The sequence below is a fragment of the Filifactor villosus genome, from assembly GCF_042652965.1.
GTDB lineage: Bacteria > Bacillota > Clostridia > Peptostreptococcales > Filifactoraceae > Filifactor > Filifactor villosus.
Genome location: NZ_JBHSHL010000003.1, coordinates 137710 through 253052, shown reverse-complemented (window position 1 = coordinate 253052; position 115343 = coordinate 137710). Strand labels below are relative to the sequence as shown.

84 protein-coding genes and 2 tRNA genes (2 of these 86 only partly in view) are annotated in these 115343 nt (G+C 46.0%); 26 read left to right on the top strand and 60 right to left on the bottom strand.

Features of this window, described 5'->3' with window-relative positions; translation table 11 throughout:
• The 10 genes from ACFO4R_RS01495 to ACFO4R_RS01450 all read right to left on the bottom strand — a co-directional run.
• Positions 1–266, bottom strand: partial view of an ATP-binding cassette domain-containing protein gene (locus tag ACFO4R_RS01495; RefSeq protein WP_379787196.1) — the start only. The gene continues 679 nt to the left of window position 1, outside the view; the window shows 266 of its 945 coding nt (coding positions 1–266); the start codon lies at positions 264–266; its stop codon lies beyond the left edge, outside the window.
• A gap of 3 nt (positions 267–269) precedes the next feature.
• Entirely contained in the window at positions 270–1319 is a 1050-nt protein-coding gene (locus ACFO4R_RS01490) for an ABC transporter ATP-binding protein (RefSeq protein ID WP_379787195.1), read from the bottom strand.
• A 10-nt stretch (positions 1320–1329) separates the two neighbouring features.
• Entirely contained in the window at positions 1330–2364 is a 1035-nt protein-coding gene (locus ACFO4R_RS01485; protein WP_379787194.1) for an ABC transporter permease, read from the bottom strand.
• Complete coding sequence (locus tag ACFO4R_RS01480; RefSeq protein ID WP_379787193.1) at positions 2364–3305, bottom strand: ABC transporter permease; 942 nt, start codon at positions 3303–3305, stop codon at positions 2364–2366. Before ACFO4R_RS01480 ends, ACFO4R_RS01485 begins: the two co-directional genes overlap by 1 nt.
• A gap of 69 nt (positions 3306–3374) precedes the next feature.
• Positions 3375–5372, bottom strand: a complete 1998-nt coding sequence (locus ACFO4R_RS01475; RefSeq protein ID WP_379787192.1) for a peptide ABC transporter substrate-binding protein — start codon at positions 5370–5372, stop codon at positions 3375–3377.
• A 219-nt stretch (positions 5373–5591) separates the two neighbouring features.
• On the bottom strand, positions 5592–6431 hold the full coding sequence (locus ACFO4R_RS01470) for a serine hydrolase (RefSeq protein ID WP_379787191.1): 840 nt from the start codon (positions 6429–6431) through the stop codon (positions 5592–5594).
• Entirely contained in the window at positions 6428–7255 is an 828-nt protein-coding gene (locus ACFO4R_RS01465; RefSeq protein WP_379787190.1) for a C40 family peptidase, read from the bottom strand. Before ACFO4R_RS01465 ends, ACFO4R_RS01470 begins: the two co-directional genes overlap by 4 nt.
• Positions 7252–8040 (bottom strand): serine hydrolase, encoded by a 789-nt coding sequence (locus tag ACFO4R_RS01460; protein ID WP_379787189.1) that lies wholly within the window; start codon positions 8038–8040, stop codon positions 7252–7254. The genes ACFO4R_RS01465 and ACFO4R_RS01460 overlap by 4 nt, the downstream gene beginning before the upstream one ends.
• Positions 8041–8048: 8 nt before the next feature.
• A complete protein-coding gene (locus tag ACFO4R_RS01455) occupies positions 8049–9140 on the bottom strand; it encodes a dipeptide epimerase (RefSeq protein ID WP_379787188.1) in 1092 nt (363 codons plus the stop codon).
• Positions 9141–9157: 17 nt separating this feature from the next.
• Complete coding sequence (locus tag ACFO4R_RS01450; protein WP_379787187.1) at positions 9158–9943, bottom strand: M55 family metallopeptidase; 786 nt, start codon at positions 9941–9943, stop codon at positions 9158–9160.
• A gap of 978 nt (positions 9944–10921) precedes the next feature.
• Between ACFO4R_RS01450 and ACFO4R_RS01445 the strand changes: the two genes are divergently transcribed.
• Positions 10922–11989 (top strand): M42 family metallopeptidase, encoded by a 1068-nt coding sequence (locus ACFO4R_RS01445; protein WP_379787186.1) that lies wholly within the window; start codon positions 10922–10924, stop codon positions 11987–11989.
• A gap of 312 nt (positions 11990–12301) precedes the next feature.
• Here the strand turns inward: ACFO4R_RS01445 and ACFO4R_RS01440 are convergent, their stop codons facing one another.
• The 3 genes from ACFO4R_RS01440 to ACFO4R_RS01430 all read right to left on the bottom strand — a co-directional run bounded on the left by ACFO4R_RS01440 (position 12302) and on the right by ACFO4R_RS01430 (position 17384).
• Positions 12302–14050 carry an ABC transporter ATP-binding protein gene (locus ACFO4R_RS01440; RefSeq protein WP_379787185.1) on the bottom strand — a complete coding sequence of 583 codons (1749 nt, stop codon included), beginning with the start codon at positions 14048–14050 and terminating at the stop codon, positions 12302–12304.
• Positions 14035–15828: an ABC transporter ATP-binding protein gene (locus ACFO4R_RS01435; protein ID WP_379787184.1), complete on the bottom strand. Its 1794-nt coding sequence runs from the start codon at positions 15826–15828 to the stop codon at positions 14035–14037. Before ACFO4R_RS01435 ends, ACFO4R_RS01440 begins: the two co-directional genes overlap by 16 nt.
• Before the next feature lie 542 nt (positions 15829–16370).
• Entirely contained in the window at positions 16371–17384 is a 1014-nt protein-coding gene (locus tag ACFO4R_RS01430) for an AraC family transcriptional regulator (protein ID WP_379787183.1), read from the bottom strand.
• 1139 nt (positions 17385–18523) lie between these two features.
• Here ACFO4R_RS01430 and ACFO4R_RS01425 point away from each other — a divergent pair.
• The 4 genes from ACFO4R_RS01425 (at position 18524) to ACFO4R_RS01410 (ending at position 24896) form a co-directional block, all read left to right on the top strand.
• Positions 18524–21052: a ribonucleoside-diphosphate reductase subunit alpha gene (locus tag ACFO4R_RS01425; RefSeq protein WP_379787182.1), complete on the top strand. Its 2529-nt coding sequence runs from the start codon at positions 18524–18526 to the stop codon at positions 21050–21052.
• 15 nt (positions 21053–21067) lie between these two features.
• Complete coding sequence (locus ACFO4R_RS01420; RefSeq protein WP_379787181.1) at positions 21068–22111, top strand: ribonucleotide-diphosphate reductase subunit beta; 1044 nt, start codon at positions 21068–21070, stop codon at positions 22109–22111.
• Positions 22112–22515: 404 nt separating this feature from the next.
• Positions 22516–23769 (top strand): coproporphyrinogen-III oxidase family protein, encoded by a 1254-nt coding sequence (locus ACFO4R_RS01415; RefSeq protein ID WP_379787180.1) that lies wholly within the window; start codon positions 22516–22518, stop codon positions 23767–23769.
• Positions 23770–24488: 719 nt separating this feature from the next.
• Positions 24489–24896 (top strand): RrF2 family transcriptional regulator, encoded by a 408-nt coding sequence (locus ACFO4R_RS01410; protein ID WP_379787179.1) that lies wholly within the window; start codon positions 24489–24491, stop codon positions 24894–24896.
• Between the two features lie 516 nt (positions 24897–25412).
• On the opposite strand, the gene ACFO4R_RS01405 is transcribed toward ACFO4R_RS01410, so the two are convergent.
• Both ACFO4R_RS01405 and ACFO4R_RS01400 read right to left on the bottom strand, forming a co-directional pair.
• Positions 25413–27920, bottom strand: coding sequence for an FAD-dependent oxidoreductase (locus tag ACFO4R_RS01405; protein ID WP_379787178.1), 2508 nt, complete (start codon positions 27918–27920; stop codon positions 25413–25415).
• Positions 27921–28421: 501 nt separating this feature from the next.
• Entirely contained in the window at positions 28422–28976 is a 555-nt protein-coding gene (locus ACFO4R_RS01400; RefSeq protein ID WP_379787177.1) for a DUF1836 domain-containing protein, read from the bottom strand.
• Between the two features lie 335 nt (positions 28977–29311).
• On the opposite strand from ACFO4R_RS01400, the gene ACFO4R_RS01395 reads away from it, so the two are divergent.
• Both ACFO4R_RS01395 and ACFO4R_RS01390 read left to right on the top strand, forming a co-directional pair.
• Complete coding sequence (locus ACFO4R_RS01395; RefSeq protein WP_379787176.1) at positions 29312–32818, top strand: cobaltochelatase subunit CobN; 3507 nt, start codon at positions 29312–29314, stop codon at positions 32816–32818.
• Between the two features lie 9 nt (positions 32819–32827).
• The gene (locus tag ACFO4R_RS01390) at positions 32828–33781 is read left to right on the top strand and encodes an ATP-binding protein (RefSeq protein WP_379787175.1); all 954 of its coding nucleotides are present in this window, start codon (positions 32828–32830) and stop codon (positions 33779–33781) included.
• Between the two features lie 144 nt (positions 33782–33925).
• On the opposite strand, the gene ACFO4R_RS01385 is transcribed toward ACFO4R_RS01390, so the two are convergent.
• Positions 33926–34282 (bottom strand): hypothetical protein, encoded by a 357-nt coding sequence (locus tag ACFO4R_RS01385; protein WP_379787174.1) that lies wholly within the window; start codon positions 34280–34282, stop codon positions 33926–33928.
• Between ACFO4R_RS01385 and ACFO4R_RS01380 the strand changes: the two genes are divergently transcribed.
• On the top strand, positions 34193–34642 hold the full coding sequence (locus ACFO4R_RS01380; protein ID WP_379787214.1) for a VWA domain-containing protein: 450 nt from the start codon (positions 34193–34195) through the stop codon (positions 34640–34642). The two genes, ACFO4R_RS01385 and ACFO4R_RS01380, sit on opposite strands and share 90 nt — an antisense overlap.
• Positions 34643–35199: 557 nt before the next feature.
• Here ACFO4R_RS01380 and proC read toward each other — a convergent pair.
• The 16 genes from proC to ACFO4R_RS01300 all read right to left on the bottom strand — a co-directional run bounded on the left by proC (position 35200) and on the right by ACFO4R_RS01300 (position 53802).
• Positions 35200–35994 (bottom strand): pyrroline-5-carboxylate reductase, encoded by a 795-nt coding sequence (gene proC / locus ACFO4R_RS01375; RefSeq protein WP_379787173.1) that lies wholly within the window; start codon positions 35992–35994, stop codon positions 35200–35202.
• Between the two features lie 12 nt (positions 35995–36006).
• Complete coding sequence (gene brnQ, locus ACFO4R_RS01370; RefSeq protein WP_379787172.1) at positions 36007–37326, bottom strand: branched-chain amino acid transport system II carrier protein; 1320 nt, start codon at positions 37324–37326, stop codon at positions 36007–36009.
• 19 nt (positions 37327–37345) lie between these two features.
• Positions 37346–38245 carry a restriction endonuclease gene (locus tag ACFO4R_RS01365; protein ID WP_379787171.1) on the bottom strand — a complete coding sequence of 300 codons (900 nt, stop codon included), beginning with the start codon at positions 38243–38245 and terminating at the stop codon, positions 37346–37348.
• Positions 38246–38255: 10 nt separating this feature from the next.
• Entirely contained in the window at positions 38256–41600 is a 3345-nt protein-coding gene (locus tag ACFO4R_RS01360; protein WP_379787170.1) for a DEAD/DEAH box helicase family protein, read from the bottom strand.
• 13 nt (positions 41601–41613) lie between these two features.
• Complete coding sequence (locus tag ACFO4R_RS01355; protein WP_379787169.1) at positions 41614–42693, bottom strand: restriction endonuclease subunit S; 1080 nt, start codon at positions 42691–42693, stop codon at positions 41614–41616.
• A gap of 47 nt (positions 42694–42740) precedes the next feature.
• Complete coding sequence (gene xerA / locus ACFO4R_RS01350; RefSeq protein ID WP_379787168.1) at positions 42741–43736, bottom strand: site-specific tyrosine recombinase/integron integrase; 996 nt, start codon at positions 43734–43736, stop codon at positions 42741–42743.
• 118 nt (positions 43737–43854) lie between these two features.
• Positions 43855–44973 carry a restriction endonuclease subunit S gene (locus ACFO4R_RS01345; protein ID WP_379787167.1) on the bottom strand — a complete coding sequence of 373 codons (1119 nt, stop codon included), beginning with the start codon at positions 44971–44973 and terminating at the stop codon, positions 43855–43857.
• Positions 44966–46441, bottom strand: a complete 1476-nt coding sequence (locus tag ACFO4R_RS01340; protein WP_379787166.1) for a type I restriction-modification system subunit M — start codon at positions 46439–46441, stop codon at positions 44966–44968. The genes ACFO4R_RS01345 and ACFO4R_RS01340 overlap by 8 nt, the downstream gene beginning before the upstream one ends.
• A 158-nt stretch (positions 46442–46599) precedes the next feature.
• Positions 46600–48243, bottom strand: a complete 1644-nt coding sequence (locus tag ACFO4R_RS01335) for an amidohydrolase (protein ID WP_379787165.1) — start codon at positions 48241–48243, stop codon at positions 46600–46602.
• 183 nt (positions 48244–48426) lie between these two features.
• Complete coding sequence (locus ACFO4R_RS01330; RefSeq protein ID WP_379787164.1) at positions 48427–49470, bottom strand: NADH:flavin oxidoreductase/NADH oxidase; 1044 nt, start codon at positions 49468–49470, stop codon at positions 48427–48429.
• Between the two features lie 509 nt (positions 49471–49979).
• Positions 49980–50354, bottom strand: coding sequence for a VOC family protein (locus ACFO4R_RS01325; RefSeq protein WP_379787163.1), 375 nt, complete (start codon positions 50352–50354; stop codon positions 49980–49982).
• Positions 50355–50364: 10 nt separating this feature from the next.
• Complete coding sequence (locus tag ACFO4R_RS01320) at positions 50365–50964, bottom strand: DUF4230 domain-containing protein (RefSeq protein WP_379787162.1); 600 nt, start codon at positions 50962–50964, stop codon at positions 50365–50367.
• A 78-nt stretch (positions 50965–51042) separates the two neighbouring features.
• Complete coding sequence (locus ACFO4R_RS01315) at positions 51043–51459, bottom strand: hypothetical protein (protein ID WP_379787161.1); 417 nt, start codon at positions 51457–51459, stop codon at positions 51043–51045.
• 11 nt (positions 51460–51470) lie between these two features.
• Positions 51471–52106 carry a hypothetical protein gene (locus tag ACFO4R_RS01310; RefSeq protein WP_379787160.1) on the bottom strand — a complete coding sequence of 212 codons (636 nt, stop codon included), beginning with the start codon at positions 52104–52106 and terminating at the stop codon, positions 51471–51473.
• Entirely contained in the window at positions 52103–52939 is an 837-nt protein-coding gene (locus ACFO4R_RS01305) for an alpha/beta fold hydrolase (RefSeq protein ID WP_379787159.1), read from the bottom strand. Before ACFO4R_RS01305 ends, ACFO4R_RS01310 begins: the two co-directional genes overlap by 4 nt.
• Before the next feature lie 332 nt (positions 52940–53271).
• The gene (locus tag ACFO4R_RS01300; protein WP_379787158.1) at positions 53272–53802 is read right to left on the bottom strand and encodes a GNAT family N-acetyltransferase; all 531 of its coding nucleotides are present in this window, start codon (positions 53800–53802) and stop codon (positions 53272–53274) included.
• A gap of 612 nt (positions 53803–54414) precedes the next feature.
• On the opposite strand from ACFO4R_RS01300, the gene ACFO4R_RS01295 reads away from it, so the two are divergent.
• From ACFO4R_RS01295 to ACFO4R_RS01260, 8 genes are all read left to right on the top strand, one after another.
• On the top strand, positions 54415–54888 hold the full coding sequence (locus ACFO4R_RS01295) for a YbaK/EbsC family protein (RefSeq protein WP_379787157.1): 474 nt from the start codon (positions 54415–54417) through the stop codon (positions 54886–54888).
• Positions 54885–55298: a 2-thiouracil desulfurase family protein gene (locus tag ACFO4R_RS01290; protein ID WP_379787156.1), complete on the top strand. Its 414-nt coding sequence runs from the start codon at positions 54885–54887 to the stop codon at positions 55296–55298. Before ACFO4R_RS01295 ends, ACFO4R_RS01290 begins: the two co-directional genes overlap by 4 nt.
• Positions 55299–55782: 484 nt before the next feature.
• The gene (locus ACFO4R_RS01285) at positions 55783–56418 is read left to right on the top strand and encodes a GntR family transcriptional regulator (protein WP_379787154.1); all 636 of its coding nucleotides are present in this window, start codon (positions 55783–55785) and stop codon (positions 56416–56418) included.
• A gap of 1098 nt (positions 56419–57516) precedes the next feature.
• Entirely contained in the window at positions 57517–57888 is a 372-nt protein-coding gene (locus tag ACFO4R_RS01280; RefSeq protein ID WP_379787213.1) for a nucleotidyl transferase AbiEii/AbiGii toxin family protein, read from the top strand.
• A gap of 316 nt (positions 57889–58204) precedes the next feature.
• Entirely contained in the window at positions 58205–58570 is a 366-nt protein-coding gene (locus ACFO4R_RS01275; RefSeq protein WP_379787212.1) for a GrdX family protein, read from the top strand.
• A 5-nt stretch (positions 58571–58575) separates the two neighbouring features.
• Entirely contained in the window at positions 58576–59862 is a 1287-nt protein-coding gene (locus tag ACFO4R_RS01270) for a glycine/sarcosine/betaine reductase component B subunit (protein ID WP_379787153.1), read from the top strand.
• Between the two features lie 10 nt (positions 59863–59872).
• Entirely contained in the window at positions 59873–61171 is a 1299-nt protein-coding gene (locus ACFO4R_RS01265) for a glycine/betaine/sarcosine/D-proline family reductase selenoprotein B (RefSeq protein ID WP_379787152.1), read from the top strand.
• Between the two features lie 24 nt (positions 61172–61195).
• Positions 61196–62548 carry a sodium-dependent transporter gene (locus ACFO4R_RS01260; protein WP_379787151.1) on the top strand — a complete coding sequence of 451 codons (1353 nt, stop codon included), beginning with the start codon at positions 61196–61198 and terminating at the stop codon, positions 62546–62548.
• Positions 62549–62844: 296 nt separating this feature from the next.
• Here ACFO4R_RS01260 and ACFO4R_RS01255 read toward each other — a convergent pair whose 3' ends face one another.
• Together ACFO4R_RS01255 and ACFO4R_RS01250 are read right to left on the bottom strand one after the other, a co-directional pair.
• Positions 62845–63282, bottom strand: coding sequence for a hypothetical protein (locus tag ACFO4R_RS01255; RefSeq protein WP_379787150.1), 438 nt, complete (start codon positions 63280–63282; stop codon positions 62845–62847).
• Between the two features lie 110 nt (positions 63283–63392).
• Positions 63393–63878 carry a hypothetical protein gene (locus ACFO4R_RS01250; RefSeq protein WP_379787149.1) on the bottom strand — a complete coding sequence of 162 codons (486 nt, stop codon included), beginning with the start codon at positions 63876–63878 and terminating at the stop codon, positions 63393–63395.
• Positions 63879–64409: 531 nt separating this feature from the next.
• Between ACFO4R_RS01250 and ACFO4R_RS01245 the strand changes: the two genes are divergently transcribed.
• Positions 64410–65408: a macro domain-containing protein gene (locus ACFO4R_RS01245; protein WP_379787148.1), complete on the top strand. Its 999-nt coding sequence runs from the start codon at positions 64410–64412 to the stop codon at positions 65406–65408.
• A 289-nt stretch (positions 65409–65697) separates the two neighbouring features.
• Here ACFO4R_RS01245 and ACFO4R_RS01240 read toward each other — a convergent pair whose 3' ends face one another.
• Entirely contained in the window at positions 65698–66075 is a 378-nt protein-coding gene (locus ACFO4R_RS01240) for a hypothetical protein (RefSeq protein ID WP_379787147.1), read from the bottom strand.
• 963 nt (positions 66076–67038) lie between these two features.
• Between ACFO4R_RS01240 and ACFO4R_RS01235 the strand changes: the two genes are divergently transcribed.
• Complete coding sequence (locus ACFO4R_RS01235) at positions 67039–67698, top strand: vWA domain-containing protein (protein WP_379787146.1); 660 nt, start codon at positions 67039–67041, stop codon at positions 67696–67698.
• 286 nt (positions 67699–67984) lie between these two features.
• On the opposite strand, the gene ACFO4R_RS01230 is transcribed toward ACFO4R_RS01235, so the two are convergent.
• On the bottom strand, positions 67985–71083 hold the full coding sequence (locus ACFO4R_RS01230; RefSeq protein WP_379787145.1) for a toll/interleukin-1 receptor domain-containing protein: 3099 nt from the start codon (positions 71081–71083) through the stop codon (positions 67985–67987).
• Complete coding sequence (locus ACFO4R_RS01225; RefSeq protein ID WP_379787144.1) at positions 71076–72953, bottom strand: hypothetical protein; 1878 nt, start codon at positions 72951–72953, stop codon at positions 71076–71078. The genes ACFO4R_RS01230 and ACFO4R_RS01225 overlap by 8 nt, the downstream gene beginning before the upstream one ends.
• Positions 72954–73249: 296 nt before the next feature.
• On the opposite strand from ACFO4R_RS01225, the gene ACFO4R_RS01220 reads away from it, so the two are divergent.
• The 4 genes from ACFO4R_RS01220 to ACFO4R_RS01205 are packed head-to-tail and all read left to right on the top strand — an operon-like array spanning position 73250 to position 78176.
• Positions 73250–73894 carry a TetR/AcrR family transcriptional regulator gene (locus ACFO4R_RS01220; protein WP_379787143.1) on the top strand — a complete coding sequence of 215 codons (645 nt, stop codon included), beginning with the start codon at positions 73250–73252 and terminating at the stop codon, positions 73892–73894.
• Positions 73878–75170, top strand: coding sequence for an MFS transporter (locus ACFO4R_RS01215; RefSeq protein ID WP_379787141.1), 1293 nt, complete (start codon positions 73878–73880; stop codon positions 75168–75170). Before ACFO4R_RS01220 ends, ACFO4R_RS01215 begins: the two co-directional genes overlap by 17 nt.
• Positions 75151–77445, top strand: a complete 2295-nt coding sequence (locus tag ACFO4R_RS01210) for an FtsX-like permease family protein (RefSeq protein WP_379787140.1) — start codon at positions 75151–75153, stop codon at positions 77443–77445. The genes ACFO4R_RS01215 and ACFO4R_RS01210 overlap by 20 nt, the downstream gene beginning before the upstream one ends.
• Positions 77442–78176: an ABC transporter ATP-binding protein gene (locus ACFO4R_RS01205; protein ID WP_379787138.1), complete on the top strand. Its 735-nt coding sequence runs from the start codon at positions 77442–77444 to the stop codon at positions 78174–78176. Before ACFO4R_RS01210 ends, ACFO4R_RS01205 begins: the two co-directional genes overlap by 4 nt.
• Positions 78177–78482: 306 nt before the next feature.
• Here ACFO4R_RS01205 and ACFO4R_RS01200 read toward each other — a convergent pair whose 3' ends face one another.
• The 7 genes from ACFO4R_RS01200 to ACFO4R_RS01170 form a co-directional block, all read right to left on the bottom strand.
• A complete protein-coding gene (locus ACFO4R_RS01200) occupies positions 78483–79898 on the bottom strand; it encodes a sigma-54 interaction domain-containing protein (protein ID WP_379787137.1) in 1416 nt (471 codons plus the stop codon).
• 148 nt (positions 79899–80046) lie between these two features.
• On the bottom strand, positions 80047–81411 hold the full coding sequence (locus ACFO4R_RS01195; protein ID WP_379787136.1) for a sodium/glutamate symporter: 1365 nt from the start codon (positions 81409–81411) through the stop codon (positions 80047–80049).
• 44 nt (positions 81412–81455) lie between these two features.
• A complete protein-coding gene (locus tag ACFO4R_RS01190; RefSeq protein ID WP_379787135.1) occupies positions 81456–82559 on the bottom strand; it encodes a tyramine oxidase subunit B in 1104 nt (367 codons plus the stop codon).
• Positions 82560–82577: 18 nt separating this feature from the next.
• Complete coding sequence (locus tag ACFO4R_RS01185; RefSeq protein ID WP_379787134.1) at positions 82578–83741, bottom strand: alanine dehydrogenase; 1164 nt, start codon at positions 83739–83741, stop codon at positions 82578–82580.
• A gap of 114 nt (positions 83742–83855) precedes the next feature.
• Positions 83856–84014: a hypothetical protein gene (locus ACFO4R_RS01180; protein WP_379787132.1), complete on the bottom strand. Its 159-nt coding sequence runs from the start codon at positions 84012–84014 to the stop codon at positions 83856–83858.
• A 582-nt stretch (positions 84015–84596) separates the two neighbouring features.
• Positions 84597–85202, bottom strand: coding sequence for a CAP domain-containing protein (locus tag ACFO4R_RS01175; protein WP_379787131.1), 606 nt, complete (start codon positions 85200–85202; stop codon positions 84597–84599).
• Positions 85203–85566: 364 nt separating this feature from the next.
• The gene (locus ACFO4R_RS01170) at positions 85567–87336 is read right to left on the bottom strand and encodes a helix-turn-helix transcriptional regulator (RefSeq protein WP_379787130.1); all 1770 of its coding nucleotides are present in this window, start codon (positions 87334–87336) and stop codon (positions 85567–85569) included.
• Positions 87337–88433: 1097 nt separating this feature from the next.
• Between ACFO4R_RS01170 and ACFO4R_RS01165 the strand changes: the two genes are divergently transcribed.
• The 3 genes from ACFO4R_RS01165 to ACFO4R_RS01155 all read left to right on the top strand — a co-directional run bounded on the left by ACFO4R_RS01165 (position 88434) and on the right by ACFO4R_RS01155 (position 95351).
• The gene (locus ACFO4R_RS01165) at positions 88434–90776 is read left to right on the top strand and encodes a stalk domain-containing protein (protein ID WP_379787129.1); all 2343 of its coding nucleotides are present in this window, start codon (positions 88434–88436) and stop codon (positions 90774–90776) included.
• A gap of 628 nt (positions 90777–91404) precedes the next feature.
• Positions 91405–92808, top strand: a complete 1404-nt coding sequence (locus ACFO4R_RS01160) for a copper amine oxidase N-terminal domain-containing protein (RefSeq protein WP_379787127.1) — start codon at positions 91405–91407, stop codon at positions 92806–92808.
• 182 nt (positions 92809–92990) lie between these two features.
• Positions 92991–95351 carry a stalk domain-containing protein gene (locus tag ACFO4R_RS01155; RefSeq protein WP_379787125.1) on the top strand — a complete coding sequence of 787 codons (2361 nt, stop codon included), beginning with the start codon at positions 92991–92993 and terminating at the stop codon, positions 95349–95351.
• Positions 95352–96555: 1204 nt separating this feature from the next.
• Here the strand turns inward: ACFO4R_RS01155 and ACFO4R_RS01150 are convergent.
• From ACFO4R_RS01150 to ACFO4R_RS01095, 12 genes are all read right to left on the bottom strand, one after another.
• Entirely contained in the window at positions 96556–97023 is a 468-nt protein-coding gene (locus ACFO4R_RS01150; protein ID WP_379787124.1) for a GNAT family N-acetyltransferase, read from the bottom strand.
• 478 nt (positions 97024–97501) lie between these two features.
• Positions 97502–98617 carry an N-acetylglucosamine-6-phosphate deacetylase gene (gene nagA / locus ACFO4R_RS01145; protein WP_379787123.1) on the bottom strand — a complete coding sequence of 372 codons (1116 nt, stop codon included), beginning with the start codon at positions 98615–98617 and terminating at the stop codon, positions 97502–97504.
• Positions 98618–98684: 67 nt separating this feature from the next.
• A complete protein-coding gene (locus ACFO4R_RS01140; RefSeq protein ID WP_379787122.1) occupies positions 98685–99800 on the bottom strand; it encodes an SIS domain-containing protein in 1116 nt (371 codons plus the stop codon).
• A gap of 1 nt (position 99801) precedes the next feature.
• Positions 99802–100782, bottom strand: a complete 981-nt coding sequence (lacD, locus tag ACFO4R_RS01135; RefSeq protein ID WP_379787121.1) for a tagatose-bisphosphate aldolase — start codon at positions 100780–100782, stop codon at positions 99802–99804.
• A 1-nt stretch (position 100783) separates the two neighbouring features.
• Entirely contained in the window at positions 100784–101713 is a 930-nt protein-coding gene (locus ACFO4R_RS01130) for a hexose kinase (protein WP_379787120.1), read from the bottom strand.
• Positions 101710–102825, bottom strand: a complete 1116-nt coding sequence (locus ACFO4R_RS01125) for an ABC transporter ATP-binding protein (protein ID WP_379787119.1) — start codon at positions 102823–102825, stop codon at positions 101710–101712. Before ACFO4R_RS01125 ends, ACFO4R_RS01130 begins: the two co-directional genes overlap by 4 nt.
• Before the next feature lie 9 nt (positions 102826–102834).
• Positions 102835–103791 carry an N-acetylglucosamine kinase gene (locus ACFO4R_RS01120; RefSeq protein WP_379787118.1) on the bottom strand — a complete coding sequence of 319 codons (957 nt, stop codon included), beginning with the start codon at positions 103789–103791 and terminating at the stop codon, positions 102835–102837.
• A 9-nt stretch (positions 103792–103800) separates the two neighbouring features.
• Entirely contained in the window at positions 103801–103980 is a 180-nt protein-coding gene (locus ACFO4R_RS01115; protein WP_379787117.1) for a DUF6903 family protein, read from the bottom strand.
• Positions 103981–103985: 5 nt separating this feature from the next.
• On the bottom strand, positions 103986–106145 hold the full coding sequence (gene gnpA / locus ACFO4R_RS01110; protein WP_379787116.1) for a 1,3-beta-galactosyl-N-acetylhexosamine phosphorylase: 2160 nt from the start codon (positions 106143–106145) through the stop codon (positions 103986–103988).
• Positions 106146–106326: 181 nt separating this feature from the next.
• On the bottom strand, positions 106327–107187 hold the full coding sequence (locus ACFO4R_RS01105; RefSeq protein ID WP_379787115.1) for a carbohydrate ABC transporter permease: 861 nt from the start codon (positions 107185–107187) through the stop codon (positions 106327–106329).
• 10 nt (positions 107188–107197) lie between these two features.
• On the bottom strand, positions 107198–108088 hold the full coding sequence (locus tag ACFO4R_RS01100; RefSeq protein ID WP_379787114.1) for a carbohydrate ABC transporter permease: 891 nt from the start codon (positions 108086–108088) through the stop codon (positions 107198–107200).
• Positions 108089–108776: 688 nt separating this feature from the next.
• Entirely contained in the window at positions 108777–110156 is a 1380-nt protein-coding gene (locus tag ACFO4R_RS01095) for a carbohydrate ABC transporter substrate-binding protein (protein ID WP_379787113.1), read from the bottom strand.
• A 620-nt stretch (positions 110157–110776) separates the two neighbouring features.
• On the opposite strand from ACFO4R_RS01095, the gene ACFO4R_RS01090 reads away from it, so the two are divergent.
• Positions 110777–111664, top strand: coding sequence for an AraC family transcriptional regulator (locus ACFO4R_RS01090; RefSeq protein WP_379787112.1), 888 nt, complete (start codon positions 110777–110779; stop codon positions 111662–111664).
• 587 nt (positions 111665–112251) lie between these two features.
• On the opposite strand, the gene ACFO4R_RS01085 is transcribed toward ACFO4R_RS01090, so the two are convergent.
• The 4 genes from ACFO4R_RS01085 to ACFO4R_RS01070 form a co-directional block, all read right to left on the bottom strand.
• Positions 112252–112336, bottom strand: a tRNA-Leu gene (locus ACFO4R_RS01085).
• A gap of 53 nt (positions 112337–112389) precedes the next feature.
• Positions 112390–112475: transfer RNA gene (locus ACFO4R_RS01080), tRNA-Leu, on the bottom strand.
• A 545-nt stretch (positions 112476–113020) separates the two neighbouring features.
• Positions 113021–114670, bottom strand: a complete 1650-nt coding sequence (hcp, locus tag ACFO4R_RS01075; protein ID WP_379787111.1) for a hydroxylamine reductase — start codon at positions 114668–114670, stop codon at positions 113021–113023.
• Between the two features lie 379 nt (positions 114671–115049).
• Positions 115050–115343 carry the end of an MATE family efflux transporter gene (locus ACFO4R_RS01070; RefSeq protein WP_379787110.1) on the bottom strand. It continues 1071 nt past the right edge of the window, so 294 of the gene's 1365 nt are visible here — the last part of the coding sequence; the start codon falls outside the window, past its right edge; the stop codon is at positions 115050–115052.

Sequence of the window (115343 nt, the reverse complement as noted above, 5' to 3'; positions counted from 1 at the left end):
ACGACCTTTCTGTCCATCTCCTTGCCGATCTTTCCGCTGATTCTCTCACCCTTGTAGAGGATTTCACCCTTACTGATCGGATAAATTCTCAAAATGGCACGACCGATGGTGGTCTTTCCGCTTCCCGACTCTCCTACCAGTCCGAAGGTTTCTCCCTTGTAAATATCGAAGCTGACATCCTTGACGGCTCGAAACGGTTTTTTCTTTGTTCCGAAGGTAATATCGATGTCTCGCACGCTGAGCAGGACTTCTTTGTTTCGACTCATTTCTTATCTCCTTCCTACTCCTCTGATGTTTTTGATATAAGAGGGCGGTTCCACCTTGGGAGCCCTCGGATCCAAAAGCCAGGTCTTAGCTCTGTGGGTCGACGTTATATCAAAGTACGGCGGTTCTTCCAAAAAATCGATCTCCAAAGCTTGAGGGTTTCTCGGCGCAAAGGCATCTCCTACAACCGGCTTGAACAGGTTGGGCGGTGTCCCTTTGATCGAGTACAGTTCTTCGCCCTTGACCCCCAGCTGAGGCAGGGAACTGAGCAAGGCCCATGTATAGGGATGTCTGGGATCGTAGAAGACCTCTTCCGCCATCCCGATCTCGACGATGTCACCCGCATACATGACCGCCACTCTGTCGGCGATGTTCGCGACCACTCCCAAGTCATGAGTGATGAAGATGACTGTAAGAGAGAACTTCTTCTTCAACTCCTTGAGCAGTTTGAGGATCTGCGATTGGATGGTCACATCCAGAGCCGTAGTCGGTTCATCACAGATAAGCACCTTGGGCTGACACGCAATGGCGATGGCAATAACGACCCTCTGCCTCATCCCTCCCGAAAATTCGTGCGGATACTGGTGGTATCGCCGATGGCCATCATCGATGCCCACCTCCGACAGAAGACGAACAACGACCTCCTTCAACTGTGCCTTGGGTACCTTTTGGTGAAGTTTGATCGCCTCTGCGATCTGTGCTCCTATCGTCTTGAGAGGATTCAAACTTGTCATGGGATCCTGGAGGATCATCGCGACCTCCTGTCCCCTTATCTTGAGCCAATCCTTCTCCTTCCTGTACGAGTCAAAGCGTTCGGGTGAATCTGCATTCATCCCGTAATAACGGATCTCTCCGCTGCTGATATAACCGTTGGGATCGAGAAGCCCTATGAAGTTCTTGTTGAGCACCGACTTCCCGCTCCCGGACTCCCCGACAATCGCAAGAGTCTCGCCCTTATACACGTCCAGAGAAAGGTTACGAATGGCATGCAGTTCCCGTCCCCTCAAAGAGAATTTGACATTGAGATCTTGTACGGATAAGATTCTGTTTTCCATGTGCCACCTCCTAAACGTGGGATTTCGGGTCTGCGGCATCGGAGAAGGCATTTCCCGAAACGTAGAATGAGATTGTAACGATTGATAACAGGATGGTCGGATAGATCAGCTGATAACGAAGACTCGGAGAGAGCATCATCACACGGCCTTCATTGATGAGGTTTCCCAGACTTGCGACCGTGGCGGGAAGTCCCAAACCTATATAGGTGATAAAGACCTCATAACCGATGTTCGCAGGAATCGACAGAGCCATCCTCAGCATGATGATCGATACCAGATAGGGCAGAAGGTTCTTGAAGATGATCCTCGGAGTCTTAGTCCCCAAACAACGTGAGGCAAGGTTGTACTCCCTGTCACGGATGATCATAATGAAGTTTCGTATAAACCTCGCCATCCCTATCCAGCCTGTCAAACTCATCGCCAGGATCAACGTCGGTATCCCCGGCGGAAGGATGTAGGCTACAAGGATCAAAACGATGGTTACGGGAATGTTGTCAAGCACGTTATAGAGTTCCGTAAAGAAGAAATCGAGTTTACGCACATAACCCCAGAGAATCCCCACAAAAATACCTATTACGGCCTCAATACAGGCGACGATGACTCCGATGAACAGCGATGTCCTCGTCCCTGCCCATATGCCCGACCATAGGTCCTGACCGATGGAGTTGGTCCCCAGCAGGAAGGTGTGCATCCTACCTTCGCTGATCTCCACCTGTGTGCCCGGTGTAAGATTTCGGTAAGGAAGTCCCGTATCCGGATTATTATTGACCTGGAAATAGGGGATCTGATCGGGAAGCATAGGTTGAATAAAGGTAAATACCACCAAAAAAATCACGACACTGACCAGGAACATAGCGACCCTGTTTTTTGAGAAGGCTCTAAAGGTGGAACGCCAGTACGAATAGTTACTGTAACCCGTCTTTTCCACCTGAGATTCGTCAAATTCGGCAAAGCTGAACAGCTCTTCCTGCGTCATCTCTTCTCTTGTCTTTTGATATACGTTCTGCTCCATTTTTTCAATGGTAGGGTTCTTGATTACAGGCATTATCTTCCTCCTTTTCTCGCATTCAGACTGATTCTCGGGTCAAGTGCCACCATGGCGAGGTCCCCTAGGATAAGACCTATGATACCCACCGTAGCAAAGAGAAGCACGATCGCCTGTACCATCGTATTATCCTGCCTTTTGATTACATCGACCAAAAGACCTCCCATCCCCGGTATGCTGTAGAGGGATTCAATGTAGATGGAGCCTATGACCGTGTTCAAAAACGAGGTCGGAAGATATTGCACCATCGGTACGAAGGCATTTCTGAATATGTGATGAAACATGATCTTGTTTTTGGAAAGCCCTTTGATCTGAGCCAGTTTGACATAGTCCTTGGACGATTCGTCCACCATATACCGCCTCAACCACATCGCATAGTAGGCGGTATTGCCCAAACTCATCGACAGGACCGGCAATACCCACATCTTCCAATCTTTGGGATCAAAGAGCATCTTAATCTTCAAGGCTTCCGTCCCGTAGAGTTGAATAAAGAGGAAGTAGACGGCCGCCGGTACCGCTTGAATGAAGACGACAAAACCCGTCCCCACATGGTCGAAGAACCTTCCCTTATACTTGGCCATCATCGTTCCCATCGGAATCCCGAACAAAAGGGATACCAAGATTGCCAATGATCCCAGCTTAATCGATATCGGGATTTTGGGCTTTAGAATCTCCGTGACGGGCACGTTGTTTCGATAGACTCTGGAAGTCCCCAAATCGCCCTTCACCAAGCCCTTGAACATTCGAAACAACTGGACGGGCATAGGCTGATCCAAACCCATTTGATGGAGCCCGTTCTCGATCTGTACCCTAGACATTTTATCGTAATTCGGAAAATATCCTTCCAAGGGCATCTGTCTAAGCAGGATAAACACAATGGTCATAATGATCGTCAACGTGATACAGGCTCGTAATAAGCGTTTTCCTATATAGAGAAGCATAAGCATTTCCTTTCCGACAAATTTTACAATGCGGGTCCCTCCATCGGAACCCGCATCGTCTACGGTCTGCTATTTAAGTCCCATTTTACTCTTCCAAGCTTCGTAGTTCTTGGTATATTCATCCATTGTGATATAGTTCTCATGAAGTTTTTGTCCCTTGAATCTCAGGTTTGAAACTCCACAAGGTGCATATTGTCCTTCAAAGATATCCATTTTTGTGGAAATATAGGAGGCCGGATCGATAAAGTAGGGAACTACAATCGCATGTTCGATCAGCATTGCTTCGGCTTCGGCAAAAGCCTTATATCTCGGTTCCGTATCCGCAATCTTCTTTGCCTCATCTACCTTCGCATAGTAAGCTTTCAAAACAGGTGTCAGTTCTCCCTCTTTGTCCATATAGATGTCCATATCGTTGTAACTGTTCGCTTCAACCACATTATCATTCTCACGGATCTCGGGATTTTGACCGAAGGGCTGTGCCCAAGTGGAGGGATCTTCATAGTCCGCTCCCCAGTTACATCTCATAAAACCGTACATTCCGCTTCTTCTTACCTGACGAAGGAAACCGTCGGCAGGTCCGCCATAGAGTACACACTCGATAAAGTCGGTTCCCAGAACCTTCTCCACTTGTTGCTTGAGCAATACACATTCCTGCTCCCAGTCGGAAGTGTCCGAACGGTAGGAAAGGACCATCTTGACAGGAAGTTTGACTCCGGCCGCCTTCAACTCTTCGACCGCCTTTGCCTTATATTCCTTCGCCTTTGCTTCATCAAAGAAATACTGATCGACGTTGTCGAACTCCGGCAGTTTGGAATAATCGACCTCGTTCACGCTTGTAAAGGTTGCAGGAGTGATCGTTCTCTGTGTGACCGCCTTTCTGTTTTCGGCTTCGGGTTCCAAGGCATACATCGCATAGTCTCTGTCAAAAGCACTCATAACGGCATGGCGGAAGTTCGAGTTTGTAACCGCCTTATCCCAGTTTTCGGGTTCCCAACCGTTGTCCGTCCATGTCTTGATACGCTCGGGGCTTCCCGAACCTGCACGGAAGTTAAAGCAGTAGAAGTACGAATAATCCGGAACCGCCCTGCTCTTGGAGAGGTATTCGGGATAGTTGCTCTTCCACTCGTCAAGAATATTGTTGCTGATGTCCGCGTAGTCGAGTTCTCCTCTCAAGACCATAGCGGGTCCTATGGTCGCAGCTTCCGCATTGTACGTCAGGTCGATTTTGGTAATGTGAATATTATCGGCATCCCAGTTTTTGTAGTTCTTTTCGTAGGTTCTTCCCACCTGTGGTTCATACTTGGTCACAATGTAGGAGCCGCAGTAGTACATCTTGTCCATCGCCGTACCGAAGTCCGAACCCAGCTGATCCAGCTGTGCTCCGTAAGCCGGCATATAGCACACATAGGTCAGACAAGTCGGGAAGAAGGGATATACGTCAACAGTCGTGTATTCCAAGGTATAATCATCGATTGCCTTGATGCCTACACTTGCAAAGTCCGCTCCGGAGTCCTCCGCCTTCTTCTCGACTCCCTCCGCCAATGTTCCGTAGTAGTCGGATACTTTCCGGTAGTAGTCTCCCGCCCCTTGGATCAAATCGAGGATCATATAGTCCGTCGCCGACTCGTTCTTGGGATCGCAGACATATTTCGCCGAGGCCACAAAATCGTTTGCCGTAACTTCCGCAACCTCCGCTCCTGTATGATCGAACCACTTCATTCCTTTGCGAAGATGGAAGGTCCAAGTCTTGCCGTCTTCGGATACTTCCCACTTCTCGGCCATCCCCGGTACGACCTCTCCGTGAGAATCGTATTCAACCAAGGTGTCGATGACATTTGCAGCGACCTGCTGTTCGTTGGTCGCTCCTTCAATCAAGTAGTTCATGGAAGAGATCTCACCGCTGTAAAGGCTTCGATATACCATGGCCTCACTGTCCCCTAATGCGTTTCCTTCTTCCGTCTGCGTCGTCTCTGCTTCCTGCGAGGTACTTGAGCTATCTCCTCCGCAACCTGCAAAGAGAGTCAATATCAATCCCAAACACAACATATAACTCAGATACTTTTTCATTGTCTCCTCCTTAACTGTTCTCTCTCCTACTACCCTACAACGTTTTCGTACACCCCTCCTTCCGACTGTGTCGAATCAAATGTCTACCAATGTAAACTATATCAACGCCGAAATTTGTTTCGGCAAATATAGGTCTTAGATGCTGCATACGAAAAATCAGCATACAATCACTGTACTATGAGTCCGGTTTTAGATCGTTTCGGCAAATATGAAACTGCCTCACACCAGACTTCCTCCCAAGGCCAGAAAGCTATCCAACACCATTCGGCTGGCCTTAGATCCATAAAGACTCGCCTCGTGATCCATATGGTAGAGAGGGTCGTGAAAATCTTTGTGAAACATCGATATCACATAATCTCCGACAGGAGTAAATACAATCCCGCCGTCATTTCGGCAGGCGTTCATACTCCCGCTTTTGGAAGCGACTTCTATCTGCTCCGCAGCTTCGGCGATACAATCGTCTCCGGAAAGATAGTACTGTGGAAAGAGCCTTGTTATCATACTGTTATAATGCTGTTTCTTAAAAATCTCTATCATCGCCCTGCAAGAGACCTCATCTACCAACTCATTGCGATAGAGCTTGTAGAAGAAGTCTCCATAATCCTTCGCCGTCGTCGTTCCCAAGATGTCGTAGCGTTCCCAGTCAATCCGATTGTGCAGCTTCGTATCCTCAAAGCCGTACCTTTGAATTGTAGCGTTGATCTCGTCCTTTCCGAGCAGATCAATCAGCACATTGGTCGCCGTATTGTCGCTTATGATAATCATCAGGGTCGCAAAGTTGAAGATACTCATCGAAAAGGCACTGTCCATATTGTGTAGGACACCGGAACCGTCCACCCTGTGTTTCTCCTCATAGGAGATTTTTTCGTGCAGCCCCAGCCGCCCCTGTTTAATCTGCTCAAACAGCTCCAAGAGGATGAAACTCTTGATCGTACTTGCCGTCTCAAACGTTTCTTCTTCGTTGATCGCGACCGTATTGCCCTTGAAGTCCCTTGCATAAAAGGCCATGGTACCGTTGTAGCTTACAAGCTCCTTCTCTATCCTCGTCTCCAATCTCATCGGTCTCCTCCAAACAGACTTCCCGCCTTTTCATAGGTCTTGAACAGTTCTTCGTTGTAGTCCTGATGTTCGGGATCAAAGCTGTTATAGGCAACTCCGTTGTTTCCGGAGGAAGAATGAATGTATCGTCCATCCTCAATATACATGGCTACATGTCCGGGGAAGAAGAGCAGATCTCCTTTTTGTATCTTGTCTTTGGCAATCTCCCTGATCGGGAATCCCTCCTTGATATCGGCATCCCTGTATATCGTTATCCCCAGAAGCAGACAAGCCATCGAGCAAAGCCCTGAGCAGTCCAAGCCCCTTGCAGTCTTTCCTCCCCAACGATATTGAGATCCCATATAGAGTTGTGCCATCTCCACAAGCTTGTCCCTACACAAACTCTCATCGTCTTTGATCGATCCGTCGGGAACTTCGATGAGGTTTTCCTTCCTTGTCCAACCTTCGGTCCCGTCAGGGAGAACCGCCTTCTGCCACCTTGTATCCTCAGCCTCCTCCTCAAGGATCGCAACCTGAGAACCTCGAGGCAGGCCTTGAAGCAAGGATCCCTGTACCCTCGGTTCGCTCAATACATCCGCATAGGCCTTAATGACCATCCGCTTCTTTGACTCAAGCCACTTCTTTGCACATAAATCCTCCGTCAAAAAATGTTTTCTCCTCACATATCCTTCATAGCCGTAGTAGGTACGAATGCGATACCAATCGCCTCCTACCGCTTCCAAGACCTCTATCGGCATTCCGAACAGAGCTTCGTCCGCAAGAGAGGAGCTTCGTTTCGGTTCCGCCTTCATCGGTGCAATGTCTTTTGTGATCCAAGCTTTCATAGTCCTTCCTCCCATAGGTCCCTGCCCAGATGTCCGAGGGCGGAGACCCTGTCTATATTATCTTCTTCATACACGGAGTTGGTTATAAGTGCTGCGACTATGACAGGCGTTCGGTACAAAAAGATACCGACATCATGACTCACCTCGTCCAACCCTCCGCTCTTATGTGCAAATTCCACGGGTTCCGGAATATAACGAAGCAGAAGATTTCTGTTCCTGCACTGTTTCATCAACTCCAAGCCTTGAACACAGGCCTTCTTATCAAATCCATGCGAAAAGTACATCGCCTTGATCAACTTCGCCATATCCTCCGCCGTTGTAAAATTGTCCCTTCCCTGCCTTCCGGCCTCCACATCCATCATTTTTCTCTGAAGGAGGGTGTTTGTCATCCCTGCCCTCTCTATGGTCTGACGGACAGCTTCGTAGCCTATAAAGTCGATTAGCACGTTGGCCGAAGCGTTGCAACTCTCCGTCATCATCCAGGTCATATACTCTTTGATCGTGTATTCTTCGCGACCGATCTCGGTCACGACGCTGAAATCCACCTTGTTTTCGTCCGTCAGTTTCAACCTGTCATCAAGGGAGAACCCCCTCCCCTCCTGTTCCAGAATGGTCATCATAACAGGTATCTTTATCGTACTCGCCGAGACATGGACCTTATCAGCGTTGAGTCTGATGTTTTCTCCATTCGCCTGATCTTCTATCACGAGGGAATACTCCAAGCCTCTCTCTTCCGATCTCTTCTTCACCCTCTCAAGGATGTTCTCCAAACTCTGTTTTTTCATAATCTCTCCTACCGGAAAAACTCCTCCAGACCCCGCACCTCTTCGATACCTATGCCCGCCGTCTCATTCATCGTGATCAAAGCCTCGTTGAAATCGGGACCTCCCTTCGTCAAGTCAATCTTGCAAAGACCCGGCCCGTCCAAGTCGATATATCGGATCTCCTCCCTCGCCGCGGCCAAGTGCGCCGCCGCACTCACAGACACCTTTCCTTCGAGCATACAACCTATCATACAATCCACACCGTAGATATCGGCAATGCTGATAATCTGAAGAGCCTTGTGGATGCCTCCCGTCTTCATCAACTTGATATTGATAATGTCTGCAGCCTTCCTCGTTATCACTTCGATCGCCTGCTTCGGCGAAAACACGCTCTCATCAGCCATGATCGGTATGGGAGAATGTTTTGTCACTTCAACCATTCCTTCAAGATCACTGTAATGGACCGGTTGCTCTATAAGTTCGATGTCCAAGCGGTGCTTGGACAGCTCCTCGATCACATCGAGGGCTTCCTTGGGAGTCCATCCCTGGTTGGCATCCAAGCGAAGTTTGACCTCGCTGCCCACCGCCTCACGAATCCTTCTTATCCTCTCGATATCCTTCTTATCCGAACCTACCTTGATCTTCAAGGTCGTATATCCTCTTCTCAATGCCTCCTTGGAATCTTTGACCATCTCCTCAATTGGATTTACACTGATGGTGAGGTCGGTGTCAATCCTTTTTTTCGAACCTCCCAAGGCCTTGTATAAAGGAAGGTTCAACCTTTTCGCCCACAGATCGTAGAGGGCGATGTCGACCGCCGCCTTTGCACTGGTGTTACCTATCATCGCACTATGAAGAAGCCTTTGATTTTCCTCCATTTCGAGCACAAGACGCCCGATGAGTTTGGGAGCGATATGCTCCCTGATCGCACAAGCGATCGACGCCCTCGTCTCTCCTGTGATCACTGCCGTCGGAGGTGCCTCCCCGTAGCCCGTCAAACCGTCATCGGTCGTGATGACGACCACGATATCGTCAACTGCATCCACGACGCGTAAGGCCGTCTTGAACGCAGTTCGAAGAGGTATCTTCCACTCGTAGACTTCTATCGTCTTTATCCTCATCCCCGCCTCCTTCTCTTCTATAAGACAAACATCAGGGTCCTCATAATCTCGTACCCGTTGCCTTCAAACCTCACTTCCGTGGGAGATACCTGTCGCACTCCGGGAAAGAAAGACGCCTTATAAGCCGTCCTGTGATGAATGAAGTCCAAGCGTGCTTCGATCTTTTCCTCCCTCTTCATAAGGGGTGCCGGATCCTCAAGCGCCTTCTTCATTCCTTGGTAGATGCCCTCTATCGCGTCCTCGGGATGAAGGTTAATCGTCGCATCTCCCAAACCCTCCTTGACCGCAAAGGTAACAAGGCCCGGGACTTGGTCCTGCGCCTCCTCACAGAGAGCCTTATCCCCCGAGAGAAAGATCGAAGGCACTCCCAGATGGAGGGCGAAGTGATGGTTGAGGTAGAACTCGGATGTCAACACATCGTTGAGATAGAGCGCTCTGACCTTCGCCCCGCTGATCGTATGTGCAAGAGGGTTTCCGTTACTTCCGGCTGAAGAGTGATAGCCGATGTAGGCAGTCGCCGAAAAATCCTCCTTCAACCCTTCCATCATCATCGGAGGCCCTCCGCTCCAGCCTCTGATCAGCTTGACGCCTCTCGGCAGCATGTCCGCAATAAGGTTCCTGCCCGTCGCATGAGAGTCCTTGACGACAACTTCTTCCACGCCGAAGTCGAGGGCCGCTCTACAGGCAGTCGCCACCTCCCTGCTCATCTGCTCGGCGGAAAACTTCGGGTGCTCCAAATCACACTCCTCCCAATTCGTAACCGTACATATCCCTTCGATATCCGTTGAAATAAACAACTTCATCTATCCACCTTCTCTCTCTTCGTTTTTGTTTTGACAAATAGCCTCGATCCTCGATCACATATTGAGAACTGTCCTTCAAACAAGGATCCAAGCAATTTTTATTTTCGACCTTCAAACAACCGGATTCTGTCGATTATACACATTCCCGATACAACGCCTCCTTCGTTGCAAAGTTTTTATTCCAATAGAAAAAGCCTCATCATTACTGTTTGAGGTCGGATCACACTTTTGTTAATTGACGAAGCTTGATATCATATTGAAAAGAACACCCCTCTGTATCTGTCAATGCCCCAAAAGTTGTTATTCCCATCCTCTGTTTTCTTTTTTTCCTAAAGTAGTGCAGCGTTCTTTATTTTTTTGAATATACTAACATTTATGACGATTTTTGTCAATGATATATCTGATAATTTAATCATTTGGTGTTACCGTAATCAAAGCTTTCTTTTTTCAGACTCGTCTCGTTCGGTTTGATATGGTATAATCGCTTAGTAAGAAGAGTACAAGAGCAAAAGACACCCCTATACCGACCAGGAAACAATAGAAAAACAGTCTCTCACAAAGCAGACTGTTCTTTTTGGAAATATTTATGGAAATACCGTGAAAAGGGATCTGACCGTTCGCTGTAAATAAAGATAAAAGGAAGTCCGCACAAGGAGACAAAAGCAGCTCTCCGTTGTTTCAAAAAATACAGAAACCCTCTTGAGCGAACACTTTTAGAGATGTGTTTGTCTGAAAAAAACAGAACTTTGTCCGCTTTTTCAAATTACACGCCATTGTTCCGGTCTTCTGACGCATTATTTCTATGAATTGCAACTGTTCTGTGAACCCTTCCGTATTTATAATGAGAATGCCGAATAAGGCTAAGTATCAATATGCCGATACACCGGTAATAAGATTTGTTCCGGTTTGTACGAGGTATGAATTATTTATATCAACGATTCCAACAGAGAATCGCATACGAAGAAATGGAGGCTATGTATGACACAGACAACATTCGACAAAGAAGTTTACAAGGAGTATATCGACTATATCCTGGAGCAGGCGAAAAACCTTCTTGCTATTGACAGTCCGTCAGGCTTCGGTGCGGAGGTTACTTCGTATTTGATGGAGGAGCTCAAAACGATGGGTGTTTGCGCAAAAATGAGTACAAAGGGAGGAGTTCTCGCCAACATCCCTTCCAAGAGAGAAGATGAGGCCATCTTGTTCCAAGCCCACTGTGATACCCTGGGAGCGATGATCCACGAGATAAAAGGCGATGGACGTTTGAAACTGACGAATATCGGCGGGATGGAGGCAAACAACGCCGAAGCGGAAAATGTAAGGATAAGAACGAGGGAAGGCAAAGTCTACGAAGGTACCTGCCAGTTGATCAACGCTTCCGTCCATGTCAATCCCGATTACAGAAAGACCGAAAGGACTTGGAAGAATATGGAAGTCGTTATCGATGAGGACGTTTCCTCAAAGAAGGAGGTCGAAGCTCTGGGCATTATGGTCGGAGACTACGTCTGTTTTGATCCCCGTACCAAAATTACCGAGTCCGGTTATATCAAGAGCAGATTCCTCGATGACAAACTCTCGGCAGCCATCCTGCTCGGTTATGCTAAGTATCTGAAAGACAGAAACATCACACCCGATCGAAGCATCTACCTTCATTTTACTATCTACGAAGAAGTAGGCCACGGAGGTTCTTCCCCCTGCCCCGAAGAGGTCAATGAGGTATGGTCCGTCGATATGGGCTGTGTCGGCGAAGGGCTGAACTGCACCGAAAGAGAGGTGTCCATTGCTGCCAAGGATTCGGGAGGTCCCTACAACTATGAAGTCGTAAGCAGGTTAATCGAACTGGCGAAAAAATATGACATCGGCTATGCCGTAGACATCTATCCCTTCTACGGCTCGGATGTGGAAGCGACCTTGAGTGCAGGCTTCGATGTCAAGCATGCCCTGATCGGACCCGGTGTCTATGCGTCCCACGGTTACGAAAGAAGCCACAGGGACGGAGTAGCCAACACCTTCCGCCTGATTCAGGCCTATATGGAAGACAGATAAACAAAAACGGGGCTGTTGCATGCCGGAGATTATACACCGGATGTAGTCGCATTTCAACGAAATGCTATCCGTGCAAAAATCTCAAAATGCAACAGCCTCGTCATGTAAACAACTAGAGATCCACGGCTCGATTTCCTCCTCATCGGGAAGAACCGGGGAGGATAGACGGAGCGACAACATATGAAAGTCGATATTATACTGTTATTCATTTGGGTTATGGACATCAACGATCTGTACTCAACAGAAGGTAACACGGATGTTCGTAGTCATAAAATATAGTATCCCCGCAGTTCTATCGGACAAGGCTATAAATTAGGAAAAATGCCATCCCTCCGTTTTCTTCCTAATCTCAATAAAATCCTTATACAATCCCGGCTTCTCCAAAAGCTGTTTGTGGGTACCCGATTGCACCAAGTGCCCTTCATCAAGCACCAGAATTTGGTCGGCCTTCTCTATCGTCGACAGTCTGTGGGCAATCGTCACAATGGTCTTTCCGTTTACCAATTCACTGATGGCCTTCTGTATGAGGTGTTCGTTTTCCGGATCGACGCTCGCCGTAGCTTCATCGAGAATAACGATGGGTGCATCCTTGAGCAAAGCTCTCGCAATTGAAATCCTCTGTTTTTCTCCCCCGGAGAGGAAGGAGCCTCCTTCTCCGACAAGGCTGTCATATCCTCGGGGCAGAGCCGAGATAAAATCATGGCAACACGCTTTTTTGGCAGCTTCGATCACCTCTTCATCCGTCGCTTCGGGTTTTCCGAATTTTATATTGTTCCTAACCGTGTCGTTAAACAGATATACCTTCTGAAACACGGTGCTGATATTTTTCAACAAGCTGTCACAGCTAAACTCCCTTACATCATGCCCTCCTACTCTGATCGTTCCGCTACCGACATCATAAAAACGCATGATCAAACTGCAAATCGTCGTTTTTCCGCTTCCGGAGGGTCCGACAATCGCCGTAGTCGTCTTCTGCGGAATACGAAAGGAGAGGTCGTGTAAAACCTCCTTCTCCCTGTAGCCGAAAGAGACATGTTGAAACTCAATTCCATAATCGGAAATGGAGAGGTCTTTTCCGTCCTCGTCCAAGAAGTCCGCCTCTTTGATTTCTTTCAATTTGTCAAGCGAAGTATCGATAAGACCGAGCATATAGACGGAATCACTCATATTCTCGACGGAGCCGAAAATCATAAAGGAAAACATCGCTATCAGGAGAAATACCGACACCGTCATAGCTTCCCGGAGCGTAAACACTCCGGCTAGCGATATCAAAAGAACGGATGCTGTTTTTAGAGAAAGAAAGTGGGCACAGTTGTTCGGTACAACACCGCGTTCGATCTCCAAATTGATATCCTTGTGCCTGTTGCATGCCTCCTTCCACTCTCTGAACGAAACTCCCTCCTGACCGAAGGACTTGACGATCGGCAAGCCGTGTATATACTCCAGAGCTGCACCTGTGATCCTCTCCTGCGATTCCTGCTTCATTCCGGCGTTCTTTCTGCTATGGATACTGATCCTGATAAGAAACAGCGAAGATATGCCTGCCCCTGCAAGAACCACCGGAACCCCCGGAGGAAAGATGACCAAAAGAAGCAGAATAATAGCAAGCAGATTGATATAACCGTTTAGCACGGAATCCACCAATTTCATTCCCATAAGCTCGAGACTCGACAGTTCATTGGTCAAAACCGTCAGAATATCTCCCGTATCTCTCTTTGAAAAATATCCCAGAGATACTCTTTTAAGAATGTCTCCGATATACAAACGCTCCTGTGCAGCGACCTCATCCCCGATACTCTCCTGGAGCCTTGCCTTCCAATAGGAGAAAAAATATCTGAACGCTATAGAAGCCGAGATCCCCGCCAAAGAAAGCCAAACCGTACTCCATTCAAGTCTTTTTATCTTATTCATATCATCCAACACTCTATCCAAAGCCCACGATGCAATAAGGATGGGAGCAGAGGAAAACCACATGGCAAAGAAGGAGCACACACAGCCCAAATACAAACGTTTTCGATACTTTCCCGTCCAATCCAAGATTCTCTTTACGGTTCCAAACATAGATCAACATCCTCCTTTTGCGATACCGCCCAGTGTTTTGCTCCAATATGGGCCTCCCACATCGCCCTGTAAAGTGCACTGCTTTTTAGCAACTCTTCCCCGGTTCCGCTGTCTACGATCCTCCCCCGTTCAAGAACAAGAATCCGATCGGCGTTCCGGACCGTGGAAAGACGATGAGCAATCACGAGCAGGGTCTTACCCCCGGTAAGCTGCCCAATAGATCTTTGTATCTGTTCTTCGTTTTGAGGATCGGTAAAAGCCGTAGCCTCATCCAAAATAAGAATGGGTGCATTTTTCAGTATAGCCCTTGCAATCGAAACCCTCTGCTTTTCACCTCCGGAAAGTATCCTTCCCGCTTCTCCCGCCGAGGTCTCATATCCGTGCTCCAGTCTTCTGATAAAATCATCACAGCAGGCAGCCCTTGCAGCCGCAAACACTTCTTCGTCGGTCGCATCGGGTTTCCCTAAACGAATGTTTTCCTTGAGAGAACAGTTAAAGAGAAAGTTGTCCTGGGTAACAAAACTGACAAGGCTTGAGAGTTCTCTGAGAGAAAGATCCCTGATATCCGTTTCTCCGATTTTGATACTTCCTTCGCTCGTATCCCAAAATCGAGCGATGAGTTTTGCCACGGTGGACTTTCCTCCTCCGGAAGGACCGACGAGGGCGGTAAAACTCCCTTCACTCAGTTTAAAACTGAGATCGTGCAAAACCGCGTCATCCATCTTAGACGAGTAGGAAAAACTCACATGATCGAAGCGGACATCATAAGAGGAAGGTTTCGGCTGTTTCGACGTATCATTCAAAACCTCGATATTCAAAAGTTCTCTTACTCCAATCACATTGTATTTCATCGACTTGAACTCCGTGATAAAAATTGTTGCCTTCATAAGAACAGGGAGAAGGCTGAGAGCCAAGACCAAACATACGGTCAACTCTACGGGAGTGATGATCCCCAGTTTATACAGGCTCAGTCCGACCGGCAAGGTTCCCAGGAATGTCGTCGGCAGGATAGACAAGATCAGATTCATCGCCTTATGCGAACTTTGAAACCACTCCAAGATAAAATCCCTATAAGAATGGACCGCTTCGGTAAACTTCCGATAAGAACCGGCGGATTGATTGAAGGTCTTGACGACCTCGATCCCCGACACATATTCCACAATAACGCTGTTGACATAGTCGCTCGCCTTCATATACGCAGAATACTTTTCTTCAAAACCCTTGTTCGTAACCATCATGGGGACTGCAGCCACAGGCAGGGTGAGCATGGAGGCAAAACCCATTCTCCAATCGAGCCAAAACAGGTAGACAAATACCGAGAGGGCAAGAACAAGGTTTGCTCCCAGTTCCGGTATCATATGGGCCAAAGGACGTTCTATGCCCTCAACTTTTTCGATCATCACATTTTTGAGATATCCGATCTCCTGTTCCGTGACCCTCCCCAAGGGAGCCTTCATCAATCGGTCTGCAATAGCAAGTCTCATCCGATAGAGGACGTTGTACGCCGCACTGTGCGAAAGAGTTGTCGAAAAACCGAAAAAGAGGTAGTGAATGAGGTAGGCCGACGTTGCAATCATACACCAAAATAAAAAACTCGCAAGATCCGGGTCATCAAATAGGAACAATTCCACAATCCGATACAGGCACAGATAGGGAACAAATCCTCCTGCGACACTGATCAGAGAACACAACATCGAAAGAAGCATCTTCTCCTTGCTCTTCGAGGCAAACCGGAGAAGTTCTCTCATCCAACCCTTTTCATTTATTTTTTCTTGCACAAGACATACCTCCTCGTATCATAAAGCAACATATAGCAACATACTTGCTCATCGGATTTCATACTATTACCTGTTTAAATCGCTCGGTTATCTGTATGAGCTTTTTTATACCCTTCTCCGTTTGAAATTTCGGATATGAAACATCTATCCTTTCCAAAAAAACAATTGGAGGATGATATGCTTCAAAGCGTTCCACCTGTCGATTTTATACTATTATCCATTCAAATTGTCCGGTTGCGGAGTTTGAATTCTCGGATTACTCAAAACGTTTTCGGTAAATATAGTCTGTTTCCCTGACATGTTATACTATTTTTCCTTTGAGTTGTGGATATAAACAATCTGTGACCATAGAAGATAAAGACTGTGACCATAGAAGATAAAGAGATTTTTTGCAGGTTGAAAAAACGGATCTATCAATACATCTATTGAATAATAGTATTAAACGGGGAATAGTATTCTCCATCATTCAAATGACAAATAGTATTACCTCTTCCTTACAAAAAAGATCGACCGAGGTATTCTCGATCGATCCCATTATAAGTTTATTTTTGTTTTATATCTTCTCCGTCCGGCCATAAATTCTCCATATGGACAGAATGTTTTCGATAGAATGAAGGCGTACTACCGATTACCTCCTTAAAGGCGGAAGAAAACTTGCCGGGACTGTCATAGCCCACCATTCCGGCAATCGTCGCTATGCTCAGTTCCTTGTGCTCTCTCAAGAGATTGGCTGCATGATTCATTCGATAACTCCTCATATAGGCAAAAATCGAGTTCCCGTAAACGGATCTGAAGCAGGTCTTAAGTGTTGTCAGAGGGATGTCAAAACGTTTGGACAGTTCATTGAGGGTATAACGGTTCTCGATGTCCTGTATCAACAGTTTGTGAACGGCATTGACCTTTTCGACTTGGGCCTTGTAGAAATAGGGTCTTGATTCCCTGTTTTCATCCGAAAATTCCAAGGCATCGAGGAAGAGGAGAAGCTCCAATATCTTTACCCGAAGATAATATTCTCTAATCTTCAGAGGGATGGTATAGAGCTCTGAAAAAATATGTTTGATCTCCGGTACACCCCGAATGACGAAGGGGTGTTTGTCGTCGCAATACTTCTGTTGTATGTGATACAAATCCACGGGAAACCCCGCCATAGCTTCAGGTAAAGATTTGGAGGCCTCCTTCATATCGAACACAACAGAAATTCCATGAAAATGTTTTGTCGGCATCCTCATATGACCTGTATGACGGATACGTCGATCCACCTTGAGCTCTCCCGCCTCAAAGTAGGTATATCCTCCATCCTCCACCTCCTGTTCGAGCCTTCCCTCCCGACAATGGTCGATACAAAGCATATCAAAGCCCGGATGAAAATTCGATTCACACGATGACATATGAAAATCGTTATATAGAACGCAGATCCCGGGCAACACCTTATAGAAGGTCATCATCCCCTCACCGCCGATATCCGAAATACGAACAATACTGCAAGTTTCGTCCTCTGCAAGGGTATGGCAGCTTGCATTGAGAAACGGTGTAGCTCCCCGAATATATTCCAACATCCTTACCTCCTAATTGAATACTCTCAAGTCTTAAGCACAAAGCTACTCCTAAACATTTCAAATCCGTTCAAAAACAGTATATTTCTGTTTCCTGTATAAGTCTTTGTCTATCCCCATTTTTCATTGTGCTATCGCACAGGTTTGATACAATTCCCTGATAAAAGTTCGGTTACATCCGGTTTATGAGTACGAATATTCCTTTTTTCTACAAAGTACAGCTCATTGATATCCATAACTCAAAGGCACAATAGTGTAATCCTTCTATTCTATTACATTGCCCGGTTGTCCAGGGTGTTTTTTTTTGACACAGGACTCAAATAGGAAGATACACAACGAAGAGAGATACGTTTTTTCTAATAGCAGATGTGGCTTGCGATCGGTTGAAAAAGCGGGAAATGGATCGGCGTGTAGACCTGAAGTATGAACGAAGTGAGTTACGAAGTTCATCTCCCACACTATCGAAATTGCTTTTTCCTCACTGAAGTATGAACGGAGTGAGTTACGAAGGGTGCTAAGCCGACCCAAAGGAGTGAGCCATTGTTATAAATCCTCTGTTTGCGCGTTAAGAAGTTCTGCTGCTATGTTTCACGACTCAGGTTTAGGTTCAAAAACGTCCCCATCAGCAACGATGTATATTCTAAAATACATATCATTCCACGCATACGGTTCCGTTCCAACCTGCATTTTAAACGGAGAACGATGCAACGATCATTTTGTATCTTTAATGTTCTGCTGTCCAAATACTCCACATCATTCAAAACAATGGGCATACCTGCATATCTTTAGGTGTTGTCTTCCTTCTTTTCCGCATGTATTGTGCTTCTTCACGCCCCACCTTCCTTCCGCGGCGATATTGTATCCTCGGATTTCATACAATACAAAAGATTTTTGAAAACAGTTCCAAATGATATGAATAAACCTCTCACTTAATATTATGTTTTCATTTATTTTTATTATATCATATTTTTAAAATTCAAAAAAATCCCAAGTTCTTTCCTAACAAAATTTTTTCCCTTCTAATCCTTTTCATTCACTTACAAGGCTGCTCTCCCCACATTCTTCTCCACTTTTAAATACCTACTATATGTGGTATATTATTATACAATTTTTAAAATTTATAACAATATAGGAGAATACATGTGAAAATCATTAAACGAAACGGAGAAGAAAAAGACTTCGATATAAGGAAGATCGAAGTTGCAATGGAAAAGGCATTTGTCAGTGTCGGAATGCCTATCCATCACGAGAAGATCGCCTCGATGGCGAAGGAAGTAGAAGAAAAGGTGCGGACACAATTTCCCAAACATCATATCGTGTCCGTAGAAGAAGTCCAGGATTTTGTCGAGATCGCACTGATCGAAAACAATTACTACGCGGTCGTCAAGTCCTACATTCTGTACCGTGCAAGCCACCATACGATGCGAAAGACTCTTGAGGATTTCGGCCAATACTTCAAGGATCCCTCCATCCTATCGGAGATGAAGCAAATTCAGGAAGAATTCAAAGAAGATGCCTATAACCTGTCCTTCCTTCTGAGCAAGTTTTCGTCGTTTGCGAAGGACAGCATGAACGAAGGCGAGCACCTCGCCATCCTGATCAAGGCGGCCAGTGAGCTGACAAGCAAGGAAGCTCCGAAGTGGGAGTTTATCGCCGCAAGATTCCTCTCTCTACAGATCGAGCGACACATCTCTTTAGAGATGAATAAACTTGAAGTCTACTCGTTTCGAGAAAAGATCCATCTTCTGACCAAGGAAGGTCTTTACGGAGAATACATTACGCAACACTATTCGGATGCTCAGATCGATGAACTTGAATCCTATCTTGATATAAACAGAAACCGCCTGTTCAATTACAGCGGTCTGGATCTGGTGATGAAGCGTTATCTCATCAAGGACAATGAAGGAAAGATTTTGGAATCCGTTCAAGAAATGTTTATGGGCATTGCCATGCACCTCGCCCTGCCCGAGAAGGAGCACAAGGTCCACTGGGCAAAAAAAATCTACGATATCCTAAGTACCCTCAAGGTTACCATGGCGACCCCCACGATGTCCAACGCCCGAAAGCCTTTTCATCAGCTTTCGTCCTGCTTTATCGACACCATTCCCGACAGTTTGGACGGTATCTATCGTTCAATCACGAATTTTTCTCAGGTATCCAAGCACGGAGGAGGAATGGGTCTCTATTTCGGCAAAGTTCGTGCGATGGGATCCGACATCCGCGGCTTCAAGGGAGTGGCGGGCGGTGTCATCCGATGGATCAAGCTCGCCAATGACACGGCAGTTGCGGTGGACCAACTCGGTGTACGACAGGGAGCCTGTGCGGTCTACCTCGATATCTGGCACAAGGACATCCCGGAGTTTCTTCAACTCAGGACGAACAACGGAGATGATAGAATGAAGGCACACGATATCTTCCCGGCGGTCTGTTTCCCGGATTATTTCTGGAAGCTTGCTAAAGAAGATATCGATGCCAACTGGTATATGATGTGTCCTCACGAAATTGAGAATGTAAAGGGGTTTAAACTCGAAGACAGCTACGGCGATGAATGGGTCGAAAAATATAAGAGCTGCATCGAGGATCCGAGGCTCGACAAACGTGTGATGAGCGTCAAAGATATGGTACGGCTGATCATCAAGTCGGCAGTCGAAACGGGAACCCCCTTCGTCTTCAACCGAGATGTCGTCAACCGATACAATCCCAATCCGCACAAAGGTATCATTTATTCCTCCAACCTCTGTACCGAGATTGCACAGAATATGCAAGGAATCGAGACCATCTCTACCGAGGTCGTCATGGTCGACAACGAAGAGGTCGTGGTGGAAAAGACCAAGCCAGGAGACTTCGTTGTTTGCAACCTTGCCTCCCTCGTTCTCGGTAATATTGATGTCAGGGACAAGACGGAGCTTGAAGAAGTCGTATCCACGGTAGTACGCGCACTGGATAACGTCATCGACCTCAACTACTATCCGCTCCCCTATGCACAGATCACCAACCAAAAATACAGAGCCATAGGTCTGGGTACGAGCGGTTATCATCACAGCCTGGTCAAAAACGGAATCTCCTTCCAAAGTGAAGAGCATATCTCCTTCGCCGATGAGGTCTATGAAGACATCAACTATTTCGCGATCAAGGCAAGCTGTGCAATCAGCAAGGAGAAGGGCGCCTATCCCTATTTCAAGGGTTCCGATTGGGACAACGGAAAGTATTTCGAGAAAAGATCCTACACCTCCGAGCGTTGGAGAAAGCTCTATGAAGAGATCGGCAGACATGGACTTCGCAACGGCTATCTTATGGCGGTCGCTCCAACCGGTTCGACTTCAATCATCGCCGGTACGACAGCCGCCATCGATCCCGTGATGAAACGCTACTTCCTGGAAGAGAAAAAGGGACAGATTGTACCGAGGGTTGCACCCGGTCTTACTCCCGAAACCTTCTGGCTCTACGAAAATGCTCACGAGATCGACCAAAGCTGGGTCATCCGCTCCGCGGCGGTGCGTCAAAGACATATTGATCAATCACAGTCCGTCAACTTGTATATTACAACGGAGTTCAGTATGAGCCAGATACTCAAGCTCTATATCAATGCCTGCGAGCAGGAAGTCAAAACTCTGTACTATGTCAGAAGCAAATCACTGGAAATTGAAAGCTGCGACAGTTGCAGTTCATAATAGGAGGAAAACATCATGGATGAAATCAAACGAAAAGCCCTGTTTAACGAACATGGGGACATTGAACTTTCGAAGCGAAGAATGATAAACGGAAACACGACCAACCTCAATGACTTCAACAATATGAAATATTCATGGGTCAGCGACTGGTACCGTCATGCGATGAACAATTTTTGGATTCCCGAAGAGATCAATCTTACACAGGATATCAAGGATTATCGAAATCTGGACAACGAAGAAAAGACCGCTTACGACAAGATCCTCTCCTTCCTGATCTTTCTGGATTCCTTGCAGACGGCCAACCTGCCGAACATCGGAGAATTTATCACTGCCAACGAGGTCAATCTCTGCCTGACCATCCAAGCCTATCAGGAGGCGATCCATTCTCAAAGTTACGGCTACATCCTGGACACCATCTGCTCGCCCGAGGAGAGGACCAAGATTCTCTATCAATGGAAGGACGATCCTCTCCTACTGGCAAGAAACAAGTTCATCGGGGAGCAATACAACGATTTTTACTACAACCGGACCAAGTATAACCTGCTCAAGACTGCGGTTGCCAACTACATCCTGGAGGGGATCTACTTCTACTCCGGCTTTATGTTCTTCTACTCCCTCGGTCGTAGCGGAAAGATGCCCGGGACGGTTCAGGAGATCCGTTACATCAACCGCGATGAGAACACCCATCTCTGGTTGTTCCGCTCCATCATCTTGGAATTAAAGAAGGAAGAGCCGGAACTCTTCACCGAAGAGAACATCGAGACATTTCGTTCGATGATCCGCCAAGGAGTCGAAGAAGAGATCAAGTGGGCGAACTACGTCATAGGCGACCGTATCAAGGGTCTTACGATGAAGATGGTCGAAGAGTACCTGAAGTACCTCGGAAACCTCCGCTGTCGCGGTCTGGGCTTTGACTTCATCTACGAAGGATATGAGAAAGAACCGCCGTCGATGGCATGGGTCATGGAATACTCCGATCCCAACGCCATCAAGACCGACTTCTTCGAAGCCAAGGTCTCCGCTTACTCCAAGTCCAGCGTTATCGAGGACGACCTATAAAAAACGCCATACAAAGACGAACTCCGGTTTTTATACTAAAACCCACTAATGGAAATACCGTGATAATAAGAGGTATCTTTGTGAAAGATCCTTTCTGATAAAGGAACGTAACAATGAAACGAGGATGTTTTTGGACCCGAAAACCAAGTTGTAAAACATAACATCGGAACTTCTTATCGCTCAAACAACGATGTATGTCCATGTTCCACTCGTTCGGATCGGTTCGAAAAAACTCCATAAAGCGTATTTACTATGTGAAACAGATTTTAGACGTTTTCTTCAAACCAATACACCATTATCTCGAATTTCGAGTTACAAAAAAGATGTTTTTAAACCTGTTTGATACAAGCCCCTACACCAATCAAAGAAAGGGGCTTGTATCGAATATATCTCAGGAGGTCGCCATGAGTATCTTGACAACTCTCAGCCGAATGTGGCTCACCCGTTCCCTAAATCCCTTTATATTTACAGACGAATACGATAACAGCCTACCCTTTGAGGACTGCTCTTCCCTGGGCCTCTATGTGCATATCCCGTTCTGTCGCAATATCTGTGCCTTCTGCCCCTACTGCAAGCAGGTCTACGACGAGTCCGTCTGCAAAGCTTATATTGAAGCCCTCCTGAACGAAATCCGTATGGTTACAAAAGACATGAAGGAAAAGAAAAAGGTAACAAGCCTCTATTTCGGGGGAGGTTCTCCCGCTCTTATTGCAGACCTCTTAGGGGAGATCATCGATCTGCTGAAACAGCATTTTATCATCACGGAAGGCATAGGGGTGGAGCTCCATCCCGAAGACATCCGCGACAGTACCCTTTCTCTGTTGCAAGAGGCCGGAGTAAGCAAACTGAGTATCGGCATCCAATCCTTTCATGACAAGTTCCTCGGCATCCTGGGCAGACCTCCCCTCAACATAGAAGGAATGAGGGAGACCTTGGAGCGCTATTCGTTTGAAACGGTGTCGATGGACTTTATCTTCGCCCTTCCCGGACAAACGGCGGACGACCTGAAGACGGACACGGAGCTTGCCTTCTCGATCGGAGCCAACCACATTGCCGTCTATCCCTTTATCGACTTTGACTTCACATCAAACAAAGTCCCTCCCATGAGAAAAAATGAAAAACGAAGATTGCTCGATGAGATTACACTTCATTTTGAAGAGAAGGGCTATGTACGCAATTCCATCTGGACCTTTTCCAATGAAGAAAACGCGAATTACTCGTCAATGACAAGAGACAACTTCCTGGGTTTCGGCTGCTCGGCAACCACCCTCCTCAAAGATCAGTTTAAGATCAACACGTTCTCGGTAGAGGAATACTGTCGCAGGATTTCTCAAAACAACCTGCCCACCTCTCTCACCCTGCACTTCTCCCCTAGACAGAGGATGATCTACTACCTGTTTTGGACCGCTTACAGCACCGAAGTCAATCCGAAGAACTTTGAAGACTTTTTCCATATCCCCTTGAAGAAGGTCTACGGCTTGGAGTTCTTTCTCGCGGAAAAGCTCGGTTTTTTCAAAAAAGAAGGCTCGTGCTACAAGATGACATTGAAGGGTGCCTTCTATTACCATCACTACGAAAACTTCTACACCCTCTCTTACATCGACAAGATGTGGGGCATTATGAAGGACGAGGCCTTTCCTTCCGAGATTCGTTTGTAAGCCGTCTTTCCTATCAGAAAACCATTGCACAATGCAACCGCATACTATCTTCTCACAGATGACAGCAGCCTCAAAAGAAGTTATCCTGACGGATTTTCGCAGTTTACACCACTACCTGTTGTATCGACCTCTCATATGATTGAAACCTGTGAGCATACAAGCTGTTTTTGATGGTTATATGTTGCTCCGGCAGTTTCATCGGAAAATAGTCCCTCCAATAGAAGTGTGCTCATCTCTGCTCTGCGACTACAAAAATCCGTTACAACTTCTACGCAGAACAGCTCCTTGATATCAATGATCCAATAAATAATAGTATGGATACCGAGATGGAGCTGTATGCCTGCGTAGCATTTGCTCAATACTTTTTCGCAGCATTTTCGGATATTAACCTTATCTACTCCGATAAGTATGGTATTTTTGTAAAGTCCGCCTCTTCCATCTATACTTATGGGATATAAAGTGTTATACTCATCTTACAACTTTTGGAATAGACCGATACATACCGTAGTAACCGGTGTCCGTTGCGAACAATGAGGTCCTTTGGGGCTATGTGTGTTTCATTGTTCGTCTTCAGTTCTTGTATGTTGGGCTGAAGAAAATCTTATTGTGAGTTTTGTTTTTCAATTTGCACAGGCGTTTTCATATTTCTTTCGCAAGAGAGGCTGTTGCCTTGATGAAACCTCTCACGGAAATATCTTTGTATTAAAGGAGTGAAGTGCGTGCAACTAAATATTACCACAGACTATGCAATTCGTATTATGGTCCATTTGGCAAAAACAGGTGACATTGTGTCCAGTCGGGAGCTTTCCGAAGCTACAAATGTAACTCCCAGTTATGTACTTAAAATTATGCGCAAGTTGGTCGGACACGGTCTTGTATCTCAATTCAGAGGAGCTACCGGAGGCTTTTCTATCAAGAAGGAAGCCAAGGATATCAGCCTTCTTGAGATTATCTCATTGATGGAGGGGACCATCAAACTCAATCGATGTCTGGAAGATGACCTGTACTGCAACAACGGAAGATCTCCTCAGTGTGCGGTCCACCAGCTTTACAAGGGTCTACAAGCCATTTTGGAAGAGAAGCTTGCATCCACCTCCCTACAGGATGTCTTGGACGGTACGATCTGATACGGAGGAAGTCGGGCAAAGTATGGATGCTTAGTCGAGGGCAGATCGTTCTTATCTTTTTCTTTTATCTTCTATAGTTACCCCAAACCAGAAAATGAGGTTATCTTTAAAGATAACCTCATTTTCTATTGGCTACACTACATTTATACTACTATTCTTTTGAATAGTGGATATAAACAATCTGTGACCCATAAAAGACAACATAGTTTTTCGTCATCGAAAAATAGATATATCCATACTTCTATCGAAGAATAGTATTAAACCGTTCGGGATCTATCCTTGCCTAAATGACTTGAGCGATCCTATAATTCAACGCACTCAAACTCTCCATTCATACAGATAATAGTGTTACGGGACCCGTACTATTTCTCTTAAGAAAACACCACACAATTTAGAAAAATGTCATACAATCGCTTTGATATGAATGTTGAATTCCTTGAAAGTATTGATTTAACAAAACTTCATTTCTTGCATACTCACAGAAAAATCAAGATTTCACATTTGTGTGCTATTGCTTTAGATGAACAGGTTTACATTCGACTGCTCGGCATCTCCGAGGTAGGTCGCAACTCCTGCAAGTTCGACTCCATCAATCAGTTCCTCCTGCTTGATCCCCATAACATCCATGGACATCGTGCAGGCAACGAGTTTGACTCCATTTTTCATCGCACTCTTCATCAATTCTTCCAAGCTCGCGACATTTTTCTGCTTCATGACCGCCCTCATCATCTTAGTTCCTATTCCTCCCATATTCATCTTGGAAAGTTTAAGTTTACCGATCCCTCTGGGCATCATCAGAGCGAACATCTTCTCGATAAGGTTCTTTTGAGTTCTGACCGGCGAGGACTTTCTAAGTGCATTCAAGCCCCAGAAGGTAAAGAACATGGTCACGGGACGTCCCATAGCCGCCGCTCCGTTGGCGATGATAAAGGAGGCTATGATCTTATCCAGATCCCCGCTGAAGACGACCATCGTCTTGCCTTGAGGAAGGTTCTGCTCTACCTTTTCCTCGACCTTGCAGACACCGGTCGCCTCTCCTTCCCCTCCCTTTTGGATGGTGACGATGTTCTCCAAACCCTGTTTGGTCGCTCCGAGATAGGTATTTCCCGTTCTTTTGCACCAGCTTTCGACGTCACGGGCAAAGCCCATATCGGTCGCAGACACCTTCATGACTTCTCCGCTCTTCATCATATTCAGAGTTTCGTTGACCTTCATGATCGGTCCCGGGCATTGCAGTCCGCAGCAATCGATGATTCTAACATCAGCAGTGTTCCGACTTACATCCTCAGTTCCTCTGTCGGAGCCTCCTTCTGCCCTGTCGATGTTTTTTTGATTTTCCTTCTTCACATCTAAAGTCGCCGACTTGTAAAAGCCTGTTCCCGCCTCAAGCACGCTTACCTTTTCGAATCCGCTCTGCATCAGGATCCTCGCAGCATTGTAGGAGCGCACGCCCACGGCACAGTAGGTGCAGATCTCCTTGTTCTTGGGAAGTTCATGCAACCTCTGTCTCAACTCTCCCAGCGGAATGTGAACGGAAGGTTCCATCGCCCATACCGAACGCTCCACATCTTCCATGATATCAAGTACAAGGAAGTCCTCCCTTCCCTTCATCTTCTCGACTTCCTCGGGGCTTCGGAAGACTACGAGTTTACGCAGAATGTTTTCCGCGACAAAACCGAGCATATTGACGGGATCCTTCGCCGAAGAGTAGGGCGGAGCATAGGCAAGCTCCAATTTCTTGAGATCTTCAATCGTTCCGTTCAATCGAATCACCGTTGCGAGAACATCGATCCTCTTGTCTACGCCATCCTGCCCGACCGCCTGCGCCCCGTATATGGTTCCGCTCTTGTCGAAGATCATCTTTATCGTCATCGGCGTAGCCATAGGATAATAGCCCGCGTGAGATTTTTGGGTGATTGTCGCGACATAGTAGTCCTTATCTTTTTCCTTTCCTTCCATCTTTAGGGCCTTCTCGTTCAGTCCTACGGCTCCCACACTGAAGTCAAAGACTTGGGCGATCGAGGTTCCCATCGTTCCTTCGTATTCCTCCAGGTCGGAAGCACCCTTTCCTGAAGATACAATATTGTTTGCAACGATCCTTCCCTGTTTGTTTGCCGGACCTGCCAGAGGAATCATCCCGGGTTGCTTGCTGACAAAGTTTTCGATCTCGATGATGTCTCCAACCGCCCAAATATTCTTATGAGAAGTCCTCATCGTCTTATCGACCTTCACTCCGCCTCTTTGGTTGAGCTCCAATCCCGCTTCCTTCGCGATCAAACTGTTGGGCCTTACTCCGATGGACAAGATGACCATATCGGCCTTTACGAGATCTCCGCTCGCCAAAGCAATCTCCGTCCGATCCCCTACCCGTCGAAACTCCTTGACACCATCTCCCAACCTCAGATCCACTCCGTTGTTGATCATGTTCTCATGCAGGATCTGAGCCATCTCGAAGTCGATCGGCGCCATGACCTGATTTTGAGCCTCGATGATCGAAACATGAATCCCGCGTTTATGAAGGTTCTCCGCCATCTCAAGTCCGATAAATCCCCCACCGATTACCGCGGCAGTTTCGGGCTTTTTCTCGTCGACCACCCTGCGGATGGTATCGGTATCGGGAATCGTCCAAAGGGTGTAGATCCCTTCTCCGTCTATCCCCGGAATGGGAGGCTTGAGCGGAGAAGATCCCGTGGCCAGGATCAGATCGTCGTAGGTCTCCTCATAGGTCGAACCGTCCTTGCGTGCGATCGTAACACGGTTTTTCTCTTTATCGATAGAGACGGCCTCATTTCCCGTTCTTACATCGATGTTGAACTTTTTCTTCATCGCTTCGGGCGTCTGGAGCAGAAGAGCCTCCCTCTCCTTAATCACATCTCCGATATAATACGGTAGTCCGCAGTTGGCATAGGAGATATAGTCCCCTCTCTCCAAGAGGATGATCTCCATCTTCTCATCCAACCTTCTCAATCTTGCAGCTGCTGTCGCTCCTCCCGCAACTCCTCCTATAATAAGCGTCTTACTCATCTTCTTTCCTCCTCTTCTCTTCGAATCCAAAGTACTTTGTATATAAATATTCTCTTTCGTCCAAACCGTTCCGACGTATTATGTCCGTTGAAATCAAACGGTCTAAGTCTATCATCCGTTAGGAAAATCCCTCACGAGGGCAAACTTCCGATTTTTCTTCGATTCTAAAAAACACAAAAATCGGTCATATCAATACTTTTAAAAATTTCACTCTTTGTACAGAATTTATTTTAGACTGGTTTTTCGAAATTATTCGGTATCACCTTAGAACTTTTGTTACATCTCTTTTTGACTGTACAGCTTCGTTTCATCTCCTATGGAGCACAAATCCCGACATCCATAATTCAAATGAACAATTGTGTGAAATAGCATCTGCGAAAACGATAGATATCCTGCCAAACATCAGAATCCGAAACTTTAAGCGTCCGGACCTATAAGCAAAGAACCTATCCTTCCTCTTCTGCAAGGGCTCCCTTCTCTTAAAACCGATCCGCTTCCGCCTCAGTCCCGATCTTGCTTTTCCTTACATAAACGCGAAAAACACTTGTCCAAATACACCTTGTGGGCAACCGTTATCACGGTGTTTCTGAGCATGATCTTCTCCTGTGCCTCTTCTTTTCCGGCGTTTTCCGACCTATCTTCCAAACCGAAGACCCTAAAAAGGGTCCTCTCGAACTCCTCCCTGAAATACTCATAGGACATTCGCATATCGCAGATCTGCTTTTGGTTCTCCATACAGATCCTAATGTCCTCGAGGGAGAGCACCGATTTTGCAAGGGTAATAAAGATCAGGCAGGCGATCTGCTCCGTGTAATATTGTTTTTTGATCGGACTCTCGATCAGACCCATCTTCACATAGTTACTGATCATGGAACTCGTAATCGTGATACTCTCCAAGGGCTCCATATACTTCGATATATACTTTGTTACCTGATCGAGAAACATCCCGATATCGGGGATGTCTTCATACTTCGGCAGACCGAAATCCTTGATAGACAGGGCGATCTCCTGTCTTAATCGCTCTTCCAAATACCATACCTCCTTATTTGCCGCCACATGGACTTCCTACTTGATGTCGAGCCTTAACCTCGGACACGGGGAAATCCCCCTTTGTACTTTCTCGGAATTTGCTCGACCTTAATGTTTAATCTTCCTCTTCATTATACCCCCACAAAATTGACAAGGTAAACAAAACTTTGTAATAAGTTTTTAAAAAGCTTATTATTTGGTTTTTTTTACCTTGTCAAAACTCGAATCCCGCCATATATTTTTACGAAACTTTTCTTATCCGATCGCACAAGAGACACCTCCGATACAAAACTTTTACTCATTTCAAAAAATTATGCTAAAATACAAGAAGAACCGCTGTATGTAAAAGGAGAGTATTGCTTATGAAAATCACGGTAATCGCGGTATCTTCACCCGCCCTCTACCACCTTTCGAACCTGCGACATGAATTCGAAAGAGACCTGAATCAAAAAATCGTCTGGAACCTCCTTCGCATCTCGCCCTCTTGCGTCCCCTTCCTCCTATCCCGGCAAGAGGAGATCATATCCTCCATCGAAGACTCGGACTTTGTGGTCATGGATCTTATGGGCAGTTCACCCGTCCTGTTGGAGGTCTTCGAGGAAGGTTTGAAGAGGTGCAGGGGACATCGCCTAATCATCGGTAATCTCTGTAGAGAATATACCAAACTCGGTGCCTTCTCCATGTCCATGATGAAAAAAAGAAATTCTCCCGAAAAAGAGGATATCCGCCTGCCACAGGAAGAACAGCGTCGGCAAAACGACACTTCGCGGGCGATTAAGACCATGCACCGAATGAGAAGGATTGCTATGATCCTGGGCAACATCATTCCCTTCGGAATGGCCAAAGATATCAAAAATGCGTTTCGTCTGACAGATTACTGGCAACAGGGCACCGAGGAAGATATTCGCTCCTTTATCCACCTGATCTTGAGGGAATATCTCGGACAGAGGCAGGTCCCCAAGGAGAAGCCCTCCGGTATCAAATACGGGATCTACCTCAAACATCCGCTTACGGGCGAGGTTTTCGAATCCCTGCCCTCTTATAGAAAGAAGCATTTTACACGACCAAGACCCCTGACCGTAGCCCTTTTGTTCTACGGTCACAGCTATCCCAACGACTTCTCCCCGGTCACGCGGGAGGTCTTCACCCAGTTGGAGGAAAACTACAACGTCCTGCCCATTGCTTTCTCCCAAAGCCGAGACTGTGACCTCGATGACCTGAGGTCCTACCTGTGTGATAAGGAGATTTCCCTGTGTGCCGTCGTCAACCTCATGCCTTTTCGGCTCGGAGCAGGCCCGATGGGAGGGGATGCACAGAAGGCGATCGATATCCTGGAGAACTGTAACGTTCCTTATTTCAAGCCCCTCATCGTCACGAGGGCGGACCGCACCGAATGGGAGGAACGAAGTGCTTTGGATTCCGGAGAGTTTCTGATAAGCATCCTCCTGCCGGAACTGGACGGAGCGATCCACACCTATCCCTTAGGTCTCTCGCGCCGAGAACGGATCGCGGAGGAAGAGGGCCTTGACATCAGTATCACCGAGCCGATCAAAGAGAGAATCTCGACGTTCTGCAAACGATTGGATCGCTTTGTCACTTTGAGAACGAAGGCCAACTGCGATAAAAAGATCGCCCTCGTCTGCTACAATTACCCCGCCGGAGAAGGCAGCCTCTTCTCCGCCTCCTTCCTGGATTCCTTCTCTTCCCTGTCCAACATTCTGAAACACTTGCACAGAAAAGGTTATCAGGTCGAAGAGCTCTCGGAAGAAGAACTCCGCCGCTTCTTTACCTCGGACGGGATGTGCAACGATCCGGCTTGGGCAAGCTCCTCTCCAAGCCCCTATACCTATGAAGGAGTCCCGATCAGAGGATTTCGCTCCGGCAACATATTTATCGGGATCCAACCCGTGAAAAAACAGAATCAGACAGAAGAGGAAATCCACGACCGCAACCTTCCTCCCTCTAAAGAATATCAGTCTTTCTACCTGTGGCTTGAGCACGAGTTTCAGGCAGATGCGGTGATACACATCGGAACACACGGCACCTTGGAATTTCTTCCCGGAAAAGAAAATGCCGTCTCCGGCGATTGTTGGCCGGACAAACTTCTCGGGCTCCTTCCCCACTTTTATTACTACTATGTGGGAAATCCCTCCGAAGCAATGATTGCCAAAAGACGAAGCAACGCGAGCCTCATCAGCTACCTTCCTCCCGTCTTTCGGGAAAGCGAACTCTACGGTCCTTACTCGGACTTGAAACGACTGATCTCAGAGTACAGGGAAGCTCTACAGATAGCACCCGAACGCTGCAACGATCTGCTCACCCACATGGAAGAGCTCTCAAGGTCTCTCTCCTTCCTCAAAGAGGGAGAGGTCCTGCGTTCTTCAATGCTCGATAAGATCGAAGAAGAACTCTACGAGTATGAAACCTCCCTGATCCCCGACGGACTTCACATCCTCGGAAAACCCTACACTCCGGAAGAAGCCGAATCCTTCGCCGAACGTGCACTTTCGTTCATCGGCAAGGAAGATACCCGATATGAGGAGAAGAAAAAGACCCTCCTCCATTACTGTCTGAACAATACCGAGCTGGACTCCTTGACCGAAGCTCTGAATTCATCCTACCTTCCTGTAGGAATCGCAGGCGATATCCTCAAAGAACCCAATCTTCTTCCCTCGGGACGAAACCTTGTCCAGTTCAACCCTCTGCACGTTCCTACAAGGACAGCTTTCGAGAGGGGTAAGACCATAGCCGAAAACATCCTTCGCTCCTACTTTGACAGACACGGGGCCTATCCGGAGACGACGGCGGTCATCCTCTGGGGACTTGAAACATCGAAGACACAGGGAGAGACCCTCGGTCAGATCCTCTACTACCTCGGAGCAAGACTCAAGGAAGGTTCGGATCGATTTGACAGCCGTTTCGAGCTCCTCCCCCTTGAAGAGCTCGATCGCCCTCGTATCGATGTCGTCATCCATATCTGCGGTTTCTTCCGGGATATGTTCCCCAATCTTTTGGAAAATTTGAACGAGCTCTTTCGCAAGTTGGACGAGCTGAAAGAAGATCCGAAGGACAGTTTCTTTGCAAAAAATACCGAGCGTCGTTACCGCGAAAATCTGGAGGCCGGTCTAAGATCCGAACTCGCAAGAGAGCTCGCCCGAAGCAGGATCTTCGGCCCCGGTGAAGGAGAGTACGGTACCTCCCTGACCCGAAGAATCAAGGAGGGAAGTTGGAAGGACAGCAGGGAACTGGGCGACTTCTTTGCCGACGACCTCTCCTATCTCTACTCCTCTTCCCAAAGAGCCTTCCCTGCAAGGAACAGCCTCCTGTCTTCTTACAAGAGGGTCGAACTCCTCTCCCAGGTCCGAAACAATGTGGAGTACGAACTGACGGACTTGGATCACTACTATGAGTTTTACGGAGGTCTCTCCAAGGCCATAGAGAATGTCCGTGGAGAACAGGCGGATATGTATGTCGCCGACACTGTAGGCGCAGGCATAGCCGTCCGCGATATAAAGACTGCCCTCCAAAGGGGGATCCGCCTCCGCCTTCTCAATCCTCAGTGGATCGAAGGAATGATGCGCCATCAGTACCACGGAGTACAGGAGATCGCAAAACGTTTCGAGAACGTCATCGGCTTTGCCTCGACCACAAACTCTATAGACGAAAAGACCTTTTCCGATCTCCAAAAACAGTTCGTCTTCGAGGAACATCTTCGCAGACGGATGCAGCAGAGCAATCGCTGGGCTTATATCCAAGTTCTGAACAGACTTGCAGAAGCGAAGAACCGAGGTTTGTGGACACCTACGGACAAAGAGTGGAGCACTCTACAGGAAGTATATCTGGAAACCGAAACCGATATGGAACACTAGGAGAACGATATGAAAAAGACAAAACACTATCCCTTCACCGCCATCTTAGGACAGGATGCCATGAAGGAAGCTCTCCTTCTCAACGTAATCGACCCCTCCCTCGGAGGAGTGTTGATCCGCGGACAGAAGGGAACGGCAAAATCGACGGCGGTCCGAGCCCTGTCCGATGCCATATCTTCGCTCAAGATCGTCAACCTTCCCATCAATGCGACCGAAGACCGGGTCGCAGGCACCTTGGATGTGGAGCATGCCATCAAGACAGGGGAAAAAAAGTTTGAAAAGGGCATTCTTGCACAGGCGGACAAAAACATCCTCTATGTAGACGAGATCAACCTTCTGGACGATCACATCGTCGACCTCCTCCTCGACGCGGCCGCCTGCGGGGTAAACTCGGTCGAGAGAGACGGAATCTCTTACAGTCATCCGGCACGCTTCATCCTTGTCGGAACGATGAACCCTGAAGAAGGCAGCCTTCGCCCCCAACTCCTCGACAGGTTTCCGATGGTCGTCGACGTGGAAGGCGAGACCGACTTGGATACCCGCATTCAAATCATAGAACATCACTTGGCCTATGAAGAAGATCCCTCCTCCTTCTGCAAGAAGTTTGCAAAATCGACGACCGCACTTCGAAAACAGATCAAACAGGCAGTGGAACTTCTTCCCCAAGTTAAGATAAGCAGAGAGATCCTCGCTCTTGCAGTGCAGATCGGACTTGCGTATGAAACCGAAGGCCATCGCTCCGACATCAGTATGATCAAGACGGCAAAGACTCTGGCGGCCTACCACGGACGCCGCGACGTCACCACGGAGGACCTGCGCCGTGCCGCCCTCTATACCCTCCCCCATCGGATGAGAAAGGCCCCCTTGGACAACAAAACCATGGATCCCTCCATCCTGAGCGACCTCCTCAACGAGGCTTCCTCTCAGGGCAGTGGGGACGCCGAGAGCTCGGAGGGAGGATAGGGAGAAAGACCCAAAGAAGATACGAACACTCGCTCGATCCTTCTTCCCGTCATTCAGAGCGGCAGGGAGAAAGATCTTACAGACCTTCTCAAGGAGATCAAAAAGGAAGGGAGGTTTGAATCAAAGACGGGAAGAGATCCCGCCTCATCCCGGAAACTTATCCGTGGAGGAGGAAGGAGCAGAGGATATAGACTGTCCGAAGAAGCGGGAAAGATCGACTTTGCATCCACCCTTCGCCATGCTGCTCCATGGCAAAATTTTCGCAGAGATCAGAGGGAAAAAGACGAAAAGCAAGGTCCCCTTGTCCTGATCCGAGACGAGGATGTCCGTCTGAAGAGGTACTACAACAGGCAGCACTCCTCCATCCTCTTCCTGCTGGACACCAGCCGATCTCAGGGTCTCGAACGCAGGCTGTCCTTTGCGAAGGGAGCCGTGCTCGCCCTGCTCTCCCAGGCCTATATCTCCCGTGATAAGGTCGGTGTCCTCCTGTTCTATGACCAAACCTGCGAACTCATCCTCCCCTTTACCAAGAGTGCAAACTACGCCTCAAAACGCTTGCAGGACATCCCCGCCTTCGGCAAAACCCCCCTCGGCCCCGGTCTCAGAAAAGCGATGGAAGTCTTTCGCCTTGAGGAGAAGAAAGATGCGGACCTTCGTCCCCTCCTCATCCTCCTGACCGATGGCAAAGCGACCTACGATGACCTGCCGGGTCCTCCGATACAACTGGCTCTCGAGGCCGCAAAGCAAGTCAAATTCTCAGGTATCTCGACCCTTGTCATCGATACGGAGGGCGGAGTCTTCTCCATAGGCTTGGCGCGGAAACTCGCCGAAGAAATGGACGCGGTCTACACAAAACTGTAGGGAGCCGCGTCCTTTTCACATATTGATATTCGGTCTCGTTTTATATCCTTAATACAGACGAGTCATATCGTTATTCATTAGAATTGGGAGGTTGAATGCTTTGAATATATGATCATCCATATTGTTTTTTGGAGAATTACATATTCTGTATATCCGTCATTTTAAACAGAGAATGGTATTAATATCATATTTGGAATCTATTTGACTATCAATGTGTCAGCACACCGACATCCGATTAAGATGAGAAAATATCCATCTCTACAAACACAAAAATTATTCCATGTTCCCCGGAATAAGGCTGTTGATATCAACAGCATACATCAATAGCGGCATTGCATCGCTGTTCGTTTAAGCGATATCAACGATTTGCATTTAATACTACTATTCTTTTGAGTAGTGGATATAAACGTTCTGTAATCCATAGAAGACAAAATAGTTTTTCATGGTCGAAAAATAGATATATCCACACTTCTATTGAAGAAGAGTATAAAATGAAACGGTGTTTCCTGATCTCAACCTCAATATGACGCTCTTTTCATCGAATAACAGTATCGCTTCTACATTTGACTTGATTTCTTTGCACAGGCGATCATCGCTTCGATCACCGAACTGCGGAAACCCTTTTCCTCCAGGATACGCACCGCTTCTATGGTCGTGCCTCCCGGAGAGCAGACCCCGTCCTTAAGTTTTGCCGGATGAAGACCGGACTCCAGGACCATCTTGGCGGAACCTAGGACCGCCTGAGATGCAAACAGATAGGCCTGAGCTCTGGACATTCCTTCCAAGACGGCGGCATCCGCCATCGCTTCGATCAGTACAAAGATGTAGGCGGGAGAAGAACCGCTGACCGCGACCACCGCATCCATCTTGTCTTCCGACACCTCTTCCACTCTTCCGCAGGCCTCAAAGAAAGACTTGACCTCCGAGACCTCCTTAGGATCGAGCCTGTCATTAAAGCAGATTGCCGTCATCCCCTCACCCACCGTACAGGGAGTGTTGGGCATGGTACGCACCAGCTTGACTTCTCTTCCAAACCACTCTTTCAACTGCTTGAGCGTCTTGCCCGGGGCAATGCTGACAACAATCTTACTTTTGTCAACAACCGGAGAGATCTCGTGTATAACCTCCTCATAGAGATAAGGCTTCACCGCCAAAATAACACAGTCCGCATTCTCCGCCACTTCCCTGTTATCTCCACTCGTATGCACCCCGAACCTCCGCTTCGCTTCTTCGAGGGTGGAAGAATGAAGAGCCGATACTACGATATCTTCCTTGAAGAGGAGCTCGGACGAGAGTATCCCCTCTATGATGGCCTTTGCCATATTTCCACAACCTATAAATCCCAGTTTCAAACCGTTCCCTCCTTACATCGAACCCTTGGGCTCGCGTCGTCCTCCCATACCGCTGAAGGCGGAGAAGACCGTTAAGACAATCGAGCAGAGAGCCGCAGGAACAAACCAGTTAAAGCCAATCGCTGCAAGAGGAAGATTCTGCACCGCATCCGACAGGGAACCCAAGATACCGAAAGCCATATTCAAACTCGGAATAATACTTACTGCAAGAGTTCCTATCACAGCTCCGGTATAGGTCCAATCGTATTTGATATGTCTGTCAAAAAGCGTCATCAATGTCAACACAATAAAGATCGGATAGATGGCGAGCAGCACGGGAATCGCAAGGTTGATCAATCCTTCCACCCCTTTCAGAGAGAGGAAGAGGCTTATCGTTATAGAAGTTAGAACGATATACTTGTACTTCAACCTTCCTTGAGAAATCTCTTCGAAGAAGTTTCCGCAGGTCGCCGTAAGTCCGACTGAAGTCGTTAAGCAAGCAAGGGCCACGACCAAACCAATACAGAGTTTTCCTACGCTTCCGAAGAGATGATAGACAACTCCGACCAGAATATCGACCCTTGACGTTTCGGGAGTGAAATATTCTCCCGCCGTCGCTCCGACATAGGTCAAACCGCCGTACACAAAGGAAAGAAGCAAAAATGCCACGATCCCTACCCCGACCATTATACGAAACTGTTCCTTACTATTCTTGTATCCCCTTCTTACAATATCGGACATTACGATCCCTGCCAGAAGGGAAGAACCAACCGCATCCATCGTCTGATACCCCTCCGTAAAGCCTCGGAGGAAGAAGTTTTGAGCAGGCATTTCCTGAATTTTTCCGATCGGCTTCACGATACAGGTCACGATAATGGCTGTCAACGCAATCAACAGACCCGGGGTCAGATACTTTCCAATCTTATCAATGGCTCCCCCCGGATTGAACACCAAAAAGGCCGTTATTGCAAAAAACACTGCCGAGGTCACAACCGGAGGAATCCCCGGGAAAAGCTGCTGTGTTGCTATCTCGTGTGTTGTAGCTGCAGTTCTCGGTACTGCAAAGAGAGGCCCTATAATCAAAATCGCCATCGCACAAAGCACCTTGGAAAATACAGGACCCACACGTTTGCCCATATCATCCGCCTTTCCTCCAACCGTCGCCGTTACGATAACTCCCAAGATAGGAAGCACCGGATCGGTCATAAGAAAGCCGAACATAACCTCATACCATTGTTTGCCTGCAACTACTCCTATATACGGAGGGAAAATAAGATTCCCCGCCCCGAAGAAGATCGCAAATAAAGCAAATCCCATAATAACAATATCCTGTACTTTTTTTGTCCTCGTCATACTCAACCACCATCCTAAACTACATATCGTCCGTAAAATAATCCATATCTACTCTTTTTACCTTGTACTCATTGACGACGGATACACCAACCCCATATTCAATCAAAAGTTCCGCCAACTTCTCGGAATCAATTAAAATTACCTTTGCCGTATGCTGACGTTTTGCATATTCAATTGCTTCTTTGGTAAAAGATGCAGTTGTTATGAATAATCCTTTTGCCGCTCCTTGACCGACCAAAGCTCCTACAAACTTTTGGATTTCAGGTCTTCCTACTTTTTTATTTGAATTCCATTTTTTCGCTTGGATATAGATATGTTCAAAACCCAATTTGTCCTCTTTTATAACCCCGTCAATTCCTTCGTCTCCCGTATATTTTGTAACATATCCTTCTCCAATGCCTCCATATCCCATTTTCTCGAGCAAATCTATTACCATTCTCTCGAAGAATTCAGGGCTTTGGTTCATTACTTCCTCCAACAAGTCATCAATCAGTTTCTCGCGGATCTGCCCCAATACCCTATCCAATGTATCTTGAGGAGTTTCTCCTCTTTCTCGAAGTTGCTCATCCTTAACACTGCTCCTCACTTTTTTAAATAGCGAAAAAGACGGATACTTCATCAGAACTTCATCTGTAATAACAACTCCTTCTGAAAGCAGCATAATTCCTTCTCTTGTGATTTGAAACTCCGCTCTTTTGGGACTGACAATCAAACCTGCCTTCTTCAAATAAGTTGAACACCAACCTACCCTATTTCGAAAAAAAGTTCCTTTTCCGCTCGGAAGCTTTTCCTCCTGCTCTTCATGAGTAATGTTCATCTCTTTTACAACTGATTTCTGGATTTCCTTTAAGCTGTGAACCTTTCCGTCACTCAAAATTTCTAAAAACACATTATACATCTCATAATATTTCGGTATCATATAAACTCTCCTAAGCGGTCTCCTCCGAATTTTTCCTGATATATTCGATCACGCCGATAATATTTTGCGCTGTCTTCATATCATCTTTAAACAGGTGGGCGATGCTCCCCACGCTTCTGAAGGGCTCTTCTGTCAAAACCCTGTTGTCTTCAATATTGCCGTTTTGTACAATGTAATCCACAATCAGTTTCACAAACCTTATCTGTTGAAGATTGAGTTTCTCTTCCGAAAGAAATTCTCCAAATGCTATATTGACCACTTCTCTCTCCACACCCACAACTCTTCTGACAAGCCTTCCAATCGGAGTATCTCCATATTCACGCTGATAATCCGACTTTGTTCCCAACTCGGACCACAGGATTCTCTCGAGCTCTTTCAGATCCGACTTCGTCAAACGCTTGTTTTGTCTGAGTTTATATACGGCAATATTGTCCTTATGTTTTTTGAGGTAAAATTCGACCTTCTTTCTGTAATTCTCAAGGTCGTGTTTCACATAGACAGGTTCACCTTCTTTAATGGATATGATCTCATCCGAAAAATTCGTATAATAGATCTGCTGATTCTCCCTCTCGAGGAACTGAACCAGGTTTCGGAAAGACTCTCTCACCGCCTCCATATCCGCCAAGCCGGCTCCTTCCCAAAAAGCACTATCCCTCGCCTTTTCTATCATCGTTCTTTCCTGTTCCACTTGAGGAATACGGATCCTCGACAACTTTTCGGCGGTGCGACTGATCTCGTTGACATACTTAATCATCTTCTTATCTTGAAGGAAGGCCAACTCTATATAGTACATCAGTTTATCAAAGCGTCTGGCAAGTTCGTTTTCCTTTTCGGGAGCGATCAAGGGAGCAATGTGTTCTCTCAGTTCGGACACCGAGCCCGACTCCAAATGAAGCCACGACTCCTCTTGTCTGTATTTTTCGACCTGACGAAGATGCAACCTGACCCTGTAGCTTGCATTATCCAAACGACACACTGAACGGTGCAACTCTCGGACCAATTCTTCTCTATAACTCGCATATTCTTCCGAAGAATATTTCGCAGATTGCAGTTCCCGAATAAGACTGATCTTGCAGTTGAAAATCGATTCAGCCAACGACTCCCCTATCTTCGCTTCATATCCCTGCGTATTGATACGGAAAAACTCAAAGTTGTTGCAAAAATCGAGGATAAGAAACTCTTCCTTGTCCCTTCCCGCTCCAAAAAGATCCTTACACAACCTTGTTCCCCTGCCTATCATCTGCCAAAACTTGGAGAAACTTCTGACAGGCTTAAAAAATACCAAGTTCAGTATCTCAGGAATATCGATCCCTGTATCGAGCATATCGACCGATACAGCAATTTGAGGATTCTTGTCTTTAGTACCGAACTCATCAATCAGGTTGTCCGCATAGCGGACACTGTAATCGACTTGAGCAATAAAGTAGGAACCATATTCAGGAAACAAAGCTTTGAATCTATCGGTAATCGCCTGAGCATGTCTGCTGTTCTTAGCAAAGATGATAGTTTTGCCCAGCTTGTCTCCTCCTTCGACCTTGAGCCCTTTCTCCATAAGTGTAGCCAAGACCATATCTATGGTATCACGATTGAAGAGCCACTGATTGATCGCATTGTTGGAAATATCCTTGTCCACCTTCTCATCAAAGGCGAAGGTCTCTTCAAAATGGTCCTTCTCCTCATCCGTCAACTCATCGTAATGGATGCCGTTCTCCATGATCTTGCTCTTGTATTCAAAAGGACGATAATTGACGAGATACCCGTCCTTCACCGCCTCCCTAAGCTCATAAGCAAAAGTCGGAACTCCACGCTCCAAATCAAAAACGCTGTATGTGTTCTTATCGATCTCATTCTTCGGTGTAGCCGTCATCCCCAGAAGCATTGCATCGAAATAGTCGAAAATCTCCTGATACTTCTTGTATATGCTCCTATGGCTCTCGTCAATGATGATGAGATCAAAGTGCCCGGGGGTAAAAAGCCTTCCGCCGTCTTTCTTCTTCTGTTCATCGATGGCATTCATCATCGTAGGATAAGTCGAAAACACCATCCTGCTCTGCTCCGCATCATCCTTGCCCTCAAGAAGGTTACAGGAAGTCAAGTCAGGCAGGAGAGTATTGTACGTATTTTTCGCCTGCTTTACCAGAGCTGTTCTGTCTGCAAGAAAAAGAATGTTTTTGATATAGTTATGCTTGCGAAGTACATCGACAATGCTCACGCTGACCCGTGTTTTCCCGGATCCCGTTGCCTGTACGATAAGTACCTTTCGATATTTATTTTTGATCGCATCACAGACAGCGATGACTGCTTCCTTCTGATAGGGTCTATCCGTGATCTTGTTATTGATCGAAATATCTTCGAGTTGTTTTTGACTGATCCTTCTGTCCATACGAAGTTGAAGGCTTTGCTTGCTGAATATTCCCGACACCTTCCTCCTCGGATGGTCATTGTAATCGTCCGTAAAATAGGTTTCAAACCCGTTTGTCGTAAAGAGAAAGGGACGCTGGGTATATTGTTCTTCCAAACAGTCTGCATATAACTTCGCTTGTTGACTTCCGGCCTCCGCGTTGACACCGGTCCTCTTCGCTTCGATTACCGCCAGGGGAAGCCCGTTGTTCCCATAGAGCACATAATCCGCTCTTCCTGTTCCGCTCTCGTTAGGCATTCCTGTCAACGCAACTTCTGTGAGAACATCTCTGCCAAATTCCCATCCGGCATCGACCAAGTCGATATCCACATACTTGATCCTCGTTTCTTTTTCCGTCTCCGGATCGATCTGAAAGTTCCTCTCTGAGAGATTGCGTTCTTTGAGTAAACTCATCTGCTCTCTGAGCGACTCATTCTCCCTCTGCATCTCTTCCAGTTTCCTGTCCTTACTGCTCAACTGCTTGGATAACTCCTGTAATTCCTGCACAGTCCTCTTCTCTTCCTTGCCGTGAGGTAGGAGGGACTCATCATATTCAAGTTCCTGATATTCCGAAGAATAGCAATATTGTACCCACTTGTAGAACTCATACAGGTTGCGTAGGGACAATACCGCCTTATCCCTGCTGATCGGCTGACTTGTGTGGACCGCCATATTTCCCAACTTAACAATGTATTTGAGCAAAGGGAACAGATTCGGCTCGAGAGTATCCACAAAGGTCTTCTCGTGTATCAAACTTGACAGATTGTCTTGATATGGAACTTTCAGAGTTTTGTCCGTGGTATATAGCCACCGAACTCCAAGCTCCAATGCTCTTCGACACAAGATCGCCGTGGTCGAGGATGAGATCATCAAACTCTTTTCCGCATCGACAGCTTGCTCGGCAAAAGAGTCAAAAGCCTTATCTTTTCTTAGAAAATCGAAATTTGTTGCCATATCCATCTGCTCCTTATTGTAAGTGAATAATGCCTTCTATCAGATTATTTATTATTTTCCTACTATTATAAACACGATATTTTGATTTGTCGACCTGTCTTACAAAATCCGCAAATTTATTTTGTAACTCGATTGGAGGAAGAGGTATTTTAATGTTTTCTACAATTTCTTTTGAAATTTCTTTAAACGTGGCCCCTCTACCAAGAGAGTTCAAGTAATTCACATTATGCAGTAACAATGTATATAGATACCTCGGATGAATCTCTTCCTTACATATAATGTTTTTAAATCCCTGATTGCAATAAAAATCATTTCCCGCTATCGCAAGTTTCCCTATAGGCGCTCTTGATGTCAATAGAACTGTATTAGGAGGTATTTTCTGTAGCGAACAACTATCTATTCCAAACTGTGTGATTTTTCGCACAGAGTCATAAATATAACCCGAATCTTGTTTAAGCTCAGCAGGAGTTATCCAACGATAATCTCCTCCCCAACACTTATCATCATTCGTGCGTGGAGTAGAGCCACCAATAACAGTTCCAATGCAAGATATCGGAGTCCATTCTTTTTTCTTTCTGGATAAGTCCATCTCTCCAAACATCTCTATAAATTGGGACTGCAATAATTCACCTAATTTAACCAATTGGGACTTTCGTTTCTCCAATATAGAGTCTATATATCCTAAAGTTTGTGCAACTATCCTTTGCTGATTCAGATCCGGAAAACAAATCTTCTCCCTACAATAGTCCTTAAAATAAATATGAGGTATCGTAGCTCCTGTATAATATTTGGATAAATTGGCATAAGTAAGGGCATAGTATAAATACTTTATATCGACATCTTCATTTGGAATGATATACTGCAATGTTCCAATCACGGATGAGTTTTCAGGCAAAAGATATACCCTACCTACTCCTGCACCATCCTTAACTACAGCAATATACTCCCTTTCTTGATGATAATAGTCAATGTTTTTTATATATCCACTTGCCCCAAAAATCGGATACTCCCCTTCAATACCTTCCAAATCTTTTTGCATAATCGAAGACGTACCTTTATTGCATAAGTTTTTAAGTTCAACATAACAACTCACATTGCCACCCCCATCAATTTAGGCTCCCCTGAATGTTGGGATTGGCTTTAAGATATATACCTTCTATGTGAGATTTTTACATTGTTTTGGTTTACCATTGCATATTCCATCGTAGTATCGATTTTGGTATGACCCAGAAGTTGCTGTACCTGTTCGATCGGCATCCCCTTGTCGATCGCCTTCGTCGCCAAGGTTCGGCGAAACTTGTGTGGATGTACCTTTGGAATACCCAGCCTCCGTCCCAAATTGCGAAGTCTGATCTCCACTCCGCTTATTTCCAGACGATTAAAGGGCTTAAGTAGTGAAACGAAGAGGGCGGGATTCTCATCCGTCCTGCTGTCGAGATAATTTTTCAGATGGATCTTGGTCCTTGCATCGAAGTAGACGGGTCTTTCCTTATTGCCCTTTCCGAACACAATGCACTCCCTATTCTCAAAATCGATATCGACGATATTGAGTTTAACGAGCTCTCCGACCCTCATCCCTGTCGAAGCCAACATATCTATAATAGCGAGATCTCTAAGGCAACCGCACTGATCCCGCATCACCTCCAAGGCCTCATCCGAATAGGTCTCCTTGACGGTCTTGTTTGTCTTTATCTTGTGGATCCTCCTGACCGGGCTTTTGAGAATATAGTTTTCGTCCTCCAGCCATGAGAAGAAACTGGACAATATCCTTCTTATATTATCGATATTGGATTTACTACAACCGCTCTTCTCCTGATAATCCGACAAATAGGTTCTGAGGTCTTCCGTCTGAATATGAATTACATGTTTGTCCAAAGTAGAGAACAACTTCAGGATCGAAGCCTTGTAGTAACGGATCGTCTTTTCACTGCAACCCTCCACCCTCTTTGCGGAAAGGAACATCTCGAGCAATTGCGTGTTCGAGTACTTTTCCTTATGTTCCATCAGGACTTCATTCTCGATGATCTCAATCCCCCACAGGCAGTGTTGGAGGGTTTCCTGCAAAAGTTCCATCTGTGCATTATCCAAATGCGGAAGCATACTTCCCATGATTCGGTTGATGATCTGTTTCTTCATAAGACACACCTTTCCTCTCTGTACCGAACCATCCTTCTCCGCTTTAAAAGCAACTTCTTTATTAAACTCTCTCGTTAGATTTGGATTTAACGACTTCTTTTTCTCCTACTTCCCTCCCTTATCCAAAGTACTCCTGCATCAGGGCCTTCTTTAAGGTTTCAAGTTCTTCCAAGCTTTGTTGTACTTCCAATTTTGATTTGTCGACCTGTCTTACAAAATCCGCAAATTTATTTTGTAACTCGATTGGAGGAAGTATGCACTTAAACTTCATAAAATCTTTCATTGATACCCTTGGCATCTTTGCTCCAAATACCTTTTCTCTGATCCACAAAACAAAACCTCTATCTCTAATAAGATATGCAAAAAAAACTCTGTTCAAACAGCTAGATTTTGGTCGAAAAGTAACCCATTCTGATGTTCCATATCCTTTTCTTTCGGGTATCACAACCTTATTTAAATAAGGTCGAAGCTTGGAATATAGTACATTACCCTCATCAAAACTGCATACGGAACTCCCTACTTCTTCAACATCCACATAAATGTATTCTTTTATTTCTCCTGTATGGGACTCAACCATATCCAAATTAAGTAACCACACTCTTTTCTCATGCTTACCTCGGTATTGTTCTATAGGTGCAACCTCCGAAACACACTTTACATTCCATCTCATAGTATTTCTTACAGGATCGCCAAACATCTCTATAAATTGGGATTTGACAAGCCTATCTAAATATAAGAGCTGATTTTTTCTCATTAACAGGAGACTATCTACTCTCATTAAAATTCCTGCTATTTGTTTCTGCATTTTTTTTGACGGAAAGGGAATTCTAATATTTTCGAAATCTTTTTTCACAATGTGTTTCATAGTCGCTCCACGGCTTCTCAATACCATATCCATGAGTTTTTGTCGAACTGAAAAAACATAGTAGTACTTTTCTATTTCACACTTGTCAAATACAACCTTAAAAATATGCTGATTTAATAAAGCTTTTCCTTTATCCCAAACATATACCCCTAGACTCGCAGACCACGATATAAGAACATCTTCATTATCAACAAGAAACTTTTCGTTATATTCACCCTGATAGTAGTTCGGATTGCAAGATGAACCCGTCAAATCCTGTATTCTAATGATGGGTATTCCCGTAGTATTCCAATCACTTGGTTTAAAGGCGTATCCATTAACATAAGTAGCTACATCCCCCAACCTTACTGTTTTTTTACTATTTTTACTCATCGCCGTTATCCTTATTTAACATCATCCTTAACTCTTCCATACCCTTTTGTATCTCCTCTTCCAGCTCCTGAATTTTGTCCAGAATCACAAGGGGAGGGTCATAATGCACTTGTTCATACTCAATTTCTTTATATTTGTTGATCGAAAGATCAAAATCGTTTTCAACAATCTCTTCCAACGGAACAAAAAAGCTCTGATCTGTTCGTTTTCGATCCTGCTCTCCCTCAAGATGACGAAACCTCGATAGGATATCTCCAATATCGTTCTCTTGTATCTTTTGACGTTTGTCATCCAGAGAATAGCCGTCCGCCTTCATATCGTAGAACCAGACCTTCTCCGTTCCTCCCGCTCCCGTCTTGGTAAAAATAAGAATGGCGGTAGAAACCCCCGCATAAGGCTTAAACACTCCGGACGGCATCGATATAACGGCCTCCAGTTTGTGATTTTCCAACAACTCCTTCCTTACCTGCTTATGTGCATTACTGCTGCCGAACAGAACTCCATCCGGAACGATGACTGCCGCCCTTCCTCCGATCTTGAGCACACGAAGAAAGAGTGCCAAAAACAAAAGCTCCGTCTTCTTCGTCTTGCAGACCTTAAGCAAGTCCTTCGATACCCCTTCATAATCGAGACTTCCCTTAAACGGAGGGTTCGCAAGGACCAACGTGTAGGTTTGGTTATCGGTATTCCCCTCCGAAAGGCTGTCCCGATACTCGATATTCGGGTTATCCACTCCATGCAGAAGCATATTCATCGCCCCGATACGCAACATAGTCCTATCCATATCGAAACCGTAGAACATCGTGTTATGAAAATGTTCTTTTGCCTTCGCATCAAAAAACAAATCCTTGTGATGTTCTTTTAAGTAGTTCTGTGCCTCGACCAAAAATCCTGCCGAACCCATCGCCGGATCACAGATAATATCGCTTTGATCAGGCTGCATCAGATCGACCATCATCCTGATAATATGACGCGGAGTTCGAAACTGTCCGTTTGTTCCCGCTGTTGCCACCTTGGAGAGCAAATATTCGTACAGATCTCCCTTGCTGTCTCTCTCCTCCAAGTCCAGAGCATCGATCCCGTCAATCAGTTTTGTAAGCATTGACGGTGTGGGGATCTTGAAGATCGCATCTCCCATATACTTGCTATAGGCGGAATCTCCATCGGCATGCAGATCCTTTATAAAAGGAAACACTCCCGTCGAGACGATTTGATAAATTTCCACAGCATCTCCGAGGTTTTTGAACGTACTCCAACGATATCTTCGGGCATCTCCTTCAAACAAACTCCTGTGTTCAATGCCAAGGATGGAATTCTCCCTCTCCCTCATCGTTTCCGTTTCATCCAACTGCTTAATAAATAAAAGATAAGTGAACTGCTCAATGACTTCCAGAGGATTCGTGATCCCTCCGGTCCAAAACACTTCCCATATCCTGTCTACCTTATTCTTCAACTCTCCTGTTATCATACATCATCGTTCCTTTTCTCAAATTTTGTCTATTTCCCGAGGAAGACTCCACAAGCAAACAAGCCCCCTTGGTTTCTATAGTTCTGAAAAGCGTTTGGAGATCTATTGTTTGCTCGAGAAATCCCTCTTTTTTGATCGTCCGATATTTCAAAAAAACTCTATTCCTTCTTCCTGTCGAAAACGCAGTCGCCCGCCAAATAGGTCTGATCGACCCATACATCCAAAATTCCCCGAGGATCGATCTCGAAGATGTCTCTGTCCAAGACAACCATATCGGCAAACTTCCCGACTTCGAGGGTCCCCAATACATCCTGTTGACCCGTGGCATAGTGGACGTTTGCACTGAAGATGCGCAAGGCCTCATAGACGGACAGCCTCTGCCCGGGCAAAAATCCTTCCTCCGGATAGCCGTTGACATCTTGACGATTGACGCAGGCATGGATCCCCTTCAGAGGAGCGTAACTTTCCACGGGACAATCCGAGCCCCCTGTTTGGATCAGTCCCGCCTCATACATGGACTTAAAGGCGTAGGAGTGCTGCAACCTCTTCTCCCCTATCCTGTCCTTTACCCAATACAGGTCCGTACACAGAAACACCGGCTGAATATCGACAACTAACGGAAGATTCTTCATCCTCTCGATGGTCTGCTCATCGGTCATCTGTGCATGGATGATGCGAAACGGCAGACGGTTTTCATCCCTGCCACCGTTCTTATCCAAGGTGTATTCAATGGCGGTCAAAGTCATATCCAGGGCCCTGTCTCCGATTGCGTGAATGGCGCTCTGCATCCCTCTTTCGTAGGCCTCACAGACCTTTTGGTTCAACTCTTCCTGCGTATAGATGACAAAACCCCTGTTTCCTTCATCATCACTGTAGTCCTCCCTGAGAGCCGCCGACCTCGAACCCATGGAACCGTCGGAAAAAATCTTGTACGCACCCATCTGCACTCTTCGATAGGGATTGTGCAAGGAGGCCTCATCCAAATCTTCCGTATCGAAGAACTCGTCCATACACACCGTTACCCTCAGAGGAAGAAGGCCCTCTCTGTCAAAGTTTCGATAGACTTCGACATCTTCGTTGTACCTCCATATCTTTGCCGCATAGGTATGGATGGTGGTGATGCCCTTCGAAGACATGTCCCTCATCACATCGAGCATCATCTTCTTTTTGTAATTTTCGTCCCTCAAAGGATCGGGGATGATCTCGTCGAAGACCTTGGTGCTTTGTTCCCGAAGCAGACCGGTCGGGAAGCCCTGCTCATCAAGTTCGACAAGACCTCCGGCATCGCTGTGATGGTATCTTTCGATCCCCGCCTCCTTCAAGGCGAGAGAGTTGGCTACAACGGCATGGAGGCAACAACGCTTGAGTATGACGGGATGAGAATTGCTGATGGCATCCATCTCTTCCAAGGTGGGAAAGCGATCCTCCTCCCACTTCGTCTGATCGAAGTTGACTCCCTTGATCCATTCCCCCGGCGGTGTCCTCCCGGCCTTCTCCTGCATTTTTTCAACCATACCGGCGACGGTCCTGACCTCCGCCAGATCGACGGCATCGAGGTTTTGGCAATGGGCATACATATGCATATGAGAATCCGCCAGAGCGGGTATCATCGTCCTTCCACCGAGGTCGATGATACTTTTGCTCTCTTTCTCCACAGCCTCCCGATCGCTGCCTACCCAAGCTATCTTGCCTCCTTCGACACCGAGGGCCTCAAACATCTCTCCCTCTTCCCGAAGGCTGTATATCTTTCCATTTACAAACAGACGATCCAACATCTTCTCACCCCTCTTTATTTTCTTCACGATCACTGTCTCCATCCTTATCGGAACAGGTATTGCTCCCTTATGTTTTTCCCTCTATCATATCATTTATTTCGAAGTTTGACAATTCAAACTATTTTGCCGTCTTTCTGTGTTTAAGTTCTCACATTGCAAGCGATGTGTATCTCTTTATTACAAAACTTCATCTTGAATTACGGATATCTCCTAAAACACCTGTTTAGGAAAACCTCTTTTAAGCTGATAGGGGATATCGACCTGTTTTTGGATGGCAAGGCCCGCTTCCAAAGCCCAATTCGGGTTACGCAAGAGCCCTCTTCCGATCGCAACGAGGTCCGCATCTTCGTTTCCGATGACGGAATTCGCCATCGAAACGTCTTCAAGTTTTCCCACAGCTATGACGGGAATACCCAAGGTCTCTTTGTATGCGCGTGCAAACGGGACCTGATAGCCCGCATGAGTGCCCGGTCGACCCGATGAACCGACAAACTCGCCTTCTCCTCCGGAGGTGATGTCGAACACGTCGACTCCCGCCTCCTTGTACTTCTTCGAGATTTCAAGAGAGTAGTCGAGATTGTACCCTCCCTCTACATACTCGATGGCGGAGATGCGAAAAATCAAGGGCATGGAAGAAGGAATCTCCTCCCTTGCCGCACGGATGATCTCTGCACCGAACCTCGCTTTGTCCCTGCCATACTCATCCTCACGAAGGTTGGTCAAGGGAGAGTGAAACTGGTGAATGAGATATCCGTGTGCTCCGTGGATCTCGACCGTGTCAACACCTGCCTTAACGGCTCTTGCAACCGCCCTTCGATAACTTTCCACCATCTCCCTGACTTCTTCAGTAGACAGAGCCCTCGGATTTTTGTAGTCCTTGGAGAAGGCAACATCCGAAGCCGATACGACCTCGGGAGCATCCTCCGCCTTGCGGCCCGCATGTGCGATCTGGATCCCTACCTTGGCCCCCTGCCTGTGGCAGAGATCCACGACCTCCTTCAAGGGCTCGATCTGCTCATCGCTCCACAGTCCCAAACATCCGTCGGTAATCCTCCCGTTGGGCTCGACATTGGTCATCTCTATCAGGATCAGACCGACTCCTCCGACCGCCCTTATTCCGTAGTGGAGCCTATGCCACTCGCCCGCCTTGCCGTCCTCGGCCGAATACTGGCACATCGGCGGCATAACGATCCTGTTTTTCAACTCCAAACCTTTGATCTTTATCGGTGTAAACAAGTGTTTCATATCATTCATCTCTGTTCTTCCTTTCTTTGTTTCTTTGTTTATTTCTCTTCGTTCTCAATACCGCTATCACAAAAAACGAGTTTATCCTGCTGCTCATTGAAACTGTTGATATCAATGTCTTTCGTTCTACGGACGATAACATAGATTTTTATACCTGTAGGAACGGATATAACCGCACTTAGAGGAATGGTATTAAGGAAATACCGCACAAAGACGCAAAATAATTTTTCCGTTGTTTCACAAAACACAGAAACCTCGCGAAACGGATACTTTCGAAAATATGTTTATCCGAAAAAATAGAATTCCGTCTGATTTCTTTGAATCACTCGGTATTTCTTTATACCGCTATCACAAAAAACGGAGCAAGCCTATTCTTTGTCTGAACCCCCGTTCCCATCTCTAATACTCTCAAATCGACAAATTGCTTTTGTGTGAGTTGCAAGGCGAACCGTTCCACATTTCATTCGTAGAACAACGTCAACCTAGCTCTGTGCGATACTCTCCTTGTTTTGTATCCTTCACTCAAACAGGGCCTTCCACTCCTCCGATTCAAACTGCTGGATCTCAAAGGAATGTCCTTCTTCATCCCTGAAGAAGAAGGACTTCATCGGCAGTTCTCCCACCTTTTCGATTCTCGTAAGCTCCGTGACCCTTAAACGCGAGACCTCATCGTAGACCTCTTCGATATGCTCGACCGTAAAACTGAGGAGGACACCTTCGGAAGGCTCCTTCTTCTCCACCGCTCCGACGAAGGCCTTGTCTGCACTTCTCCAAACGCAGACCCACCCCGCATCAAGGATCCTCTCAAACCCCAAGACTTCTTCAAAAAGATCGACAGCCTTCTGTAAGTTCTTATAGTTCAAAAACGTGATCTGTGACAGGACTTGCAACATCTTCTTCCTCCTAGTGAAACTCGATCTCATAGTTGTTTGCAATCTCCGGATTCATCAGCAAAACCTCTTCAATCGCCTCCTTCGCATTATCTTCGGCCTTATCGAGCAAACCTCCCGCAATTGCCTTGTCCTCCATTGCCTTCTTTTGGTCGGCGGAGAAGGAGGTATAGTCCGCAATTTCAATCGGATTGAACACGGAAGTCTCCTCATCAAAGATGGTAATGCTCTCTTCCTTGATCTCATGTGAGAGGATCTCCGCCTCGGGCAGGTCGATTCGTATCACCTTTCCCTCGACCCTGATATCCGCATTATCGATGTCCAAGCCCGCATAGATGACCCCGTCATGCGAAAGGATGAAGGATTTTCGAGTAAAAGGGATCTTCCATCCGTAAAACTCATTTTGGTTTTCCATCGAACCCATATTCGTATAGTGGTACTCCGTTGTAATCAATTTTTTGACCGAATCGATTCGGTTTGCGATCAGATCTGCGTTGATCTTGGTGTCGGAGGAATATCTCTCCCTCATCATCCCGACAAAAAACGATGCTCCCGCGACCAGTACGACAATCAAAAATAAGGGCAGTCCCTTTTTTATTCCTCTTTGTTTCATCTTATTCTCCTCTGTCTTACTTTATGCTACCTTCTTCCGGAGAAGGCTGTATTCTCCTCTTCCTCTCTTCTTTATCTTTTATCTCTCCGCCTTCTTCCAGGAGAGACTGTGTTTGCCGCTTCCTCCTTTTATATGAGTGACCAGACGGTAGCGAACATCCCGTTCTATCCTCGCAATCCCTGCAGATCTCACTTCATCCAGAACAATGACCTCGACTCCGTACTCATCGAGAAGTTCGATTCTCACCTCTCCCTTCTTGAGATCACAGTCGAGTTCAAAGGCATAGTCCCCATCCTCGTCAAAGTTTAAAACCCTCTTGCTGTATCTCGTACAGAAAAGATACCTCTCCCGGATCCCGTTCTTGGGCCGTCCTATCATCCCCACATGCATCAGAGTGCTCTGACTTTTTACTTCCCCATATCCCCTCAGATACAGATTATATGCGAGAAAACCCGAAAGTACAACGATTCCTATGATCAAAAAAAGATGATCCATTTCACTTCCTCCTATCCTCTTCGAAGATCCACTACTTTCTCCTTCGGTACGACCTCCCTGATAAAACGCACAAAGTCCTCGGAAGAGGTCTCACAAAGGTCCTCCTTCTTGAGCAGGAGCAACCGACCTCGGCTTGTAACGGCAAACAGGTCCCCGGTCTCAAAAAAGAACTCAAAGTCCTTGTACGCAATTCCTTCTTCTTTGGCGAACAATCCTTCCCGAACAAATCGAAGTTCCTCCCCTATAAGACTTTCCGGCCTGTCCATCAGTTTTCTTGCCGCCTTGTCAAACGAAGTTTTCTTTCCGCTTGTTCCGCTTGATCCGAAGGAGAAAAAAGCCGCCGAAAAAAGAAGGCTCACAACTCCAATCAGGATCAGATGCCAAAACTTTCCCGCCTCCGCAAGAAAAGGGAGAGACAGAGCCAGACCGTTGATCAACAGAACAGTCCCGTAGATCTTGGATCTCAAACTGATCCGTCTCAGAGCTTCCTGTGACCTGTCCTTATTCATCTTATCCGTGAGCATCCACATCTTCGGATGCTGCTCACGGGATATCAATTCCGTCCTCTTTTCGAGGATGGCGGCGATCTGCCCTTCGATCTTCCTTCCTTCCAAGGGGCTTACTCTGAACACAAACTCCTTCTTCATAGGACATCTACCTTTTTGAATGTTTCGACCCTGTCAAGCCAGTTTTTTGTCAGGGACTCAAACAGTTCCGGCTGCTCGATCTGCATATTGTGCCCCGCCACATCGAGGACGCCGAAGGTAGCCCGCGGATAGTCCTCGAGCAGGGTCCACAGATCACGATATCCCACGCAGTTGTCTTGACGTCCGCAGACAAAGAGGGTGGGATTGTGGAAGGTTTTGTTCCTTATACTTCCGTTGAAATCCTCCTCAAAGTGATAATTCTTCCTCAACTCATCGATGAACTCGTAGTTCGCTCGTTTGAGCCCGACAACGATCTCTTGTCGGTGTCTCCGGTAGGTTCTCTCATCCGCAATGACCGCATATTCACAAAAGGCGGTTCTGGAGCTCTCCTTCAAGGTGTTCAAGTGCTCCTCGTCTCCAAACATCAGGTTCTTCTCCGGAAGTTGCCTCATCTTGGTCTGCGGCACGACGACGGGACAAATCAGCATAAATCCGTCAACCCGATCGAGCTGTCTGCCGAGCAGACCTCGGCAGAGATAACCACCGTAGGACTCTCCTACAAGGAGGAAGTTTTCTTCGATCCTCTCCTCGGAAAAAGCGGAGAGCACCTCGATGATCTTATCTGCCGTTGCGAAGTCGAAATGTGCATCGGACTGCCCCATCCCGGGAAGATCGACATAAATCCTCTTGTAGCCGGAGCGATGTTTGAATACAGGCTCCATACACCCCTTCATCAAATTCATATCACAGGCAAGACCGTGAAGGAGAAGGACGGGTTTTCCCTCTCCAATCACCTCGTAGTACAACCTTGTATCTTTGTAACGATAAAACATCTTATCTACTCCTTTCCGTCTCTATACTATTATCTGTTAAAATTGACAGGTGAATACCTGAAATCATATCATCTTCTAAAGGATGTTTCGGTAAAGGGCTATGTTTCATACCCGGTATTTCAAATGGAAAATAGTATAAACAATATTTTTCGATCCAGCATCCTTTTTATGGACAAAAGAGTTTCAGAACTTACAAAATGCAAGCGTTGATACCAACGATCCGATAGACGACGGGATCATTATTTTCTATCCGACAACTCTTATCTTCAACAGTTCTATAAAACCCTCTTTATCTTTGGAAAAACAGTCCTTCTTTCATACAAAGAGCCTTCCTATTTTATATCGGATCCGGTACGGGGCTCTTCCAAGATCTTTGCCATAGCATATTCATCGAGGTAGTTTCCATCCATAAAAATCGATTTTTTCCTTCGCCCCTCGACAACAAAGCCCGCCTTTTCGTACAGATGTTTGGCGATCTCATTTTCACACATAACAGTGAGTTCCAGTCGAACAAGTCCTTCTTCCCTCGCCCATCTGTCCAAACGTCTGAAGAATTCCGTACCTATCCCTTGATTTCTGTGAGATCGAAGGATCCCCGTTACCACATAGGAAGAGTGCTTGATCTTGCGTTTCTCCTCCCTGCTTGCACCGAGAAAACCCACGAGTTCCTCCCCGTCAAATGCCAGCAACAGAAGCTCGCCCTTCTCCAAGGAGGTCTCTATCTTCTTTCCTAAGTTCTCAGGACTGCTAAACTTCTCCCTCTCACCCTCCTCATAGAGCATATACCTCGTTTCTCGGTCAATTTGAAGCATCAGTTCCCAGAGCTTTTTAGCATCGTTCTTTTCGGCATTTCTATACAACATCTTTATACCCTCCTCATCTTCTCCCTTATACTCTCATCGCTTTTTGTAATACTATTATCTACTAGAATTGACAGGTGAATACCCGGAAGCATGGGCTCATCCAAGTTGTTTTTTCGGCAGTGATAAGTCTGTATACCCGGCATTTCAAACGGAGAATCATATAATAACTTATCATTGTGAACTGCGCTGTTCCACAAATAAATATACAAACGAAGACGTTTTTCAAACCCAAACCCGAGTCGTGAAACACAACATCGAAACTTCTTAACACTCGGACCCGGGTTGAGCTGATTTTTCTCCCGTTATCCGTTATATTGCCTATGATCCGCTTCGATACAGTTTGCAGTATCGGCATTTCAATTGTTTCATACTATTATCATAGCATTTTTTTAACCTCCTGTATATTTGTAATTTTTGTGCGTTAGGTTATAATAGAATTAAGAAGCACGAATTCTCCTTGTTTATACTGTTTTCTCTTTTTGCATTTTCATGGCAATCAATCGGGTGTAAGAGTCCGGAACCGTTTCCGTACATGACCCGTTATTCCCAAAGACAGTATCGGCAAGTCGTGTTCCTTCAACAAAGTAGGCGTTTTATTCGGAGGTAGATCTTATGGCAATTGAAAAAGTGCGTTCTTATTTGAAACAATTCGGTCTGGACGAGCGTATCCGTGAACACTCGCAGTCCAGCGCTACCGTAGAACTCGCAGCGGCGGCCGTCGGCGTGGAAGGGGCTCGGATCGCAAAAACCCTCTCCTTTAAGACCAAAGAAGGTTCCCCCTTCCTTCTTATTACGGCGGGAGACACCAAGATCGACAACAAGAAATTTCGGGAAGAGTTTCACTGTAAGGCAAAAATGCTCTCGCCCGAAGAAGTTTTGGAATTCGTCGGTCACGAGGTCGGAGGAGTCTGTCCCTTTGCTGTTTCCTCTTCCCTACCCGTCTATACCGACGTATCCATGCAACGTTTCGATACGGTATTTCCAGCTGCGGGAAGCTCCAACAGCTCGGTGGAGATGACCTGTGAGGAACTCTTTCGCTACGGAAATGCTCTCAAATGGGTCGATGTGTGCAAGGAGGTCATATGAAGGAATTGTGGCTTGTCAGCGCCTGTCTTCTGGGTGATGACTGCAAGTATAACGGCGGAAACAACTTTTCCGAAAAGGTGGTCGACTTCCTAAGGGACAAGGACTACATACGAGTCTGTCCCGAGGTCGCGGGAGGCCTTCCCACTCCACGCGTTCCCTGCGAAAGGCAGGGCTTCCTGATTGTGGACAAACACGGAGAGGACAAGACCTCCGAGTTTACAAAAGGAGCCGAAGCCTGTATGAAGATCGGAGCGACCCATGCCCTCTTGAAGGCGCGAAGTCCCTCCTGCGGGAAGGGTCTTATCTATGACGGGAGTTTTTCAGGTAGCCTCACGGAGGGCAACGGCGTCTTTGCCGAACTGTGTATCCGTCAGGGTCTTGTCGTCTTAAGTGAAGAAGACCTCCCTTGAGCAAGCATCTATGGCTTATAAATGCCCCGGTGTACTGACATACTGATATTTATTTCTTATGTCGGTTATAAACCGAAAAGTTCCTATCAAAGTCGAAATTACTATGAATTTCAGTTTGTCACTACAATAGAACCGGAATCTCTCCTTTAATACTATTATCTGTTAGAATTATCCGGTCGTGAAGTTTGAATTCTACGATTGCTCGAAACGCCTCAGGTAAATATATATTCTGCCTACATGATATTTTAAACGGAAAATAGTATAAGTAAGCACCTCCTTTGGAAACCTTGTTTTTCTTCCGAGGCCCCTCACAGAACTTCCGAAGGAAATGACACCCGTTTTCTTGAAAAAGGTTTTCAAATATACGTTTGTTTCTTTGTTGGCGTTGCAATATTTTGGCTATCTCCTTACAAATACTATTGCCGAATTTAAAAATAAATACTACAATAGTACATACGTATATTTTTTACAAACAGGGGGAATTATGGAAGCGTTAAAAAAAGACGAAGTCTTTGAAATCCTTAAAAATAGAATTGTAAAACTGGAATATCAGCCGGGGACGATCTTAAACGAGGTGGAACTGTCCAAAGAGTTCAATGTCAGCAGAACTCCCATCCGCAATGCCTTTCAACAGTTGACAGCTTCCGAACTCATCATCATCGTTCCGCGCTACGGAGTACAGGTTTCTCAAATAGATTTTATCAAGATGAAACATCTCTTCGAGTTGACCAGAGTCCTCGATCCCTTTGCCACCAAGTTGACGGTGGAAAGGATCACTCCTGAGCGTAAGAAGGACTTGCAGGAGATCTACGATCGCCTGCTCAGTTACAAAATCGATGTGGACTATCAAAAGGCCATCGACGATGACGAGGCCTTTCACCAAATCATCTTCGACCAATGCGGCAATCCCTGGCTTCAAAAACAGCTGATTGAACTCCACTACCACTCCGAGCGTCTGTGGCACTACTGCGAGCAATACTTTGATCGCATCGACATCTTTACCCGAACTTTCGGCAAGATCATGGAGGCCATTTGGGAAAAAGACCCCGACAAAGCGGAGCTGTACGCCCGTGAACATATTGATGATTTTGTAAACAAGATAAAAGGGGCTCTTCTGTAAGTCTGTTACTTATTTGAGCTGTTTATATTCATAACCTTACTTGCGAGAAGACCAAGGCGAGTATTTCCATACTTCGACCGGACAACATCTTCAGTCCGTCACGGAAACCTCCTCCTTATCTCAAAAAACGGGTCCCTTACCTTAATGCTATCCTTCCTTTGAGTTGTTATGGATGTCAACCCTTACACTTCATAGAAGATAAAAGGACATTTCATAATCGCAAAACAGATCTCGCCGCACTTCTATCGAAAAATAGCATACGATTTTTGACTCTGCCGCATCGTTTTCGTGATCGGTATTTGGATCCGCTAACAGTATCGGCTGCACGCTATTATTGATTCACATTGACAGCTCACATATTGTCGGACTGTCATCCTCCTTGTTTTTCAGCAAGGATATATTCCGTATACTCTGTATTTTTAAACGGCAGATATTATCCGCTTGCGATAAAAAAGCCCTCAAGCGGCGGATACGGCCGATGCTTGATAACGCTATTATCTGTTAAAATGGACAGGTGGAACGCTTGGAGGCATATCCTCCTGCGAATTGTTTTTTCGATAATGACATATTTTGTACCCGGTATTTCAATCGGAGAATCGTATAAGAACCTAAGTAAAGAGAGCTATACTTAAAGAAGGCACAGGAAACCGCCTTCTTTTTTTGTGCTGTCCTCATAAATATCGGACCCTGTCGAAGAATATCCGGGATATAGAGTAATACTCTTGTTTGCTACAATTGAAAGGTTGGACTACTATTCTTTTGAATAGTAAATATAAACAATCTGTAACCCATAGAAGACAACATAGTTTCTCGTCATCGAAAAAACAGATATAACCATACTTCTATCGAAGAATAGTATAAAAGTGTAAAACAACTCGTCGACGCCACCTTAAAAGGCATCGCACTTCACTCAGATACGATAAAGACCATCATTGAAACGATTACCAATATTGATCTACAGGATCATATCACTTGGAAAATCGAAAAAATTTCAGCGATCCACGAACAAGGATCTTATGAAGATTTCAGAATCACACTTATCGCACATTTTTTCAATATGAAAGTGCCTGTAAAACTCGACCTTACCACGGGGATGTAATTGTCCCAAGAGAGATCGATTACAGCTACCCCATTCTTTTCAGCGATGAAAAACTACAGATCAAAGCCTATCCTATATTTACGATCCTTGCGGAAAAGATAGAGAGTGTCCTTGTAAAAAATGTAAGCAATACAAGAGCCGGGGATTTCTATGATGTATATATCCTGTCCAAGCAAACCCCTGACTTGGATAGGGTACAGTTAAAAGAAGCCCTGTACAGAAAGGCCGAAGAAAGAAGATCCCTTATCTGTCTCAAAGAAAAAGACAAATATTTGAATGATATCGAAAAAAGTAAGGAACTCCAAGAAATATGGCAAAACTACAGAAGGAAGAATTCCTACGCAAAAAATTTGACTTGGGAAAAGTCATAGAAAATCTGAAAAAACTTGTCCGCTCTGTTACTTTTTAGCTTCGGAAGATCTCATAAGTCTCCTATAGTCTTTCTCCGGATAATCTGTATTCCCGACATTTCCAAGGGAGAACAGTTTTGTATCACCAAAAACACTTTTTCCTACTCAAAATCCTACGATCCCTTCCAATACAAAGAATTACAAGTCTTTTGTCTTTTATTTTCAAACTTTTTACACAAATACCTACTCTTTTTCGTGAAAACTGTTGAAATACATAAGAAATACATTTATAATACATATAAGCAACATATAAGGAGGTGAGTTTATATTGGACTATATGCTTATTACAAACAACGAGCTTTTCAGAGATAAAGACATAGAGCAAGTCATCGTCAAAGGTTCCGCGTTTGATGTGCTTTTGGAGACCAGAGATCATATACATAGGGGATACAAGCTCTTAAGCAGCCCTATCAGCGCAAGCATCCGAATGATTATGTCACCTGTGAGGACAGTCGTCCTTTGCTCTTCGCCGGGTGCCTTGGATGAGTATAGTCTCAGTCAAATAGAAGCAGCTATCGAAAAGCATGGTCTGATCACGGAAAACAGAGGAGAAGATATTTCAAACCTTTCTGATTACGCCATCCTAGATCACGAGTTGACGATGAGTGCGATCAGTGAAGTAGAGAAGAATTTTTGGAGGTGAGCGGTTTGAAACTTGAACAAGGTATGATTTATGTAAAAGATGTGGTCTTTTCCGATGCATCTAAGGTGGAAAACGGAATTTTATACGTGAATAAGGAAGAGATCATTCAAAAACTCGAGGAGATCCCTCATATAAAGGAAATTTCCATCGACTTTACCAAACCCGGAGAAAAAACGAGGATCGTCCCGGTCAAAGACGTGATTGAACCTCGGGTAAAGGTTGAAGGAACCAAAGGATTTGCAGGTGTGACGACAGAAGTCGGTCAACTTGGAACAGGAAGGGTCAATGTACTCAAAAATGTTGCCGTAGTTACCATCGGAGACATCGTAGGCTTCCAAGAAGGCGTTATCGACATGTGGGGCGAGGGTGCAAAGTGGACTCCCTTCTCCAAGACCCTGAACATTGTGGTCGATATCAAGGTAGAAGAGGGACTCAAACCTCACGAGCACGAAACAACAGTGCGTCTGGCAGGCTTAAAGGCCTCCGAACTGATCGGAGAGATCGCGAAAGATAGTTCTCCCGATGAAGTAAAGACCTACGAGATCGGCACGATGGCGGAGGAAAACAAGAAGTATCCCGACCTTCCGAAGGTGGTCTATGTCGAGATGTTGATCTCCCAAGGACTTCTGCACGACGGTTATATCTACGGTGTCAATTCTCAGCAAATCCTGCCGACACTGATCCATCCGAACGAAGAACTCGACGGAGCCGTCATCAGCGGAAACTGCGTTGCGGCTTGCGACAAGATCACAACCTACCAGCATCAGAACAATGCGGTCATTGAAGAACTCTACAAAAGACACGGAAAAGAAATCAACTTCCTCGGCGTCGTCCTCACTCCCGAACTTACGACACTTGAAGGAAAGTTCAGAACCTGCGACTATACGGCAAAGCTTTGCTACACCCTCGGTGCGGACGGAGTTATTGTCAGCGAGGAAGGATATGGAAATCCCGATTCCGACTTGGTTATGATTTGTTCACGTCTGGAAAAACTCGGTGTTAAGACTGTTTTGATCACCGACGAATGTGCGGGTTGGGACGGAATGAGCCAGCCTCTTGCAGATGTATCCAAGGAAGCCATCGCAGTAGTGTCTACCGGAAACGTAAGTCACGTCGTAGAACTGGAGAAGGCGGACAGGGTGCTCGGCAACGAAATGGCGATTGAGAACCTCGCCGGCGGTTGGGCAGGCTCCTGTGATAAAGAGACCGGCAAGATCAAGTGTGAGCTCAACGCTGTGATTGGAGCCACCTCGGAGATCGGTTATCACAATGCTACAATCGAGTTGAAATAGGAGGAGCGAAATGGAAAAGAAAATTTTGTACTATTTGAATCAGTTTTTTGGTCAAATCGGTGGAGAAGAGCAGGCGCACTATGCACCGACGCTTACAGAAGGAGCCGTCGGACCTGCAATGAAGTTTCAGCAGGATGTCGGCGATGCGGGAAAAGTTGTTGCAACACTGATCTGCGGAGATAACTACTTCAACGAGAACAACGAAGAGGCTCTTTCTTTCCTCAAAGAAGCAATTGAAGATATCAAACCCGATTTGGTCGTTGCCGGACCTGCCTTCAATGCAGGTCGCTACGGAATGGCTTGTGCAGGAGTTGCAGAGTATGCTTCCAAGGAACACGGCCTACCTGTAGTTTCCGGTATGTTTGAAGAAAATCCCGGCCTTACCGTCTCCCGTGCCTTCGCCTATGTCGTACCCACAGGAGCGGCGGCAGGAGATATGAGAAAAGCACTTCCCGCAATGGCAAAGGTCGCAAGAAAGGTCCTTCTCGAAGAAGAACTTAAGCCCGAAGCGGATGGATACTTCTCTCAAGGAAAGAGGGATACTGTGCTGGTAGAAGATATCGGAGCGAAGAGAGCGGTCGATATGCTTCTCAAGAGACTGAACAACCAAGAGTTTAAGACCGAGCTTCCCATGCCGGAATTCGATACGGTCGATCCGGCTCCTGCGATCAAGGATCTTTCAAAGGCGGTAATTGCTATTGTTACGACCGGAGGTATCGTTCCCGAGGGAAACCCCGACAGGATCCAATCGGCTTCCGCACAAAAATGGGGCAAATACGATGTTTCGCACCTCAATGAATTAAAAGGCGACTTCATCACGATTCACGGGGGCTATGATCCGGTGTACGCCAACGAATCTCCCGATAGAGTTGCTCCTTTGGATGTTCTGAAACAGATGGAGAAAAACGGCGAGATCGGAAAGGTCTACGACTTCTTCTATACGACGACCGGAACCGGAACAGCGGTAGGAAACTCCATCACCTTCGGAAAAGAGATCGGAGCGGAACTGAGGGAAAACGGTGTGGACGGCGTTATCCTCACCTCGACGTGAGGTACCTGCACACGTTGCGGTGCAACGATAGTAAAAGAGATTGAACGATACGGTCTTCCCATCGTACACATGGCTACCATTACAACCATCTCTCAATCCGTAGGTGCAAACAGGATCGTTCCGACAATAGCAATCCCTTATCCCGTAGGAAATCCCTCCTTGGAGGCTGCACAGGAAGTCCAATTAAGAGCAGATCTTGTCAAAAAAGCAGTCCATGCACTGGGTACGGAAGTAAAGGAAGTTACTGTTTTTAAATAAAAACATAGAGGGAGGTATACTTTTATGAGCAATGGAGAAAAAAGAGGAAGTTGGAACAGTAGATTCGGCTATGTTATGGCTGCTGCGGGATTTTCCATCGGACTTGGAAACATTTGGAGATTTCCCTACCTGGTAGGAACCATGGGTGGCGGCGCATTTGTTCTGGTATATATCTTGATTATTGCGTTAATCGGTATCCCCTTGTTCTTCATGGAGGTAGCTCTGGGACGAAAAACTCAGCTCAACCCCGTTGAAGGAATGAGGAGTCTTACAAAAAAAGGAAGCCCCTGGGTCCTGTTCGGCTGGTTCGGCGTCATCTCCGCCTTCTTTATCTTGACCTACTACATGCAGATTATGGGATGGATCATCTCCTATGCGTTAAAGATGATCTCCGGTCAACTCTCAGGCTTGAGCCCGGAAGGATATGCCGATGTCTTCCATGGCTTTATGGCAAGCCCCGGCTCTCTGGCCCTCTTTACCGTCATAGGGATGCTCGTTGTAGGAATCATCTCTTCTATGGGCCTCAACAGCGGTTTGGAAAAAGCGTGCAGCTTTATGATGCCTGCCCTGTTCATTATGATTGTTTTGATTGCAATTCGTTCCTTGACACTGCCCGGAGCGGGTGAAGGATTGAAGTGGTATTTGACCGTCGATTTCAGTAAAATAAACGGAAAAGTTTTTCTAACCGCCTTGGGTCAGACCTTCTTCTCCATCGGTATTGCCAGCGGAGGAGGATTTATCTACGGGAGTTACTTAAAAAAAGACAGTAACATCCCTTCCGATGCCCTTATGATCATCGGTTTTGATACCCTTGCGGCATTATTGGCAGGTCTTATGATCTTCCCGGCGATCTTTGCCTTGGGATTGGAGCCGAATTCAGGTTCAAGCCTGCTGTTTATCACGATGTCGAATCTCTTCTCCGAGATTCCTCTGGGACAGTTTTTTGGAAGTTTGTTCTTCCTTCTCCTGTTCTTTGCAGCACTGACTTCAGCACTCGGATACTTGGAGCCGATTGTATCGACCTTGTCGGAAGTCGGAAAAATGGACAGAAAAAAAGCGATTTGGATCTCCTTGGCAGCGATCTTTATCATAGGATTTCCAAATATTATGTCTCATGGTCCGTGGCAGCATATCAAAATTATGGACAAGGCCATCTTTGACTTTACAGACTTTCTGTCGGGAGATATCATGATGCCCCTAGGTGCCATCATCCTGAGTTTGTTTACCATCTTCGTATGGAAATTTGACAACTTTAAGATGGAAGTAAACCGAGGTGCGGGAAGCTTCAAGGTCGAAAACTACTGGAAACCCGTAGTTTTAGGACTTGTTCCTATTGCTTTGATTATTATCTTTATTAAGGGACTGGGCATTATCTAAGACCCCGAGTCCTCCAACAACATTCCATAAGTGGAAAAAGACTTGTCCCCTCCGACAAGTCTTTTTCTCTGCCTGTATCATACCCTCTGCTCATTCTCTCATTAACATTAAGGAGATACCGTATGATTCTCATAAAATCAATGTTGTATGAAGGATGGAATTTTTGAAAACATTAATTTGACAAACTTTCGTATTTTATAAAATCAAAGAAAAAATCAGGAGTTTGCCGTTGTGCAGTGTTTCCTTAAAACTATTATCCGGTTAAATAAGCAATAATAAAAGAGAGCGGCTCCTTATTACTTCAGCAAAGAATCCGGATTTCGGTAAAAATTGAGATACTTCTTGTCTTCCCCTTCAAAGTAACGCAGTCCGACCTTTTTCACAAGTTGTTTCCACAGCTCCAATGCTTCCTGATACTCCTGTGTCTCAAAATGATACTTAGCCTTCATATGAAAGAGTTCGGTATCGAAGTTGTGAAGTTCATCGTTATTTTCGATCATTCTATCCAGCCACTTCTTCGCTTCTTCCGCTTCTCCATGCTCCAAACAGATACAAAACGCTCCCTTTGCCACTGTATAACCTTGGTTCCACTGAGACTTGGGGTCAGGAAATACCTTCCAACCTTCCTCAGCAAGAGAAGCAAATTGCTTAAACTCTCCTTCTCTCGCAAACTGCCCTGCCTTCCGAAAGTACTCGACCGCCTTCTGAAATACGTCCTGTTCCAACAATGCCATAACTCTTCCCCCTATTTCAAAAATAATACCTGTCCCACAAATTTAAACAGTTCAAACATATAATCACATTGTAACAGATAAAGGTTACCATACAACCTCATGATGATATGCTAAAAAGGCAGCTCCTCCAAAAATATAAAACTTGCCGCAACAAGGATCGTCACCCATATAAAGATCACCCTCCAAAATGTAAGAACGTCGTATTCCATGACCTGAGTATGAAGACCGGAGTTCTCAAAAAACCTCCTTGTGTCCTCCATGTTCTTTATCACTTTTCGAGGAGGGTATTGATCCGCAAAAGAAAGGTATTCGGGATAGAGAAGTTTGATCTTTGTCCCGTCCTTCCTCTCAATCCTCAGATGGAGACAGGGGTAGAAATGGTATTCATACAAACTCAGCCTCGGAAAAACAGTGATCTTCTCTATCTCATCGACGGAAATATGTTCCCTGGGATACCTCTTCAGATAAAGCAAGCCGTCTACAATTTCAAACTCCCTCTCGGCAAAGTCCTCTTCCAAACGAACAGGCTTCTTCTTTCCTCCAAAAAATACAAACAGAGATACTATCGAAACGACAGTAAAGATAATATCAGCCATCCTTTTCCCCTCTTTCTTTTTAATACTACTCTTCCTTTGAGTTGTGGATATAAACAATCTGTGCCCCATAGAAGATAAACTGATTTTTCGTGGGTTGAAAACAGATATATCCATACTTCTATTGGAGAATAGTATAAAACCCTTCAAACTTCAATCTTCCGATCATAACAAGTACACCCCTCGACCCTCCATACCGATATCCACTTCATACTATTAAGTGTTCTTATATCCACAACAACAAACATTTATTTTGTCATATACTAAGAGACATTCACATCGATAATTCAAATGGAGAGCAGTACGGATCGTTTCGGTCGTTTGTGCTCCGCCGACATCGCTTTTCTTATTGCAGAGCGGATATCTTCTCCACAGTTCCATAAGGTTTCGTCATCGACCTTATCCGTACCGTTTTCATCTATACCCTTCTTCCCTATTGCAACAAACATGGTATAATAAAAAGAAAAAAGGAAGGTGAACCCATGCCCCTTCAAATGATAAGAAACGACATTACGAGGATGTCAGCGGATATCCTTGTCAATACAGCCAATTCCGAGCCCCGTTTTTTTTGCAGGAACGGACTCCGCCATCTATAAGGCAGCGGGCAAGGAAGCTCTGCTCGAAAAAAGAAAGGAACTCGGCTACATCGCTCCGGGAGAGATCGGCGTAACTCCCGCCTTTGCCCTTCATGCACGCTATATCATCCATGCGGTTTCCTCCCCGTGGAAGGGTGGAAGTCACGGAGAAGAGCTTATCCTGCGAAACTGTTACCGAAAAAGTCTGGAGAAGGCCCTCGAACTCGATTGCAAGAGTATCGCCTTTCCCCTGCTCTCCTCCGGAAACAACGGCCTTCCCAAGGGTCGAGCCTTACAAATCGCACTCTCCGAGATCGGCGATTTTCTCTTTGCCCATAGTCTCCATGTGTACCTGGTCGTCTTCGACAGGGAAGCCTTTGTCCTCTCCGAACAACTCTTTGATAAGGTAGAATCGTTTATCGATGAGCATTATGTGGATAAGATCGGACTCTCCATAAATGAAAGCGAGTATGAGAATCGTCTGAGAGAAGTTCCCGCCCCGGGTTGGCTCCCCGCCGACAAGGCAAAGACTTCGGAAATAATATTCCATCACAAAGTCGAAGAAGCAACGTTCAAGCAAGGAACTCTCGAGAAAGAGCCCGACTTCGATACTCCTCTGGGAGAAACCTTCCAACAAAGGCTGTTACGGCTTGTCGATGAACATCAAATGACCGATGTCGAAGTTTACAAAAAGGCGAACATCGACCGCAAACTCTTCTCCAAGATCCGTTGCAATATCGACTACAAGCCGACCAAAAAGACCGCCGTCGCCCTTGCCGTCGCCTTGGAGCTCGACCTTGACGAGATGAAGGATCTGCTCTCGCGGGCGGAACTGGCCTTCTCTCCGAGCAGTCGTTTCGACTTGATCATCGAATACTTCGTCGGTCAAGGCATCTACGATATTCACACCATAAACTCCGTTCTGTTCAAATACGACCAACAGACCCTCGGTGTTTAATACTATTATCCCTTCGAGTTGTAGATATACACAATCTGTAGCCCCTAGAAGATAAACAACTTCGTGATCGAAAAACGATATCTCCATACTTCCATTGGAGAATCGTATAAGGAGGAGGTTTGTAAGAAGGGCGGTCTGTTCCGCCTCCCGTTTCAATCATCTGACGAGAATGATATCTCGAAGCCCACCAATAATTCAAATAGACAGTTTGATCGGATCTGCATATCATTGTTCCCCATCGAAAAAGCCTTCCCGATACCGGAGGCTTTTTTCGATGCGTTTTTTCTTCCTATTCGATCACAAGGATGATTCCTTCATCGACCGTTTTGTTGTAGACGTGTTTTCCTATAATCTTCCTCAAGGATCTGATGTCGACCTCCTCCGTGGCTGCAAACTCCAGGTAACAGGTCTTGGACTCGGCGAGGTTGATGTCTTCGTAGAAGTCCGTGATATGGCAGTAGAACTCATCCAACACATCCTCCAAGGGATACTGGGAGATATCGTCTGCAAACGCTCCCTCTCCATACTCTTCTTCCTGCTCAAACGACAGGGAAGTTACATAGAGAACTTCTTCAGCCTCCCTGTACTCGTAAATCCCCTCTTCGATCTTTCGATACTTGGTTTCATCTTTATATTTCTGTGCCTGATAATTTCTGATCTCTTTCATTTGTCGGTTCTCCTTTTCTCTTCGATATTTGTCGCCCGACAGGCGACCACTCTTTCTTCTTCCCATGCTAAACTTAATCTATCAAATAGGGAAGTCATACTATATCTATTCAAATTGCCCGATCGTGCAGCTTGAATCCTATGATCGCTCAAACCGTTTCCGGTTATGCTATTGTCCGTTAGAATGGACGGGGCGAATGCTTTGAGACATATGATCAGCCAAATTGTTTTTCGGAAATTGTATATTCTGTTTTCCCGACATTTCAAACGGAGAACAGGATCACAACATTCGATATGTTGCACAAACAGGGATACTTCAACTGTAATCTTTAAGGTTGAACCGCCTTGGCAGTCCATCTGCCTGAATGATCTATACTATTGTCCGTTAGAACTGACAGGTTGAATACTTCGGATCGTAATCCAAACGGTTTTTCGGTAATGATACTTCTGTATACCCGGCATTTCAAACGGAGAGCAGTATTACCCTTGTATTCTATTATCGATCGAACCGGTATCGTTCTTTGGATCTCTTATACGCCGGATATTTCGAGCAGATCCCGATGTCCGATCGAAATACGGCAGTGCAAACCGCATATAGAGACAACGGCGGTTCAGGCGATCCTAGAGAACGCCGGCAAAGCAAAAACTAATACTACTATTCTTTTGAATAGTGGATATAAACAATCTATGTCCCATAGAAAACAACATAGTTTTTCATCATCGAAAAATAGATATATCCGCACTTCTATTCAAAAATAGTATAAGGCAATACCGCACAAATGCAAAATATTGATTTTCTTATGGATTTGTAAAAAAAGAATTCTGTTAAATCAATGTTTTTAAGAAATTCATTATTCCTTTAAAAGCGATGTTACGATAATTTTTTAAATTATGCAGTGTTTCCCTAAACTTATAAAGAAGGTAGTTTTTGACACTGCCGCAAATAACTAAGGAGGTAATCAAAATGAAAAACCTATTGACCGAAGTTGTATTTATCCTGGATCGCAGCGGTTCTATGGGAGGTCTGGAACAAGACACCATAAAAGGCTACAACTCTCTGATTAGAAAACAGAAGGATGAAGAAGGAAGACTCCTTCTGTCTACCGTACTCTTCGACCACGTATCCGAGGTCCTTCACGATCGGATCGATCTGAAGGAGGCTCCCCTTCTTACTTCAAAGGACTACTTTGTCAGGGGCTCCACCGCCCTTCTCGATGCCTTGGGCTCCTCGATCCGCCACATCGGAAACATCCACAAATACTGTAAAAAGAAGGATCGCCCCGATAAGATCCTCTTTATCATCAACACCGACGGTTACGAAAATTCCAGCGTCCTCTACAGCTTCGATCAGATACGAAAGATGATAGAGCGCCAAAAAAGCCGTTACGGCTGGGAGTTTCTCTTCCTCGGTGCAAACATCGATGCCATAGCCACCGCAAGAAGGTTTGGGATCGATGCCGACAGGGCGGTGGACTACCACTGCGATGAGAGAGGGGTGGAACTCAACTACTCCGTACTCTGTGAAGCGGTTTCAAGCTTCAGACTCAAGAGCGAGATCGCTCCGGAATGGAAGGCAAATATCGAAAAAGACTACCGTGACAGAAAACCCGGATCACGGAGATAAGCACCCGAACCGTCCCCTGTTACCCCAATGTCGACAGTAAACCCGTCCCGGTGCACTGACATATTGATATTTAGGGCAACACCGCACAAAGAGATATCTTGATTTTCCTATAAATCCGAAAAATATAGAAGTCTTTTTAAATCAATACTTTCAAGATTCCCATCATTCATATGGAATCGGTTTTATGATGCTCTCTCAAATCATGCGGTATTTCCCTTGTTAAGCACCGACAGGGATATCCGCTTCTTCAACACCATCTCTTTACAAGGAAGATACGCTCCGGTCTCTATTTGATGCCGGAGCTGATTCCTATCTGCCTTTTTTCCGCTACGGTCAGCTTTCTTCCCTTACATAATTGTTCCACTTCTTTGCGTGTTTCTTCTTCTCCAAGAATTGTATATACGGCAGTTCCTCTGTAATTCCTGTTCTTTTCGGGATTCGATGTGGAGTAGGAACTGTAAAAATACTGATCCGTCGCTATGGTCTTTCCGTCAGGGCTCAAGTAGGCATTGATCCTGTAATCCCTAAGGGAAGGTCTGAATGTCATCAACAAGCCTCCCGTCTTAAAATCAACGACATAGCACACCCTATCCACATGATTGTTGCGTACCATAAGCAGGATGTCACTGTTCTCGTTATACAAGTTGACATCCCCAAAGTCTACGGGTGTATCCGAGCAAGCCTCATCCAACTCAAAAAGCTCCATCCCCTTCTTCTTTGTCCATCGATAGGTTGCGTTGTTGTGAAGTCCGCGAACTTCCAATTCTCCGCCTTCTCCCTCGGCATAGAGTGCTTCCCCGGGTATTTTATCGATTAACTCTCCCGTTTCCATACTATAGAGATCCGAGGTTCCCGAAATACGGTTGATGATAAAGGTCTTGCCGTCTTTGGAGATCATGATCCGGTAGGACGTTTCCTTGATATGGTCGTAGGTCTTGACGACCTTTGCACTCTGTACATCTACAATCCTAAGACCCGCAGCCTCCCCCGAGATCAACAGTTGCTTTGAATCGGGTGTAAACACAAAGCCTACGTTCGGCAACGACAACGGTATATATTCACTCTCGTCCTTCTCTACATCGTAAAGTTCGATAAAGTATTTCTCCATGCTCTCGCTCGACATAAATCTCGAAATAATACGAGCTATATAATTGCCGTCATTGGATATTCTATAGCTCCTCACTTCCGAAATAAAGCCTCTGAATGCAATATCCTTCAGCCCGATCTTTCGAGACTCACCATGCACATCTTCTGAAACACTGAAGTTTGTTCCATCGTGAAAGAGGATCTTGGATGCATCCTGCGAAACGGAAATGATCTGTGCAGGAATCTCTCCACCCGACAATTTGGAGTTTACATCGATAATCTTTATAATCTGGTTTTCGTGAGCACTCGTGACTACCTTGTTTCCGTCAGGCAAAAACTGTATTTCGGTAGGGATCCCTCTTCCGTAGTTCAGATCCTTCTCAATAATGGCACCGTCTCTCCATATCGATATCTTCTCATTTTCGGATGCGACAAGGATGGTATTGCTCTCCTCATTGTAGGCAAATCCTTTGAGATTGCTCCCTCCAAAATAGATGTTCTCTTTTTCTTCACCCGTCCTTCCATCCAGGATATTGACCGAAGTACCGCTCTTTAATATCAGTTTGTCTCCATCGGCACTTTCGAGCAAAAAACCTGTAATAGACTTGATATCGGCAATGTGCGCTTGTCGAAACAGAAGTTTTTTGTCCCTGAGACCGAACTTGAGCAACTCTCCTCCCGCCTCGGCGATTACACTCTTTTTATCCTTAGAGTACCTTGCCCAAGTGTAACGGAGCTCCACCTCTTGCACTCCGCTGTTAAGCTCAATCTTGTCGTTGATACGAGGATAGATCTCTATAATCTCTCCCGTCTTTAAGTTCCGCCTTGTCAACTGTTCCGGAACATCTTCTTCCAATACGATCAATACTTCATTCCCGCTATCGTGCATATCCGCAAAACTTATGGGGCGATCGATCGTCAACTTTGCATATTCGCTCCAATCTTTGGAATTGTAGACCGAAAACATATACTCGTTTTGACTGAGAGAAATATGAAACAGCTTTTCTCCGTCGGAAGAAAACCTCGTCATCATAGGAATACCTGGAATTTCAAGAGTTTTGATCTGCTTACCCGTCTCAAAATCGTACACGATGACCTTCTGATCGAAGGAAGACGACACCAGAAGTTTTCCATCCGGAGAAAAAGCGGAAAACTTTACCTGTTCGGTGTGTCCCGAAAAGGTCTTGAGAAGTTGTCCGTTCTCGGGATCGGAGACTGCCAACTCGTTGTTTCCCAAGCCATAGGCAAGATATTTTCCGTCTTTGCTGAGTGAAAAGAACGTCAGCTTGTTCTTCGTAGGTATCGTTGTCAACATTGAAGCTCCCATATGATAGATGGAATTGTTGAATATTGCCTGTTCCTGCAACTTCAACGCCTCAAAATGCTCCATATCCGGTTTTATCGGTTTCATTGCCTCCTGCGCAACAAGTACCGCCTTAATGCTGTCCCCGTTATTCAAAAGATCTCTTGACGTCTTCATCAATATCGACGCATTGGACTGAACCGCGACCTGTCTTGCCGCCTCGGCCTTCCGATAAGCCCCCCACATAAAAACGCCGAACACCAGCAGGATGGCTGCCGTGATCGAAGCAATCGAAAACATCAGGCGGTTCTTTCTCTCCTTATCTCTTTGCTTCAAGTCGCCGAAAGAACAACCGAGGATGGTCGCCATGATTCGATATTTCTCCGTTTTAAGAAGAACGACAGCTTCCCCGGTGAGTCTCTTCAAAGTTGCTCTGTCGTTGTTCTCAAGCTCTTCATAACCTACAAAATCGTCTTGAAGAACTCGGTCGGGACGAATGTCTGCCGCCAAAATATCCTGTAAGAGTGCTTCGCGACCTTCTACGACCTTTCGCCTGAGTTCCTTCAACTCGTTGGGAAAAGACTCTCCCGGCTCCCCCTCGATTAGGAGAGGAATAATTCTGTTATCTCCGTGTAACTTGCGGAAAGTACGGATCTCCTTGAGACACCATTCCGAGAGTTTCAATCTTTTGGAGCAGATCACAATCAGATACTTGCTGTTTTTGAGAGCATCCTCAATGGAATCGCTCAGATCCCTTGCGGCAAGTTCCTCCCTGTCACGAAATACCCTGAACCTTGGACGTCTTCCTCCGGTATTAAACTCTTTGGGAGCCTTGAAGGTCTCTATCATCTCATGAAGAGCCTGAGCAATACTCTGATCGGGCTCAACATGCCTGTAACTTATAAAAGCATCATACTTATAGGACTTCTCCTTGTACTCCGATGCCGCCTGAACGATTCCATCCTGCGTAATACGTTGTTTTGTTTCCTTACTCATTCCTATCCTCCTCGGAGAAAAGTGCAAAGGTTGCAATCAAGTCATACTCAGGATGGCAGACCTCAAACTTTTCTCCTATTACCACATTCCAATCCTCAATCAGACAGGGATGGGTCTTATTTTTTTCATCTTTGACCTCTCCGTACTTAAAATTCATGGCATAATAACTGTTACACCACCTCTTGTGCTCCAAACGAGCCAAGAAATCCAAGACGGGATGTCTGTCCAGATAAAGTCTGAACTCTTTTTGGAACTCCTCCTTCGAATTCTTGTGGATCTCTTCGAGAAACTTGAACTCTTCAAAATATCCATTTAACATTCTCTTGAGTTCTTCATCGGTTTTAGCCGGATATAAACTTCGAAGAATCTCTTCCTTGACCCTCGCATGGGATGCAGAGGCTCGCGATGAGTTCTTCTTTGTCTGCGAGAGTTCGCTCCATTCACTTCCGTCACCCATCCCCACTAGGGAAGAGGCACGATTATAGTTGTGGTTGAAATCCTTCGCCTTCTTATCAAGATAAGTTCGGATCAGGATATCCTCGGTCATCACTTCTTTGATGTCGCCAAAGATACGAATCTCTTCTCGCCCTTTGGGCAGAAGAGGTTTGAGATCGACTCCCGACAGATTCCGAAACACTTTGGGTACATCCGAAAAATATCGATCGACCACATTAAGACAGCTCAATGCTCCTATCGTATCTTCCGTAAGAAAGAAGATTGCTGTAAAAGGGCTTCCTTCACTCCAACTTCTAAGCAGTTTTTCAAAGTATCGATATCGGATATCCGCCGAAATCGCTTCGATCTCCAAAGCCTCAAGAATCTCTTCCTTCCTCGAAAGAAAGTCTGCCATCTTGGCTTCTCCATCTTTATCCACAACGGTAACCCGTATCTTTTTCCCCGTTGTCAACACCGCATCGTTGACAAGATGGCTCAAAAGCGGTGATAACAGTTCGTTGGCTCCCAAGATCAAAAACCTCGTCTGCCCGAAAGCCTCTTCGATCGACTCCACGCTAAGGTTCTTCTCTCGGGAGATCTCACCCAACTTCCTGAATTCCGATCTCAAAATGCCGTTTTGTGTTCCTATCTCATCCATGAGAAGACGCACCGACAGTTCATTCCGATTAAAGGGGATGATGTCCACGCCGGACAGGGAGGCCTCTCTCCTCTTTTCCTGGTTGACGATTTCTTCCAGATAGAGCGGAACCGATGAAGACTTACACTGAATATAACAATTGATCTCACTCTTCGGTCTCAATTTTCGAATGATACGGATAAAGAGAGCATAGTTCTGCAGGTCGTCTGCGGACGCAAAAATCATCGCCTTGACCGAATTGATCTTGATCTCCCTGAGAAAAGACTCCACCTCTTTAGGAGAAGCGTAATCGAAGTCGATAAGGTGGACCGCTACGCCGCTTTTTTCATACTGTATTTTCCACTCCGATGCAATAGGATTTTTGCAGACTAGAGAGATTTGATACCCCTCCGATCTTCCCAGAAGGTTATGGATGAGAGCATCGGCTTCGTCGGTTTTTTCAAAGATCACAATATGCTTTTTGCTCAAGCGATTCTTGAGAGAGTTTCGAAAGTGAAATACAGCATTTGTGATCTTGGTAAGCACCAAGGCCGATGTCAAAACAGGTGCAAGCCACTTGGCGATTTCGTAAGAAACCGATGTATCCGCTTCCGGCGAGAGCGGAGCAACAAACAGGAACATCTTGATCATTCCGTACAAAACAGCGGATAAGACCTTCCACGGCTGTTCAATCGCCGCACTGTAGTAGGAATACAGTCCATGAAACCCCAGTATTAAGGCAAGCACAAACAAGACCAAAGACAATTTCTTTTTATAATACTTCCAATTTTCTCTCATACCGCACCTCTTCCTTCCCATCACAAATCATTTTCTCTCGGAACAGTTCAATCATCTTTTATTCAAACCGGCTTCATCCCATATAAAACGCCTCTCCATTATATCATTTTTTACACCTCGGAAACACAATTGTAGCATTTTTGAAATACGAGACCCGACTTTTCTTACATTTTGATTGAATATGCTTCAACTCACTCGAACCGATATCTTTTCTTCCACACCTTGACAAGATGGAAAAACCGAACTATAATAAAAATATAGACCGACTGTCAGTCTAAAAATTGGAGGATGATACTATGAGCAAAAAAAAGGATCAAATTTTAGATATTTCACTGTCTCTTTTTCTTGAGAAGGGCTTCGACAAGACCTCGATCACCGATATCCTGGAGAAGTCCGACATCGCCAGAGGCACTCTCTACTACCACTTCGAATCCAAGGAAGCCATTATGGATGCAATCATTGAAAGAACGGGAGAAAAAATAATGTCGGAGCTCGAGGGCATCGTCGAGGACAGGTCCCTCTCCTCTTACGAAAAACTCTTCTCCCTGTTTCTTACAATGAATATGAGGAGTCTTTCGGGAGGAAGTCAGATGATCGACTACCTCAACCAACCGCAAAATGCCCTCTTTCACGAGAAGAGCAATCAGATGATTATCGAGAACGCCTCTCCTCTGTTGGGCAGGATTATCCGCCAAGGCAGGGAGGAAGGCATATTTGAAACCTCCTTTCCCGAGGAGACCGCCGAGATCATCCTGATTACGGTCAGCGGTTTTTTGGACAGTCAGTACCTTAGTGTGAGCAAGGAAGAACTCGAAAAGCGTTCCTCCGCCCTGCTCTACAACATAGAGAGGATGCTCGGAGCAAAAGAAGGCAGTTTTTCGCAGTTCAGGACTTTGATGATCGAAGAAAGCAAGGGTGAGGATCATGAGTCGAAGTTATAAAAAATTTCTCCTCCTGTGTTTCGCAGGTCTGGTATCCGCGACAGGTTCGGGGATGACCTCCTTTGCCCTCGGAGTTTACATCTACAAAAAAACACTCCTCAGCAGTATGGCGGGTCTGCTCCTACTCGCAGGTTTTTTGCCCGGACTTTTGCTCGCTCCCGTCTCCGGAGTCTTGGCGGATCGCTATGACCGCAGACTCCTTATGATGGCGGGGGACGGCCTTTCGATGACGGGTGTACTGATCGTTTTGACCTCGGTCAGCATTTTGGAGGGAAGTGCTCTGATTTTCGGGATTACAGTAGGAGTTGCCGTAAGCTCCGCCTTTTCCTCCCTGGTCGAGCCCGCCTTTCGGGCAACGGTCTCCGACCTCTTGGAGAAGGAAGAGTATTCGAAGGCGAGCGGAATGATGCAGCTGGTCTCAAGTGCCCGCTACCTCCTTTCGCCGGTCCTCGCAGGCCTTGTTCTAAGCCTTTGGGGAATCCGCACGATCCTCATCCTGGATCTTATGACCGTCCTCCTCACCCTGCCGATCACCCACTTCGTCAGACGGGAAATGAAGACGACAAGAAAGATCAGCCCTCCTTGCTTTAAAGAGGAGTTTCGCACAGGCTTGAGACTGATCTGTGATAAAAAAGGAATCCTCCTCCTCGTTTTGTTCGGCATCCTGGTATCCTTCTGTCTGGGAACGATTCAAACCCTTATGACACCGATGATCCTGGCCTTTGCAGACGAAAGTTTCTTGGGATTTTCGACAACCTTTTCCGCCTGCGGGATGTTGGCAGGAGGTCTGTTCTTAAGCACCATAAGGCTAGACAAAGGTTTCTCCCGTATCTTGGGTATCTCCCTCTTCTTTATCGGTGTTTGTATGGTCGGTTTTTCCGCAAGGGAGGAGAGGATCTTTATTTGCGTATTCGGCTTCCTGATCTTTGCGGCCCTTCCCTTTGCCAACACCGCCATCGACTATCTTGTGCGAACCAACATTGAGGCGGAAAATCAGGGCAAGGTTTGGGGGCTGATCGGCCTCATTTCGCAAGCCGGCTACATCGTCGCCTATGCCGTTGTCGGAGTCTTGGTCGACCTCGTCGGTAAGCCTCTGCTCATGGAAGGAGGCATCCTCTCCAAAAACCTCGGTCAACTCATCGGGGTCGGAGAAGGTCGCGGAGCCGCCTTGTTCATCATTTCAGCCGGAGTTTTGCTCTCTATAAGTGCGGCAACGCTCTCTCAAAAGCATGAGATCAAAGAATTGGAGGAAGACCATGTATTGGAAGCTGTTTAAAAATGACATCAAACACAACCTTTTGCAAATCTTTAATATTGCATTCTTCATTATGTTGTCGGTCGCTTTTCTCTCAGCCGCAGGACAGTTGGCTCTGCAACTTGCGACCTCGATCGACCGTTTATTTGAAGAAGCGAAGACCCCCCACCTTCTTCAAATGCACACGGGAGAACTCGATGAACTGCGTATGCAGGACTTCGTCAACTCCCATCCTGAGATCGAAGACTATCAGGTCCTCAACTTTTTGAACATCGACAACAGCCTTCTGTCCTTCCAGGAAGAAAGTTTGAAGGACTCCGTCTACGACAACGGTTTTTCGGTCCAAAGTCCCAACTTTGACTACCTTTTGGATCTGAAGGGCGAACGGATCGAGGCGAAGGAAGGCGAGGTGTATGTTCCTGTTTTCTACCGAACCTCGGGGCTTGTAAAAGAAGGCGATGTCCTAAACATAGCGAAACACAAACTGAAAGTGGCCGGTTTCGTCAGGGATTCTCAAATGAACTCTTCTCTGTCGGTCTCCAAACGATTTATCGTCCACGAGAAAGATTATCGAGAGATCGAAGAACTGGGCACCTTGGAATACCTCATCGAATTTCGCCTAAGAGATGTAAGCAACTCCTCCCTCATCGAAACCGCCTACACACAGGAAAAACTCGAGGCTGAAGGACCTCCGTTTATGACCTATTCCCTGTTCAAGATCGTCAATGCCTTCTCGGACGGAATTACCATATTTACCCTTGTACTCATCGGAATCCTAATCATCGGCATCTGCCTCCTGTGCATCCGTTTCAGCCTCCTGGCAAATTTGGAGGAGGACTACAGGGAACTTGCCGTACTCAAGGCCATCGGTCTTCCTCTTAAGGACATCAAAAATATATTTCTGGGCAAATACATTTTTATAGCGGCTACGGCGAGCATTTTTGGCGTTCTTCTCTCCTTCCTTATCCGTATCCCCCTGCTTGAGAATATGAAGATGTTTTTTGGAGAGACAAAGATCGGACTCAAAGATATCCTTGCCGGCCTGACTCTCGGAGCGGTAGTCTTTTCCGTTATCCTTTTCAGTATGAACAAGCTTGCCGACCGCCTCAAACGTCCCCTATCCGAAATCGAGGAAGAAGGTTCTTCTCCAAAGGTACTCTCGGCTCTTCCTCGTACTCTTCACCTGGCGTTCAGCGACCTCTTCTCTCGCAAAAAGGTCTATTTGACGATGGCAACGGTATTCGTACTTTCCGTCTTTATCCTGACCCTACCGATGACGATGTACTCCACCATTTCAGACAAAAGTTTCGTCAACTACTTGGGTCTGGGCAACTACGACATCCGGATCGACATCTCCGGCCTCAAGGGAAAAGAATCTGAGATCGACCTCCTTCTTGAAGAACTGAGCAGAGAGGAGGACATCGAAAGCTTCGAAGTGTTCAGAGGAAGCCGGATCGACTACAAAACCGAAGCGGGAAGTCTCGAAAAAATGTGGATCGACTTCGGAGATCACGAACGTTTCCCGATCAAGTATATCGATGGAAGAGCCCCCATAGGAGAAGAGGAGATATCGCTGTCGAAGTTAAAGGCGGACGACTTGTCAAAAAAAGTCGGAAATATCCTGACCTTTGTTGTAGACGGGAAGGAAAAACAAGTCCTTATCTCCGGCATCTTCTCCGATCTCACCAACGGCGGAAAGAACGCCAAGGCGAACTTTAAGACCGAAGATGCGGAGGTGATAAGACTGATTGTTCCAATCGTACTGAAACAAGGTGTTTCGGCAAATGAATTTATACAAGGGTATCGTACCCGCCACCCCTTTGCAAAGTTCTCGGATACCAAGACCTACCTTCAACAGATTTTCGGCAACACGATTTCAATGGTCAGAATCATAACTCAGGTCGCCCTTGCAGCATCCATCCTGCTGATTTTTCTGATTGTGACCCTGTTTATCCGTATGATCTACCTCAAGGACCTCGGACAAAATGCTCTTTTGAAATCGATCGGCTTCAGCGACCGTGAACTTCGCAGACAGTACCTGATCAAAACGGGAACCGTTCTGGTTTTGGGAATAACACTGGGAAACCTCCTGTCTTGGAGTATCGGAGATCGTCTGGGATCCGCCGTCCTGTCCATGATCGGAGTGCACGGGGTGGAATTTATCAGAGACCCTCTGTTTTCATACCTTCTTGTTCCGCTCGTGCTATTGTTTTCGGCAATGGCTGCAGTAAGGTTCGGAATCAAAGGACTGACCCATATCGATATTGCTCAATCTCTAAAGGAGGATGTATCATGATGATTTTAACAGGAACAAATATAAGAAAAACCTATCGAAACTCCGATATTGAAGCGCAGGTCCTGAAGGGGATCGATATCGAACTGAAAGAGGGAGAATTCGTCTGTATCATGGGAAGATCCGGTTCGGGAAAATCCACCCTTCTCAACGCCCTGTCGACCTTAGACCGCTTCGATGAAGGAGAGGTCCAATTTGAAGGAACAAGGATTTCGCAACTCTCTGATGAGAAAGCCTCTAAGCTACGACGAGAATCCTTCGGATTTGTGTTTCAACTTCCCAAAATGGTTCGAAACCTCAGCATCCTGGACAATATTATCCTTCCATCGACCCTCTATGCGAAGGACAAGCAGGGAGCTATCTCAAAGGCAAGAACTCTGATGAGGAGGGTAGGTATTGAAGACCTCGCGGACAAAAAGAGCTCCCAAGCCTCCGGAGGTCAATTGCAAAGAGCGGGCATCTGCCGTGCCCTTATCAACGACCCCAAACTCATCTTTGCCGACGAGCCTACGGGAGCCTTGGACTCCAAGAGCGGACAGGAGGTACTCGAACTGTTTTCAAGTCTCCGCTCCGAAGGAAGGACCCTCCTCTTGGTCACGCACGATATCAATGTCGCTGTAAGGGCGGATCGTGTCGTCTTTATGAAGGACGGACTCCTGCATAAAGAGGTAAGACTCGGCACGGATGAAGAAGACAATTTGTCTCTGATCCAAGATGCCCTCCATCAACTGTAGGTGTTTCTTAGCAGAGAGATGTATAGGCAAACGAAGTGTATAAACTTAAAATTTTAATCAAACCATATAAAGAAAGTACCGCACCAAGACACAAAATGACTTTTCTTTTGTTTTACGATTTATAGAAATCTTCTAAAATGAGAAGTTTCAGAAATGTGTTTATCCAAGACAAAATGAATTTCTTCTGTTTTTTGGAATTATGCGGTGTGTTCTAAAAAAAAACAAAACCGCAAGTGGATCTAAGGTTCGGATCCATCTGCGGTTTTATACTTTTTTACTATGCGATATCTCCCGTCTTATACAAACTCACCTCTCATCCGCGGAAATATCGTACTTATACATTTCTCTCTGGAGGGTCTGCCTCGGAACATCGAGCAACCTCGCCGTTGCCGATACATTCCATTCCTGTTTTCGTAAGGCTCGGCATATCAGATGCTTTTCATATTGTTCGACCATCTCCTTCAAAGAAGATATCCGAATCTCACCTGTAACATCTACAGACTCGGTCGAACAGTTACAGGATAATCTCTCTTCGACATCCTTCCACTCCAGGACACTGCTGTCCTTGTGAACCACGCTCATTCCGTAGACGATGATATGTTCCAGTTCTCTTACATTTCCCGGCCAATCATAAGCTTTCAGCCTGTCGAGCAACTCCTTCGATATATACTGTATGTTCTTTTGAAAGGTCTTGTTGTGTTTGTTGATATAATACTTTACAAAGTGTTCGATATCTTTTTTTCTCTTGCGAAGAGGAGGTATCTCAATGGACATCATGCTTAATCTGTGATAGATATCCCTCCTTATCCTGCCCTCCTCTATCGCCCTCAGAGGATCTATGTTCATCGAGGTGATGATCCTGACATCGACACTCTTTGACTCCTCATCTCCCAAGCTCCTGAAACAACCGTCCTGAACAACTCGCAAGAGTTTGGACTGAAGATAAAGAGGCATGGAGTTCAACTCATCGAGAAACAGCGTTCCTCCGTCAGCCAATTCCAACAGTCCCTTGTTATCCGTTGCTCCGGTAAACGCCCCTTTAGACGTTCCGAACAGAACACTTTCAAGAAGGGTGTCCGGAATCGCCGCACAGTTTTGGGCAATAAACGGCTTATCCTCCCTGATACTCGCATTATGGATTGCTTGAGCAAAGACCTCCTTGCCTGTTCCGGTCTCTCCGTATATCATCACGGGAAGATCACAGGAAGCGACGACGGGGATGTATTCCTTTGCAAGTTTCATCCTCTCATCCCTTGCAATAATGTCCTCCATGGTAAAGTTGGCCCGGTTTTGGGCGAGAAACTTTCCGGAGCCGGTGATAGGAAAGTCTTCACAGTTCAGATTGATCTTTTCAACCCTCTTCGATGAAGACTCCTGCGTTTCTTCCACAGACAGATCAATAGCTCCAACGATCCTACCGCCACTTTTTATCGGGATGGACAGGGCTGAAATACGGATCTGATCCTCTCCCTTTACTTTAATGTCCTGATTTTCGATATAGATGGGCATCCCGAGCTCCATCGCCTTAATGATTGTACTGTTCTGTGGATTCAGATTCTCGTAGATGTCAAGAAACTTTTTTCCGACCCAGCGGTATGAGTCCTCACGTCCGGACAACTTTCGGTTCAACTTTGCAGTAAACAGTACTTCTCCCTCCAAATTGATTATCGTTATGCCGTCGATATATCCCTTGCCCTGAAAAAGTTTACCCCACAGTTCCATGTATTCCCTCTTTTCTCATCCTACCAATTCGATAGCGAACGCAATGGTCTTATGTTGCAACCGAGTATGCCGTTTTCCACAGTATTTCGAGATCGATCCTAAGCCGTATACAGAAATCCTATCAAACTATGAAGATAAAAGCAAGCTCTTATATCTCCCCTTCCGCAGGTCTGTCCAAGGGAAGCTTCAGCCACCACCACTTAAATACGATATTTACAATAACACAGGCCGCCATAATGACGAGGTAGATTCCGATAAACTTCCAATGTGCACCGTTCAAAAGCATCATAGGCCCCATCGACCAGGCAAACATCTCGATCGGAGTGGTAAACGGTGCTGCAAAGGCCGTATCGTTCAAAGTCTTGGACAAGTTCTCCGGATCGACAATCCTAAGTAGGATGAAACCGATGGCAAAGACTCCCGTGGAGTATCCGAATACGAAGATGGACCGTTCAAACCAACTTCCCCTGTTCATTGCGGGACCGAAGAACATCAAGGTCAGGACCACAATGATCATACCGAATAACAACAGCAGCAACAGAGGTATTGCATATTTTACAATGACGGCGATCTTGATCGAAGCAATCCCGAAGAACACGAGATAATCCGTCGATGTTCCTGAGATCCTGTTCACTACATTCTCATCGATATACTCGCTTACCCCCACCTTTTTGAAAATTAGGAACATAGCAATGGCGATCAGGAAGGAAACCAAATATGTTGGCAGATCCAAACCCGTTACATCAAAGATCCAATTGTTCAGAAGCATACCTGCCCCCGATGCCAGCAGAAGGATCGCAAGATGCCAAGCCAAGGGATCCAAGACCATGGAAGATATAGGTTCAGCACCCATCGACTTTCTGTTTTGCTTTGGGATCAGACCCGTTTTCAAGTCTCCGGAGATCGTCTGGAAACCGGAGATATACTTCGTCCATCCCTTCTTCGTCGCCAATTTGATAAAGAAGAGTCCTCCGAAGATCCCTGACAGAATCCCTACCGTAGCACAGGTCATGGCGATGTCCATCGCCTCTACATCCCCAAGTTTTTCAAAGGTCGATCCCACTGCAGCGGCAGTTCCGTGTCCTCCCGTAAAACCCGCTGCCAACAAGAGACCGAAACCGTAGTTGATTTTCGGGAACAACTTCGATATTACTACAATAGAAAACAGAGGTGCCAAACTGAACTGTATTACTTGGGCCAATACCTTGTAAGAAAAATACGATCCTACCCGGTTGATCTCGGATTTAAAATCCGCCTTTGAAAACGAAAATCCGTTAATCCCTACAGCAGCGAAAATAACGATGATCAGCACTCCCGCATAGGAACCTATCTCTTCGGAGAAAGGCAGGATATTAAGTCCCTGTCTTCCAAAAGCCAAGGCCATAAATCCCGCGATCATACTTGCAGGTACAAAAAACTTCTGGACGAAGCTCACCTTTGCCCGAATAAGCTGCCCCACCATAATAAATAACGATGCTATTGCAAAATCGAGTAGAAAATCTTTTGCACTCATGATATCCTCCTATTCTAAATAACAGTTTGTCTATCCTGACAATGTTATCCCCAAAAATTCAATCTTGTCCCGATGTTTCTTTCCAATGCATTTTGATAGACCTCATAAGCCCAAGCCACATCCTCCACAGGCATACCGTCCATGATGAATACTGTTCTGTCCTTCTCAAAAAGGTGTCTCCTATTCTTATTGCAGACGACCTCGCTGATATCCACGATATCCGACCTCGGTATCTTTTTTTCCCACACCAAGTCCATCAGATAGCCGCAAATCCCGCTCAGATTGTCGGCGAAACTCCCTTCTTCCTTCTCAAGTTCCTGTGCATAGGCTTCATACATCTTCCAATTATCCACAACGATGTTTGACGATGTCATAATACTCTCTTCGATATTGGCATCCGACACAAAGATGAGAAGAGCCCTCCTCCTTATCCATTCTTGTCTTATGTAGGGCGAATCTCCTCCCGATGTCGCAACATTTATGACATCTCCCTTCCTTACCGCTTCTTCGACATCCTCGGTTATCTTTACCGAGATGCCCCACCTTTTTTCCAACTCCTGTGCATAGACCTCGCAAGCCTTCTTGTCGATATCAAAGAGGTACACCTCCTCCACCGTCCCAAGAGCATATAAGGCTGCATCCAGACAGGTCCTTCCGATCACGCCCAAGCCTATCGCAGACACAGTCTTGGCAGAGATGTCGGAGAGATGCTTGGCCCCCACTCCTGCAACCGCTCCAGTACGAGTTGCACTAAGAGAGTTCGCAGACATTAGAGCCTTTACGATTCCGGTATCCGCATCGTTGAGCAAAACCGTCAAAATCGATCTCGGCAGACCTTTATCCTTGTTTTTGACATTGGAACCATACCACTTTTCTCCGCAGATATTGAACTTTCCCCCAAGATAGGCTACCAGAGCCATGAACCTTCTGTCCGGTCCTTTCAAGGGCATATTGGGGAACCTGCTTTCTTTCGGAAAGTAAATCTTGATCCCGTGAGCATTGCGATTCGGAGATCCCATGAGATAGTCTCCCCTCGCCATCAACTCAAACATCTCTTCCATAACTTTGATGCAACGCTTCATATCTTTGGAGCCGCACTCCATCGTCTCTGTCTCGTTCAAAAATAAGCACTCAAACCTTTCATCCATAAGATAGACCTCCTCTTCCTATTCTTTGAGGAAATGATTTGACCTCGTTCCCGTAGCCGGAGGTGCAACATCGAGTTCACAGTCAGCGATCTTCAAGACGTCCTCGGGTTTGATCCAAGGAAGACCTTGGAGCGCACTCGTCTCCTCATGTGTCAATCTCCCCTTGTACACAGTAAGACTTCTTCTCAAAAAACCGTCCTCAATACACGCCTGTTCAACACCTTTGTTCATGATACGTCGAAAATGCGGAAGTACCGATGCCGCATAAGCAATGGAAGTCGACTGCGAGATGGCACTTGGGATATTGCTTACACAGTAGTGTACAACACCTTCCTCAACATATCTCGGATTATTGTGCGTCGTCTCACGGAAGGTTTCGATTGCTCCGACATCGTTGCTGATATCCACAATGACAGATCCCTTCTCCATTGATGCCACCATTTCCCTGCTGATCAAAAACTCCTTGGATTCCTTAGGCCATTTCACACAGTTGTATACAACATCAATCTCCGGAAGAATCTTCTCGATATTATAGCGGTTCGATATCTCTGTATTGACCTCCTCGTTAAACTGTCTTCCTATCTCTCTGAGGGTTCCGATATTGATATCCATCACCGTCACCCATGCACCTAAAGCATGCAGTACCGATACTGCTGCTCTTCCTACTGTACCGCCTCCAAGAACCAAGGCTTTGACTCCCGGAGCGCCTCCAAGACCGTTTACGAATTTTCCCTTGCCTCCATGTATGGAAAGCAGAGATTCCAACCCCATCAAGGCACCCTGTTTTCCTGCGGCCTCACAGTTCGGAGAGCCGTAACGGTGAGAATCTTCTGCGGTAAACGCAATGCAGCCGCTCTTGAGAAGAGCCTGCACTTCCTGGGGATGTGCCGCCGGATGGATACAGGTAAACACGATTTGATCCTGTCTTAACAAGGGAAACTCTTCTTCCTCAATCTCCTTCACCTTCGCCACAAAGTCCGATTTTTTATAGATCTCTTCTCTTGTCTCCAAAAGGATCGCACCTTCTCTGAGGTAGTCTTCATCCTTAAAGCCGGATCCTTCTCCCGCTCCCTTCTGGACGTATACCGTGTGCCCGTCCCTTAAGATCATACTTGTTTCCGCAGGAGTGGCAATGACTCTGTATTCCCCCTCTTTTGTGTCTTTTAATACTCCAAACTTCATGTTCCATCCTCCTTCTCAACACTTTGTTCGATTGAAATGCTGATAAGGCAACCTTCACAAAAGCGCAAAGCGTTTCAAGCGCAATCATAGAATCAGAAGTATGCCTATCACAATTCAAACATCTAACAGAATAACAGTTTTATATGAATATAGCTCCTCCATATTCACCTTAAATATACGCAAGTTGTATGCCAAATTCTCTTCCTTTTTTCCAAATTCCGTAGAAGAGAAGTTCGACAGAAAGCTCAAAATTTTTTCAAACCTTCTTTCCATCTTTTTCTCCTCTCAAATATGCAAAAAAACCTGCCCGTTTTTGATAAGTGTACCAAAAACGGGCAGGTTTTCTGTATAAACGTTTTTTTATTTGAATGATATAACATTCCACGATCTTGATAAACAATCATCCCTGCTGATACTATTCTCCGATAGGAGTGCGATCTACGCCAAAAAAACAAAAAAGTTCGTTTTATCCCCATAGAATAATAGGGCTTGATACCAAGGGGTCAAACGAATGATGGTACGATGCTGTCATCTTTTCAATGCAGTTCGCCCTTCCTTCATCACATCTTTTACTGTCCTGCGCCACTGCTATCCTATTCAATGCAGTAATCCGACAGAAGAGTTGTTATATCGAATTCGAAACTGCAAATACTCGTTTCCTCTTCTACGAAATATAACCTCTGATATCAGAAGCTTAATAAATAGCAGAAAAAAAGATATAAAAGTGAAATCTATAACTTTTTAAATTATGCGATATTGTCATAATATAGCTTTGTTTCTATCCACGTTATAAACTGAAAGAGTTTATATCGCTATCAGAATTATTGTAAATTTCAGAGTGCCGTCATACCGGCATCAATCCGTAAACACCTGTATATAATACATTCCGTACTCGGTCTTGCTTGAGGCTACAAAGCGGTAGATGCTGACCTTCTTAAAGTCTTTGCTCAGCATATTCTCCCTATGTCCCTTTGAGTTGCTCCAACCGATAAAGGCCTTTTCGACCGTCGTATATCCTGCGGCGATATTCTCGCCGACCGCCCCGATCTTATTCTCCTCCGACATTAACGATACCAAAGTAGCCTGTTTGGGCCCCTCATAGGGTCTGCTGTGCGAAAACAGTTCCGCCAACTCGATCGATCTTGCCTTGGTAAAATCGATAACCTGCTTATTGTCACTCGCCTTCAGCTCTGACAATCCGTTTCGCTCTCTCAACTTGTTGATCATGGGAAGCATCTCTCCCGTGATGTCGGTAAGCGTCCCTTTTATCGCCTTATCCTTTCCGCTTTTGTCCTTGATGTAATAAACTTCTTCTTTCGGCTTTGCAGGTGCTCCCTGCTTTGTTTGGGTCGTTTGAGTATTCTGTGTGTTTTTGACCGGTGTCTTGCTCTGCGCAAAAGTGAGCTGTACAAGGCTAAGAACCGTTACCAAGGACAGTGCAATTGCAATTTTTTTCTTCATAAACTCCTCCCTCACTCTACATGATAATTCGTATATTCAAGTTTGTTCCCAAAATCATCAGGTTCTTCAATCTCTTCGTGTCCAACCCATCATGCTATAAGAACTCGTATCTCGTCTATCTTTTTTATATCTTTGTTTGAACTCCTCCGTGAGCCTTGATTGTTTGAATTACCATTCCGGTTATCCCTATCAGAGATTTCTTATACTACTATTCTTTTGAATAGTGGATATAAACAATCTGTGAGCTATAGAAGACAACATAGTTTTTCGTCATTGAAAAATAGATATATCCACACTTCTATTGAAAAATAGTATTAAACAAAAGTTGTTTCATCTTCCACTCAAAAAACAGAAACGACTACTCCTACACTGCTCCAAAGTTATTAAAAGTGGCAAACAAAGCACCCTTTCCACTGTTACCGATCTTCTTATAGATGTTTTTGACATGGAACTTTACTGTATCTACCGAAATATCAAGCTCTGCAGCGATCTCCTTTGTAGAATATCCGGTAAGAAGAAGATGACAGACCTGTCTTTCCCTTTCCGTCAGTTTGTAAAAATCCATCGCCTTCTTCCATACCTCCTCCTTGGACATCGGCGGAACAATCTCTTTTTGTGTTTCTACCTTATCGACAACGATTTCCGCCTTTTGTTCGTGTACAGAAACACCCACTTCGTCTTTACATTCCAACTGAGCGATGCCCTCACACACCTCTTTTTCCTCTTCAAAACTTACGGGATGAACTTCCGTATCTTGTACGAACCCGTAGAGCTCCCGTGCAGGAGAAATATCATCCTCTCCCCTAAGACTGTCTGCACAAACCTCTGCACCTTGTGTGCGAAAATCAGCCCCCTCTACAGGAATCCCATTTCCCTCTTGCGAAAACATATCTTCCTTCGCCTTCAGATCCTGTACGACAACACCGACCTTCTCCTCCAAGTTCTTTCCTTCACTCCTGTCAAAAACCGTATAGGCATAGGAAGGAGAAAGCAGGAGAAATATCATAAACATACAGAGAGTCAGAACACAAGACAACAGAGGCAAGACCTCCAAATTCGAGGCGACCGCCTTGCCCAAAAAAGCATAGACGAAGAAAAAGACATTGAGTGTACAGACCACTATGATCTTGAACTTCTTAAATCCGACCCTCGTCTGCAATATCCCCCATAACATACAGTAGGAGGCGATAAAACCTATCTGCTCTCCTCCATGAAACGCACGCGAAAGCGTCAACCATGCCTCGGACCCCTTCCAAAAAAGAAGGATGTACGATGTAAACATCGTGAGAAAAAACAGATTGCTCATATGCCACAAATTAAATCGGGAGAAAAAAAACAGAAACAATGTAGTAATAATAACAATGGCTCCGCCAATCCCACTGACCAAGATCAAACCGTGGTCCGAATTTCCCTGCATGTATGTATAGAACATCTCCACAATATGGTAGGCGAAAAAGAAATAAAACGTAAGCCATACTCTTCCCCTCTCCTGCCCATTGAGTTTCGAAGCCGGTCCGGTATCATCGAGATCAAGTTCTGTATAATCCTCCTTCTTGTAGTTGAACATACACACCAGGGTCACAACCACCAAGCCCATCATATAAGTTCGATTGAACAGAGAAGAAATCAGACCGAGCGAAAAATCAAACTGAAAGACGGTATAGAACAGCGAGGTGACCGTCGCACCCAAAAAACGCTCCGAATCATTCAACATATAGACAAAATGGAAGATGGCAAGTCCGCCACAGCCTCCATAAAAAAACGTAAATCCCGAAGCCAGCAAAACTCCGAGCACCCCGTTTGTCACAAACACCCATGAAAAAAAGAATATGGTCGCACACAAGGATAACAACCTCGCATAAACTCGAATGTTTTTCATTGTCGCAAAAACAATCAACCACGCCGCTCCCAGACAATAGGATATCCTCATCCACGATTCCGCATCCAAGCCCAAAAGCATCGGATCCTGCGTAAAAAAGTTTCCTCCCATATTGGCAAACAAGGGGGCATGTGTAAAAATCAACATATAACACCATCTTGAGAGCCGTACATCGGATAGCCGCTTTGGAAATATGGAACCATATTTTCCTACAAAATCAATATTCACATTTAAGTCGACTTCTCTATTGTTCACACTTTACCATCTCCTTCTATGACAGATTGCCCAAAAAATCCTTGACAAAACGGAAGATCCTTATTTTTTCCAATCCGTCCTCCCCCTCCGGAGAACCGTGTAGCATCCACACGGATACCACTCGTCAAATTTTAGATGTCTTATTCTCTTATACATATTCCGTCTTCTCAAAACCTGTCTAAAGTTGTCTTAATTTTATATCAATTCCGACGTTTTTTCAATAAGCAGAGTGTACGGATTTCCGTCCTATATTCTTTTTCATTGATACAAACCCCCCTCTTTTTTTATGAACCCTAATTCCCCTCAGCACACCTTTGTTTTGTGTAATAAAAACGTAACAAAAACACAACACTGATGTACCCTTGTTTTTCCAATACATCTATCCTACCTACCCCAAAGGGTAGCTATACAAAACGGGGTATATTTGAGAGAATTTTTATGAAAACAATAAAATATTTTTTTGAATTTTCACTCCCTATCGTTCTTTATTTCGCACAAAAATTTTTTATGTTCCTCAGGTGCAATCATAAAATATTTATCTTGCTTTGCGTAATAAAAAACAAACTCTCTCAAAAAACCTGCATTCTTATTTTCATCCACCCAAATACCATACATGGTTTTGACCCTATATAAAAACCATAGACGATAACAAAATCTGCCCACCACAGTTCGTTATCGTAGACGAAGGGGAGAGTTACATCGAGTGAATATTCTATACAAATATTGTTTTTACTCGGAAGGATTTTGATTAAACTAAAGATCCTTTCATTATAACAGAGATGAAGAAACATTTCACAACGGTAGCCTTCCACTTATATGTAGATCCCTTGCTTTGTTCATGTAAGCGGAAATAATCCCGTAAGAAATGAGTTTCAGTCATACAAATTGTCATGAAAACAGCAAACGATCCGAACCTCAGCGTGAAATCGACTTCATAGAAGGATGTATTTATTGAAGATGTTGGTTTCAGACGATCTTTACTTATACTGTAATCTCATGCAGAAATCCGGATTTTGCCTTTGTGCGATATTTCTTCATCCAACCTTACAACTTAGAATATCATACAAAACCATACCACCCAAAAGGAGGAAAATCCTATGAAACAGTTTTACAAAAGACTTCTTATCTTTATCACCGTGTTCTCACTGGTGATATCCGCCCTGCCGGCGTGGGCGGACTCGCCGAGTGCGGACCAAGTTGTTATGAAGTTCAGGATGAACGTCAACAACTACACCGTCAACGGTGTTTCCACCTCTATGGATGTAGGCCCCACAGAAATCGCAGAACGCGCTTTTCTCCCGGTCGCCTATGTGACGGGCCCTCTTGGAATTGAAACAAAGTGGGATAACAACGCACAAAAGGTCACCGTCCTTGCCGAAGGCAAGACCATGGAGCTGTGGATCGGAAAAAACCGGGCAACGATCAACGGATCTACCGTGTATATCGATCCTTCCGACCCCGGAGTGAAACCTCTTACCATAAACGGCAGAACGATGTTGCCTCTGCGTTTCGTTGCGGAAAACCTGGGCTGCGATGTCGTTTGGGATGCCGCGACCTCAGGCATCACCATTTCCAAAGGTCTTGTATCCGCCTCAGACGAAGAGGACGAGATCAAAAAGATGAAGGAAGAGATCGAAAAGATGAAACGCGATCAGACTAAAAAGGAAGAGCAAGACAAGATAAAAGAGGAGATCAGACGCCTGGAAGAAAAAGCAAAACAGGCACAAGAGGAAGCTGAACAGGCAAATCAAAAGGAGAAACAAAGAATAGCGAAAAAGGAAGAAGAAGACCGAAAAAAAGAGGAAGAGCAAAGAAAAAAAGAGCAGGAAGAACAGAAAAAGAGAGAACTGTCCAGAACAAAGACCGTAGATACATTGGCAGAGGCGGATATGCAAAAACCGGGCTTCTATAACGCTAAAAACCTGGGTAAGGGCTATGATATCTTCGGTGAATTCGGTGCGGTCGCCTCTACCAAACATCCCGTTCTCGACTTCAACAAGCTTCTTGAGTATAACTGGATCCAAGGGAAGTATCTGGGCTCCGACATCAAACACGACACGATCATCGCCGAATCCCTGAAAGAATACTGCACGGAGATGTCCAATCGAACAAAGGTCAGCGGAAGTTATATGGGCTTCTCGGGAAGTGCCGAGGTCAACTTCGGAGAAACAAGGGGAGAGAGTGAAAGCCGATACCATGCGACCCATATGTACTCGAGATCCCTGTATGACTTCTATATTCCTGCCGAATTGATGAACGCTTCATTTGCACAGTTTTTGAATCCCGATGCGAAAAAGGCGATCAACGAAGCTCCTGTTCATCAACTTTTCAGCAGTTACGGGCACTATGTCCTGATGGGGCTTAAGACGGGTGGACGTGCCGATATCAACGTATCCACCGAGAGCAGTACCGTGTACGGCAAGGACGACTTCGCCCTCAAGGTAAAGGCGGGATACGATGCGATCGTCGGCTCTGTAGATGCTGAAAATGAGTACAAAAAATCCACCGCTTACAAGAACTTCGCTTCCAAGTCCAGAATCGGCATCCGCATCGTGGGCAATAACCATACCGTCTTCTTGAGAGACTTTTTGGAAGGCAGCAATAAGTTGACCGACTGGGAAAAGAACATCGAGAGCCGCCCGACTATGATCGGATTCAGCAACACAACTCCACAGCCTCTGATCCCGATTTGGATGTTTGCCGATACCGAACAGCGTCGCAATCAGATCAAGGCCGAATTTGACAAGATCGCAGGAGAAATAGAGAGAAAAATTCCGGGCTCCAAAGCCCAACCGAAGAACTACCTCTACGGAATTCGTCTGGGACGCGGCAACGAGGGCATGGAAGATGCGATCGAAAGGGTAACTTCAAAGAGTGACAACGGAACTCCAAAGTATAATTTCTGTACCTGGAAACTCCTGACCACCGACCCGAAAGATCCTAATCAAGGCTCGGTAACTGCAGACCTGAACTACGGGGCAACCCGAGATGATCGGGATTATATCGTCCTGGGACTGGGATGGTATGGGCAACTCTCTAAAAACTATAGACTTCCATCTTCTGTCCAAATAGACCTTTATCCTATCAGCGATATCTGTATCTATCAGGGAAACAGCAGTACAAGCAATCGGTATCTAAACTATAATCACTATGGTGACGCACATTGGCAACTCTTAGGTATGGACTTGAATACCAACGCAAAGGGAGAATACCTCTATCTGATGTGGACAACCGATACGGGCAGACCTCCAATCAAAGAATTGGCTCTCTGCATCCAGGATGAAAACGGCGGTCCCAACGAGAAGTTCCCCGGATGGGAAGTCGTTCGCTATGCAGGCAGCAATATGTGGGCCAATCTGAATGAAGGTGTTGTAAATGAAAGCAACGGAAAATACACCGATGCTCCCGCCCTATACCTGGTTATGAGACGTGAAAGATAAACACGCCTATACACCATAATTATCCAGAAAGATGGGACACCGGATTGCTCGCAGAAGGAGTGTTATCAAACAAAGCAGTTGAAAGGGTAACCGATATTCATCGAAAAAACCGTTTATTATATAGAACGTTTAAATACGCATAACACCATCCTTTCTTTCTTGAAAACAGGCCGGAGCCGTCCTCGCTACAGCTCGGTTTCGGCCATGTTTTCACAATAATATCGTTATGCAGCGGAACTTCCTATAAATATGAACTATATACGCTCTTAATACTATTGTTTGAAATACCTGATGCAATTGCTGAAAACAATTCGGATGATTCTATGCTTTCAAGCATCCAACCTGTCAATTCTAATAGATAACTCAAATGATAAGAGGATATGAAGCATATCGTGCGGAATTACAAACGGAAACCCTAATGTATATGGCTACTTCCTGCTTAGCGGAACGAACTGTTTTCCGGGATGGAATATACATCTTCGATACCCGATTGGCCGGAAAAGATCCATCCGACAGATCCTTTAACACGGAAAATAGGATACAGCTCAAAGAGAGACATTCAAACAAATTTATTTCACATATAAGAGTAGATCAAGTATAATCCAAACAAAAAATAGGAGGCACAACAATGAAATCTTTACACAAAAAGCTCACATCCACAGCGACGGCCCTGCTGTTGGCAGTATCAACCTTTGCTTCGCCCGTCCATGCAATAAACATAAATAGAGACGCTTTAAACACCGATTATTCAGGCAACAAATTTATTAGAGATTTTACGAAGACGGGATCCGAAGAAACCGAATCGGCTACTCCCGATAAAACACCGGTTCCGAAAGAAGAAGCCGTATCTATGATAATGCAGTTTGTACTGAACCAAAAGTCCTATACCGTAAACGGAGCCCCGACCACCATGGATGCCGCTCCCGTAACACGCAACGAGAGAACTCTGCTCCCCGTCGTCTACGTCGCGGGACCCTTGGGTGCAGAAATCAAATGGGATGCCCCGACCCAAAAAGTCACCATCTCCCTGAACGGGACCCTGCTCGAACTCTGGATTGGAAACCCTACCGCTAAGATCAACGGTATGAGCAGAGCGATCGACCCCGGTAACAGTAGCGTAAAACCGATCACCATGAACGGAAGGACCATGCTCCCTCTTCGTTTCGTCGCGGAGAGCCTCGGCTGTGAGGTCAAGTGGAATGCGGCAACTCAAGGGATCACCGTAACCAGTATCACTTCTTCCGGAACCTCTTCGACAACTTCACCGGAGCCTTCCTCGGGAAAAGAAAAATCAGAGCTGGAAAAGCTGAAAGAGGAAAAAGAAAAATTGGAACAGGAACAGAAGAAAAAAGAAGAAGAACAGGCTCAGAAAGAAAAGGAAGAGCTGGAAAAAGCTAAGAAAGACGCGGAACGAAAAGCCAAAAGATCCGAACAGCAACAGAAAGATGCTGTAAAACAAAAGAAATATATGGTTCAAATCAATCACGGCTTTGACCAAGAAGAGGCGACACTTAACGGCAGAGAGATCCAGCTGCCTCAAGTAAACAAGGGAACGGAAGGAAAGCCCTACTATTTCGGCATAAGATGGGGAAAAGTTTCAGAACACAAAGGCTCTTTGACAGACCTGTTCATACTGAAGCCTTCCGACGCAGCTCACAAGGCTGCCAAAGAGGGCAATTTTTTGCATAACGGATCAAAACATCCCTATGTCCTTGTTCGAAGAGCGAAGCAACCGGGACATGTTTATGTAGCTGAAGAGTGTAACTTGAACTACGAGGCAGGAGGAGACGCCCTCTACATGTACGCTTGCTTCGATAGCGATGAAAAGAAGGCGCCTATCTACGAGATATCGATTGAAGAGATTGAGGGTGCAACGGAAGAAGAGGCTGCAAAAAAAGCGGAAGAATGGGCATACGAACACAACTTCGAAACCGTAAACTTTCTGGGCACCGATACCCCGGCAAACTTAAACTACGGCAATAAGGGAGCCAAACTGTTTATGATGATGAAGAAGAACTTCAACGCAAACTAACTTATAATACTTTATCCTTCCATATAGATATACACCCGGAGCAACACCGCATGATTTGAAGGTATAAAACCCGTTTCCGGAAAAAACATCTCCTACCCTTGTGCGGTGTTGCTCCATACAATATGACCACTGAAAAACAGTACAAAGCAAATACACTCTTAACCCAAAAGGAGGAAGACCCTATGAAACAGTTTTACAAAAGACTTCTTATCTTTATCACCGTGTTCTCGCTGGTGATATCCGCCCTGCCGGCGTGGGCGGACTCGCCGAGTGCGGACCAAGTTGTTATGAAGTTCAGAATGAACGTCAACAACTACACCGTCAACGGTGTTTCCACCTCTATGGATGTAGGCCCCACAGAAATCGCAGAACGCGCTTTTCTCCCAGTCGCCTATGTGACGGGCCCTCTTGGAATTGAAACAAAGTGGGATAACAACGCACAAAAGGTCACCGTCCTTGCCGAAGGCAAGACCATGGAGCTGTGGATCGGAAAAAACCGGGCAACGATCAACGGATCTACCGTATATATCGATCCTTCCGACCCCGGAGTGAAACCTCTTACCATAAACGGCAGAACGATGTTGCCTCTGCGTTTCGTTGCGGAAAACCTGGGCTGCGATGTCGTTTGGGATGCCGCGACCTCAGGCATCACCATCTCCAAAGGTCTTGTATCCGCCTCAGACGAAGAGGACGAGATCAAAAAGATGAAGGAAGAGATCGAAAAGATGAAACGCGATCAGACTAAAAAGGAAGAGCAAGACAAGATAAAAGAGGAGATCAGACGCCTGGAAGAAAAAGCAAAACAGGCACAAGAGGAAGCTGAACAGGCAAATCAAAAGGAGAAACAAAGAATAGCGAAAAAGGAAGAAGAAGACCGAAAAAAAGAGGAAGAGCAAAGAAAAAAAGAGCAGGAACAGGAAAATAAACAAGATAATCCGAGTAAATTGCCCGGTTGGATGACTTCACACAGGAAGGGCAGCAATACCATCTCCGATGAATTCTACAAACTTCCCGTTGTCAACAATCTTGGAAAGGGTTATGACACGATTGGCGGAGTATATGGAGAAGCAAATCCGAAGAAAGCCGTCTTGGATTTGGATTTGCTACAAAAACATCACTTTATCGAAAAACAATGGGTCGGAAACTTTATGGAAGACATCAATATTGCCGAATCTTTGGAAGAGTATAGCAACAACTTGAAGGTAGATGTAAAGACAAAGGGACACTACCTCCTCTTCAGCGGTAGCGTCGATGTCCACTACGGCAAACAACGTGAGAACACTACTCACCACTATTTTGCTACCTTCTCCTATATGAATGCACGTAACGATATCTACATCCCCTCCCTCTGGACTTCACAGGAAGGTTATGGAAGATACAAGGCGTTTCTGCTTCCCGATGCGAAGAGAGATATCAACGACAGAAACTATCCTGTCGACAGACTGATAGACACCTATGGCAGCTTTGTTCTTGCCGGACTGATCAATGGCGGCCGTGCAGACTACAGTATCAAAACAGAACACTCCGCGGTAAAAGGCAAGGAGGATTTCGGAGCCAAAGTAAAAGCCAGTGCCGAATTTATTATTGCCGGAGGTAGCGCAGAGACCTCTGTCGATGTGGAAAAACAATACAAGAAGTTTAAAGATAAAACGCAACAGACGATCAGAATTACCGGTCATAAAGGCACTCTGGGGCCGGAACAATTCCGAAAGAATACGCAAGAACGTAGGGAATGGGAACAAAGTCTCACCGATGAAAACTCTAATATGGTCGCTTTCAGTAGGGTAGCGGATGCGGAACCCATCATTCCTATTTGGGAACTCTGTGATGACGGGAATCGTAAGAAGGCGATCGAAAGCGAGGTTTCCAGACGCGTAAATGAAGCAAAAGCGAAACTTCCCAAAAACATTCCAATCTCAAGAGAATACGTGAGAAATATCTATATCGGTATGAATTCCAATGAAAGAAAAGCTCGAGAAGAAGCAAAGGGAGCCGATCGTACAGTTCTGTCCCCCCATGTAAACCACCATGCGGGAGGAGATTTCTGCTACCTCGGAATATCAACGACGAAGGTTCCGGACTTTGCAATCACCGATATTCTTATCTTTGCGACCGAAGACGGAGGCTATGATCCTCCTTACGTCCAGACCTTCCGTCACCAAGGCATCCTAAGATCGAACTATGAGCTGGCAATAAAACCCGATCAACAAAGCTCAAATCCGAAGGGTAAAAACTATTACCTGAAAAAGAAAGGAGCCTTTAACCTGAACAACGAGGCAGGCGGACACATCCTGTACTTGTACAAGGCATCAAGAGACTCGAGCAAACGACCTCCTATCTACGAGATCATGATCTTGGATACCTCTGAACATGAAAAAGGCCCTGGCCAATCGGATGCGGACTACGCAAAGAAATGGGCGGAAGAAAATGATTGGGAACCGATCACCTTCGATGTGGATGATCAAACACCTGCCAACCTGAACCATCATGCGGGAGGACACAAGCTTTTCCTTATGGTAAGAAGAGACTACGCTGTAAAATAATTCCTCCACAATCAAAGTCTTTCTGACAACAGTAGTCCTTGTTAAAGATCATCAACAGAAGATCTCGGAGAACAAAGAGAAAGAACGTTCTGTCCCTTTTCTACAATAGAACGGTGGAACTTCTCGGTAATCTAAGGCAACACCGCACAGCTCAAAAAATGGACCGAACTTCGTGTTTCTTGGACAAACACATTTCTGAAAGTATTCGGTCAAAAGGGTTTATGCACCTTGTAAAACAACGGAAATATTCTTTTATATCCCTGTACACTCTATTTTTATCAAAGGTTGCAGGATCAATTGTTCATTGGCATGAATTTAAAAAGTCATTCAGCGAGTTAGGTGTACAACAGAACATATTCATCACAAAATTCAAGGAGATGATAAGATACAAACGGCAATATCAAGCCTTGTGTAGCCGAAGTACCCGTCTTATAACAAGACAGTATCGATACTCTTGGGGTTGGAACTCCACCACAGACCGCCTTCTTCAAGGGATCGAGCAAGGTTTGATGCTCATGGCTCATAGGGGGTATTGCACATTCCAATACCTTGGACTGAGGCTCGTTCCTCTTCTTGTGAAATATGTTCCGATTGCGTGCTTAATTCGCCTGCTGTATACCCGGCAAAGTACCGTGCGTCTCCTCCCAATCTCGAACGGAGCTTAGAACATCCCTTCATTTTCAGGGAGTAACGACGGGAACACCCGGAACTTTCTCTACAAACCACAGGAGCTTCTCAGGATGATTTGTCTTGCAGAAGCTCCTGTGGTTTTCAGAAAAATTTCGCAGTTCGAAAAATGAAGTTCTTGGAAGTATTCACCTCACTGTTTTTATCAAGGCAGCCCTTTGGATATCATTCCCTTGACAAATCGGATGCTTTGAACTGTATACCGTTTCCCAAGTTGTTGTTCTATAACGATATATTCGCTTATCGACATCTCATACTATAATCCGATAGAACTGTTGTCATATCGATTTTGTAACCATAAACAATTGTTTTATTTCCTGTAAAAGACAAGTCTTCAAAATAAATAACAGCATTTGGGAAACAGCACACAAAGGGAACCGTCCGATTTTTCTTCGATTTTATAAAACTCAAAGGTTTGTCATATCTATATTTTCAAGAGTTTCATCCTTTATACAAAATTGATATTATTCTGATTTTTCGTCTTATGCGGTATTACCTACCCCCAAACCGAAGAAAGTTACTCAGCAAGTGTTTTTAAGGTATCTCCTGCAATTCGATATACCGTCCAATCCGACATCGGTTCGGCTCCCAGCGACAGATAAAAGTCAATACTCGGCTTGTTCCAATCCAGACACCACCACTCCAGCCTTCCGCAACCTCGCTCCATTGCAATGGCTGCCAATTTTTTCAAAATGGCCTTTCCATAGCCCTTGCCACGATATTCCGGCTTTACATAGAGGTCTTCCAAATATATTCCCGATCGACCGAGAAAGGTTGAAAAATTATGGAAGAACAAGGCAAAACCGACTTCCTTATCTCCCTCCAACAAAAAGATCACTTCCGCCTTCTGCTTATCAAAGATCCATTCCTCCAAGGTTTTTTCGTCCGCTACAACTTCATCCAAGAGTTCTTCATAAGCGGCCAGCTCCCTTATAAACTCCAAGACCAATGACGTATCTTCTCTTTGTGCATATCTGAATTCCATCCGCTTCTCCTCCATTCACTGTTCATCGTTTTCTTGTATCCGTCAAATCATTTCAAGAAGTACCGCACGGAAACACAAAATGATTTTCCCCTTGTTTTCGAAATATAGAAAATCCTTAATAATGAAGGGATTCAGAAACGTGTTTGTTTAAGAAAAACTGATTTTCTCCTACTTTTCCGAATTATGCGGTGTTTTCTTGATACCATTATCTATTAAAATTTGAATGCTTTGAAGCATATCATTCTCCAAATTGTTTTTTGGTGATATTGTTCCATACCCGCGATTTCAAACAGAGAGCAATATAAACCATTGAACTGCGCAGTTATCGACTTTTGCCTGTCTATACGGTTTCCCTTTTAAAACCGTCCCGTCGGACAGCCCATCTTGGGAAATCGGTATGTCAGACAGCTCTATCATTTCGGGAAATAACAGTTTGATCGGATCATACAACGGAACTCTCATCGTTTACTTGCGTAATCTATCGTTCTACCCTCTTACCTTTGATATAGACTTCTTTGAGGTTCAATTCCTGATCGAGAAGAAGAAAGTTGGCCCACTGTCCGTCCTGTAAGCCTCCCGCCTCCTCCCATATCCCGACGTTCTTCGCCGGGTTGTGCGTCGCTGCAAGCACGGCGTCCTCTAAGGGTATGCCTATGCTGACCGCATAGCGAAAACAGTCAAACAAACGTGTAACGCTGCCGGCGATCGATACTCCCGGAATCTCGGCACATCTTCCGCAAACGACAACCTTCTGTCCTCCGAGGTCGTACTCTCCGTCACCGAGCCCCGTCGCCCTCATGGAGTCGGAGATCAGTATCATCCGATCCCTACCGAACATCTTGAATGTCGCACGAATAACCGTCGGATGAATATGCACCCCGTCACAGATGATCTCTGCCCGCACTCCCTCGTTGTCAAATGCCGCCCCGATCACTCCGGGGGCTCTGTGAGTAAATGCGGGCATGGCGTTATAGATGTGAGTCACCTGCCTTGCTCCGTTCTTGAACGCCTGCATTGCCGTTTCGTAATCCGAGACCGTATGTGCCAGCGAAACAGTGACCCTATCCGCCACCTTGGAGATAAAATCCATCGCTCCCTCGGTTTCGGGCGCTAAAGATATGATCTTTATCCTTCCCTTGGCAAGCTCCTGCAATTCTTCAAAAAACTCGAGGTCGGGCTCGGCAACATAGGCGGGATTCTGTGCACCGAGTTTGTCCTTGGACACAAAGGGACCTTCCATATGGACCCCCATAAACATCGCACCTTCCGAGACTTCGGTCTCACCTATCTTTCGAAAGACGGTTCTCAGCCTATCCTTCGACAGGGTCATGGTTGCAGGGATAATCTGAGTTACGCCGTTTTGTGCCTGAAAGAGAGCGATCTTTTTCAGATCGTCCTTGTTGGCGTCACAGACGTCGATTCCCATACAGCCGTGAAAGTGAACATCGGTAAAGCCCGGAACAACATAGGCTCCCTGTGCATCGATCACTTCCCCTTCCCTTGTTCGGGAGACAAACCTCCCCTCCTCAATATAGAGTTCTCTGTCTTCAAAGTAGCCGTCCGCTCCGAATACTCTGCCGTTGATTATCTTCATACATCCTCTCCTTTATACCAAATTTCTTTGTCGTTCGGTCCCGTCCTCTTCTCCTACAAACCCGCAACTACTTGTAGGGATGAATCACAACTCCCTTTACTACCCGATTCACGGTCCCGCTCGCCGAGGGATTGTCCACATCGTTATCAAGGTGCATTGCCGCATAGGTGGAGATATACTGTGCGATCATCACGAAGGGAAGCGACAGATAGGCATCGGGCACCACTTCTCCCCTACGAAATACAAAGCCGTCCAGCTCTCTGTCCGTCGATACGGGATAAACGAGTTTTGCGATTCCGTCCGACTTGAGCTCCGTGATGATATCGACGTCGTAGAGTCTTGTATAGGCGTTATTCGAAACAAAGTCCACGACCAAGGTCTGTGAGTCCACAAAGGATTTGGGTCCGTGCCTGAATCCCATGGATGAGTCGAAACAGGTCGCTATCTTTCCTCCCGTAAGTTCGAGGATTTTAAGCTGGGCCTCTCTTGCAAGTTTACTCAAGACTCCCGAGCCGAGATACACGACCCTTTTGAAACCTTCTTCCACCAGCTCCCGGAACTGTTCCGATTCTTCCTTGACATACTCTCCCATGGCGACGATCTCTTCGACGTAGGCCCTCTTTTGCTCCGAGGTTGTTTCGTCAAAGAGTAGAAGCGTCGCCAAGGTCATGGAGGTAAAAGAGCTTGTCATTGCAAAGCCCCTGTCATTAGTCCTCTCGTCGAGAAGAAGCAAAAGAGTGTTTGCTCCCTCACGCGCGTGGCGGGCAAGCTGTCCCTCCTCCGCACAGGTAATGACGATCTGATACAGGTCGTCGACAAGGTCTTCATAGAGGGCGACCGCAGCGACGGACTCGGGCGAGTTGCCCGATCTTGCAAAGGACACGAGCAGAGTCGGGCGGTTTTGGATATATTCATAAGGGGAGGACACGAGATCGGTTGTCGGTATTGATTCGTATTCAAAGCCGTGAGCCTGCTTCTCTCTCAAGTAGGGTTGGACGACATCCCCGACATAGTTGGATGTACCCGCTCCCGTAAAGACAACGCGAATGTTCCCGTGTTTCGTTTTGATCTCTTCCAAAAAAGCATCGATCTCTTTGCGTTTTTCTTCGATCCTTCCCAAGGTGTTAAGCCACATTTCGCCCTGCTGTGCGATTTCTTTCAAGGTTACATAGGATTTTTCCATCTTAACTCAACCTTTCTTTCCAAGAAGTTGCCGTATCGTTCAATGCGGCATTGAGCTCTTCCATGTTCTCTCTTCCCTGTTCTTCCAACCATCCGTTGGCTTCTTCGACTCCCTTCGTATAAGGCTCCACTCCGTCCTTCCATGTCGCACGTCCGCAGAGGACTCCGTTGAAGGTGGAGCCGGCTTCTTTTGCAAAGTAAAGGGTCTTGCGGAAGAGCTCCGCCGATACTCCCGCACTGAGGAAGATAAAGGGCAGCCGTGTCGCCTCGGACTGCTGCTTGAAGTAGGCGAGCGCTTCGTGTTTGCTGTGCAGAACATCCTGCCCGTATCCTTCCACATAGTCCATATTGACGGGTACTTCCACCTTGAGTACATCGACGCGGTAATGCTCTTGCGAAAAGACCTTCATCGCCTCAATCACCTTATGCGGCTTGATCTTCGCATACTCCTTGGACTTGACATCCTCTATCTTTGCATCGTAGCTTACGATCTCAAGGAAGTAAGGAATCTCAAGTGCACGGCACTCATCTCCCACCCTTTCGACAAAGGCGTGTTTGATATCGTTGATCTCCTCTCCCTCATCGACATCGTAGTAAAGCAGGATCTTTATGGCATCGGCTCCTTCTCTTGCCAGACGGCCTGCCGACCAATTCTCCAAAAGATCAGGCAGTCTGCCGACTTGGTTCGCATCATAACCCGTCTTCTCATAGGCGAGGATGAGACCCGCCTTCTCATGTCTGACCTTCGATGCCGGAAGCCCGTATTCAGGATCGAGGAGGATGGAACTCGCATAGGGGGTAAGTTTTTCCGATACGAGGCACTTGAATTCTTCGATTGCCTTCTCGTTTGCCAACCCGCTCTTATACTTACCCATCATCTTCATAATAGAGCCTCTCTGGTCAATCGCCAGAGCGGCGATTACTCCGTGCTCATTGGATAAACTCTCCAAATGTCTTCTCTTTTTTTCACTGATTGTTTTCATCTTATCTCCATTCTTTTACAACAATTTTCCTGTATATATCGTCAAACTTCGTCTTATCTATCATTCCGGTAGCCTGCTCCAAGGCATTGAGCACTCCGCACGCCATCGCCGTCTTAAACCCTTCCTCCGTTTCGAGGTTTCTCTCAAGAGAATAGGCAAGTCCCGCAACGGTCGCATCTCCCGAACCCACGGGATTGACGGGAACAACGGTCGGGATTGTGATTCGATACCACCTTCCTTCTCGCCGTGCCAGAGCTCCTCTTTCTCCAAGAGACAAAAGGAGGATGGGTATCTTGCAAAACGGAGGTTTTTCCATAAGGTCGGGCAGTTCTTCCAAATCATACTTTCTGCCGAGAAATCCCTCCAGCTCCTTTTGGTTGGGCTTAATCGCATAGGGTAGGAGGTCGGATTTTACCATCTCGGCAAAGGCTGTTCCCGAAGTGTCCGCAACAACCCGAATTTCCTTCTCATTGAAAAAATGCACTATCTTTGCATAGAAGTCGATATCCAAGCCCGCCGGCAAGCTTCCGGAGATGGTAACAAGACTCGGTTTCTCCTCCATTCCTTCCAGAAGATCGAAGAAGGCTTCCTCGTCCTTCCTACTCAAACAAGGTCCCTCTTCCAAAATTTCGGTCTGCTTGCCTCGATGAAGGATGGAGATACAATTACGCACCTCCCCGTCCGTCTTGGCAAAGAGGGGTTTGATCCCGCTTCTCTCAAGATCCTCAACCATCCATTCTCCCAATCGTCCCCCCAAAAAGCCTGTGGCGACCACCTCGGCTCCGAGAAGACGTGCGACCCTTGCAACGTTGAGTCCCTTACCTCCCGCAGTCTTGCCGACCTTCCTGACCCGATTGATGTCATCGAGGACAAAGTCCTCCAACACATAGGAGATGTCGAGCGACGGATTGGGCGTAATCGTCAGGATCATAGCGAGTTCTCCCCGAGCATAAGGTTGTTCTTGCTCTCCTTGTCGAAGAAGTGGAGTTTGTCCTCATCGAGATACAGGCTGATGTCTTCCTTGCCCCGAATCGGATTGTCCGATGCCACCTTTGCAACAAGAGGGGTACCTGCAAGTTCGAGATGAAGAAACTTCTCCGATCCCGACATTTCCACAAGGTCCACCCTTCCTTCTATCTTCAAACCCGTCTTACGGTGCATATCGTACATATGTTCGGGACGAACCCCCATTACCACGGTTCGGTTGAGTTTACCCCTCTTCTCCAACAGCTCTCCCTTCTCTTGAGGAAGAGCCAGCTCATATCCCAAAAAGTCCACGGTATAAGAGCCTCCTTTTTTGCTTACCTTCACATCGACAAGGTTCATCTGCGGAGAACCGATAAAGCCGGCTACGAACATATTGGCGGGATAGAAGTAGACGTTGTGAGGGGTATCGACCTGTTGGATGACACCGTCTTTCATAATGACAATACGATCTCCCATCGTCATCGCCTCAGTCTGATCGTGGGTTACATAGATAAAGGTCGTCTCCAACTTTTCGTGGAGCTTGATGATCTCCGATCTCGTCTGTACCCTCAGCTTCGCATCCAAGTTGGACAAAGGCTCATCCATCAAAAATACCTTGGGATGTCTTACGATGGCACGACCGAGCGCGACCCTTTGTCGCTGTCCTCCCGAAAGCGCCTTGGGCTTTCTGTCCAGGTATTCTTCCAGTCCGAGAATCTGTGCCGCCTCCTTGACTTTTTTGTCGATCTCCGCCTGAGGCGTCTTCTTCAAACGAAGGGCATAGCTCATATTGTCCCTGACCGTCATATGCGGATACAGGGCATAGTTCTGAAACACCATGGCAATATCCCTGTCCTTAGGCTCCATATCGTTGACGACGAGCCCGTCGATACTGATCCTGCCCCTGCTGATACTCTCTAAGCCGGCTACCATACGAAGGGTGGTCGATTTTCCGCAGCCGGAGGGTCCTACAAAAACCACAAATTCTTTATCGGCAATCTCGAGGTTGAAGTCTTTGACCGCCTCCACACCGCCGTCATAAATCTTGTATACTTGTTCAAAACTCACACTTGCCATTATATTCTCCTATCTCTCCCATTCTTCAAGAACTTCCCGTGTGATCTCGATTCCATGCTGCCTGCACGCCATCAGCGCCGCTCCTTTGGCAGGGCTCATCCGTGCATCTCTAAACCTTATACCCGAAAGATCTGACAAATATTCTCTCAAAGGCTCCGTTACCCATCTTCCCGCTCGAAAAACTCCCCCCGAACAGCCGACATAAACACTCTCTCCTTCGCAAAACTCCAACTTCCGAACAACGGCACGCACGGCAGCCGCCCCTTCCTTTGCGGCCTGTGCATAAGAAGCGATTGCATCCTCATCTCCCGCCTCCGCCGCCCGATAGAGCAGGATGGACAGGGCTGCAATCGCAGTGCGGTCACCACCGAGTTCCAAGGTTACATAGTCGATGATGTCGAAGTCATTGCCCAACTTGAGTTCCTCTCTGACAATACGATGGAGTTCTCCTGCGGGAAGACGGCCGTCGGATTGCTTGGAAAAAATTTCTATGGTCTTTTTGCCCAGCCAGTAGGCCGAGCCCTCATCCCCGCAAAAGGGGCCCCAACCGCCCGTCCTGGCCTCGTTTCCCTTTGCGTCTCTGCCGTAAGCGATCGAGCCCGTACCCATCACAAGGTTGACTCCCGGTCTTGTACCCATTGCCGCCCAGCCTGCCACACTGTCGTTTCCCATTTGAAAAGGGCAGGAGCCGAAGATCCTCTTGAGGACGGCCTCGAAGCCGGATATCTCCTCCTGAAACTCCCCGTATCCGGGAATGGCGATAAAGCTGTTATCGGGTCTTACTTCTTCTCCCGTTTGTCTCGAAAGTTCTTCCAACCCCGAACGGATTCTGGCTTCAAACTCCGCGATGTCGACTTGTCGAATATGAATGGTCCCGCGTTCGGCACTTGCAAGGACACATCCATGCTCATCCGCAAGGAGAAAAGCCGTCTTGGTTCCTCCGCCATCTATTCCTAAAAAGCGCATTTCATCCTCCTAGCGATACTGTCTGTTGTATATATACAGATCGACAAGAAGGATGACGAGGGATAGGAGTTGGATCAGCAGACCCTCATAGCCTTCTCTTCTCTGTCCTGCGACCTGCAAGGCAACGCCCACAAGGAAGGCCAGTGCCATGAGTATCCTCTTTCGTTTCTTTTTTGCATATATATCCATAATCTTTATTCCTCCTTCAACCAAACGATTCCGTTCGGTTCCAGATCTGCCGTATAGGTTTTTTCTCTTCCGTAGACCTCCGTCTTGACCTTATCTCCACTATTGTTGAGCACCAAAAGTTCTCCTCTTTCGGGAAACCCGACGACCTCTACACGGCAGTCCCTCGCATAGTAACGCTTGAGACTGTCCTCTCTGTGGCTCACATGGTGCAGGAGTCTCTTGAGCATTCTCGTATTCTCGAGAGAATACGGCATTCCGCTGATATAAGCTCCCCTTCCTCTTCCATAATCATGTACCGCCAAGTTCACGGTGTGATCCTTGTAGTTCAAGATCTTCGTATCCTCACTCAAGGCGTAGATACAAGGCATTCCTCTTCCGAAGTCCAAGTTGCCTCCGATCTCTTCGGTTACGAAGTGGGAGTCACTCTGCTTGTCGTGGTACTTGTTGTGGCTTTGAGAGAAGCCTACCTCCTTGTCGACTCCCAAGATGTCGGAGAGTTGAAAAAACTTGCCTTCTCTCTGAAAGGCGGAAGGCTCACCGACACCGATAAAACCTCCTCCCTCGTACACGAAACGTCGAAGCTCGGCTACGACCTTCTCCTGTGCAAAGGCTTCTCCACCGCTGAATGCGGTATAGGCATCTCCCGCATTGATGATGACGTCAATGGCGGGATCAATACCCCGTTTCACATCCTCGAAGTTGATAAAAGATACCTGCACATCCATTCCGCTCAGTGCCTCCATCAACCCCATATAGGAATAAGCGAGATGATACCATTTTCCGTGTGCCACGGTGTAAGGCTGCCAGCTTCGAAGCTCTCCCCAGCAGTTTAGCACTGCAACCTTCATGGAAGAATAGGGTGTTTCGTCCGCAATCTTATCATAGATTTCTCGAAACTCATCGGCGACACGGGCGATATAGTCTATAAACTCGGGAAACTGATAGGCAAGCGAGAGGTAGCCTCCGTAACCGATGCGGTCGAGAGGGCGTCGAACCATGGCTCTCCTTGCCGTCGTCCAATTCCGCTTCGCCTCGATCACGGGATCGTTTCCGGGATAGAAGGTATCTGGGAAGAAGTAGGGCAGGAACCTTCCCTCCCGAAACTTCACATCGGGAATGTCCGCAATGATACGCAAGGTCACACCGTCGCCCACCGAGCCGACTACTCCATCGAGTCCGATATCCTTAAAGTAGCGTCCATAGGGTTCGGTGCCTATCCAGTTGTCCCCGAGGAACATCACCGCCTCTTTGCCCGCCTTATGCACCATATCGACCAGGCGCTTTGCCTTGCGACTGACAAATTTCTGTTGAAACTCAATGTAATCCAGGTAGGCCTTGGTCGGAATGCGGTAAGTCGAATTATAATATCCCTCATCGACGATGTCTTCCGGACGAAGGGCATAGCCGTACTCCTTCTCAAAGGCTTCCATCGCCTCGACTGAAACACTGCCGGAATAACCGAACCAATCGACGAACTTTTCCTTTCCTTCATCGTTGAAGACCAAAGTAAAGTGATAGAAGAAGGTCGTAAAACGGACAATATCGGTCTTGGGATTGTCTTTGAGCCATTGCTCCAAGACCTTCTCCACATGGACGGAAGCTTCCTTCTTCCTGACATCGAAGGGAATCTCGTGTTCCTTGTCGCCCCAGTCATTCGTAATATGATTGTACATCTGCGTGGGATCCCAGATCGCATAGGCGAGAAAGCTCACAGTGTATTGGTGAAAAGGCTCGGCAGCTTCGATTACCACCTGCCCCTTTTGTTTGTCCCACTTCCAATGAGTTACGGGAACGACTTCTTTGGTCGTTCGGTCGATCACTTCCCACCATCGCTTGGGGTCGTGGTCATCGTCCACCTTGACCTGCTCGGCAAAATATCCCTTCATAAGCGGAATACAAATATTCTCGCCAATCGCCGTATGGTGCTCGGTCATCAGGTAAAAATGCTGGCACTCATCCATATGTGCCTTCGCAAACGCATTGTCGCCCCTTGCGACAAAGTAGGTGGTATAGATCTTGGCATCCAAATCTTTGACTTCATCGGGAAGCTTTGTACCGTCGGAATCGCGGAGGGCATCGGCTCCCAACTTCTCCATCACCTCCTTGGTCTGCTCCAAAAAATGTTCTTCACTGGGCAGGGTCAACCGCCCTATCTTCTTGTGCATAATACATCTCCTTCATCCGTTTTGATATCGGGTTGTTCAAATGTTCCATCTCAACGCTTATACTATTGTCCAATAGAAATGTGGTTATATCTACTTTATAACCGGGAGCATCCGTGTTATCTTCCGTTGAGTACAGGTTGCTGCTATTCATAACTTAAATGAATAATAGTATAAATCCTCTCTAGCCCTTATCTCCTCCTACCGTCATCGCTTCGGTCAACCTTTTCTGTACCAGGATGTAGAGGATCAACGTAGGCAGCATTACAAGTACAAGACCCGCGTACATAGGACCGTAGTTGGCTGCCGCCCTCTGTGCATTCATCAAATTGACCAGTCCTACGGGAAGAGTCCTCTTCGCAGGGTCGGTCAAAATGGTAAGTGCCATAATATACTCATTCCAAAAGGCAAGGAAGTTAAAGAGGATGACGGTGATGATGCTGGGCTTGGCCATCGGGATCATGATATCCGTCATCGTTCGAAAATACCCCGCTCCGTCGATATAGGCCGCTTCCTCATAGGTTTTGGCGATCGTTCTGAAGTAGTTGGAAAGCAAATAGACGGTAAACGGGATCGCGGTTGCCGCATAAATGACTGCTAAGACTACCAGATTATCGGTAAAGAGCGGCTTCTTAAAAGCCCTGTTCCAATCGAGCAACATCAAAAAAATCGGTATAACGATGTAAGAGATGTTGACAAAGAGACCGGAACGAAGCAGTCTGACGATAAGCCCCTTCCCCTTGAACTCCATACGGGAAAGTGCATAAGAGCAAGGGACTGCAACCATAAGAAGAATAAAGAGCCCCAAAGAGGTAGTAAGGACCGAGTTAAAGAAATAATCCCCCATTTTTGCATCCTTCCACGCTCTCACATAATTGCCCCACTGAAGAGAGGACGGAACTGCCCACGGATTGCCCTGAAACTCGGAATTCGCCTTCAGAGATGAAAGGAACACCCACGCTACCGGCACAATGATGGACACCGCCAGCAGAACGAGGCAAAGGTAGATGAAGACCTTGTAGAGTCTGTTTGTACGTTTATCCATGTTCCACCTCCTAGTACTGAATGATGTCTCTCTTGGTGATACGGTTGATCACGGCCGAAAGACCCAAGGCAAATACAAATACCACAACGCCGATCGCCAGCCCGTAGCCATAGCTCGAATTGGTATAGGCCTGATTATACATATAACTGAGGAAAACGTGAGACGCACCGTCAGGACCTCCCTGTGTCATGATCGTCACAAGTTGAAACGAGATGTTGATATTGGATATGACGTAGAAGGTCAGAGTCGTCCTTACCGTATCCCATGATAAGGGAAGGGTCACATCAAAAAACTGTCTTATTCTTCCCGCTCCGTCGAGGTCCGAAGCCTCATAGAGTTGCTTGGGGATCTGGGACATTGTCGACATATACATGACCATATAGTAACCGATCGCCTGCCAGATCAGTGCAAAAGCGATTGAGTAGATCACCAGCTGCCTGCTTCCCGTAAACTGAATATTTGTCCATGTATCCGCATAAAACAGACGAAAAAAACCGTTTAACAACCCCTTTTGAGGCTCGTAGATTGCCGAGAAGATCGAAGCGACCACCGAGATGGAGAGAATATTGGGAATGTAGAAAATAATACGGAAAAAGTTTTGACCCTTGAGGTTTTCTCTCGAAAGTACGCTCGCAAAGAAGATGGCAAAAACGATGGTAAAGATCGTGACAAAGACAATCAAAAACACGCTGTTTTGAAAGGCTCTCAAAAAATATCTGTCCTCGAGCAAAAACTTAAAATTGTTGAGTCCGACGAATTTCTTATTCGCAGAAAGTCCTCCCCACTTAAACAAACTCATCGTAAAAATCGAAATGGTGGGATAAACCATGAACAAAAGGTATAACAACATCGCGGGAACAACGCATACTGTAATGAATATGCTTCTTCCTTTGCTTTTCATATCCGATACCTGTCCTTTCTTTTGTCAATACCGCATGGTGTGAGCTTTGATGCCGAGATCTGTCTACATTGTTCTATCCGTGACTTGTCACCGTAAGCACTTATACTGATACTATTTTTCATAGAAGTATGGATATATTTATTCTGCAACCGCAAAACTTCGTTTTATCTTCTATGAGTTACACATCGTTTATATCCATAACCCGAAGGCAGAACAATATAAACCTTAATATTACTATGTCGGGTTTATGGAATGTATAACCATAAATCGCCATTTATAGGAAAGTGCAAACGGAACTAAAGAAACACCGCATAGTTCAAAAAATTATCGTAACATCACTTTTAAAGGGATGCTGAATTTCTTAAAAGCATTGATTTGACAGAATTCTATTTTTTACAAATCCATAAGAAAATCAAAATTTTGCCTTTGTGCGGCATTGCCCTAATACTACGTTTTTGAATCTATATCCGAGTCCCGTGTCAGAAAATGCTCCGAATAACCGGACACGGTAAACGGATAACAGTATAAAACAATTTTTTGTGATAGACAATCCATCCGGCTCGCTGTTTTAAGCAGAAATCCGTATCGGAAGGTAAATTTGCCCCCCAATTGCTTCTGCCGTTATGCGATACCTCCTTTAATAAAAAGGCGATGGAGATAAACCCCATCGCCCCGACCAAACCAATGTTTATTTATTCAGTTCAGCTGAAATTTTTTCTACTGTGCTCACTACTTCTTTGTGCCAGTCATCCACCGTCTTATCTCCGGTCATAACCGAGTTGATGGTATCGTACAAAGCCGCTTTGATGTCTGCTCCTTCTACCGGAGGTGCCGCTACAAAACCTCCCATAGCCGCTTTTGCTCCGCTCGCATAGATGGAGTAGATCTCCTTTTGTCCCGGATCACTGATCATTTCTTCAACGCCTGCAACCGGTTGTACGGCTCCGCCGTTCTCGTAGAAGGCTTTTACCGCTTCATCCGAGTAGAGGAAGGCAACAAATTCTTTTGCCAACTCGGGCTCGGCCGAAGATGCCGGAACATATGCCTGCTCGAAGAAGGTAAAGCTGTATCGGTCTCCGCCTTCTTTGTAGGCCGGCAGAGGCATAAAGCCCCACTCAAAGCCTTCGGGAGTTGTTTCCTTCATCTCATCGGGCAACCAGAAACCGTTGGGGATGAACATGGAAGTTCCGTCGATCACGGACTGTTGATTGTTCTTAAATCCATCCTTGATGTTCGTGTTGGACACGGTGTCGGGGTGCAGGTAGGGAGCAAGATCCGCTACCGTTTGCAATACCGCCTTCGCCTCGTCACTCTTCCAAGCCTCGACATCGTAGTTCATCAGCTTATTAAAGAGCTCAGGTCCGCCGACTTCGTTGATAAGAGCGGGAATAAAGCTGTCAAAATATCCTGTGGTCGGATAGGTAAACAAAGCTACTCCATCCGCCTGAGCCGCTTTTCCAAGCTCGGTAAACTCCGCAAAGGTCGCAGGCAAGGTGTCCTTGCTCGGAATCATCGACTTGCTGTAAAACAGACCGCAAGGAGTGTAGAAAAGAGGTGCCAAATAGGTTTTTCCATCTCCGTAGGGGTTTGTGTTATAGGTATCCAAAAAGCCCGGAATGATTTTTTCTTTTACCGTGACTTCTTCTCCCGGAACCTTCTTGTCCAGTACATCCGTAATATCCAAGACCATATTTTCCTTAATCATGGTCTCGGTCAACCCTCCTTCTCCGCCAATCGACATATAGATGACATCGGGAGAATTGCCTGCCTGGATCTGGGGACGAAGCACATCGGCGATGTTCTTCTCAAAGGTCGACTCCACCTTTGCACCCGTCTTTGATTCAAATGCCGCAATTACAGCCTTCCAACCTTCGGTGCCGTAACCGCCGTCCAAACCCGCTACCTTCAGGGTCTTTCCTTCAAAACTCATCGCACCCCCCTCTTGAGTGCTCTCCGTAGGTTCTGCCGATTCGGTTGTCGTTTTTTCAGCTCCACCGCCACAGGCAACGAGCGAAAATATCATCGCGGCACTCAAGGCCAGCGTTGCGGCTTTTTTCATCATTTTCATAAAAATCCACCTCCAAAAAATTTGTATTGTATACCTGCCATTTGTTGTTGTGTTTTTATTATACTATTTCGGAAAACATATTCCTATCACAATATTGACCGATTTTTTATTATTCTTGCTTTTCGTCTCAAAGTTCTTTATACTCTTTTTAAGGAAATGTCACATATTTCCAAAAAAGAACTTCCTCTCGTGTTTTCGGATTTATCCATGCCCATACGACAGATGCTCAAAGAGATAAACGGTTCCCGCTTTTTCCCTGAACATACGCCAAGATGCTCAAAAAAAGCTGTTCAAGAAGTATTTTATACCGTTATTCATTTGAGCTGCGGATATCCGAAACCTGTGCTCAACAGAAGATAACACGGATGTTCGTAATCATAAAGTAGATATAACCATACTTCTATTGGAGAATAGTATTACCACTTTCCTGTGATGGACTCTCTCCGATAACGACACCTTTGTAACATATACCGTCGTACCGATACCCGTTTGAATGACGGGTTGGCTCTATAAGCGTATTTTATGCAAGAAACGGAGAAAAACTGTGGCCGGAAAGTCCACACAGGCATAATCTTATGTTCGCCCAACCTTTCAATTGTAAAATCATATAAGGAGACCCTATGGAAACTCTATTTAACTTAAGTCTTATTCGCGACCGAATCCGCTCGATGAATGTCGAACCGGTCTATATCACAAAAAACAGCATGGACGATACTTGGCATTCCACCATGCACGTCCATCCGTTTACAGAGTTGTTCTATGTCATATCGGGGCAGGGAAGAATGAAGTTTCCCAACCGTGAAATTCCTCTTCGTGCGGACGATCTCCTGATTGTAAACTCCAATATTTTTCACACCGAGGTCTCCGATTCACAGGAGTCTCTCTCCTACATTGTTCTGGGAATGAAGGGACTTTCGATCATGCCGTTTCACAAAAATGAAGATCCGCCTTCGGACCGTCCCGAAAGCGTCTACGACTACCTCCTGCACAGTCATATCTTCAAAAAGAACTTCCGAAACCATAGGGACAAGCTCTTGACCCTTTTTCTGGAGATTCACAGAGAACAGGAGGGCGAAGAGCCCTTTCATCAGGAAATTATGAAAAATCTTCTGGAGATCCTGATATTTTCAATCCTCCGTCTTGCCCAAAGCAAGCTCGTTTTGGATGCGAATACAAACAACAACCGCCAGCTTGAATACATCAAATCCTATATCGACCTCTACTACACCCATGATATTACCTTGGAGGAATTGGCCAAGATGATCTACACCAACAAATATCAGTTGGTGCGTGAGTTTAAAAAAAGCTATGGGGTAACCCCCATCCATTACCTCTTGGACAAGCGATTGAATATCGCCGAAGACTTGCTCAAAAATACCAACCATACCATCGAAGACATCGCTCGAATCGTCGGCTTCAACTCCGCCTCATACTTTACCCAAATCTTTAAACGAAGGGTAAAATACACCCCGAGGGAATACCGCAAACGCTTAAATAACAAGGGATGACAAGGGAAGGTTGAAAACCGGACCCTTGTCGAACTGCCGACCTTAGAATGATATCAAGATTGCCGGCATACGGAATATACCATTCACAAAAAACAAACTGACGCAAGATCTCCTTCAAGGCATTCAGCCTGTCAAATTTAAGGGATAACCGTATAATACTATTTCCCAATAGAAATGTGTTCCTATCCGTTTTACAACCACACAAATTCATTCTATTTCCTATGGAGTACAAATCGGCATGATCCATTATTTAAATGAAAAAGAGTATAATACTGCGCTTCGTTTGAATCATCGATATCTATGAGCTTGACTTCTTCAGACTTGAATTGATTTATTTTTATAATCAAGGCGGATCTACGAATGCTTCTATCGAAGAACGGTATCATACTATTCTTCAATAGAAGTATGATTATATTTATTTTATGACCACAAAAATCCGTTTTATCTTCGTTTGAATACAGGTTGCCGATACCCATAACTCAAATGAATAATAGTATAAAATTAAAATCGTTATCGATAAAACATCGTCGGTATAAAAAAGAAGAGAGTATGTACTTCCCGTAAGGATATACATACTCTCTTCCGATTGGTGCAGATGGAGGGACTCGAACCCTCACGAACGTTGTTCATACGCCCCTCAAGCGTACGCGTCTGCCATTCCGCCACATCTGCCCGGAAACATCTCGAAGCTTTAATAAAAAATCTCACACTCCGTGAGATAAGATTGGTGCAGGCGGTGGGATTTGAACCCACACGATATCGCTATCGCTGGATTTTGAGTCCAGTGCGTCTGCCGTTCCGCCACGCCTGCGCTGAATACTTAATTATAATAGCATACTCTTTTCCGTTTGGCAAGACTTAAATTAAAAAAATATTAAATTTAAGGAGGCAATGCGATCCGATCACCCCGACAACTGAACATGGCTTGTTTTCTTACGGTGTCCCGGACGAAGAACAGCCGTCCTTCCTAACGGAAAGACGGCTGTCCTCTCATGTTGTTGTTTATATTAATTTGGAGGAACTACAGTCGGAAACAGATCGCCGCTAAGTCCGGCGACCCTTTCAGCCGGATATGCAAAAAAATGTCCGTTCGTCTGCACGACGTATCTCTCCTATGGTCAAAGATTCCCATATGTTCGCATATTCCCGCTAATCATCCCTTTAACAACATACCCTTTTTCTCTTTCAATAACACAAATTTTGCTCTTCGCCCGTCAAACATTCTTTTCGAGCAACCCCTTGAAAGAGAAGAGCTCTTGTGTCTTCAAGTTCTTGCAGGATGTTCTTTCCCTCAGAGGAAGATCCGTTTGTTCGGAAAGAAACAAAGAAATCCTTCCTTCGCCTATCGCTTTGTACCTATCCTATCAGAATTTTCATATCGTCTTCCACGCTTCCCACTCCGGCAATACCGAAATTTTCCACCAGGACGTTTACAACATTCGGAGAAAGGAAGGCGGGAAGAGTCGGTCCCAGGTGGATGTTTTTGACTCCCAGATAGAGAAGAGCCAGGAGAACAATGACCGCTTTCTGCTCATACCACGCAATATTGAAAGCAAGGGGAAGTTCGTTGATGTCGGAGAGTTCGAAGATCTCCTTTAGTTTCAACGCGATTACCGCCAAAGAGTAAGAGTCGTTACACTGTCCCGCATCAAGAACTCGCGGTATGCCCCCGATATCTCCCAAATCCAGCTTGTTGTAACGATATTTTGCACAACCTGCCGTCAAAATCACGGTATCCTTGGGAAGCGCCTGTGCAAAGTCGGTATAGTAGCTTCTTCCCTTTTGACGCCCGTCACATCCCGCCATTACGACAAACTTCCTGATCGCTCCGCTCTTAACCGCGTCTACGACCTTGTCCGCCAATTGAAAGACTTGGTTGTGAGCAAAGCCCCCTATAATCTCTCCGCTCTCGATTTCAGTCGGTGCAGGACAGCGTTTGGCATGTTCAATGATCGCGGAGAAGTCCTTCGTCTCGCCGATCTCCCCCTCGATGTGTTTACATCCGGGAAACCCTGCGGACCCCGTTGTATAGACCCTGTCTTTGTAGCTGTCTTTCGGCGGTACAATACAGTTCGTCGTCATCAGTATCGGTCCGTTGAAACTCTCAAACTCCTCTTTCTGCTTCCACCAAGCGTTTCCGTAGTTGCCTACGAAGTGGTCATACTTTTTAAACGCCGGATAGTAATTTGCCGGAAGCATCTCGGAGTGAGTATAGACATCGACTCCTGTTCCCGCAGTCTGCTCAAGCAGCATTTCCATATCCCGAAGATCGTGTCCCGAAATCAGGATGGCGGGATTGTTTCTGACCCCGATATTGACCTTTGTCATCTCAGGATTTCCATAGGTGGAGGTATTCGCCTTGTCGAGCATGGCCATTCCTTCCACTCCGAACTTACCCGTCTCCAAGGTAAGTGCAACCAGATCATCGACCCCCAAACTGTCATCGAGGACCTTTGCAAGAGCTTTTTGCAGAAAGGCATCGACCTCTTCGTTATCTTCCAAAAGCACATTTGCATGCTTGGAGTATGCGGAGAGACCCTTCAGACCGTAGATGATCAACTCTCTCAAACTTCTCACGTCTTCATTTTCCGTACTCAACACTCCTACTTCCTTTGCCTTGGCCGCCAAAACTTCTATGTCCGTTTCCTTCCAAAGAGCAGCTTCGCTGAGACCTTCCCTGTTTTTGAGCTGCTTTTTCAACTCTTCTTTCACATTGATCGTCTTTACTATCTTCTCCACAATAGCAGCTTCGTCGAAATTCGCATTGGTAATCGTCGTAAAGAGGTTTAAGGTAATCATATGATTTACTTCCTTGGAAACGGTCACACCTTCCTCCCGAAGTCCGGTCGTAATCTGAGAAATCCCCTTGGATATCCAGATTAACATATCCTGCATATTCGATACCCGCGGTGTCTTCCCGCAGACACCCATCTTTGTACACCCCTTGTTTGCCGCTGTCTCCTGACACTGAAAACAAAACATTTGATTATCTAAAAGACTGTTCATATTACCCCTCCTGAATGTTCGTCTATGTTTTCGTTGATCCATATTCTTAGTATAGAAGAAACGTGGAGGGTTTTCCGTAACATCCGTTACCGTTTTATATTTTTTTGTTTTATTTTAAGATCAGCTCCTCCATCCCTTAATCGAAATACACTTCTTCTGCAAGAATCGGTACCCGTTTCTTGTGTCTGTGTTGCAACTTCCGTTGTTTCCTGAGGCTGTTCCTGTGTCTCCTCCGGTTTGGAAGTACAACCGCCGAACAGAACTGCCGTGATCAGAGCAAAACTCAACCACTTTAAAACCTTCTTATTTATAAAATATGTGTATCAATGTCCAGCTTAACTTAACAAATAAAAGGATTTAGCATACTCCGCCCTCCTTTTCAAGAGAGCCTCATATTCGTTCTCCACTCGACCTTCATCACCAGCAAAAAACACAAAAGACCGGCAGCCGTATTGGAGAAAAGGTTGCCCCAGAACACGGAATATACGCCCAGAATGTTTTCAAAGGCAAGGATGAAGATATATCGGAAAAACCATATTCTCAACAGTCCCGTAAACAGAGGTATCTTTGTTTTTCCCAGTCCGATGAAGACACCGTACACCGCCATATAGATACCGAACCCTATGATCGCCAGGGTGTAAATATCGACCGCTTCCTTTGCCAGAGACAACAT

Bases quoted from the DNA above. Each gene is read 5' to 3' on its own strand.
- ACFO4R_RS01490 (WP_379787195.1), bottom strand. From the start codon at position 1,319: ATGGAAAACAGAATCTTATCCGTACAAGATCTCAATGTCAAATTCTCT.
- ACFO4R_RS01485 (WP_379787194.1), bottom strand. From the start codon at position 2,364: ATGCCTGTAATCAAGAACCCTACCATTGAAAAAATGGAGCAGAACGTA.
- ACFO4R_RS01480 (WP_379787193.1), bottom strand. From the start codon at position 3,305: ATGCTTCTCTATATAGGAAAACGCTTATTACGAGCCTGTATCACGTTG.
- ACFO4R_RS01475 (WP_379787192.1), bottom strand. From the start codon at position 5,372: ATGAAAAAGTATCTGAGTTATATGTTGTGTTTGGGATTGATATTGACT.
- ACFO4R_RS01470 (WP_379787191.1), bottom strand. From the start codon at position 6,431: ATGAGATTGGAGACGAGGATAGAGAAGGAGCTTGTAAGCTACAACGGT.
- ACFO4R_RS01465 (WP_379787190.1), bottom strand. From the start codon at position 7,255: ATGAAAGCTTGGATCACAAAAGACATTGCACCGATGAAGGCGGAACCG.
- ACFO4R_RS01460 (WP_379787189.1), bottom strand. From the start codon at position 8,040: ATGAAAAAACAGAGTTTGGAGAACATCCTTGAGAGGGTGAAGAAGAGA.
- ACFO4R_RS01455 (WP_379787188.1), bottom strand. From the start codon at position 9,140: ATGAGGATAAAGACGATAGAAGTCTACGAGTGGAAGATACCTCTTCGA.
- ACFO4R_RS01450 (WP_379787187.1), bottom strand. From the start codon at position 9,943: ATGAAGTTGTTTATTTCAACGGATATCGAAGGGATATGTACGGTTACG.
- ACFO4R_RS01445 (WP_379787186.1), top strand. From the start codon at position 10,922: ATGACACAGACAACATTCGACAAAGAAGTTTACAAGGAGTATATCGAC.
- ACFO4R_RS01440 (WP_379787185.1), bottom strand. From the start codon at position 14,050: ATGTTTGGAACCGTAAAGAGAATCTTGGATTGGACGGGAAAGTATCGA.
- ACFO4R_RS01430 (WP_379787183.1), bottom strand. From the start codon at position 17,384: ATGTTGGAATATATTCGGGGAGCTACACCGTTTCTCAATGCAAGCTGC.
- ACFO4R_RS01420 (WP_379787181.1), top strand. From the start codon at position 21,068: ATGGATGAAATCAAACGAAAAGCCCTGTTTAACGAACATGGGGACATT.
- ACFO4R_RS01415 (WP_379787180.1), top strand. From the start codon at position 22,516: ATGAGTATCTTGACAACTCTCAGCCGAATGTGGCTCACCCGTTCCCTA.
- ACFO4R_RS01405 (WP_379787178.1), bottom strand. From the start codon at position 27,920: ATGAGTAAGACGCTTATTATAGGAGGAGTTGCGGGAGGAGCGACAGCA.
- ACFO4R_RS01395 (WP_379787176.1), top strand. From the start codon at position 29,312: ATGAAAATCACGGTAATCGCGGTATCTTCACCCGCCCTCTACCACCTT.
- ACFO4R_RS01390 (WP_379787175.1), top strand. From the start codon at position 32,828: ATGAAAAAGACAAAACACTATCCCTTCACCGCCATCTTAGGACAGGAT.
- brnQ (WP_379787172.1), bottom strand. From the start codon at position 37,326: ATGACGAGGACAAAAAAAGTACAGGATATTGTTATTATGGGATTTGCT.
- ACFO4R_RS01365 (WP_379787171.1), bottom strand. From the start codon at position 38,245: ATGATACCGAAATATTATGAGATGTATAATGTGTTTTTAGAAATTTTG.
- ACFO4R_RS01360 (WP_379787170.1), bottom strand. From the start codon at position 41,600: ATGGCAACAAATTTCGATTTTCTAAGAAAAGATAAGGCTTTTGACTCT.
- xerA (WP_379787168.1), bottom strand. From the start codon at position 43,736: ATGAAGAAACAGATCATCAACCGAATCATGGGAAGTATGCTTCCGCAT.
- ACFO4R_RS01345 (WP_379787167.1), bottom strand. From the start codon at position 44,973: ATGAGTAAAAATAGTAAAAAAACAGTAAGGTTGGGGGATGTAGCTACT.
- ACFO4R_RS01340 (WP_379787166.1), bottom strand. From the start codon at position 46,441: ATGATAACAGGAGAGTTGAAGAATAAGGTAGACAGGATATGGGAAGTG.
- ACFO4R_RS01330 (WP_379787164.1), bottom strand. From the start codon at position 49,470: ATGAATGATATGAAACACTTGTTTACACCGATAAAGATCAAAGGTTTG.
- ACFO4R_RS01325 (WP_379787163.1), bottom strand. From the start codon at position 50,354: ATGTTGCAAGTCCTGTCACAGATCACGTTTTTGAACTATAAGAACTTA.
- ACFO4R_RS01320 (WP_379787162.1), bottom strand. From the start codon at position 50,964: ATGAAACAAAGAGGAATAAAAAAGGGACTGCCCTTATTTTTGATTGTC.
- ACFO4R_RS01315 (WP_379787161.1), bottom strand. From the start codon at position 51,459: ATGGATCATCTTTTTTTGATCATAGGAATCGTTGTACTTTCGGGTTTT.
- ACFO4R_RS01310 (WP_379787160.1), bottom strand. From the start codon at position 52,106: ATGAAGAAGGAGTTTGTGTTCAGAGTAAGCCCCTTGGAAGGAAGGAAG.
- ACFO4R_RS01305 (WP_379787159.1), bottom strand. From the start codon at position 52,939: ATGTTTTATCGTTACAAAGATACAAGGTTGTACTACGAGGTGATTGGA.
- ACFO4R_RS01300 (WP_379787158.1), bottom strand. From the start codon at position 53,802: ATGTTGTATAGAAATGCCGAAAAGAACGATGCTAAAAAGCTCTGGGAA.
- ACFO4R_RS01295 (WP_379787157.1), top strand. From the start codon at position 54,415: ATGGCAATTGAAAAAGTGCGTTCTTATTTGAAACAATTCGGTCTGGAC.
- ACFO4R_RS01290 (WP_379787156.1), top strand. From the start codon at position 54,885: ATGAAGGAATTGTGGCTTGTCAGCGCCTGTCTTCTGGGTGATGACTGC.
- ACFO4R_RS01285 (WP_379787154.1), top strand. From the start codon at position 55,783: ATGGAAGCGTTAAAAAAAGACGAAGTCTTTGAAATCCTTAAAAATAGA.
- ACFO4R_RS01275 (WP_379787212.1), top strand. From the start codon at position 58,205: ATGCTTATTACAAACAACGAGCTTTTCAGAGATAAAGACATAGAGCAA.
- ACFO4R_RS01260 (WP_379787151.1), top strand. From the start codon at position 61,196: ATGAGCAATGGAGAAAAAAGAGGAAGTTGGAACAGTAGATTCGGCTAT.
- ACFO4R_RS01255 (WP_379787150.1), bottom strand. From the start codon at position 63,282: ATGGCATTGTTGGAACAGGACGTATTTCAGAAGGCGGTCGAGTACTTT.
- ACFO4R_RS01250 (WP_379787149.1), bottom strand. From the start codon at position 63,878: ATGGCTGATATTATCTTTACTGTCGTTTCGATAGTATCTCTGTTTGTA.
- ACFO4R_RS01240 (WP_379787147.1), bottom strand. From the start codon at position 66,075: ATGAAAGAGATCAGAAATTATCAGGCACAGAAATATAAAGATGAAACC.
- ACFO4R_RS01235 (WP_379787146.1), top strand. From the start codon at position 67,039: ATGAAAAACCTATTGACCGAAGTTGTATTTATCCTGGATCGCAGCGGT.
- ACFO4R_RS01230 (WP_379787145.1), bottom strand. From the start codon at position 71,083: ATGAGTAAGGAAACAAAACAACGTATTACGCAGGATGGAATCGTTCAG.
- ACFO4R_RS01225 (WP_379787144.1), bottom strand. From the start codon at position 72,953: ATGAGAGAAAATTGGAAGTATTATAAAAAGAAATTGTCTTTGGTCTTG.
- ACFO4R_RS01220 (WP_379787143.1), top strand. From the start codon at position 73,250: ATGAGCAAAAAAAAGGATCAAATTTTAGATATTTCACTGTCTCTTTTT.
- ACFO4R_RS01215 (WP_379787141.1), top strand. From the start codon at position 73,878: ATGAGTCGAAGTTATAAAAAATTTCTCCTCCTGTGTTTCGCAGGTCTG.
- ACFO4R_RS01210 (WP_379787140.1), top strand. From the start codon at position 75,151: ATGTATTGGAAGCTGTTTAAAAATGACATCAAACACAACCTTTTGCAA.
- ACFO4R_RS01205 (WP_379787138.1), top strand. From the start codon at position 77,442: ATGATGATTTTAACAGGAACAAATATAAGAAAAACCTATCGAAACTCC.
- ACFO4R_RS01200 (WP_379787137.1), bottom strand. From the start codon at position 79,898: ATGGAACTGTGGGGTAAACTTTTTCAGGGCAAGGGATATATCGACGGC.
- ACFO4R_RS01195 (WP_379787136.1), bottom strand. From the start codon at position 81,411: ATGAGTGCAAAAGATTTTCTACTCGATTTTGCAATAGCATCGTTATTT.
- ACFO4R_RS01190 (WP_379787135.1), bottom strand. From the start codon at position 82,559: ATGGATGAAAGGTTTGAGTGCTTATTTTTGAACGAGACAGAGACGATG.
- ACFO4R_RS01185 (WP_379787134.1), bottom strand. From the start codon at position 83,741: ATGAAGTTTGGAGTATTAAAAGACACAAAAGAGGGGGAATACAGAGTC.
- ACFO4R_RS01180 (WP_379787132.1), bottom strand. From the start codon at position 84,014: ATGGAAAGAAGGTTTGAAAAAATTTTGAGCTTTCTGTCGAACTTCTCT.
- ACFO4R_RS01175 (WP_379787131.1), bottom strand. From the start codon at position 85,202: ATGAAGAAAAAAATTGCAATTGCACTGTCCTTGGTAACGGTTCTTAGC.
- ACFO4R_RS01165 (WP_379787129.1), top strand. From the start codon at position 88,434: ATGAAACAGTTTTACAAAAGACTTCTTATCTTTATCACCGTGTTCTCA.
- ACFO4R_RS01160 (WP_379787127.1), top strand. From the start codon at position 91,405: ATGAAATCTTTACACAAAAAGCTCACATCCACAGCGACGGCCCTGCTG.
- ACFO4R_RS01155 (WP_379787125.1), top strand. From the start codon at position 92,991: ATGAAACAGTTTTACAAAAGACTTCTTATCTTTATCACCGTGTTCTCG.
- ACFO4R_RS01150 (WP_379787124.1), bottom strand. From the start codon at position 97,023: ATGGAATTCAGATATGCACAAAGAGAAGATACGTCATTGGTCTTGGAG.
- nagA (WP_379787123.1), bottom strand. From the start codon at position 98,617: ATGAAGATAATCAACGGCAGAGTATTCGGAGCGGACGGCTACTTTGAA.
- ACFO4R_RS01140 (WP_379787122.1), bottom strand. From the start codon at position 99,800: ATGGAAAAATCCTATGTAACCTTGAAAGAAATCGCACAGCAGGGCGAA.
- lacD (WP_379787121.1), bottom strand. From the start codon at position 100,782: ATGAAAACAATCAGTGAAAAAAAGAGAAGACATTTGGAGAGTTTATCC.
- ACFO4R_RS01130 (WP_379787120.1), bottom strand. From the start codon at position 101,713: ATGATCCTGACGATTACGCCCAATCCGTCGCTCGACATCTCCTATGTG.
- ACFO4R_RS01125 (WP_379787119.1), bottom strand. From the start codon at position 102,825: ATGGCAAGTGTGAGTTTTGAACAAGTATACAAGATTTATGACGGCGGT.
- ACFO4R_RS01120 (WP_379787118.1), bottom strand. From the start codon at position 103,791: ATGCGCTTTTTAGGAATAGATGGCGGAGGAACCAAGACGGCTTTTCTC.
- ACFO4R_RS01115 (WP_379787117.1), bottom strand. From the start codon at position 103,980: ATGGATATATATGCAAAAAAGAAACGAAAGAGGATACTCATGGCACTG.
- gnpA (WP_379787116.1), bottom strand. From the start codon at position 106,145: ATGCACAAGAAGATAGGGCGGTTGACCCTGCCCAGTGAAGAACATTTT.
- ACFO4R_RS01105 (WP_379787115.1), bottom strand. From the start codon at position 107,187: ATGGATAAACGTACAAACAGACTCTACAAGGTCTTCATCTACCTTTGC.
- ACFO4R_RS01100 (WP_379787114.1), bottom strand. From the start codon at position 108,088: ATGAAAAGCAAAGGAAGAAGCATATTCATTACAGTATGCGTTGTTCCC.
- ACFO4R_RS01095 (WP_379787113.1), bottom strand. From the start codon at position 110,156: ATGAAAATGATGAAAAAAGCCGCAACGCTGGCCTTGAGTGCCGCGATG.
- ACFO4R_RS01090 (WP_379787112.1), top strand. From the start codon at position 110,777: ATGGAAACTCTATTTAACTTAAGTCTTATTCGCGACCGAATCCGCTCG.
- hcp (WP_379787111.1), bottom strand. From the start codon at position 114,670: ATGAACAGTCTTTTAGATAATCAAATGTTTTGTTTTCAGTGTCAGGAG.